Annotated in this window: 110 protein-coding genes, 1 tRNA gene and 1 pseudogene (1 of these 112 running past the window's edge); 52 read left to right on the forward strand and 60 right to left on the reverse strand. The window is 59.7% G+C overall.

Annotation, left to right across the window (positions count from 1 at the left end):
- Together QC815_RS04080 and QC815_RS04085 are read left to right on the forward strand one after the other, a co-directional pair.
- Positions 1-350: pseudogene (locus QC815_RS04080) on the forward strand (hypothetical protein); the annotation flags it as partial.
- 17 nt (positions 351-367) lie between these two features.
- Complete coding sequence (locus QC815_RS04085; protein WP_309767082.1) at positions 368-1,228, forward strand: FRG domain-containing protein; 861 nt, start codon at positions 368-370, stop codon at positions 1,226-1,228.
- Positions 1,229-1,431: 203 nt separating this feature from the next.
- Here QC815_RS04085 and QC815_RS04090 read toward each other — a convergent pair.
- Positions 1,432-1,508, reverse strand: a tRNA-Arg gene (locus tag QC815_RS04090).
- 142 nt (positions 1,509-1,650) lie between these two features.
- Between QC815_RS04090 and QC815_RS04095 the strand changes: the two genes are divergently transcribed.
- Genes QC815_RS04095 through QC815_RS04105 form a run of 3 tightly spaced genes read left to right on the forward strand, consistent with a single transcriptional unit; the run spans position 1,651 to position 4,427 of the window.
- Positions 1,651-2,643: a TRAP transporter substrate-binding protein gene (locus QC815_RS04095; protein ID WP_309767085.1), complete on the forward strand. Its 993-nt coding sequence runs from the start codon at positions 1,651-1,653 to the stop codon at positions 2,641-2,643.
- Positions 2,644-3,168 (forward strand): TRAP transporter small permease, encoded by a 525-nt coding sequence (locus QC815_RS04100; protein WP_230445659.1) that lies wholly within the window; start codon positions 2,644-2,646, stop codon positions 3,166-3,168. It abuts the gene before it with no gap.
- A complete protein-coding gene (locus QC815_RS04105) occupies positions 3,165-4,427 on the forward strand; it encodes a TRAP transporter large permease (protein ID WP_309767087.1) in 1,263 nt (420 codons plus the stop codon). Before QC815_RS04100 ends, QC815_RS04105 begins: the two co-directional genes overlap by 4 nt.
- A 92-nt stretch (positions 4,428-4,519) precedes the next feature.
- Here QC815_RS04105 and QC815_RS04110 read toward each other — a convergent pair whose 3' ends face one another.
- From QC815_RS04110 to QC815_RS04145, 8 genes are all read right to left on the reverse strand, one after another.
- A complete protein-coding gene (locus QC815_RS04110; RefSeq protein ID WP_309767088.1) occupies positions 4,520-6,280 on the reverse strand; it encodes a methyl-accepting chemotaxis protein in 1,761 nt (586 codons plus the stop codon).
- 285 nt (positions 6,281-6,565) lie between these two features.
- Positions 6,566-7,195, reverse strand: a complete 630-nt coding sequence (gene ureG / locus QC815_RS04115) for an urease accessory protein UreG (RefSeq protein WP_066320893.1) — start codon at positions 7,193-7,195, stop codon at positions 6,566-6,568.
- Positions 7,196-7,207: 12 nt separating this feature from the next.
- A complete protein-coding gene (locus QC815_RS04120) occupies positions 7,208-7,912 on the reverse strand; it encodes an urease accessory protein UreF (RefSeq protein WP_230445969.1) in 705 nt (234 codons plus the stop codon).
- Positions 7,902-8,450, reverse strand: coding sequence for an urease accessory protein UreE (gene ureE / locus QC815_RS04125; RefSeq protein ID WP_230445656.1), 549 nt, complete (start codon positions 8,448-8,450; stop codon positions 7,902-7,904). The genes QC815_RS04120 and ureE overlap by 11 nt, the downstream gene beginning before the upstream one ends.
- A gap of 155 nt (positions 8,451-8,605) precedes the next feature.
- On the reverse strand, positions 8,606-10,309 hold the full coding sequence (ureC, locus tag QC815_RS04130) for an urease subunit alpha (protein ID WP_309767094.1): 1,704 nt from the start codon (positions 10,307-10,309) through the stop codon (positions 8,606-8,608).
- Entirely contained in the window at positions 10,306-10,626 is a 321-nt protein-coding gene (locus tag QC815_RS04135; RefSeq protein ID WP_309767420.1) for an urease subunit beta, read from the reverse strand. The genes ureC and QC815_RS04135 overlap by 4 nt, the downstream gene beginning before the upstream one ends.
- A gap of 38 nt (positions 10,627-10,664) precedes the next feature.
- Positions 10,665-10,967: an urease subunit gamma gene (gene ureA / locus QC815_RS04140; RefSeq protein WP_027337131.1), complete on the reverse strand. Its 303-nt coding sequence runs from the start codon at positions 10,965-10,967 to the stop codon at positions 10,665-10,667.
- A 16-nt stretch (positions 10,968-10,983) separates the two neighbouring features.
- Positions 10,984-11,868: an urease accessory protein UreD gene (locus QC815_RS04145; protein WP_309767099.1), complete on the reverse strand. Its 885-nt coding sequence runs from the start codon at positions 11,866-11,868 to the stop codon at positions 10,984-10,986.
- Between the two features lie 533 nt (positions 11,869-12,401).
- On the opposite strand from QC815_RS04145, the gene QC815_RS04150 reads away from it, so the two are divergent.
- The 4 genes from QC815_RS04150 to QC815_RS04165 are packed head-to-tail and all read left to right on the forward strand — an operon-like array spanning position 12,402 to position 16,194.
- A complete protein-coding gene (locus tag QC815_RS04150; RefSeq protein WP_309767101.1) occupies positions 12,402-13,370 on the forward strand; it encodes a metal ABC transporter solute-binding protein, Zn/Mn family in 969 nt (322 codons plus the stop codon).
- Between the two features lie 23 nt (positions 13,371-13,393).
- Positions 13,394-14,176 (forward strand): metal ABC transporter ATP-binding protein, encoded by a 783-nt coding sequence (locus tag QC815_RS04155; RefSeq protein ID WP_230445652.1) that lies wholly within the window; start codon positions 13,394-13,396, stop codon positions 14,174-14,176.
- 3 nt (positions 14,177-14,179) lie between these two features.
- Positions 14,180-15,286 (forward strand): metal ABC transporter permease, encoded by a 1,107-nt coding sequence (locus QC815_RS04160; RefSeq protein WP_309767104.1) that lies wholly within the window; start codon positions 14,180-14,182, stop codon positions 15,284-15,286.
- On the forward strand, positions 15,283-16,194 hold the full coding sequence (locus QC815_RS04165) for a metal ABC transporter permease (protein ID WP_230445650.1): 912 nt from the start codon (positions 15,283-15,285) through the stop codon (positions 16,192-16,194). Before QC815_RS04160 ends, QC815_RS04165 begins: the two co-directional genes overlap by 4 nt.
- A gap of 97 nt (positions 16,195-16,291) precedes the next feature.
- Here QC815_RS04165 and urtE read toward each other — a convergent pair whose 3' ends face one another.
- From urtE to QC815_RS04215, 10 genes are all read right to left on the reverse strand, one after another.
- Positions 16,292-16,999, reverse strand: a complete 708-nt coding sequence (gene urtE / locus QC815_RS04170) for an urea ABC transporter ATP-binding subunit UrtE (RefSeq protein ID WP_309767107.1) — start codon at positions 16,997-16,999, stop codon at positions 16,292-16,294.
- Positions 16,999-17,832, reverse strand: coding sequence for an urea ABC transporter ATP-binding protein UrtD (urtD, locus tag QC815_RS04175; RefSeq protein ID WP_230445648.1), 834 nt, complete (start codon positions 17,830-17,832; stop codon positions 16,999-17,001). Before urtD ends, urtE begins: the two co-directional genes overlap by 1 nt.
- Positions 17,829-18,953, reverse strand: a complete 1,125-nt coding sequence (gene urtC / locus QC815_RS04180; RefSeq protein WP_230445647.1) for an urea ABC transporter permease subunit UrtC — start codon at positions 18,951-18,953, stop codon at positions 17,829-17,831. Before urtC ends, urtD begins: the two co-directional genes overlap by 4 nt.
- Before the next feature lie 6 nt (positions 18,954-18,959).
- Positions 18,960-20,573 (reverse strand): urea ABC transporter permease subunit UrtB, encoded by a 1,614-nt coding sequence (urtB, locus tag QC815_RS04185; protein WP_422828378.1) that lies wholly within the window; start codon positions 20,571-20,573, stop codon positions 18,960-18,962.
- Positions 20,574-20,688: 115 nt separating this feature from the next.
- Entirely contained in the window at positions 20,689-22,032 is a 1,344-nt protein-coding gene (urtA, locus tag QC815_RS04190) for an urea ABC transporter substrate-binding protein (protein ID WP_309767110.1), read from the reverse strand.
- A gap of 350 nt (positions 22,033-22,382) precedes the next feature.
- Positions 22,383-23,909, reverse strand: a complete 1,527-nt coding sequence (locus tag QC815_RS04195) for a tripartite tricarboxylate transporter permease (RefSeq protein ID WP_230445645.1) — start codon at positions 23,907-23,909, stop codon at positions 22,383-22,385.
- On the reverse strand, positions 23,909-24,361 hold the full coding sequence (locus QC815_RS04200; RefSeq protein WP_230445644.1) for a tripartite tricarboxylate transporter TctB family protein: 453 nt from the start codon (positions 24,359-24,361) through the stop codon (positions 23,909-23,911). The genes QC815_RS04195 and QC815_RS04200 overlap by 1 nt, the downstream gene beginning before the upstream one ends.
- Positions 24,358-25,362, reverse strand: coding sequence for a Bug family tripartite tricarboxylate transporter substrate binding protein (locus QC815_RS04205; protein WP_422828381.1), 1,005 nt, complete (start codon positions 25,360-25,362; stop codon positions 24,358-24,360). Before QC815_RS04205 ends, QC815_RS04200 begins: the two co-directional genes overlap by 4 nt.
- Positions 25,363-25,526: 164 nt before the next feature.
- Positions 25,527-26,258, reverse strand: a complete 732-nt coding sequence (locus tag QC815_RS04210) for a response regulator (RefSeq protein ID WP_230445643.1) — start codon at positions 26,256-26,258, stop codon at positions 25,527-25,529.
- A gap of 57 nt (positions 26,259-26,315) precedes the next feature.
- Positions 26,316-28,010, reverse strand: coding sequence for an ATP-binding protein (locus QC815_RS04215; RefSeq protein WP_230445642.1), 1,695 nt, complete (start codon positions 28,008-28,010; stop codon positions 26,316-26,318).
- Positions 28,011-28,128: 118 nt separating this feature from the next.
- Here QC815_RS04215 and QC815_RS04220 point away from each other — a divergent pair, with 118 nt between their 5' ends.
- Together QC815_RS04220 and QC815_RS04225 are read left to right on the forward strand one after the other, a co-directional pair.
- On the forward strand, positions 28,129-28,881 hold the full coding sequence (locus QC815_RS04220; RefSeq protein WP_230445641.1) for a DUF481 domain-containing protein: 753 nt from the start codon (positions 28,129-28,131) through the stop codon (positions 28,879-28,881).
- Between the two features lie 239 nt (positions 28,882-29,120).
- The gene (locus tag QC815_RS04225; RefSeq protein WP_309767120.1) at positions 29,121-30,680 is read left to right on the forward strand and encodes a BCCT family transporter; all 1,560 of its coding nucleotides are present in this window, start codon (positions 29,121-29,123) and stop codon (positions 30,678-30,680) included.
- A 4-nt stretch (positions 30,681-30,684) separates the two neighbouring features.
- Here the strand turns inward: QC815_RS04225 and QC815_RS04230 are convergent, their stop codons facing one another.
- Entirely contained in the window at positions 30,685-31,506 is an 822-nt protein-coding gene (locus QC815_RS04230) for a flagellin N-terminal helical domain-containing protein (RefSeq protein WP_309767122.1), read from the reverse strand.
- 148 nt (positions 31,507-31,654) lie between these two features.
- The gene (gene folK / locus QC815_RS04235) at positions 31,655-32,086 is read right to left on the reverse strand and encodes a 2-amino-4-hydroxy-6-hydroxymethyldihydropteridine diphosphokinase (protein WP_230445638.1); all 432 of its coding nucleotides are present in this window, start codon (positions 32,084-32,086) and stop codon (positions 31,655-31,657) included.
- 159 nt (positions 32,087-32,245) lie between these two features.
- Here folK and QC815_RS04240 point away from each other — a divergent pair, with 159 nt between their 5' ends.
- Entirely contained in the window at positions 32,246-32,992 is a 747-nt protein-coding gene (locus tag QC815_RS04240) for an SDR family oxidoreductase (RefSeq protein WP_230445637.1), read from the forward strand.
- 298 nt (positions 32,993-33,290) lie between these two features.
- Here QC815_RS04240 and QC815_RS04245 read toward each other — a convergent pair whose 3' ends face one another.
- The 6 genes from QC815_RS04245 to trhO form a co-directional block, all read right to left on the reverse strand.
- Positions 33,291-33,611, reverse strand: coding sequence for a hypothetical protein (locus QC815_RS04245; RefSeq protein WP_309767126.1), 321 nt, complete (start codon positions 33,609-33,611; stop codon positions 33,291-33,293).
- Between the two features lie 241 nt (positions 33,612-33,852).
- Entirely contained in the window at positions 33,853-34,278 is a 426-nt protein-coding gene (locus QC815_RS04250; RefSeq protein ID WP_309767127.1) for a hypothetical protein, read from the reverse strand.
- Between the two features lie 87 nt (positions 34,279-34,365).
- Complete coding sequence (gene ybiO, locus QC815_RS04255; protein WP_230445634.1) at positions 34,366-36,744, reverse strand: mechanosensitive channel protein; 2,379 nt, start codon at positions 36,742-36,744, stop codon at positions 34,366-34,368.
- Positions 36,745-36,978: 234 nt separating this feature from the next.
- A complete protein-coding gene (locus QC815_RS04260) occupies positions 36,979-37,407 on the reverse strand; it encodes a YqaA family protein (RefSeq protein WP_230445633.1) in 429 nt (142 codons plus the stop codon).
- Complete coding sequence (locus QC815_RS04265) at positions 37,404-38,231, reverse strand: IclR family transcriptional regulator domain-containing protein (protein ID WP_309767132.1); 828 nt, start codon at positions 38,229-38,231, stop codon at positions 37,404-37,406. The genes QC815_RS04260 and QC815_RS04265 overlap by 4 nt, the downstream gene beginning before the upstream one ends.
- Before the next feature lie 129 nt (positions 38,232-38,360).
- Positions 38,361-39,314, reverse strand: coding sequence for an oxygen-dependent tRNA uridine(34) hydroxylase TrhO (trhO, locus tag QC815_RS04270; protein ID WP_230445631.1), 954 nt, complete (start codon positions 39,312-39,314; stop codon positions 38,361-38,363).
- A 249-nt stretch (positions 39,315-39,563) separates the two neighbouring features.
- Here trhO and QC815_RS04275 point away from each other — a divergent pair, with 249 nt between their 5' ends.
- Positions 39,564-40,253, forward strand: coding sequence for a pirin family protein (locus tag QC815_RS04275; protein WP_230445630.1), 690 nt, complete (start codon positions 39,564-39,566; stop codon positions 40,251-40,253).
- 116 nt (positions 40,254-40,369) lie between these two features.
- Here QC815_RS04275 and serA read toward each other — a convergent pair whose 3' ends face one another.
- On the reverse strand, positions 40,370-41,614 hold the full coding sequence (gene serA / locus QC815_RS04280; RefSeq protein ID WP_230445629.1) for a phosphoglycerate dehydrogenase: 1,245 nt from the start codon (positions 41,612-41,614) through the stop codon (positions 40,370-40,372).
- A 240-nt stretch (positions 41,615-41,854) separates the two neighbouring features.
- Here serA and QC815_RS04285 point away from each other — a divergent pair, with 240 nt between their 5' ends.
- The 5 genes from QC815_RS04285 to QC815_RS04305 are packed head-to-tail and all read left to right on the forward strand — an operon-like array spanning position 41,855 to position 46,244.
- Complete coding sequence (locus QC815_RS04285; protein WP_230445628.1) at positions 41,855-42,157, forward strand: exodeoxyribonuclease VII small subunit; 303 nt, start codon at positions 41,855-41,857, stop codon at positions 42,155-42,157.
- On the forward strand, positions 42,151-43,044 hold the full coding sequence (ispA, locus tag QC815_RS04290) for a (2E,6E)-farnesyl diphosphate synthase (RefSeq protein WP_230445627.1): 894 nt from the start codon (positions 42,151-42,153) through the stop codon (positions 43,042-43,044). The genes QC815_RS04285 and ispA overlap by 7 nt, the downstream gene beginning before the upstream one ends.
- Before the next feature lie 3 nt (positions 43,045-43,047).
- Positions 43,048-44,964: a 1-deoxy-D-xylulose-5-phosphate synthase gene (dxs, locus tag QC815_RS04295; protein WP_230445626.1), complete on the forward strand. Its 1,917-nt coding sequence runs from the start codon at positions 43,048-43,050 to the stop codon at positions 44,962-44,964.
- Positions 44,965-44,994: 30 nt separating this feature from the next.
- Positions 44,995-45,753 carry a co-chaperone DjlA gene (djlA, locus tag QC815_RS04300; RefSeq protein ID WP_230445625.1) on the forward strand — a complete coding sequence of 253 codons (759 nt, stop codon included), beginning with the start codon at positions 44,995-44,997 and terminating at the stop codon, positions 45,751-45,753.
- Positions 45,750-46,244: a metallophosphoesterase family protein gene (locus tag QC815_RS04305; protein WP_230445624.1), complete on the forward strand. Its 495-nt coding sequence runs from the start codon at positions 45,750-45,752 to the stop codon at positions 46,242-46,244. The genes djlA and QC815_RS04305 overlap by 4 nt, the downstream gene beginning before the upstream one ends.
- A gap of 4 nt (positions 46,245-46,248) precedes the next feature.
- On the opposite strand, the gene trhA is transcribed toward QC815_RS04305, so the two are convergent.
- Together trhA and ribA are read right to left on the reverse strand one after the other, a co-directional pair.
- Positions 46,249-46,950, reverse strand: coding sequence for a PAQR family membrane homeostasis protein TrhA (gene trhA / locus QC815_RS04310; protein ID WP_230445623.1), 702 nt, complete (start codon positions 46,948-46,950; stop codon positions 46,249-46,251).
- A 30-nt stretch (positions 46,951-46,980) separates the two neighbouring features.
- Complete coding sequence (gene ribA / locus QC815_RS04315) at positions 46,981-47,616, reverse strand: GTP cyclohydrolase II (RefSeq protein WP_230445622.1); 636 nt, start codon at positions 47,614-47,616, stop codon at positions 46,981-46,983.
- Positions 47,617-47,844: 228 nt separating this feature from the next.
- Here ribA and hemE point away from each other — a divergent pair, with 228 nt between their 5' ends.
- From hemE to QC815_RS04350, 7 genes are all read left to right on the forward strand, one after another.
- Positions 47,845-48,960 carry a uroporphyrinogen decarboxylase gene (gene hemE, locus QC815_RS04320; RefSeq protein ID WP_230445621.1) on the forward strand — a complete coding sequence of 372 codons (1,116 nt, stop codon included), beginning with the start codon at positions 47,845-47,847 and terminating at the stop codon, positions 48,958-48,960.
- On the forward strand, positions 48,957-49,823 hold the full coding sequence (speE, locus tag QC815_RS04325) for a polyamine aminopropyltransferase (protein WP_309767137.1): 867 nt from the start codon (positions 48,957-48,959) through the stop codon (positions 49,821-49,823). The genes hemE and speE overlap by 4 nt, the downstream gene beginning before the upstream one ends.
- A 226-nt stretch (positions 49,824-50,049) precedes the next feature.
- The gene (locus QC815_RS04330; RefSeq protein ID WP_230445619.1) at positions 50,050-51,075 is read left to right on the forward strand and encodes an amino acid ABC transporter substrate-binding protein; all 1,026 of its coding nucleotides are present in this window, start codon (positions 50,050-50,052) and stop codon (positions 51,073-51,075) included.
- 88 nt (positions 51,076-51,163) lie between these two features.
- Complete coding sequence (locus QC815_RS04335; RefSeq protein WP_309767140.1) at positions 51,164-52,354, forward strand: amino acid ABC transporter permease; 1,191 nt, start codon at positions 51,164-51,166, stop codon at positions 52,352-52,354.
- 15 nt (positions 52,355-52,369) lie between these two features.
- Positions 52,370-53,470 (forward strand): amino acid ABC transporter permease, encoded by a 1,101-nt coding sequence (locus QC815_RS04340; protein ID WP_230445617.1) that lies wholly within the window; start codon positions 52,370-52,372, stop codon positions 53,468-53,470.
- Between the two features lie 48 nt (positions 53,471-53,518).
- Complete coding sequence (locus tag QC815_RS04345; RefSeq protein ID WP_309767143.1) at positions 53,519-54,280, forward strand: amino acid ABC transporter ATP-binding protein; 762 nt, start codon at positions 53,519-53,521, stop codon at positions 54,278-54,280.
- A 111-nt stretch (positions 54,281-54,391) separates the two neighbouring features.
- Positions 54,392-54,790, forward strand: a complete 399-nt coding sequence (locus QC815_RS04350) for a RidA family protein (protein ID WP_309767145.1) — start codon at positions 54,392-54,394, stop codon at positions 54,788-54,790.
- Here the strand turns inward: QC815_RS04350 and QC815_RS04355 are convergent.
- Positions 54,787-55,380 carry a histidine phosphatase family protein gene (locus QC815_RS04355; RefSeq protein WP_230445615.1) on the reverse strand — a complete coding sequence of 198 codons (594 nt, stop codon included), beginning with the start codon at positions 55,378-55,380 and terminating at the stop codon, positions 54,787-54,789. The two genes, QC815_RS04350 and QC815_RS04355, sit on opposite strands and share 4 nt — an antisense overlap.
- A gap of 155 nt (positions 55,381-55,535) precedes the next feature.
- Between QC815_RS04355 and phnD the strand changes: the two genes are divergently transcribed.
- The 7 genes from phnD to QC815_RS04390 all read left to right on the forward strand — a co-directional run bounded on the left by phnD (position 55,536) and on the right by QC815_RS04390 (position 63,633).
- A complete protein-coding gene (gene phnD / locus QC815_RS04360; RefSeq protein ID WP_309767147.1) occupies positions 55,536-56,528 on the forward strand; it encodes a phosphate/phosphite/phosphonate ABC transporter substrate-binding protein in 993 nt (330 codons plus the stop codon).
- Between the two features lie 56 nt (positions 56,529-56,584).
- Complete coding sequence (gene phnC, locus QC815_RS04365; RefSeq protein ID WP_085919452.1) at positions 56,585-57,382, forward strand: phosphonate ABC transporter ATP-binding protein; 798 nt, start codon at positions 56,585-56,587, stop codon at positions 57,380-57,382.
- Complete coding sequence (gene phnE, locus QC815_RS04370; RefSeq protein WP_230445614.1) at positions 57,369-58,181, forward strand: phosphonate ABC transporter, permease protein PhnE; 813 nt, start codon at positions 57,369-57,371, stop codon at positions 58,179-58,181. Before phnC ends, phnE (QC815_RS04370) begins: the two co-directional genes overlap by 14 nt.
- Positions 58,175-58,984 carry a phosphonate ABC transporter, permease protein PhnE gene (phnE, locus tag QC815_RS04375; RefSeq protein WP_230445613.1) on the forward strand — a complete coding sequence of 270 codons (810 nt, stop codon included), beginning with the start codon at positions 58,175-58,177 and terminating at the stop codon, positions 58,982-58,984. Before phnE (QC815_RS04370) ends, phnE (QC815_RS04375) begins: the two co-directional genes overlap by 7 nt.
- 92 nt (positions 58,985-59,076) lie before the next feature.
- Positions 59,077-59,508, forward strand: a complete 432-nt coding sequence (locus tag QC815_RS04380; RefSeq protein WP_230445612.1) for a host attachment protein — start codon at positions 59,077-59,079, stop codon at positions 59,506-59,508.
- Positions 59,509-59,629: 121 nt separating this feature from the next.
- Entirely contained in the window at positions 59,630-61,516 is a 1,887-nt protein-coding gene (locus tag QC815_RS04385; RefSeq protein WP_309767152.1) for a methyl-accepting chemotaxis protein, read from the forward strand.
- A 5-nt stretch (positions 61,517-61,521) separates the two neighbouring features.
- Positions 61,522-63,633, forward strand: coding sequence for a methyl-accepting chemotaxis protein (locus QC815_RS04390; RefSeq protein WP_309767154.1), 2,112 nt, complete (start codon positions 61,522-61,524; stop codon positions 63,631-63,633).
- A 9-nt stretch (positions 63,634-63,642) separates the two neighbouring features.
- Here the strand turns inward: QC815_RS04390 and QC815_RS04395 are convergent, their stop codons facing one another.
- Positions 63,643-64,569, reverse strand: a complete 927-nt coding sequence (locus QC815_RS04395; protein ID WP_309767156.1) for a LysR family transcriptional regulator — start codon at positions 64,567-64,569, stop codon at positions 63,643-63,645.
- Positions 64,570-64,729: 160 nt separating this feature from the next.
- Here QC815_RS04395 and QC815_RS04400 point away from each other — a divergent pair, with 160 nt between their 5' ends.
- The gene (locus QC815_RS04400; protein ID WP_027337178.1) at positions 64,730-65,506 is read left to right on the forward strand and encodes a ferredoxin--NADP reductase; all 777 of its coding nucleotides are present in this window, start codon (positions 64,730-64,732) and stop codon (positions 65,504-65,506) included.
- 92 nt (positions 65,507-65,598) lie between these two features.
- On the opposite strand, the gene glnK is transcribed toward QC815_RS04400, so the two are convergent.
- From glnK to QC815_RS04420, 4 genes are all read right to left on the reverse strand, one after another.
- Entirely contained in the window at positions 65,599-65,937 is a 339-nt protein-coding gene (gene glnK / locus QC815_RS04405; protein WP_230445608.1) for a P-II family nitrogen regulator, read from the reverse strand.
- Positions 65,938-66,110: 173 nt separating this feature from the next.
- Complete coding sequence (locus tag QC815_RS04410) at positions 66,111-67,358, reverse strand: ammonium transporter (protein ID WP_230445607.1); 1,248 nt, start codon at positions 67,356-67,358, stop codon at positions 66,111-66,113.
- Between the two features lie 45 nt (positions 67,359-67,403).
- Entirely contained in the window at positions 67,404-67,742 is a 339-nt protein-coding gene (locus QC815_RS04415; RefSeq protein WP_027337181.1) for a P-II family nitrogen regulator, read from the reverse strand.
- Positions 67,743-67,762: 20 nt separating this feature from the next.
- Complete coding sequence (locus QC815_RS04420) at positions 67,763-67,975, reverse strand: hypothetical protein (RefSeq protein ID WP_309767160.1); 213 nt, start codon at positions 67,973-67,975, stop codon at positions 67,763-67,765.
- A gap of 97 nt (positions 67,976-68,072) precedes the next feature.
- On the opposite strand from QC815_RS04420, the gene QC815_RS04425 reads away from it, so the two are divergent.
- The 5 genes from QC815_RS04425 to QC815_RS04445 all read left to right on the forward strand — a co-directional run bounded on the left by QC815_RS04425 (position 68,073) and on the right by QC815_RS04445 (position 74,398).
- Positions 68,073-68,435, forward strand: coding sequence for an accessory factor UbiK family protein (locus QC815_RS04425; protein WP_309767162.1), 363 nt, complete (start codon positions 68,073-68,075; stop codon positions 68,433-68,435).
- A 159-nt stretch (positions 68,436-68,594) separates the two neighbouring features.
- Positions 68,595-69,560, forward strand: a complete 966-nt coding sequence (locus tag QC815_RS04430) for an AraC family transcriptional regulator (protein ID WP_309767164.1) — start codon at positions 68,595-68,597, stop codon at positions 69,558-69,560.
- Positions 69,561-69,663: 103 nt separating this feature from the next.
- The gene (locus QC815_RS04435) at positions 69,664-71,775 is read left to right on the forward strand and encodes a TonB-dependent siderophore receptor (protein WP_309767166.1); all 2,112 of its coding nucleotides are present in this window, start codon (positions 69,664-69,666) and stop codon (positions 71,773-71,775) included.
- A gap of 131 nt (positions 71,776-71,906) precedes the next feature.
- On the forward strand, positions 71,907-72,779 hold the full coding sequence (locus QC815_RS04440; RefSeq protein ID WP_309767168.1) for an ABC transporter substrate-binding protein: 873 nt from the start codon (positions 71,907-71,909) through the stop codon (positions 72,777-72,779).
- 110 nt (positions 72,780-72,889) lie between these two features.
- Positions 72,890-74,398: a YifB family Mg chelatase-like AAA ATPase gene (locus QC815_RS04445; RefSeq protein WP_230445602.1), complete on the forward strand. Its 1,509-nt coding sequence runs from the start codon at positions 72,890-72,892 to the stop codon at positions 74,396-74,398.
- On the opposite strand, the gene QC815_RS04450 is transcribed toward QC815_RS04445, so the two are convergent.
- The gene (locus QC815_RS04450; protein WP_230445601.1) at positions 74,395-74,976 is read right to left on the reverse strand and encodes an NADPH-dependent FMN reductase; all 582 of its coding nucleotides are present in this window, start codon (positions 74,974-74,976) and stop codon (positions 74,395-74,397) included. The genes QC815_RS04445 and QC815_RS04450 overlap by 4 nt on opposite strands.
- Before the next feature lie 124 nt (positions 74,977-75,100).
- Entirely contained in the window at positions 75,101-76,111 is a 1,011-nt protein-coding gene (locus tag QC815_RS04455; protein WP_230445600.1) for an alpha/beta hydrolase, read from the reverse strand.
- A gap of 231 nt (positions 76,112-76,342) precedes the next feature.
- Here QC815_RS04455 and QC815_RS04460 point away from each other — a divergent pair, with 231 nt between their 5' ends.
- A complete protein-coding gene (locus tag QC815_RS04460; RefSeq protein WP_230445599.1) occupies positions 76,343-78,517 on the forward strand; it encodes a malate synthase G in 2,175 nt (724 codons plus the stop codon).
- Between the two features lie 124 nt (positions 78,518-78,641).
- Here QC815_RS04460 and QC815_RS04465 read toward each other — a convergent pair whose 3' ends face one another.
- Genes QC815_RS04465 through QC815_RS04490 form a run of 6 tightly spaced genes read right to left on the reverse strand, consistent with a single transcriptional unit; the run spans position 78,642 to position 83,800 of the window.
- On the reverse strand, positions 78,642-79,391 hold the full coding sequence (locus tag QC815_RS04465; protein ID WP_309767172.1) for an SDR family NAD(P)-dependent oxidoreductase: 750 nt from the start codon (positions 79,389-79,391) through the stop codon (positions 78,642-78,644).
- A gap of 3 nt (positions 79,392-79,394) precedes the next feature.
- Positions 79,395-80,246, reverse strand: coding sequence for a fumarylacetoacetate hydrolase family protein (locus tag QC815_RS04470; RefSeq protein WP_309767174.1), 852 nt, complete (start codon positions 80,244-80,246; stop codon positions 79,395-79,397).
- Entirely contained in the window at positions 80,243-81,241 is a 999-nt protein-coding gene (locus QC815_RS04475; RefSeq protein WP_309767176.1) for an aldo/keto reductase, read from the reverse strand. Before QC815_RS04475 ends, QC815_RS04470 begins: the two co-directional genes overlap by 4 nt.
- On the reverse strand, positions 81,238-82,035 hold the full coding sequence (locus QC815_RS04480) for an amidohydrolase family protein (RefSeq protein ID WP_309767177.1): 798 nt from the start codon (positions 82,033-82,035) through the stop codon (positions 81,238-81,240). Before QC815_RS04480 ends, QC815_RS04475 begins: the two co-directional genes overlap by 4 nt.
- Positions 82,032-82,481: an RbsD/FucU family protein gene (locus QC815_RS04485; protein ID WP_309767179.1), complete on the reverse strand. Its 450-nt coding sequence runs from the start codon at positions 82,479-82,481 to the stop codon at positions 82,032-82,034. The genes QC815_RS04480 and QC815_RS04485 overlap by 4 nt, the downstream gene beginning before the upstream one ends.
- Positions 82,478-83,800, reverse strand: a complete 1,323-nt coding sequence (locus QC815_RS04490) for an L-fuconate dehydratase (RefSeq protein WP_309767181.1) — start codon at positions 83,798-83,800, stop codon at positions 82,478-82,480. Before QC815_RS04490 ends, QC815_RS04485 begins: the two co-directional genes overlap by 4 nt.
- Before the next feature lie 99 nt (positions 83,801-83,899).
- Here QC815_RS04490 and QC815_RS04495 point away from each other — a divergent pair, with 99 nt between their 5' ends.
- Entirely contained in the window at positions 83,900-84,613 is a 714-nt protein-coding gene (locus QC815_RS04495; protein ID WP_309767183.1) for a FadR/GntR family transcriptional regulator, read from the forward strand.
- 29 nt (positions 84,614-84,642) lie between these two features.
- Here QC815_RS04495 and fucP read toward each other — a convergent pair whose 3' ends face one another.
- A complete protein-coding gene (gene fucP, locus QC815_RS04500) occupies positions 84,643-85,992 on the reverse strand; it encodes an L-fucose:H+ symporter permease (RefSeq protein WP_309767185.1) in 1,350 nt (449 codons plus the stop codon).
- 331 nt (positions 85,993-86,323) lie between these two features.
- On the opposite strand from fucP, the gene QC815_RS04505 reads away from it, so the two are divergent.
- A complete protein-coding gene (locus tag QC815_RS04505) occupies positions 86,324-86,740 on the forward strand; it encodes a PaaI family thioesterase (protein WP_309767187.1) in 417 nt (138 codons plus the stop codon).
- A 6-nt stretch (positions 86,741-86,746) separates the two neighbouring features.
- Here QC815_RS04505 and QC815_RS04510 read toward each other — a convergent pair whose 3' ends face one another.
- Entirely contained in the window at positions 86,747-87,193 is a 447-nt protein-coding gene (locus QC815_RS04510; protein WP_309767189.1) for a DUF411 domain-containing protein, read from the reverse strand.
- 28 nt (positions 87,194-87,221) lie between these two features.
- Positions 87,222-87,356, reverse strand: coding sequence for a hypothetical protein (locus tag QC815_RS04515; protein ID WP_268902630.1), 135 nt, complete (start codon positions 87,354-87,356; stop codon positions 87,222-87,224).
- A 204-nt stretch (positions 87,357-87,560) separates the two neighbouring features.
- Between QC815_RS04515 and QC815_RS04520 the strand changes: the two genes are divergently transcribed.
- The 7 genes from QC815_RS04520 to QC815_RS04550 all read left to right on the forward strand — a co-directional run bounded on the left by QC815_RS04520 (position 87,561) and on the right by QC815_RS04550 (position 96,948).
- On the forward strand, positions 87,561-88,067 hold the full coding sequence (locus tag QC815_RS04520) for a cupredoxin domain-containing protein (protein ID WP_309767191.1): 507 nt from the start codon (positions 87,561-87,563) through the stop codon (positions 88,065-88,067).
- A gap of 9 nt (positions 88,068-88,076) precedes the next feature.
- The gene (locus QC815_RS04525) at positions 88,077-88,742 is read left to right on the forward strand and encodes a response regulator transcription factor (RefSeq protein ID WP_309767193.1); all 666 of its coding nucleotides are present in this window, start codon (positions 88,077-88,079) and stop codon (positions 88,740-88,742) included.
- Positions 88,729-90,063, forward strand: coding sequence for an ATP-binding protein (locus tag QC815_RS04530; protein ID WP_309767196.1), 1,335 nt, complete (start codon positions 88,729-88,731; stop codon positions 90,061-90,063). The genes QC815_RS04525 and QC815_RS04530 overlap by 14 nt, the downstream gene beginning before the upstream one ends.
- A 68-nt stretch (positions 90,064-90,131) precedes the next feature.
- A complete protein-coding gene (locus QC815_RS04535) occupies positions 90,132-91,877 on the forward strand; it encodes a copper resistance system multicopper oxidase (RefSeq protein WP_309767198.1) in 1,746 nt (581 codons plus the stop codon).
- Between the two features lie 10 nt (positions 91,878-91,887).
- Positions 91,888-92,658, forward strand: a complete 771-nt coding sequence (locus tag QC815_RS04540) for a copper resistance protein B (RefSeq protein ID WP_309767200.1) — start codon at positions 91,888-91,890, stop codon at positions 92,656-92,658.
- A gap of 171 nt (positions 92,659-92,829) precedes the next feature.
- The gene (locus tag QC815_RS04545) at positions 92,830-95,322 is read left to right on the forward strand and encodes a bifunctional diguanylate cyclase/phosphodiesterase (protein WP_309767202.1); all 2,493 of its coding nucleotides are present in this window, start codon (positions 92,830-92,832) and stop codon (positions 95,320-95,322) included.
- Positions 95,323-95,454: 132 nt separating this feature from the next.
- Positions 95,455-96,948, forward strand: a complete 1,494-nt coding sequence (locus QC815_RS04550) for a methyl-accepting chemotaxis protein (protein WP_230445595.1) — start codon at positions 95,455-95,457, stop codon at positions 96,946-96,948.
- A gap of 80 nt (positions 96,949-97,028) precedes the next feature.
- Here the strand turns inward: QC815_RS04550 and QC815_RS04555 are convergent, their stop codons facing one another.
- A complete protein-coding gene (locus QC815_RS04555) occupies positions 97,029-97,409 on the reverse strand; it encodes a DUF423 domain-containing protein (RefSeq protein WP_230445594.1) in 381 nt (126 codons plus the stop codon).
- A 144-nt stretch (positions 97,410-97,553) separates the two neighbouring features.
- Between QC815_RS04555 and thiS the strand changes: the two genes are divergently transcribed.
- Genes thiS through trmB form a run of 3 tightly spaced genes read left to right on the forward strand, consistent with a single transcriptional unit; the run spans position 97,554 to position 99,348 of the window.
- Positions 97,554-97,775, forward strand: a complete 222-nt coding sequence (gene thiS / locus QC815_RS04560) for a sulfur carrier protein ThiS (RefSeq protein ID WP_230445593.1) — start codon at positions 97,554-97,556, stop codon at positions 97,773-97,775.
- A 37-nt stretch (positions 97,776-97,812) separates the two neighbouring features.
- Positions 97,813-98,607: a thiazole synthase gene (locus QC815_RS04565; RefSeq protein WP_230445592.1), complete on the forward strand. Its 795-nt coding sequence runs from the start codon at positions 97,813-97,815 to the stop codon at positions 98,605-98,607.
- 12 nt (positions 98,608-98,619) lie between these two features.
- On the forward strand, positions 98,620-99,348 hold the full coding sequence (trmB, locus tag QC815_RS04570) for a tRNA (guanosine(46)-N7)-methyltransferase TrmB (protein ID WP_230445591.1): 729 nt from the start codon (positions 98,620-98,622) through the stop codon (positions 99,346-99,348).
- Positions 99,349-99,363: 15 nt separating this feature from the next.
- On the opposite strand, the gene QC815_RS04575 is transcribed toward trmB, so the two are convergent.
- The 11 genes from QC815_RS04575 to QC815_RS04625 form a co-directional block, all read right to left on the reverse strand.
- The gene (locus QC815_RS04575) at positions 99,364-99,966 is read right to left on the reverse strand and encodes a glutathione S-transferase family protein (RefSeq protein WP_309767204.1); all 603 of its coding nucleotides are present in this window, start codon (positions 99,964-99,966) and stop codon (positions 99,364-99,366) included.
- Between the two features lie 147 nt (positions 99,967-100,113).
- Positions 100,114-101,691 carry an aldehyde dehydrogenase (NADP(+)) gene (locus QC815_RS04580; protein ID WP_309767206.1) on the reverse strand — a complete coding sequence of 526 codons (1,578 nt, stop codon included), beginning with the start codon at positions 101,689-101,691 and terminating at the stop codon, positions 100,114-100,116.
- Between the two features lie 49 nt (positions 101,692-101,740).
- Complete coding sequence (locus QC815_RS04585; RefSeq protein WP_309767208.1) at positions 101,741-102,481, reverse strand: FadR/GntR family transcriptional regulator; 741 nt, start codon at positions 102,479-102,481, stop codon at positions 101,741-101,743.
- A gap of 72 nt (positions 102,482-102,553) precedes the next feature.
- Positions 102,554-103,879, reverse strand: a complete 1,326-nt coding sequence (locus QC815_RS04590) for a glucarate dehydratase family protein (protein WP_230445587.1) — start codon at positions 103,877-103,879, stop codon at positions 102,554-102,556.
- Between the two features lie 50 nt (positions 103,880-103,929).
- Complete coding sequence (garD, locus tag QC815_RS04595) at positions 103,930-105,498, reverse strand: galactarate dehydratase (protein WP_309767210.1); 1,569 nt, start codon at positions 105,496-105,498, stop codon at positions 103,930-103,932.
- A 34-nt stretch (positions 105,499-105,532) separates the two neighbouring features.
- Positions 105,533-107,044, reverse strand: a complete 1,512-nt coding sequence (locus QC815_RS04600) for a tripartite tricarboxylate transporter permease (protein ID WP_230445585.1) — start codon at positions 107,042-107,044, stop codon at positions 105,533-105,535.
- Positions 107,045-107,062: 18 nt separating this feature from the next.
- Positions 107,063-107,506 (reverse strand): tripartite tricarboxylate transporter TctB family protein, encoded by a 444-nt coding sequence (locus tag QC815_RS04605; RefSeq protein WP_230445584.1) that lies wholly within the window; start codon positions 107,504-107,506, stop codon positions 107,063-107,065.
- 106 nt (positions 107,507-107,612) lie between these two features.
- Entirely contained in the window at positions 107,613-108,668 is a 1,056-nt protein-coding gene (locus QC815_RS04610; protein ID WP_230445583.1) for a type 2 periplasmic-binding domain-containing protein, read from the reverse strand.
- A gap of 57 nt (positions 108,669-108,725) precedes the next feature.
- Positions 108,726-109,637 (reverse strand): 5-dehydro-4-deoxyglucarate dehydratase, encoded by a 912-nt coding sequence (gene kdgD, locus QC815_RS04615; protein ID WP_230445582.1) that lies wholly within the window; start codon positions 109,635-109,637, stop codon positions 108,726-108,728.
- A gap of 566 nt (positions 109,638-110,203) precedes the next feature.
- The gene (locus tag QC815_RS04620) at positions 110,204-111,190 is read right to left on the reverse strand and encodes a 2-hydroxyacid dehydrogenase (RefSeq protein ID WP_230445581.1); all 987 of its coding nucleotides are present in this window, start codon (positions 111,188-111,190) and stop codon (positions 110,204-110,206) included.
- Positions 111,191-111,494: 304 nt separating this feature from the next.
- Positions 111,495-112,412 carry an AEC family transporter gene (locus tag QC815_RS04625; protein WP_230445580.1) on the reverse strand — a complete coding sequence of 306 codons (918 nt, stop codon included), beginning with the start codon at positions 112,410-112,412 and terminating at the stop codon, positions 111,495-111,497.
- Between the two features lie 122 nt (positions 112,413-112,534).
- Here QC815_RS04625 and QC815_RS04630 point away from each other — a divergent pair, with 122 nt between their 5' ends.
- Positions 112,535-113,128, forward strand: coding sequence for an SCO family protein (locus tag QC815_RS04630; RefSeq protein WP_230445579.1), 594 nt, complete (start codon positions 112,535-112,537; stop codon positions 113,126-113,128).
- On the opposite strand, the gene QC815_RS04635 is transcribed toward QC815_RS04630, so the two are convergent.
- On the reverse strand, positions 113,125-113,618 hold the end of the coding sequence (locus tag QC815_RS04635; protein ID WP_309767214.1) for an alpha/beta fold hydrolase. 556 nt of this gene lie beyond the right edge of the window; the window shows 494 of its 1,050 coding nt (coding positions 557-1,050); its start codon lies beyond the right edge, outside the window — the gene reads right to left on this strand; the stop codon is at positions 113,125-113,127. The genes QC815_RS04630 and QC815_RS04635 overlap by 4 nt on opposite strands.

A 113,618-nucleotide genomic window follows, 5' to 3' on the forward strand; every position in this document is an offset into this window, starting at 1 on the left:
AAAGGAACGTCGTTTTCTGGTCATCAGACACCTCGTTTATGGTGGCGATCTTACCACCTACGTTGGTGTCCGGAATTATTGAACCACTACAACCCTACTGGCAGACAGAAGGATATGGGGTACCCTTTGGCATAGAACAGTACGAGGAAATGGCGTGCATGTTGGCCAAGCTGAAGGGCAAAGCCATCATCAGCCTCAACGACCACCCAGACATCCGCAGGATCTTCGCGGACTACCACATCGAAACCACCGACATACGCTACACCGTCGGCGGCGGCAAAGGCTCAGAAGCCAAAGAGGTACTGATCTTCAGCTGGGATGTGGACGCAGAGCCAGCGGGGTTGTTTTAACCTTGAAAAAGAAAACGATGACCTACGAAGAAAAGAACTTTATATGTGCCCGTAAGCTTATTGAGTATCTCTCGCCTTTAGATACGGGGCTGTGGGCGAAACGAATCTTTCGCGGTCATGGTTGTAGCTCCTTTGGCCTCATCCCAAGCGTTGTTAGATACAGTCCTTGCTTCAATGAATCAACTGACACGCAGTTAGGGGCTTCAATAAACGGGCATGTGCATTTTGAATTATCGTTATTAGACTCATTTCTTGATGGCTGCGATGCTTCAGGAATACAGATCCCTGGTGACAGCCCGCACTTAAGGAACCAGCTCCAAAACTACTTTTTGGATAATTCTCTTTTTGGGGACTTCGCTGACTGGCCTTCAAGCAGCGCCTTCCCAGTGCTCGCTACAGCACAACATCATGGCATCCCTACTTGCCTGCTAGACTGGAGCAAGCGTTCTTATGTGGCTGCCTACTTTGCAGCCTCGCAAGCACTTCGAGAGTCACAATGCCCATCCCCCCAATCAGACACGCTTTGCATCTGGTCATTGAATATTACTAATCATCGTCACTGGTCTCAGGTCAAATACGTCGAAACGCAAGGTTTTGTAAGCATAAATAGAGCATCTCAGGATGGAGTTTTCACTGCCACGGCTTTGGGAGCGCAGTGGGGCAAAGCTTCGGATGCGGCTCTAGAAAATTTTGAAGAACTGTATAGGCCTTCACAAAGCGGGAGGCCAGGGCTGAGCAAATACAGCCTTCCACGATCTGAAGCTAGCCATCTTTTGGAGATTTGCGCAGCTTTTGGAGTTAAAGGATCGACACTGTTTCCTGGCTACGAAGGGGTTGCGAGAGAGGTTGAAGACATGCGGTTAGTCAAATGTTCTTAAATTAGATGAATTAAGGTTGAGAGCAGTGCCAAAGGTACCGCTAAACAAAGCACGCTTCTGGCTATTTCGGTATGCCAAATACTCTGTGAGGGAGTGCCAAATATGCCGCGCGCTTACAGTCGTTTGTGGGTACCAATGTGGGTACAGATGCCAGAACCACAAAAGAAAAGGGCCTACGCATTAACGTAAGCCCTTGATATTCTTGGCGCGCCCGGCAGGATTCGAACCTGCGACCCTCGGCTTCGGAGGCCGATACTCTATCCAACTGAGCTACGGGCGCATTGGTGGCGTATCCTACCGGTGCACGGGCGCTGTGTCCAGCCGTCCAGGGGTTTTACGCCGTGCTCCGATTGACCCTTTTACACGCCTTGATGCATGCTCTGTGGGCACTTTTGCACGACAGACACTGGGAACACAATAAAATGAAAACATTTGTACGTAGCACGCTGGCACTGGGCATCTCACTGGCGCTGGTGGGTGCCGCTAATGCCTCCGTTGACGATATGGATCCCGTTACCCTGCGCTTGGCGCATGTGGTGAACGAGCAGGATGGTTTCCACATCGCCGCCACCAAGTTTGAAGAGCTTGTTGAAGAGCGCACCGACGGCAAGGTGGATATCGAGATCTACCCCAACGCCTCGCTGGGCGATGAGCGTACGCTGCTGGAAGGCATGCAGATCGGTACCGTCGATATGGGCGTGATCACCAACGGGCCGGTGGCCAACTTTGTCGAGGAAATGGCGGTGTTTGAGCTGCCGTTCCTGTTTCCCTCGCCGGAAGCCGCCTACGAAGTGCTCGATGGCCCCATCGGGCAGGAATTGCTGGACAAGCTCTCCGAGGTCAACCTGAAAGGCCTGGCCTACGCCGAGCGTGGTTTCCGCAACCTGACCAACAGCGAACGTGCGGTCAATGCGCCGGAAGATATCGATGGCCTGCGCATTCGCGTGATGGAAAACCCGGTGTACACCGATACCTTCCGTGCCCTGGGGGCCAACGCCATTCCCATGGCCTGGACTGAAGCACTGACGGCCATGCAGCAGGGCACCATCGACGGTCAGGAAAACCCGGTCAACGTGATCCACTCGTTTAACCTGGACGAAACCCAGACCTACATGACGCTCTCGCGCCACACCTACGCGCCGGCGATTTTTGTCATGGGGTCTTCCGTGTGGAACCAGCTCCCCGAAGACGCGCAGGTAATTCTGGAGGAAGCTGCTCAGGAAGCGGCCGAGCATGAACGCCATGTCAACGCCGAGATGGAAGCCGAACAGCTGGCCGAGCTGCGCGAGGCGGGCATGGAAATCAATGATTCGCCGGATATTGAGGCCTTCCAGAACGCCGTGCAGCCGGTTTATGACGAATACGCCGAGCAGTTTGGTGACTATCTACCGCGCATTCGGGAGGCATTGAAATAAGTGACCCAACGCGCCCGCGCGCTGATCGCGGGGCTGCGCCGTGTTGAGCACGGGCTGGATGCTATCATCCAGCCCGTGGTGTTTATGGCCATGGCGGCCCTGATTGGCGTTATCACACTACAAATCATTTCCCGCGTACTGTTCACCGCCGTGGAGTGGACCGAAGAAGTCGCCCGCTTTCTGCTGGTGTGGCTGACGTTTCTTGCTGGCACCCTGGCCTTCCAGCGCGGCCGACATATCGCGGTCACCTTTGCCGTCGATGCCCTGCCCGCTCGGCTGCGGCAGTTGGCGCGGCTGCTGGCCTCATTGGTGGTGGTGGCCTTCTTGATTGCCCTGGCGGTGATTAGCCTGGAATACATGCAGGTACAGAGCTTCCAGAAGTCGGCGGCGCTGCGCGTGTCGATGTCTTATGTCTACGCCGTGGTACCGTTCTGCGCCGCCGTGATGGCCTGGTACGCCCTGGTCGATGCCGTTGAACTGGTCGTCACCGGTGATACCCACGAGCCCCGGGAGACACCGTCATGACGATGCTCCTGTTCGGGCTGTTTTTTGCCTTGATGCTGCTCAACGTGCCCATCGCCTTTGCAATTGGCGCCAGCACGCTGTTTGCGCTTTATCAGGCGGGCGTGCCGCTGATGGTGGTGCCCCAGCAGATGTTCCAGGGCATTAACTCCTTCGCCCTGGTGGCGATCCCGATGTTTATTCTGGCCGGGGATTTAATGGCCCAGGGCAAGGTCAGCGAAAAGCTGGTGAGCTTTGCCGATTCATTGGTGGGCTTCATGCGCGGCGGGCTGTCGCTCGTCTCGATCATGGCGGGGATGTTCTTTGCCGCGATTTCCGGCTCGGGCGCTGCCACCACGGCCGCCGTGGGTTCGAGCCTGGTGCCGGAACTCAAGCGCAAGGGTTACGACCCCGCCTCCGCCGCCAGCTTGATCGCCGCCAGCGGTACCATCGGCGTGGTGATTCCGCCATCGGTGCCGATGATCATCTACGCGGTCATCGCCCAGCAGTCGGTTTCCAAGCTGTTCTTGAACGGCTTTCTGCCGGGCCTGGCGATGGGTCTGGGGTTGATGGCGATTGCCATTACCCAGGCCTACCGGCGGCAGTACCCCAAGGGCACGCCGCTGTCGTGGCCGGTGATTCTGCGCACCTTCAAGGACGCCAGCTGGGGGCTGATGACGCCGGTGATTATCCTTGGCGGCATCTTCTCGGGTATCTTCACGCCGTCTGAAGCGGCGGTGGTGGCGGTCAACTACGCCATTATGGTGTCGTTGTTTGTGTATCGCGATTTGACGATCCGCAATGTGTACCAACTGCTGATTCGCTCGGCGATGACCACCTCGGTGATCATGCTGGTGATTGCCATGTCGGCGGTGCTCAGTTGGACGCTCTCCAGTTGGCAGGTACCTGGGGCTATTGCCCAGTCGGTGCTGTCGCTGTCCACCGACCCTTACGTGATCATGCTACTGATCGTCGCGGTGATTCTGCTCACCGGGGTGTTTATCGAAACCGCCAGCGCGTTGATCATTCTGACCCCGGTGCTGCTGCCGCTCGCGCTGCAGTTGGGCATCGACCCAATCCACTTTGGCCTGATTATCGTAGTGGGGCTGTCCATCGGCATGATCACCCCGCCGGTGGCCATCAACCTCTACGTGGCTTCCTCGGTGACGCAACTGCCGCTGGAGCGCATCACCCAGGCTATCGTGCCCTATTTGCTGGGGTTGATCGGCGTGCTGCTATTGGTCGTTTACGTGCCGATGTGGCTTGGCTGGTCGGGGGGTTAAACACGCGTGAAGCAAAAATAGCAAGGCTGGTAAAAAAGGGGCTTGCCAATTGGCAAGCCCCTTTAATCTACATCAACAGCAGCGACAGATGTTTAGAACTCTTCCCAATCGTCACCGCCTGAGGTGGACGTCGGCTTGGATGAGGGCGCCGGACGTTTCAGTGACGCATTGGCGGGTGCTGACGCTTTGTCAGGCAACGCCTGGTGACGTTGTGCAGGCTCACCACCCTCTCCCAGCACAAAGGAATTGATCAGTTCGCTCAGGTGCTCCGCATGGCGGCGCATATCGGCGGCGGCGGTAGTCGACTCCTGCACCATCGCCGCGTTTTGCTGCGTCATGGTGTCCATCTCGGCCACGGCAGTATTGATCTGGCCAATCCCGCTGCTCTGCTCTTTGGCGCCGGCTGTGATCTCGCCGATCACGTCGGTGACTTTGGCGACGCTTTCGACGATTTCGCGCATGGTGGCACCGGCATCGCGCACCAGTTCCGACCCCGAATGGGTGTGCTGTACCGAAGCGTCGATCAGCGCACGGATCTCCTTGGACGCATCGCTGGAGCGGCTGGCCAGGATACGCACTTCCTGAGCCACCACGGCGAAGCCGCGACCATGTTCGCCCGCGCGGGCCGCCTCAACCGAGGCGTTGAGCGCCAGGATGTTGGTCTGGAAAGCAATGGAATCGATCATGGTGATGATATCGCTGATTCGGCTGGCCGACTCGTTGATATCCTGCATGGTGCGCTCGACCTGCGCCATGGATTCTTCACCCTGGTGGGCGACCTCAGCGGTGGACTGCACCAGCTTGTTGGCCTGCTGGGCGTTATCGGCGCTGTGATTGACCGTTGAGGTGATCTCCTCCATGGAGGCCGAGGTTTCCTGGAGGTTGGCGGCGGCCTGTTCGGTTCGCGTAGACAACTCTTCGCTGCTGCGGGAGATTTCGCCAGCAGAGTCGTAGACGCTGGTGGTACTGTGGCGAACGTCTCTCAGGGTATCCTGCATTCGTTCGACAAAGGCGTTGAACTGCACCGCCAGGTCGCCAATTTCATCGCGGCTTTCCACCGAAAGACGCCGGGTCAAATCACCTCGGCCCTGGGCGATATCGTTCATGGCGGCGGCCGTTCGCTTGATGGGCCCAACGGTACGACGCACGAACACATACGCCACCAGGGCGACCACGCTAAACAACACCAGCCCCAGCAGGGCCGTGAAGATGATGCCTTGGCGCACATCGGCCGCCGTGGTGGCTTCCAGTTCGGCCATGGCCTCGTCAACATCGGTCACGTACACACCCGCACCGATCAACCAGTCCCATTTTTCCAGGCGGTCAACATAAGAGTGCTTGGGTTGAAAGTCGTCGGTACCTGGATATTCCCACACGTAGCTGTAGAACCCACCGCCACTTTTCGCGACATCGATGATCTCGCGAATCAGATAGGTGCCGTCGGGGGTCTGCGCGTCGATCATGTTGGTGCCTTCGCGCTCCGGCGCGGGCGCCGTCACGATATTGTTACCCTCATAGTCGTAGATAAAGATGTAGTTGTTATCTTCAAAGCGCATGGAGCGCACAAGCTCGGCAACCTGCTGCTTGGCCTCTTCGTCGTTGACACCGGCGTCGTCGTAAATCGGCTCGATGGCGGTCTTGGCCATCTGCACAACGTCGCGCACCGCCCGACGGCGCTCTTCGACTAATTGTTCGCGCTGTTCTGCCAGCACGTCTTGAGCGTCCTGGGTTGAGCTGTAGGATTGAAATCCCACCAGCACGACCGTGACCAGTAACAAGGGAATCAGGACGAGCATCAAGATCTTGGTCTGCAAGCTAAAGCCCCCGCGAGCGGGAGAGTCAGTCGTTATCATTGTGAACACATTCCAACGTTTTTGGTAAATTAGGATTAATATTGTCACTCATCTATCGACAAACGTTATTTCAACTTTAATTATTTTAAGGATTTTTTGATTATTCAGAGCGATTTCAGGACGTTCATAACATAAGTTAAGGCGACGAGAGGCTCGTGAGTCCACTGTAGAGACGTGGTGGCCAGGGACGGCCCGTTTTAAGGCTAGACGCCACCCGACTTGTTCAGTCGCCTCGACCCTTCAACCGCCTGGTCGGGGCGACTTTTTTATTATGCCCGCCCCAGGTTAGCCCGCGATGGCCGTGCGCCGCTCATCCAGCATCCCTTTATCGAGAATGAAGCGGATGATTTCTTCGAGCCCAACCCCATCGTACAGATTGGTGAACACAAAGGGCCGCTCGCCGCGCATCTTTTTCGAGTCGCGCTCCATCACCTCCAGCGAGGCATGCACCTGCTCGGCGATGTCGATCTTGTTGATAATCAGCAGGTCGGATTTGGTGATGCCCGGGCCACCTTTACGCGGAATCTTGTCCCCAGCGGACACGTCGATCACGTAGAGCGTGAGATCCGAAAGCTCGGGGCTGAAGGTCGCCGACAGGTTATCGCCGCCGGATTCCACCATCACCAGCTCCAGTTTGGGGTGGCGCTCCTGCAGCTCGTCGATGGCCGCCAGGTTCATCGAGGCATCTTCTCGAATGGCGGTGTGCGGGCAGCCGCCGGTTTCCACACCTAAAATGCGGTCGGCCGGCAGCGCATCATGCTTGAGCAGAAAGTCGGCGTCTTCACGGGTATAGATGTCGTTGGTCACCACGGCGATATCGTAGTGGTCGCGCAGCGCCAGGCAGAGCTGCTTGAGCAGCGCGGTTTTGCCCGAGCCAACCGGGCCACCCACGCCAACGCGTAAACAGTGCGTCATGATGAATATCTCCTAACTTCTAAACAGTCGTGAATATTGGGTTTCATGCAAGGCGCTGGCCAGCGCCAAACCAGGTAGCACGGGGCCGAGCTCTTCGTCATCAAGCGAAAGCGCCTGATCAACGGCACCGACCAGTGCCGGGCGCAACTGCTCAATCACCCGCTGGGCAGCCGTATGCCCCAAGGGCAGGGCTTTGCAGGCAACAGCCAACTGGTTTTCCAGCCACGCCCAGGCAAAGCCGAGCAGCGTTTGTCGAACGGATACGCCACGGGTATAAGCAGTGTACGCAAACAGGGTTACATAACCTGATTGGATCGGTAACAAGGGCGGTAGTGAGCCTTCACTTGGCATCAAGTTCAGGCTACCCAGCAAACGCTTGAGTGAGGCACCCAGACGGCTGTCTTCAGCAGCCAGCTCGGCAGTTTCGCGCGTTGCCGCCAGCCACGTATCCCATTGGGCAATCGTATTGCTATCGCCTTGGCCAATGGCCTGATGCAGCCGCGCCAGCACGGGTAACTCGCAACGGGTTAAGCCGTCTTCCAATACGCCGCTTAGCCACTCGGCCAGGCTTGCTTCGTCACTTACCCAGCCAAGTTCAAAGGCACTTTCCAGGCCTTGCGAGAAGGCAAAGGCGCCGATGGGCAGCGACGGGCTGACCAGCTGCATCAGCCCCAGAAGTGCCAGCTCATCGCTTTGCGGGGTGACATCAGTGGGCATGGTGATGCTCATGGTCGCGCGAATGGTCATGAGGGTGGTCGTGGTCATGAGAATGGCTGTGCCCGTGGGAATGACCATGTGAGTGACCACCGCCGCCAATCTGATTATAAGCGCCCGGCTCAGGGTCGAAGGTGGCGTTGTGGTGCTCTAATTCTGCACCTAACAACGCGGCGAGCTCTTCCAGTACATGATCCGGCGGGAAGCGCACCCAGCCGCCTTTTTCATCTTCTCCCAGCGCCAGCTGTACGTGGCGATTGCCCAGGTGGTAAGCAAGGCGCGCCAGTGGTAAGCCAGCACTTACTCGCGCGGTCACCACCGGTTCTACGGCAGCGCAGACGCGTACGACTTCGCCGCTCTCAGATTTTAAGCCTTCGCCGCTACGCAATACCGGGCCGCGATCTAGAAACAGCCCCAGTTCGCGGCCACTATCGCTTTGGGCTTTCAAGCGCCCACGAATGCGTAGTTCAAAAGGCAGCGTGAGTGTATCACTCGCCGCGCTCTCGTCTATCGGCCCTAAACGTTCTATCAGTTTTAGCATGACTAGCGTCCTTCGCTGTCTATGCAGATGTGCCGGGGGTAGGTCTACGAGAGGGCGCTGTGAATACCTCCCTGTACGCTACTTTTGCCATCCATGGCAAAAGACCCTCTCTACGACCTACCCCCGTCACCTCTACCTAAATGGAATAGCCTCAATCAAAACAAGTGATACCGCTGGGCCAGCGGTAGCTCGGTGGCAGGCTCGCAGGTCAAAATTTCGCCATCGCAGCGCACTTCGTAGGTTTGCGGGTCGACGGTCAGATCCGGGCAGGCATCGTTGAGCTTCATGTCCTGCTTGCGCACCTGGCGTACGTTTTTGCACGCCGCTAGCTCGCTATTCAGCCCCAGCGTCTCTTTAATCCCCGCATCCAATGCTGCCTGGCTGACAAAGCTGAGCCGGGTCTGGCTGGCCGCGCGGCCCAGTGCACCAAACATGTAACGGTAATGCACCGGCTGTGGCGTGGGAATCGACGCATTGGGGTCGCCCATGGGGGCGGCCGCAATCATGCCGCCCTTAATGATCATCGCCGGTTTGGTACCGAAAAACGCCGGTTTCCAAAGCACCAGATCCGCCATTTTTCCGACTTCGATGGAGCCGACTTCGTGGGCGATACCGTGGGTGATCGCCGGGTTAATGGTGTATTTGGCGATATAGCGCTTGGCGCGGAAATTATCGGCGCCCAGGCCCTCGTCTTCCGGCAGCAGGCCGCGCTGCACCTTCATCTTGTGCGCGGTTTGCCAAGTGCGGCAGACCACTTCACCGACCCGCCCCATGGCCTGGGAGTCCGAGGCGATCATCGAGATCACGCCCAGATCGTGGAGGATATCCTCGGCGGCGATGGTTTCACGGCGAATACGCGAGTCGGCGAAGGCCACGTCTTCGGGAATATTGGGGTCCAGATGGTGGCACACCATCAGCATATCGAGGTGTTCGTCGATGGTGTTGACCGTGTAGGGCCGCGTCGGGTTGGTGGAGGACGGCAGCACGTAGGCTTTCGAGCAGGCGGTAAGGATGTCCGGCGCGTGGCCGCCGCCTGCCCCCTCGGTGTGATAGGTGTGAATGCAGCGTTCTTTAAAGGCCCCCAGGGTGTCTTCCACAAAGCCCGACTCGTTCAGGGTATCGGTGTGAATGGCCACCTGAACATCGTAAACATCCGCCACGTTAAGGCAGTTGTTGATCGAGGCGGGTGTCGTGCCCCAGTCCTCGTGCAGTTTGAGGCCCATGGCACCTGCATTCAGCTGGGCTTCCAGCGACTCGGGCAGGCTGGCGTTACCCTTGCCCAGCAAGCCAATGTTCATGGGCATATCGTCCACCGCCTGGAGCATTTTGCCGATATGCCAGGCGCCAGGGGTACAGGTGGTGGCGTTGGTGCCGGTGGCCGGCCCCGTTCCGCCGCCGAGCATGGTGGTAATACCGCTCATCAGCGCTTCTTCCACCAGCTGCGGGCAAATGAAATGAATATGGGCATCCAGCGCCCCAGCGGTCAGAATCTTGCCTTCCCCGGAGATGATTTCGGTGCCGGGGCCAATCACGATCTCGACATCCGGCTGGGTATCCGGGTTACCGGCTTTGCCAATCGCGGCAATGCGGCCGTTTTGAATGCCCACGTCGGCCTTGACGATGCCCCACCAGTCCAAGATCAGCGCATTGGTGATGACCGTATCCATCACGGTGTCGTCGGCGCGCTGGCTTTGGCCCATGCCGTCGCGGATGACCTTGCCGCCGCCAAATTTCACTTCATCACCATAGTGGGTGGCGTCTTTTTCGACTTCGATCCACAGCTCGGTATCGCCCAGGCGCACGCGGTCGCCAACCGTGGGGCCGTACATATCGGCGTAGGCTTGCCGTGAGATTTTCATTTTGCCTCTCCTTCCAGCGCGCCCATGACATCGCCACGGAAACCGTAAATTTCGCGCTTGCCCACAAAGGGAATCAGCGTGACTTCGCGGGTCTGGCCGGGCTCAAAACGAATCGCCGTGCCAGCTGCGACGTCCAGCCGATAGCCCCGCGCCTTGTCACGATCAAACACCAAGGCCGGGTTGGCCTCGGCAAAATGGTAGTGGGAGCCGATCTGAATGGGTCGGTCGCCGGAATTGGCGACGTCGATGCTGATCCGCTCACGCCCCGCGCAAAGCTCGATATCACCTTCTTGTAACTGATACTGTCCTGGAATCATTGGGCCGGGAATCATGGCAGCCTCCTGCGTGCTGATAACTAGTTGATCGGGGTGTGGACGGTCACGAGTTTGGTGCCGTCGGGGAAAGTGGCTTCCACCTGCACCTCGTCGACCATCTCGGCCACCCCCTCCATCACGTCATCGCGGCTGAGAATCTCGCGACCAAAGCTCATCAAATCGGCCACGCTACGGCCATCGCGAGCGCCCTCCATGATCTCGAAGCTGATCAGCGCCACGGCTTCGGGGTAGTTGAGCTTCAGGCCGCGTGCTTTACGCCGCTCGGCCAGCTGCGCCGCAGAAAACAGCAGCAGCTTGTCTTTGTCTCTTGGGGTGAGTTCCATGGTGCCTCCTTGAAAATCAGGTCAGCCAGATTCGCGGTGTGTGGGCCTCGCACCCGATCCAACGGGGGCGCAGTACCTCCCAGGCCTGTTCGCATAGCGCCCAGGCTTCATTGCGGGCGTTGCCCAGGTAGCGCAGCAGCAATACGCCATGGCGAGCGGTGACCGCCCAGCGCGGGTGGTCGGGCAGCGCCTCGCGCAACGCCTCTATCGCCTCGCCGGTATCGGCGAGCCCCACCGCCCACAGCGTCGCCTGAACGGTGGCACCGCCCTGGCCCCACCGCCCGGTAAAACGTGGATGAGCAGGATCGAGCGGCTGACGCTCGAGCCATAACGGCCTGCCGTCCAGCGTCAAACGAAACTGCTGCTCGATGCGCCCGGTAAGATACGGCAGGTCGCTCGCGGGGCGCCCCAGCGCCATGACCTCCCAGCCCAGGCAGCGGGCACTGCCGTGAAGGTCAATCTGGGTATGCTGCTCACCTCTGGAACCATCAAAGGCGATGGTTTCCTGGGGTAGCCACTCAAGGATGGCGCCGTCCTCCACATCGAGTTGCGTGCGCTGGGTCCAGGCGACGCCCTGGCTGTCGGCTTTATACAGCTTGTTGGCCGCGGGCGTGGTGAGCAGCGCGTGGGCACCGCTCTCCACATGGGCGCTGATGACCAGCGCATCGCCGCTAACCAGCCCACCGGGCGGGTGCAACACATACACATGGCATGCCTGACCGCGACCTTCTGGATAGAAAGGCCGCTGCACGCGCAGCGGCCCCTGATGGCGGGCGTGAACCAAGCGCGTTGCGCCGCTGCGTGGCGCAAACCGCAACGCAAGCGACGCCGCCCAGTGGCGGCCCTGATCAAAACGGTGGCCAGAGGCAACCGGGGGGTTGGCGATATCGCATAGAATCATGGGGTGCTATCGCGTCCTTACAGTCAGCCTTTTACTAACCACTGCAATTTATGCGCCAAAATGGTGAAAAGCGGTGGCACCCCGACCTGGCGGAGATCTCAGTGGAAAGCCGAGGTGGTCATCAAAGGTTTATTGCACCAATAAGGAACATCCAAAGCTTTTAAAGCACCACAATGGCACGCCATGCGGATTTCCCTTCTGCCGTGCTGAACCGTCGCAACGACCGAGGCGCCGTCATGCCCGCCCAACTCAAAGCACTGGGCCGGCGAGGATAAATGACATCGCCAGATGCTGCTTGATCAGTGCCTTGGACAGCCCTCGCACCTTGTCAGCTTAGGCGATGTATCGCAGCTCACCACTATTGACGGCCACCTAGACCTCCTCAGTCCCTTTATGCGCCTTTTATCCGCTTGACATTGAGGTCATTGCGACACAGGATTAGCCAAGGCTATACTTGTTTCTTGACTGAAAAACCATCGAAAGATACACGGCTTTATCTACCATCCACCTCATGCCGAGCCTGGAGTCTAGTCATGGTCACAAAACATGCTGTGGTGCTATTGGCAACGCTGCCTTTAAGTTCGTTGGCAACGGCCGATGAAACACCCTTAAACGTGGTGGCAACGATTGGGATGATTGCCGATGTAGCGCAGGAAGTAGGCGGCGAATGCGTTAACGTGGAAGCCATGATGGGCCCCGGCGTAGACCCCCATCTGTATCAGGCAAGCGCTAGCGACGTGGCCTTGCTGCGAGGCGCCGACCACATTCTCTATTCAGGCTACTCATTGGAAGGACAGCTGGGGAGTGTGCTGGAGAATTTCTCGGCACGAACACCTACGCTTGCCGTGGCGCCCGCTTCCATTGATCCGGCGTCGTTGATCACCGCTCAGGATGTCTACGGGGTCGACCCGCACCTGTGGATGGATGTCTCTTTATGGGCCCAGACACTGCCCACCCTGAGCGATGCATTTAGCGAGGCACGCCCTGATTGCGCCACGACGATTGAAACCAATACCGAGCGTTATCAGGCTCAGTTGCTAGCCCTGCATGAGTGGGTTAAAGAGAGCATTGCCCGCATCCCCGAAGCGCAGCGTATTCTTGTCACCGCCCACGACGCGTTCAGCTACTTTGGCCGTGCCTATGACATTGAGGTGGAAGGGATTCAGGGCATCAGTACCGAAACCGAAACCGGGATCGCCGATATTCGTAGCATGGCAGATAGCGTCGTTGCCCATAACGTGCCTGCGGTATTTATCGAAAGCACGATCAACCCGCGCACCATTCAGGCAGTGATCGATGCGGCAAGGCAGCGCGGCCATGATGTGACCATCGGCGGCCAGCTTTACTCCGACGCCATGGGCGATGAAGGCACGGTAGATGGTACCTATATGGGCATGATCTACCGTAACACCCAGCACATTGTCGAGGCGCTAGGCGGTTCCTTGGCCCCGCTGCCAAAGGCACTGAATGACTGGGCCAGCGAGTGGCAACTCGCTCAATAAGCATTCGATAAGGTAGTGCATCCATGGCGACATCCGACCTTACAGACACCGCACTGAGCATTAAAAACCTGACGGTGAGCTACCATAACCAGCCCGTGCTTTGGGATATCGATCTGGATATCCCCGCCGGTGTCATGGCCGGCATTGTCGGCCCTAACGGGGCGGGCAAGAGCACGTTGATCAAAAGCCTGCTTGGGCTGGTGCCGTCGTTGTCAGGCGAGGTGATGGTGCATGGGCGGCCCTACGCCACGCAGCGTAAACGGGTGGGCTACGTGCCACAGCGCTCAAGCGTTGACTGGGATTTTCCCACCACGGCACTGGATGTGGTCACCATGGGGCTTTACGGGCGTCTAGGTTGGCTCAGAAGACCGGGGCGAAAAGAGCGCCACGAGGCGCAGGAAGCACTTGAGATGGTCGGTATGAGCGCAATGGCTGAGCGCCAGATCAGCCAGCTCTCAGGTGGCCAGCAGCAGCGCGTATTTCTGGCCCGTGCGCTGGTGCAGCAGGCCGATGTGTACTTTCTTGATGAACCCATGGCGGGCGTCGATGCCACCACCGAGCGGGCCATTATCGATATCCTGCGCCGCCTGCGCGACGCGGGTAAGACGCTGATCGTGGTACACCACGATCTGCAAACGGTGCGCACCTACTTTGACTGGCTACTGCTACTCAACGTGCGCGTCATCGCCAGCGGCAAGGCCGAGGAGGTGTTCAAGATCGATCACCTGCGCCAGGCTTACGGCGGCCAAATCGCGCTACTTAATGAGAATGAATCATTAATGTTTGCCACTTCAAAGGTGAAGTAACCTATGGTGTGGCTTGAGCTTTTATCTGACTACACCTTTCAGAATGTCGTCATTGGCGCCTCGCTGCTGGGGCTGATCAGCGGTCCGCTGGGCTGTTTTGCGGTGCTGCGTCGCCAAAGCCTGCTGGGAGACGCGATTTCCCACGCCGCCCTTCCCGGCATCTGTTTAAGCTTTATCATCACCGGCAGCCGGGATATTGGCGGGATTATTATGGGTTCACTGATCACCGGCTCCGCCGCCGCGCTGATCATGCTCATGCTGACGCGCTTAAGCCGCCTGAAAACGGACGCAGCCCTGGGCGCCTGCCTGAGTATCTTTTTTGCCATGGGTATCGTTCTGCTCACCTATATCCAGAGCACCAACAACGCCTCCCAGGGCGGTCTTGAGGCCTTTCTTTTCGGCCAGGCCGCCGCGACGCTGCGCTCCGATTTATGGGTGATGGGCAGCATTACGCTGGTCACGCTGCTGTTGCTTGCCGTGTTCTGGAAACAGGCCAAGCTGGTCACCTTTGATGCGGAGTACGCCCGTACGCTCGGCATGCCTATCACCGTGATCGAGGCATCGCTCACCGCTATGGTGGCGCTAGCGGTCGTCGTCGGCCTGCAGATGGTCGGTGTGATTTTGATGGCCGCCATGATCGTGGCACCCGCGGCCGCCGCGCGACAGTGGAGCCGCCACCTGGGCGGCATGCTCACCATCGCCGCAGGCGTCGGCATTGTCAGTGGCGTGTCAGGGGCGACCATCAGCACCCTATCGCGGGGCCTGGCAACCGGCCCGCTGATTGTCCTTACCGCCACCGTCATTGTGCTTATATCGTTGGCATTGGCGCCCGGCCGTGGCCTGCTGTGGGGTGTGATAAAGCACTATCGCCAGAAGTCAGCGCTGCAGAAACAGCAGCTACTGTATGCGCTATATAAACACTCGGCCGATCCCTCATGCGCCCCTTCAACACTCGGTTCACGCAGGATGCTCAACAAGCTTAAACAGCAAGGCTACCTAACCCGCTCTCCGCGCGGTGCCACCCCAGGCGACGGCGGCTGGGGGCTAACGGCACAGGGCCAGGCGGAGGCGAGAAGAGTGGTCGCGGCCTTTGAGGAATTAGCATCATGATAGCCGAGCTACTGACCACCACTGCCCTGCCCATTATGCTTGTGGGCGCGATGGTAGGCATCGCCTCCTCGGCGGTGGGCACCTTTTTAGTGCTGCGCGGCAACAGCATGTTATCCGACGCCATCAGCCATTCGATTGTATTTGGCATCGTCATCGTCTGGCTGCTGACCAAGCAACAGAGCGGGCCGGTACAACTGATCGGGGCCGCCCTCACCGGCCTGTTGACCGTGCTGCTCACCGAAGCCTTGGCGAGCACCAAACGGGTCAAGCAGGATACCGCTATCGGCCTGGTCTTCCCGGCGCTGTTTTCTATCGGCGTGCTGCTGTTGAATATTTATGCCAATGATGTGCATATCGACACGCATACTGTGCTGCTCGGTGAGATCGGTTTTGTCTGGCTGGATACCCTCGACATCTTCGGCCTGCCCATCCCCCAGGCGCTGGTATCGATGAGCGTGATGACGGTGCTCAACTACGCGTTTATCGGGCTCTTTTATAAGGAACTAAAACTGGCCACCTTCGATCCGGCGCTGGCCAAAACGTTTGGTTTTATGCCCTCGATTCTTTTCTATGTGCTGCTGATGCTAACTAGTTCCACTGCCGTGGCGGCCTTTGATGCGGTAGGTGCGGTGCTGTTTATCGCCTTTGCCATTGTGCCCGCCTCCGCCGCCTATTTGCTGACCGACCGGCTGTGGATGATGTTTATCATCGGTGCGCTCATTTCTATCGCCTCGAGTATTTCTGGCTACTACCTCGCCGTGTATCTCAACGTCTCCATTGGCGGCATGATGGCCGTCATGACCGGCGTATTCCTGATGCTTGCCTTTCTGGCCGGGCCACGCTACGGCGTGATTACCCAACGGGTCAAACGCCAACGGGCACGCCAGGCGCCGCCGCCCAGCATTTGAAGCCCAGCTTTTGGAAACACCGCTCATCCGCGCACAAAAAAGCGACCGCCTTTCGACAGCCGCTTGGCCGGGCAGGCGGTAACCGGGTGTGGATAACTTACACCGTCAGATGCTGCTTGATCAGCTCATTGGAGAGCTCGCTGATTTCCCCTTTGGCCACCTGGCGACCGCGATCCATGATCACAAAGCGGTCGGCGTACTTACGGGCAAAGGGCAGCTTCTGCTCCACCAGCAGCACCGTTAGGCCATCCTCGTTGATCAACTGACGGATCACCTGGCCGATTTGAGCGACGATATTGGGCTGAATGCCCTCCCCTGGCTCGTCCAGAATCAGCATTTTGGGCTCAATCACCAATGCACGGCCAATGGCCAGCTGCTGCTGTTGCCCGCCGGAAAGGTCGCCGCCCCGGCGGTGTTTCATCTCCTTGAGCACGGGGAACAGTTCATAGACCCGCTCGGGGATTGTCTTCAGCCCGTCGCTGCGAGCGGCAAGGCCGGTGCGCAGATTCTCCTCCACGGTCAGCAGCGGAAAGATCTGCCGCCCCTGGGGCACGTAGCCAATCCCCAACCGCGAGCGCGCCTCAACGGCTTTTTTAGTCAGCTCAATCACGCCGGTGTCGGCGGTGTAGCGTAGCTCACCACCTTTGACGGCCACTTCGCCCATCACGGCTTTCAGCAGCGTGGTTTTGCCCACGCCGTTGCGACCCATCACGCAGGTGCACTGGCCTGCGGGCACCTCAAGATCGAGATCCCAGAGGGTGTGGCTTTCGCCGTAAAACTGATTGAGCTTCTCGATCGCCAGCATCAGGCGGCCTCCTCGTCTGCGCCCAGGTAAACCTCGACCACGTTGGGATCCATGGACACCTCATCCATGGTGCCTTCCGCCAGCACGCTGCCCTGATGCAGGACAGTCACCTGACGGGCAATCGAGCGCACAAAGCCCATGTCGTGCTCGACCACCACTACCGACTGCTTACCCGCCAGGCCGGTGAGCAACTCGGCGGTGCGTTCCATTTCCTGCTCGGTCATCCCGGCGACGGGCTCGTCTACCAGCAATAAGCGTGGGCGCTGCATCAGCAGCATGCCGATTTCCAGCCACTGCTTCTGGCCATGGGAAAGAATCCCCGCGGGCTGATGACGCAGCGCCGTCAGGCCAATGGTTTCCAGCACTTCGTCAATGCGGTCCTTGATCTCGCCGGTCATGCGCGCGGTCAGCGTGGGCAGAATACGCTTATCCGCCGCCATCGCCAGTTCCAGGTTTTCAAATACCGTCAACGCCTCGAACACCGTGGGCTTCTGGAACTTGCGGCCAATACCCAGGCTGGCAATATCGGGCTCGTTCATGTGTAACAGGTTGTGCCGACTGCCGAACCATACGCTGCCCTGGTTGGGCCGCGTCTTGCCGGTGATGATATCCATCATGGTGGTTTTACCGGCCCCGTTGGGGCCGATAATGCAGCGCAGCTCGCCGTCGTCGATGGTCAGGTTAAGGTTGTTGATGGCCTTGAAGCCATCAAAGCTGACGGTGACATCCTCCATGTAGAGAATCGGCCCGTGACGTACGTCCACCTTCGATAACTGGGGCGTCATGAAGTCGAACACCCGGTCGCGTTCGGTCAGCGATTGGAAAAAACTCATGCCGTGGCCTCCTTTTCGGACATTACGTCAGCATCGTCTCGACGTCGTGCACGACGCTCCAGCAGCCCGGCGACCCCCTTGGGCAGGAACACCGTGACAAATACAAACAGCCCCCCCAGCGCGAACAGCCAGGCATCGGGCATGACGCCGGTGAACACGGTCTTGGCGTAGTTGACCAGCACCGCGCCGATGACCGCGCCATACAGCGAGGCGCGGCCACCCAGCGCCACCCACAGGACCACCTCGATGGAGAAAATCGGGTCGAACTCGCTGGGATTGATAATCCCTACCTGGGGCACGTAGAGCGCCCCGGCGACCCCCGCCAGCATGGCGGAGACAACAAACACGAACAGCTGGAAGCGCTCGACCCGATAGCCAAGAAAGCGCGTGCGCGCCTCGGCGTCGCGGGTGGCAACGCAGACCCGGCCAAGCTTGCTGCCCACGATGGCGCGGCACAGCCAGTAGCCCAACGCCAGGGCCACCGCCGAGGCGATGAACAGCCCTAGCCGGGTGGCCTCGCTGCGCAGGTCGAAGCCCAGCAGCTCGCGGAAATCGGTGAGGCCGTTATTGCCGCCAAAGCCCATCTCGTTGCGGAAGAACGCCAGCATCAGCGCAAAGGTCATGGCCTGGGTAATGATCGACAGATACACCCCGGTGACCCGCGAGCGGAAAGCCAGCCAGCCGAACACCAGCGCCAGCAGCCCCGGTGCTATCAACACCATGGCAAAGGCAAACCAGGCCATATCGAAACCGAGCCAGTACCAGGGCAGACTGTCCCAGTTCAGAAATACCATGAAGTCGGGCAGTATCGGGTCGCCGTAGGTGCCGCGGTCGCCGATCTGGCGCATCAGGTACATGCCCATGGCATAACCGCCGATGGCAAAAAACGCACCGTGCCCAAGGCTCAGAATGCCCAGATAGCCCCACACCAGGTCCACCGCGACGGCCAGCAGCGCATAGGTCAAATACTTGCCCAGCAGCCCCACCGTGTAGCCCGATACGTAAAGCGGATGCCCCTCAGGCACGGCCAGGTGCAGTATCGTCACGGCAGTGACCGCCACAATCAGGATGAGCAGGAAAATCTGCGTCGAGCGTTCGTTGAAGGGTCGTGTCAGCCACATAGTCGATTACCCCTCCGCCGCCCGGCCTTTCTGCGGAAAGAGTCCGCGGGGGCGCTTTTGAATGAACAGAATGATAAATACCAGCACGATGATCTTGGCGAGGACCGCCCCGGCCCAGGGTTCCAGCACCTGGTTGATGATACCCAGCGACATGCCGGCCACCAGCGTGCCCCAGAGATTCCCTACGCCGCCGAACACCACCACCATGAAGGAGTCGATGATGTAGTTCTGGCCGAGGTTGGGGCCAACGTTGGTGAGCTGGGAGAGTGCCACACCGGCAAGCCCGGCCACGCCGGACCCCAGCGCGAAGGTCATGATATCGACCCGCGTCGCGCGAATGCCCATGGAACGCGCCATGGCGCGGTTCTGGGTGACCGCACGGACCTCAAGACCCAGCCGCGTGTGGCGCATGATCAGTATCAGGCCCGCAAACACCACCAGCGCAAAACCCAGCACATACATCCGGTTGAGCGTCAGCGACAGGGCGTCGTTCACCACCAGCGAACCGCTCATCCACTCCGGGGTAATCACCGTGCGGTTTTGCGGCGAGATCACCGTGCGTACCAGCTGCTGGAGAATCAGACTGACCCCGAACGTGGCCAGCAACGTCTCCAGCGGGCGGCCTTTCAGAAACTGAATCACGCCGCGCTCGATCGCCACCCCCGCCAGCGCCGACACCATGAACCCGGCCGGAATCGCCAGTATCAGCGCCAGCCCCGGCTGGCCGGGCAGCAGCTGCTGCATCGCCCAGGTGGTATAGGCCCCCAGCATGATCAGCTCGCCGTGGGCCATGTTGATCACGCCCATCACGCCGAAGGTGATCGCCAGGCCAATGGCCGCCAGTACCAGTACCGAGCCCATCGAGAGGCCAAAGTAGAGCGTCTCGGCGGCGCGGTTGATTTTAAGGTTTTGCTCGATATCGGCCAGGGCGGCGGTGGCAGCGTCGACCACTAGCGGGTCATCCGATTGGGCAGCGCGGCTCAACGCCACCCGAATGTTGCTGTTCAAGCTTCCTGCGAGCACCTCGACGGCGTCCACGTCGCCCTGATTGAGGCGGTAGACCGCCAGCGCCTGGTTCAAACGATTGCGGACGGCCGCCGAAGGCTCTTCGTCGAGTCGGTTGGTCAGCGGCTCGACCTGGGCTTCCTCAACGTCGCCAATCAACCCTTCGGCGGCGTCAAGACGTGCGTCCTCGTCGCCGTTATAAAGCTCGACCAGCGAAATCGCCGAGCGCAACTGGCTGCGAAGTGCGTTATTGATCGTCAGACGATCGAGGTCGCGACGACTCACCTCGCCCATCGCCTCGCCGGTCAGCGCATCTTCAATAGTGACGTCCAGACCCGCCGTTTCCAGCGCGATCACAAAGCGCCCGTCATCCTTCAGCCGCTGCAGGTCACTGTCCAACAACGCCTGCAGCCACACATCTGCGCGCGACTGCTCGCTTTCGATAATGGCGTCGATGGCGGCGGCTTTATCGTCGAACGAGCGCGTATCCAACGCTTCGAGTAACGCCTGGCCGTCCTGTTGCTGGGCCGCCGCCGTCATCGGCAGCCAGCTCAGCAGGCCCATCAGCAGGCAGGTGACGATCCTTGTCGTAACGGCGTAGCAAGGAATCCACATGGGTGAGTCCTTTGAGTGGCGTGCCCTGCACGCTGCCATTCATCGGCCAGCGCACAGGTGAATGAATAAGGTGTTGAGGTGAAACGATGGGGCGGCTTGCGCCGCCCCGGGTCTATCAGTCCTCGGCAAGCGCTTCTTCGGCATCGCTACCCATGCAGCGGTTTTCCGCCACGTTGTAGTTGCCGCATTCCATAGGCTTGCGCCAGTCGCTGATCAAATCACGCGAACCGGGCAGGTAGTCCGACCAGGCATCGCCCGCCACGGTAGATGGCGTTTCCCAAACCACGGCGAACTGGCCGTTGTCCTGAATTTCCCCGATCATCACCGGCTTGGTGATGTGGTGGTTGGGCATCATCGCGGCCGAACCGCCCGACAGGTTGGGCACGGTCACGCCGATGATGGCATCTTTGACCGCGTCCACATCGGTGGTACCGGCTTTCTGAACCGCTTCTACCCACATGTTGAAGCCGATGTAGTGGGCTTCCATCGGGTCGTTGGTCACGGCGTCGTCTTCACCGGTATGCTCAAGCCAGGCGTCGATGAAGTCGTAGTTGGCGTCGGTATCCACGCTCATGAAGTAGTTCCAGGCGGCCAGGTGGCCGACCAGCGGCCCGGTATCGATCCCGGTGAGTTCCTGCTCGCCCACCGAGAAGGCGACGACGGGAATATCGGCCGCATCGATACCCTGGTTCCCCAGCTCGCGGTAGAACGGCACGTTGGCATCGCCGTTAACGGTGGAGACCACCGCGGTTTTCTTGCCTTCGCTGCCGAAACGGCCGATTTCCGAGACGATGTTCTGCCAGTCGGAGTGACCAAAGGGCGTGTAGTTGACCATGATGTCTTCGTCGGCCACGCCAAATTCTTCTTTCAGATAGGCTTCCAGGATGCGGTTAGTGGTGCGCGGATAGACGTAGTCGGTACCCGCCAGCACCCAGCGCTCGACGCCGACCTGGTCATGCAGGTAGTTGACCGCCGGGATCGCCTGCTGGTTGGGGGCGGCGCCGGTGTAGAAGACGTTTTCCGAGGACTCTTCGCCTTCGTACTGCACCGGGTAGAACAACAAACCATTGAGTTCTTCAACCACCGGCAATACCGACTTGCGCGATACCGAGGTCCAGTTGCCGAAGATGACATCGACCTCTTCCTGTTCGAGCAGCTCACGGGCGCGCTCGGCAAACAGCGGCCAGTCGGAGGCAGGGTCGACGACCACCGGCTCGATCTCGCGACCCAGCAGGCCACCGGCTTCGTTCTGCTGCTCGATCAGCATCTCGACGGTGTCCTTGAGCACCGTCTCGCTGATCGCCATGGTGCCGGACAGCGAGTGCAGGATACCGACCTTGATCGGGTCGTCTTCCTGGGCGAAGGTCTGAGCGCTGGCCCCCATCACGGCGGCGCCGAGCAGAGCAGTGGTGAACAGTCGAGAGGTTGTCGGGTGTGTCTTGCGTAGGAAAGTGGTCACTTGCATCTCCTTGCACCCCTTATGCTGGGGGCTTGTTTATTGGCCTCGTGTGCCAACGCCAAGCGCCGGGACACGTCCACTAGCAACAAGTGTTTTGCAAGGGTTGCGCCAAATTGGCACATAAACGGCTTATAAAAGCATAATCAGTTACTTAAGTTGATTCTAAAAAACCTGCGTCGTCCCATACGCACTACCATGACGCACACGACATCGATTCGTGCGCGCTCACAATGCACCCATACCCTTCAGTGCACCACGAGTGCGCAGCATTGTTTTCTGATTCATGACCATAAAAAACGGGGCACCGACTGCCGTCGGCGCCCCGCTTTCAGGCTTGCTTACGGTCGCGATCAATCGCTGCCAGGCGTACCTTCTTCAATGGGGTTCTGCATCCGGCGGCGCAGCAGCGGGCCAATGATATAGGGCAGGATCAGGCCCAGTCCGGCAAAGACCCACAGGCCTATGGCCAGGCCGCTGTCCCACAGAATCATCCAGTCACCGTCGGAGATATCCATGGCATGGCGCAGGTTCTTCTCCATCTCCGGCCCCAGCAGCAGGCCAAGAATGACCGGCACCAGCGGTATCTCCAGCTTGCGCAGGATATAGCCGCCCACCCCGAAGGCCACCATGAAGTACAGATCGAAGGTGGTGTTGCTGATCGAGTAGATACCCACGAAGGCAATCATGGTGACAATCGGCAACAGGTACATCGGGGGCACCGACAGCAGCTTGACGAAGATCCCCACCAGCGGGATGTTGAGCACCAGCAGCAGGAAGTTACCGATCAACAGCGCCGCGATGACGCCCCAGACGATGTCGGCGTTCTGGGTGAACATCAACGGCCCCGGGGTAATGTTGAGCGAGATCAACAGCGCCAGAAGGACCGCCGTGGTACCGCTACCCGGCACGCCCAGGGTCAGCATGGGCACCAAGGCACCGCTGGAGGCACCGTTGTTGCCCGCCTCGGGACCCGCCACGCCGCGCGGGTCACCCTTGCCAAAATAGCCCTTCTTGCCGACGACCTTCTTTTCCAGGGTATAGCCGATAAAGCTACCCAGCGACGCGCCGGCGCCCGGCAGAACACCTGCGATGAAGCCCAGTACGCCGCCCCGCAGACTCGAAGGCAGAATCTCGCGAATTTCCCGCCAGGTGAGGGTGAGCTTGTTGACCTTCATCTTTTCCTTACCCCCCCCGGCGCGGTCTTCGATGAAGAACATCAGCTCGGAAATGGCGAACAGGCCGACGATGGCGATGATGAAGTCCACGCCTTCGTATAGCTCGAGCACGCCGAAGGTGTAGCGCTGCACTCCGGTGTTGTCGATCCCCACGGTGGCGATCATCAGGCCGATACACGCGGCCACCACCGTCTTGATCGGGTTCTTGCCGGTAATGCCGCCCAGGGTGGCAAACGCCAGCAGGAAGAGCGCGAAATATTCCGCCGGGCCAAACGTCAGGGCGAAATTGGCCAGCAGCGGCGCGAGCAGGATCAAACCCACGGTGGCCACCAGGCTACCGATGAAGGACGCAATCGCGGAAATGGCCAGCGCCTCGGCCGCCTTGCCCTTCTGGGCCATGGGATAGCCGTCAAGGCAGGTCATCATGGCCGGCTCATCGCCGGGAATATTGAGCAGAATCGACGAGATACGCCCGCCGTACATGGCACCCGCGTATACTGACGTCAGCATGATCAGGGCGGTTTCGGGGGCGAGCCCCAGGCTGAACGCCAGTGGAATAAGAATGGCCACGCCGTTGGCCGGGCCCAGCCCAGGCAAGGCGCCAATCAAGGTGCCCAGAAACGCCCCCAGGAGCGCGAACATCAGGTTATGGGGCTGAAGCGCCACGCCAAAACCGTCCATCAGAAAACCGAGCGTTTCCATCAGTTCACCTCCAGGAAGGACAGCACGCCCAGCGGCAAGGCGAGATCCAGCGCAAAACTGAATAGAAAGTACACCACCACGCCGGACACGGCGCCGGTGAGGTAAGCGTTGAGGGGTCGCGCGCCCATGCGCCAGCAGAGCGTGCCCACGGCCAGCGTCGTACTGATCACGAAGCCTAACGGCTGCAGCAGCAAAGCATAGAGGATCAACACCACCACGGCGACGATCAGCTCGATACCGGTACGGCTCCAGGGCCACGCGTGGTCAGGGTCCGGACGCACGATCATGTAAAGGCTGGAAAGCACCAGCACCACCGCCAGCAATAGGGGAAACGTATCGGGGCCGACGGACTCGGCCCCACCAAACGGCTCCGGGAACTGAGTCGCGCCCCAGCCGTATGCCACGGCCAGGACGATCATCAGAACCCCAAAGATGCGGTCGTTGAAGGTCATTCCTGAATCAACCCGATGTCTTTGGACAGTTGCTCAATTTCGTCGATTTGATTGAGCACGAAGTCTTCGAACTCACCGGCGGTCATGTGGAATGGCATCAAGCCGTTCTGCGTCATGACGTTTTTCCACTCATCGCTCTCGTAGATGGTGTCCATGGCGTCGGTCCAGTAGGTCTCAGCCTCTTCGGAGATATCCTTCGGCATATAGAAGCCGCGCCAGTTGGGACCCAACGCATCGATGCCCTGCTCACGAGCGGTGGGGATATCAGACAGATCGCCGGGCAGGCGCTCTTCGGAGAGCACCGCGAGGACACGCAGGTCGCCGGACTCCATGAACCCCTGGGCTTCGGTGATATCGCCGGTAAAGGCGTCAACGTGCCCACCGATCACCTGGGTCAAGGCTTCGCCGCCGTTGTTGTACGACAGATAAGGGATGCGCGGCAGTGCTTCGACATCCGCCGCCTGAGCGGCAATCAGCACTTTCAGATGGTCCCAGCCGCCCTTGGCGCTACCGCCGGCGAACTTGACGCTGCGCGGGTCTTCCTTGAGCGAGTCCATCAGGTCGTTGAGGTCGTCGAACTCGGAGTCATCGGCCACGGCGATGATCCCGTAGTCGGCCCCAAGCGCGCCAACCCAGTTGACCTGGTCGGCGTTCAAATCCGGAAACTGCCCTTGGGCCAGACGCGTGGTGGTGGCCGTTGACGCCGCTACCAGCAGATGATCATCGCCGGCGCGCTTGCTGACGGTATGAGCAAAGGCCACACCACCGCCGGCACCCGCCATATTGACGGTCTGCACATTGGCCGGGACGATATCCAGCTCCTGCATCACGTTACCCACGCTACGGCAGGTAAAATCCCAGCCGCCACCAGGGTCGGACGGGGCGATGCACTCGACCTTGCCTTCGGGTTCGAAAGCGCTGGCCGTGCTGGAAAAGGTGCTGATCGCCGCCAAAGGAAGGGCCATCAGAGTGACGTATGTAAGGGAAGTCTTGCGAGTCATAGCGTTCTCCACGTGTCGATCTATTATTGTGGTGATGCGTGGTGCTTCACGCTGCGAACGTTAGAAGAATGCAGCCCCGGGCGACAAGCTTGTGAACATAAAACACAAAAAGCGCATTGTGAGCATTTTGCTCATTGTGTTCACGAACGCTTTACAGCGCCTGTTCACAGGCCTTCCAGCCACCCGTTGGGATCCGTCTGCAAACGGTAACGTCGTTCGGGCCTACCTACATCACCGTAGCCCAATTCCGCGTCGACCACTTGCACCGATACCAGAAATTCCAGATAGCGCCGCGCGGTGGAGCGACTGGCCCCCATGGCATGCGCTACCTGGGTGGCGGCCAGGGGCTGGCGGGCGTCCTTGAGCGCTTCGACCACCGAGCGTAAGGTCAGACGGTCGATGCCTTTAGGCAAGCTTCGCCCGCTGGCCAGGCCCGTGTCCACCGGCTGCGCGCGGGACAGCACCTGATCGAGTTCGGCCTGGCTCATTTCGTTGCGGCAGGCAAGGGCTGCCCGCTCGCGGCGGAAACGCGCCAGCATCTGCTGCATGCGGCTGGCCTCGATGGGTTTGATCAGGTAGTCAAATACCCCGCCACGCAGTGCCTCGCTGATGGTGTCCACTTCACGCGCGGCGGTTACCATGACGATATCCACCTGAACGTAATCGCGACGCAGCGCCCAGAGCAACTCTAGGCCTTCCACGTCGGGCAGATACGCATCCAGCAGCACCAGTTGAATGGCGGCGGCGTGGCGGGCCATTTTCTCACATGCTTCGGCCCCGTTGCGGGCCACGGCGACCACCTCGAACCCTTCGCTCTGCTCGATAAACGCGCGGTGGATATCGGCAATGCGAAAGTCGTCCTCCACCACCAGAATACCGTAGTCGTTTGCCGACATGACGCTCCCTTTTTGCTGCGATAATGTCATTATTACTATTCGTTAATCACAGGCTGCTTAGCTTACCACTGGCGATGGCGGGTCTCCGCGGGCACACAGCGAACGATCCAGTACGGCGATAAAGCAGGCACCGCCCAGCTCGCCGTCTTCCAGCGTAACCGTGCCGCCATGCTGACGACACAGCCGCGCCACCAACGCCAGGCCAATGCCCTGATGCTGGCCTGTCTTGGTCGAGAAGCCTTCGCTGAAAATCGAGTCGACGTTTTCAGGCGGCACGCCGGTGCCGTTGTCTTCGACCTCGATCAACAGCTGCTCACCCAGGTCAGTAAAAAACAGGCGCACGCGGGGCGGGTCATTCAGCCCGTTAAGGGCGGCGTGGCAGGCGTTATCCAGCAGGTTGCCGACCACACTCATCATGACCTCCTGGCCGGTCGGCGTTAACGGGCAGTCAAGCGAGCTTTGCTCGTCGATCTCCAGGGTGACGCCGAGCTCACGGGCGCGGGTCAGCTTGCCCATCAGCGTGCCGCTGAGCACCGTATCGGCCACGCTGCGCATCAAGAAGCTCATCTGCGCCTGAGCCCGCTCGGTTTCCTGATGGATCAGCTTGAGCGCTTCATCGACGCGCTTGAGCTGGAGCAGGCCGGAAATGGTATACAGCTTGTTGGAAAACTCGTGCGCCTGGGCACGCAGCATATCCACATCCCGGCTGGCCTGAGTCAGCGCATGGGAAAGGTCGACAATCTCCCGGCGGCTGCGGAAGGTCGCGACCGCGCCCTCAATGTCGCCTTCGTGCATGATCGGCACCCGGTTGACCACCACCGGGTGGTCGCCCAGCCACATTTGCTCATCGAATTCCTGCTGCCCATTCTTGAGCACTTCCAGCAGCCGCGAGTTGGGCACCACCTCGCGAATCGGCTGACCAAGCAAAATGTGCGCATCGGCCAGGCCAAGAAAGCGCCGCGCCTGCTGGTTGACCAGGGTAATCTGGCCTTCGCGATTGACCGCCAGGATGCCTTCGTGAATCGACTGCAAGATGGCCTCTTTCTCCATTGCCAGGCGGGCAATTTCGTAGGGTTCCAGCCCCAGAATGACGCGCTTGAGATGCTGGGAAAGCCAGTAGGCACCGGCAAATCCCAGTACGATCATCAACGCGACCAGCCCCCAGCCCAGGCTGTTGTAACGCGCGATATCCATTTCCACGCGGTCGAGCATAAAGCCGACCGAGACAATACCGATGATATTGCCCGCCTCGTCGAGCACCGGGGTCTTGCCGCGCATGGCCGTGCCCAGGGTACCGGTCGCCTCGGAGACATACGACTTCCCTTCCTCGAGGGCCCGAGCGTTATCGCCGCCCACCATGGTCAGGCCGATACGCTCGGGCACCGGATGCGAATAGCGCACGCTTTGGTTATTGCCGACCACCACGTACCGCGCGCCGGTTTCACGTCGCACACGCTCGGCAATCGGCTGGATGACACTGGCGGGATTTTCGTCGTCAAAGGCATCGATCAGCTCGGGCATTGACGCGACCGTCTTGGCCACCGCCAGGGCCCGCTCGCCCATTTGCGTACTGATGATCTCGGCCTTGCGGTGATTCAGGTAGGTGCCCTGGGCCAACAGCATACCCGCCAGCAGCAGCCCCACCAGCACCATGACCTGGAGGCGGAAGCTGCGTTTGTACCAGCGGCGGCGTGTACGCAGACGGCGCCAACGCTGAAGCTCGGCGAGGGTCTTGGGACGAGGGGCAGGCATGACGGCACTCACAAGCGGTAACGGCGTCATTATGGCATGCCCGCGCGGAGGGCGTTAAACTTCGCCGCCTGACACCGGGCCATCGGCGAGCCTTGGGCTATTACATCAGGAGAGCGGTATGTTGACCAGCGGCTGGGCAAGAGGGATTGTCATCGTGCTGGGCGGGCTCTGGTGCGCGCCTGGCTTGGCCAGCCCTTTCCTGGCACCTGCGCCCCCGCCCGAAGATGCTCCGGTTTTCAGCGGCGATGCCGAACTGGGCTATAACCAGCTGACCGGCAACACCAACAGCGAAACTCTGATCGGCAAAGCCCGCCTGCAGTGGCTGACCGGCGACTTGACCCACTCGCTGCGCGGCGAGGTTCGTCATGTCAGCAAGGAAGGCGATACCAGCGCCGAGCAGTACGTCGCCGCCGCCCGCGAGCGCTTCGACTTCAACGGCCCCCACTACCTGTTTGGCTTTGCCCGCTGGGAGAAGGACCGTTTTGCCGGTTACGACCAGCAGTTGACGGCCATCGGCGGCTACGGCCGCCAACTATTGGATAACGACAACCACGCGCTGTCCCTGGAAGCCGGGCCGGGTTATCGCCACGACCGACTACGCGAGCATGGCACCCAGCGGCTTGGGGTCGCCTACTCGGCCTTCGATTACCGCTGGTCGTTTGCCGACTACGCCGATATCCGCCAGGAAGCCTCCCTGGAGTATACCCAGCAAAACGTGACCTCACGCTCACTGACGGCGCTGACCGCGCGGCTTAACTCAAAGCTGTCGCTGCGCCTCTCCTACGAGATCAAACACAACTCCGAGCCCCCCGAGGACGCCGAAACACGCAGCGACACCACCACCAGCGCCTCGTTGCTCTACCACTGGTAGCCGGGGCTGGCCACGCTAGGCCAGAACGTCCTGCGTGCTCTAATAGTGAACAGTATCGCTATCACTGCACCAACATGCACCACAGACATTAGACGTTCGTCTATGAAAGCCGTATACTAAGGACAGTTTCCTGTCCTAGCGCCATTCCCTGAATGGCGCTTTTTTTTGCGTTCACTTTATCAACGCGCCAAGCTGCTAGTTTGGCCTCGATACTTTCACAACCCTCAAAACGGATCCTCATGACGTCCTCATCTCAAAACGTGCCATCGCGCCCCGGCGGCCTGCGTGCCCTCGGCGACCCTCTAGTGCTACTGCTCAGCGTCGGCTTTATCGTGGCCTTCATCGGCCTTTCGCTTTACGACGTCGACCTGGTCGCCAGCAGCATCAGCACCGGCTTTGCCTGGACGGCCCGCGTATTTGGCACCTACTTTCAACTGCTGTTGATCGCCACCTTCTTCATTGCCATCGGCCTGGCCTTCACCCCCGCCGCCAATGCCAGGATCGGCAACCTGGAGGCGCCGGAAATGAGCACCTTCAAGTGGCTGTCGATCATTCTGTGCACCCTGCTGGCGGGCGGCGGGGTGTTTTTTGCCGCCGGCGAGCCGGTGTATCACTTTGTGGTCACGCCGCCCGCGTTCGACAGCGAAGCGGGTACCCCGGAGGCCGTCGCCAACGCCTTGGCGCAGTCGTTCAACCACTGGGGCTTTCTGGCCTGGGCGGTATTGGGGTCGCTGTCGGCGATCGTGCTGGCCCACGCGCATTATGTGAAAGGCCAGCCGCTTCAGCCGCGTACGCTGCTCTACCCGGTACTTGGCGAACGCCTGCTGCGTGGGCCGCTCGGCGGCGTGATTGACGCGTGCTGCGTGATTGCCCTGGTGGCCGGCACGGTGGGACCAATCGGCTTTCTCGCCACCCAGGTCAGCTTTGGGTTGCACGAACTGTTCGGCCTGCCGGAGGGCTATACCGGCCAGCTGATCATTCTGGCGGCGCTGGGCGGTCTCTATGTGCTGTCGTCCATGAGCGGCATCCACAAAGGCATTCAGTTGCTCAGCCGATTCAACGTCATGCTCGCCCTGACGATTGGCGCGGTGATCTTTGTATTCGGCCCCACCCTGTTTCTCGCCAACAGCTATATGGCGGGGCTGGGCACCTACATGAGCGAGTTCTTCACCATGGCGACCACCACCGCGGATACCGCCCCGGACTGGTGGATGCAGTGGTGGACGGTGTTCTTCTTTGCCTGGTTCATCGGCTACGCCCCGCTGATGGCGATCTTCGTGGCGCGCATTTCCCGAGGCCGTACCATTCGCCAGATGATTATCGCCGTGGCCGTCATTGCGCCGATCGCCACCTCAGTGTGGTTTACCCTGCTGGGCGGTTCGGGCATTTACTACCAGTTAACCGGCGCCATCGAGCTGACCGAGGCACTGAACAATTTCCAGTTCGATGTGGCAACCTTGACCGTGGCCCAGGCGCTGCCCGGGGGCACCTGGATGGCGCTGGCGATCCTGCTGTTGACCACCATTTTCGTGGCCACTACCGGTGACTCGATGAGCTACGCCATTGCCGTGGTCGGTGCCGGTCACGACGACCCAAGCCCCTATGTGCGCGCTTTCTGGGGCATCGCCATGGCACTGATGGCGGCGGTACTGCTGAACATGGGCGCCGGGCAGATCAGCGCGCTTCAGCAGTTTATCGTGATCACCGCGATCCCGGTGTCGTTGATATTGCTGCCCACGCTGTGGAACGGCCCTCAGGCGGCGTACGCCATGGCCAGGGAGCAGGGCATCATCCAGTAACCGCTTAGCGCCCTTCCAGTAGCCGCAGCACCAGCTGCGGCTGCTGGTTGGCCTGGGCAAGCATACGAATGCCCACCTGCTGCAGCAGCTGCGCGCGCAGCAGATTGGACACTTCTCTTGCATAGTCGGCATCCTGAATGCGCGACTGGGCGGCAGAGGTGTTGATAATGCTGTTATTGAGGCCATCAATGACGCTCTCGAAGCGATTCTGCACGGCGCCTAGGTAGCTACGCTGACGATCAATGCGCTTGATGGCGTCATCCATCGCGGCCAGCGGGCTGTCGGTAGCGCTGGCATCATCGAGCACACTGAAGTTCTCAAGCCCTAGTGCCTGAACGCCCATGCCTTCAAGACGCACCGCAATGCTGTCCCCTGCGTTCGCGCCCACCTGAATATTGAGCGATTTATCGCTGTCGACCAGCCCGATGCCGTTGAAATTGCTTTGCTCGGCCACCCGGTCGATTTCTTCCAAACGCTGATCGATCTCGGTCTGAATGGATTCAAGGTCGCTTGGGGAGTTAGTGCCGTTGGCGGCCTGGACGCTGAGCTCGCGAATGCGCTGCAGGCTGTCATTGATGACATCGAGCGCACCTTCAGCCGTTTGCACCATTGAAATGCCGTCGTTGGTGTTGCGAATCGCCTGATTCATACCGCGCACCTGCGCGTCCATGCGATTGGCAATGGCCTGCCCCGCCGGGTCATCCTTGGCGCTGTTGATGCGCAAGCCGGAGGACAGGCGCTGCATGGCCGTTTGCATCGACTGCTGGCTCGCGCGCAGATTGTTGATTACCAGCAACGACGTCAGGTTGGTCGCAAGACTGATCACGGTGGTTCCTCGTAGAGCTGCCCTTTTGCCGGCGTCGCTGAACGCAGCCCAACAGGCAGTCATATTGTTATCGGCTGAACGCCGAAAACCTCAAGTCTTACGCTGGAAATATATCGTCATCCGGCAAAGCAGCTTCATCAACCGACGCTTAGGCAGAAGCGCGTCCGGTGGCCGCCAGCAGCTCGTCCACCGGCACGCGGACGTAATCCTGATGGAGATAGCCGTCGTCCACCAGCTCGCCGTTCCAGGCCACGATATCAAGGTCCATGGTGCGCGGTCCCGACTTGATCGGCCCACGCACCCGACCCAGCCGGTCTTCGACGTCTTTCAGATAAGCGCGAAAGTCGCTCATCGTCAGACGCGTGCGCACCAAAAGGGCAGCATTGAGAAAGTTGGGCTGCTGCTGATAGCCGACCGGCGTCGTGACGATCTCCCGGGAGCGCCCCACCAGTTCGCACTCGTTGTCCAGTATGTCGAGCGCCTCGGCGGCGTGCCGCTCGGGCTCGATGTTCGAGCCCAGTGAAATCACGCATTCATTGAGCGAGGTGTCGGGCTGGGCGTATAAAGGGTGCAGAGACATGGCGAGCTATCCTTGAGCGGGGCACTGGTGAGACATTAGCCTAACGCCCTGCGCTACTTGTGCAAGTGCTGTACAATTTATTGACAAACGCTGCCCTCACGCAGACAGTCGTTATGATTCCAAACCTTTGACCACCGTATCACGATGAGGATCGTTTCAATGAGTACACCGGCAGCACTGGTCACCGGCGGCGCGACCCGCCTGGGACGCCATTTCGCTGAATCGCTGGCCGCCGCAGGCTACGATATCGCGCTACACGTCAACCGCTCCCGCGAGGAAGCCGAGGTGGTCGCCGAGGGCATTCGCGCTCAGGGTCGAGCATGTGAGCTGTTTGCCTGCGATTTTCTGCAAGACGACGTCGGTCAGCTGATCGAGCAGGTCACCCAGCGCTTCCCGCAGCTGAGCGTGCTGCTCAACAGCGCGTCGGCGTACGCACCCGCGCCGCTCGCCGAGACTGACCTGGCCATGCTGGAAACCCAGTTCAGGGTCAATCTGTTTACGCCACTGCTGTTGACCCGGCATTTCGCCAACGCGGTGGAATCGGGCCAGGTGATCAACATCATCGACAACAAGGTGGCCTATCACCAGTACCCCTACGCGGCCTACCTGCTGTCCAAGAAGAGCCTCGCGGAAATGACGCGCATGGCGGCGCTTGAGTTTGCGCCACGTATCCGCGTGAACGGCATTGCCCCCGGCGTGGTACTGCCCGCCTCTCAGCGCACCAGCGACTATATCGACTGGCGGATCGAGGGCATCCCGGTCGACCATCAGGGCGCACCGGATCACCTGGTGCAGGCACTCCATTACCTGCTCACTAACGACTTTGTGGCCGGACAGATTCTGTACGTCGATGGCGGCGAATCGATCAACCTGGTGGGCCGCCACTCGGAAAACTATCCCGGTTAATACCCTTATCGAGTACCGAGAGCAGTCCCTGGTGATTGAGTCATTTTCTAGGCAGGACTCGGTTCATGTGTGCTGCTCCCGGATGCCCCTGGCAGGCTGCCAGGGGCATCGCCCTTTGCCGCCAGATCAGGCCCCGTAAGCGGCGGTATATTCATTGATACGGCACTTCCCCTGGCCGGACGTGCAGGGGACTTTCACTCCCAGAAACAGCGTCGATCAAGGCGCTACGCGCCATACTTGGCGCACAAAGCAAAAAGCCCCGTCAAAACGGGGCTTTAAAAACGGACAATTTAATTATCTACTCAGCGTCTTGTGACGCATCATCTTCAACGGCTTTTTTGTTACGTCGCCCCTCAAGCACGCGAGGAGCTACAAATAGCGCCACCATGCCAAATAAATCGAGAGTACCAATGATTCCCGCTGCAAAAGCACTGTAGGGAGCGATCAGAACTGCTGCAATCAACCCAACAAGCGCGATGGTGACACCACACAACTGGCCTCGGCGATCCTTTAAAATACTACCGGAAAGGCCAGTTTTATTCATTTCGTGAACGTGTTTCTGATCATCAACTGCCATCTGAACGATGGCTTTGCGGGTTTCTTCATCGAACTGATTCAAGATGTCTGGATGAGGCAACGGGCCACTGAAGCTTGTTTGCCTGACACGTTGATGTAGGTGCTGCTCTCTTGCTGGCTCGATTTGTAGATGTCTAGAGAGCTCCTGCTGTTGCTCTTGAGTCAGGTTGCCTCGTTCAAGTTTAGCAACAAGGCGATCAAGCTCAGAGTCGGATTCAAGCTCCCCATCTGCTAGTTCAACGTGCTTATTAGTGTCGGAATGGCTACCGACTGCTTCGTGTTTATCAGGCTAATCCGGCATGCTGTACACGCTTCTGATAATCGCTTACCGCTTTATACAGATGAGAGCCAGCATTGGCCCAGTGTTGGCCAATACGATCCTGAGCGGTACCTTTCGGCATGTGCTGCGAGTAATCACCTGTTGGCCAGATATCCATGACACTACCAGCCGCAAGCACAGTGCGCGGAATCTTGTAGTGAGATTTCATGGTTTTGCTCCTAATTTCACTAACATACGGAATGTACGAAAGTGCTTCATACATCTCAGTAGCCATTTCCAATTTACTGAAAAAAGATGCTGTGATGTGTGCATTGATAATGTACAGATTAATGGAGCTAAAAAAGTTGCGCAAGTTCAGCGTCATTGCTGCCGTTCGGCTTCCCGTGCGTCGAGCATCTGTTGCTGCCGGGCCGCTTGTTGGCGTCGCCACTCAAGTGCGCTTTCCAACACAGCAACTTCCTGTACAAAGCAAAGGGGCTGCCCGATGGCAGCCCCTTTACGTATTACGATGCAGCGTTTAGCGCCCGTCAGGCGTATCAACGTCGTCGTGGTCGGGCTTGATGTGATCCGAGTCCGACGCTTGCTGCACATCCTGATGAGAGGCTGGCTGCTGTTCCCCAGCGTCCTGCCGCGTTGGCTTGCCGCCTCTTTCCTCGGCGGTGGAGTCGATAACCCGCACGTTGGCCGGCGGCGCCGTGCCGTCCTTGTTTTCGCCGAAGTAGAGCGTGGTATGCGGGAAGGGAATCTCGATACCGGCTTCGTCGAAGCGTAGCTTGACGAGGCGGTTGTACGCCCGCCCGACGGACCACTGATCACCCGGCGTGGTCTTGATCACCACCCGGATATTGACCGAGTTGTCTGCCAGCGCGATGACACCGGCAACGGTCATGTCTTCCAGCAGTTTCTGACCATGCTCTTCGCTGGCTTTGAGGTCTTCAAAGGCCAACTTGAGCTGTTCGATGGCTTCGTCGATGCTCTCACGGTAGGCAATCCCGTATTCGCCCACGTGGTTACCGAACTCGCGCATGTAGTTCGAGACCGTGTCGACGCTCGAGAACGGCACGATATGGAAGGTGCCGCTGAGGTCACGGATACCCACCGAGCGAATGCTGAGCTTTTCCGCTGTGCCGGTAATACCACCCACGGTCACTACATCGCCGGTATTCATGGCGTTTTCTACCTGGATGAAGACGCCGGTGATGACATCCTGCACCAGTTTTTGTGCACCAAAACCAATCGCCAGACCCAGCACACCGGCACCGGCAATCAGCGGGCCGATATTGATGCCGATTTCCGACAGCACGATCATGCCGGTAATCGTCACCATGGCAATCGCCAGCGCATTGCGGAACAGGCTGAGCAACGTTTTTGCCCGCGCGGTGGGTTCGCCCACACCGGTGTCCGGGTTGAGCTTGTGCTCGATCAGGCTGGCCAGCCCCAGCCATGCGCCGATAGCAACGATCAGGATAATGGCAACACTGATCAGCTTGCTGATGAGGCCGGATCCGGCTTCGGAGGCATACCAGGCGGCCAGGTCAAAGGCGCCCCAGGCATCCAGCACCACCATGATCACCGCCACCACGATCACCGTGCGCAGAATACGCAGCGCGTTGGGCACGTAGCGGTTGAGGCGCTTCTCGAGCATGGGCAGCTTGTGGCGCAGATCGGGCGACAGCTGAATGCGACGGCCGATGGTCTGGGTGATGAAGGAGGACACCAGCAGCCCCACCACTACCGCAGCCAGCGTTTCCAGCGTGGCAAACAGCACAAACGGCAGCGCGTCACCGGGGCGCACCAGGGTCAGAACAAACACCATCAGGAAGTAAAACAGCGCGAACAGGTGCCAGGTGCGCGCAAACAGCTGCAGCGATACCCGGCTGGCCGCCAGCGTCGAACGGGCCCCGATCGCGTTCAGATTGTCGCGCAGCCGCACGCGATTTTTCAGCACCACCGCAACGGCGTAGATGAAGGCGAGGAGCATGATCAACAGCCCCAGCACCTGACCCACGGCCGCCGAAACGTAAAAGTTGACCAGCGGCACCACCACCATCAGGCCATAGCCGACCATGCCGATCAGGCGTGCGAGCCAGCGGTTCCAGTACGAGGCCTCCACGGCCGAAATCGGCAGCAGGCGCAGCCCCTCATAGCGCGATGAGAACAGCATCCTGACGGCGGCTTTGAGCAGTTCGATGACCAGGAAGGCGTTGAGGAACAGCGATGCGCGGGTCGACAGATCCCCAGACTCGCCCACCGCGAAGGTAGCGATGAGGTTGCCGCCCACGTAGGCCAGCCCCACCAGCAACACGTCGATCACTGCCGCCAATGCAACGCTCACCACCAGGCGCAGCACCGGGGTCATGCCCGCGCCGTGCTGCGACCAGCCGCTGATCTTGGTAAACAGCGGCTTGGCAACGCGGCGGAACACCATGAACATGGCGAAAGTCGCAGCAATCACGATGCCCAGGTTGATTGCGGCGGTGACGAACGCCGACATGTCGAAGTTGCTTTCGCCTTGCCCGGTGAACAGGTCGCGAACCAGCAGCGCCACCTGTTCGAACTGGCCGCCGACGTCGTCGACCACGCTACTGGTCAGCTCGGCCAGCTGGCGGGGCAGCGAGACGTCCTCAGCCGCCATGTCGCTGCCCTCGGCGCCCCCTGCGGACAGCTCGCCTGGCTCGGATACTGCCGAGGCCTGGCGCCTCAACAGATCGATGAGTTCCTGGCGGGCCTGATCGTCTTCGAGCAGGTTGGCCAGGGATTCGTAGGTCGGCGGCTCAGCCGCCTCGTCCCCGTTGCCGCTATCCGCGCTGCTTTGCGCGAACGCCGGCGCGGCAAATAGCGCAAACAGCGCTATCAGCCAAACACCGAGCCAGGATAGTAAACGTAGTGGCGTCACACCGAAATCTCCCTTTGATGGTGAGTCGTCTGGTCAATCTAACGACTGCACTTATTTATGCACCCGACAATCAACACGCCTGATCATGTAAGCATTGTACAAGGTGTTCAGCCTAACATGATGAGCGGGGAAAAGAGGACAGGGCCGCGTTGTAAACTAACAAGTTTATACAGGCCGTTGCTTAGCACAACGTGATTGGCTTAGCCCACAGGGCACAAGGCTGTACCGAGATGACTAACAATAGGGCCCCAGCCATGACGATGCCAAAACGAGGATCAGCGCGTAGCGCGCGCCTTTGGCAACGACGATCCAGGCCAGCGCACGCCACCAGGCAAGGCGCAGCACGCCGGCCATGACGGTCAGCGGATCACCGATGATCGGCAGCCAGGAAAGCAGCAGACTGGCTTCACCCACGCGTTGGTACCAGCGCTCGGCACGGGCCAGCTGCGCGGCCGAAGCGGGAAACCAGCGACGATCCTGGAAGCGCCGTGCATAGCGGCCCAGCGCCACATTGACCAGACTCCCCAGGGTGTTGCCCGCCGTCGCCACCGCCCATAGCGTCAGGGCCGGCTGATCCAGACACCATTGCCGCGCCAGCCATACTTCCGAACTGCCGGGCAGCAGCGTGGCGCTGAGCAGCGCAACCCAGAAAAGGCTGATCATGCGGGTCCGTTGAGCTGCCCACCCAACTGCAGGGTAATCTCGTCCGCCACCTGGCGGACCAGCGCCCCCAGTTCAAGCAGGCGCGATTCAGGAATCCGCGCCACCGGGCCGGAGACCGAAATGGCGGCCAGCGGCAGACCATGCTCATCGTGGACGCAGGCTGCCACGCAATGCAGACCAATGGCGTGTTCTTCGCGGTCGCAGGCAAACCCCTGGTCGCGAATATGCCGCATCTCGCCAAGCAGGGTATCGGGCTGATAGAGGGTATTGTCGGTCACCCGGGCCAGTTCACCCCGGGCGAGCAGCTGGGCACGATCGTCCTCGGGCATCCAGGCGAGCAGGGCCTTGCCCACGCCCGAGGCGTGCAGCGGCGCCCGCGAGCCCAGTCGGGTGATCATGCGCATCATCTGCGGTGACTCGTGCTGGGCCAGAAATACCGCCGTATCGGCGTCGCGGATACCCAGATTGGCGGTTTCGCCGGTCTCGGCGGTCAGGCGACGCAGGAACGGGCGGCTGGTGGCGACCACATCGCGGGCTTCGAGGAAGCTATTGCCGATGCGGAAGGTCTTGACGTCGATGCGCCACAGCCCCTGCTCGTTTTCCTGGCTGACAAAGCCCTGGCTCTGCAGGGCCTGCAGCAGGCGGTGAGTGGTGGACGGCGCGAGGTCGGCCATCTCCGCCAGCGACGATAGCGCCAGGCCCTCGGGGCTGCTCGCCAGGTATTCCAGCAGGTTCAGTCCCCGCACCAACGACTGGCTGTGTCCGCCGCCCGCTTTCGCGGTGCTGGCCGGGCGACCCACGGTTCTGCGCTTTACGTCACTCACCGCACATTCTCCTTAACACGCTCCCAAAGACGCTTATGAAGGCGCAAAAAACGCAGGATAACGTGCTTGGGCCCCACCTGTCGCGTTTACGGAAACGAATTCCATCACCCAAGAGTTGCCGCCAGGCGCTTAACTCGACGACGCTTTACGCATGTCACGGCCCAGCGGATGGGGCTCGCCGCGGGCCTTGGCCAGGTCGATCTGGCGCTGGCGCTCGCGCGCGGCGGCGCGGGTTTTCTCGGGCAGCGAGTCGATGCAGTGGGGGCAGCTGATACCCGGCTCATAGGCGGCGGACCGCATGTCCTCGGCGGAAATTGGCCGCCGGCAGGCGTGGCACTGCTCGAATTCGCCTTCGCTCAGATCGTGGCGCACCGTGACCCGGTTATCGAACACGAAGCACTCGCCGCGCCACAGCGACTGCTCCTCGGGGACTTTCTCCAGGTAGTTCAGCACGCCGCCCTTGAGGTGATAGACCTCGTCAAAGCCTTCCTTGAGCATGAAGCTGGAGGCTTTTTCACAGCGGATGCCGCCGGTGCAGAACATCGCCACTTTCTTGTGCTTTTGCGGGTCGTAGTGCTCGCGTACGTACTCAGGAAATTCGCGGAAGGTAGTGGTTTTAGGGTCAACCGCGCCTTCGAAACTGCCGATCTCCACTTCGTAGTCGTTGCGCGTATCGATCACCAGCACTTCCGGGTCGGCAATAATGTCGTTCCATTGTTCGGGCTCGACGTAGGTGCCCACGGTGTCGTTGGGGTCGATATCGGGTACGCCCAGAGTAACGATCTCTTTTTTCAGCTTCACCTTGGTGCGGTAAAACGGCGGCTCGTCGCAGAACGATTCTTTATGGTCGATATCGGCGAGGCGGGGGTCGGCGGTCAGCCAGGCGAGCAGGGCATCAATGCCCTCGCGGGTGCCCGCTACCGTGCCGTTGATGCCCTCTTTGGCCAGCAGCAGGGTGCCTTTCACGCCATTATCCAGCATGGTCTGGCGCAGCGGCTCGCGCAGGGCTTCAAAGTCGTTCAGGGTGACAAATTTGTAGAGCGCCGCGACCACAATGCGCGGCGATGAGGTAGGTACTGACATGACAGACTCCAGGTAGTCGCCCCCGTAAAAGGCGGACCAGGTGAATAAGCGGCCATATGATAGCAAAAAGCCGCGCCCAGCGCGCGGCCCGCACGGTGCCGGCTGCTTGACCCAGGTCATGGAATCACGGCGCGGATACGTCGATTTATTCGACGCGATCATTGAGAAACCTTCACCCCACGGGCGACGCAGGCGGCGTATATTGGATGCCATCTTTGACTGACACGCTTAACGCGCAAGGAGCACTCGATGAAACTTCGCCGTGCCAACGAGCGGGGCTACGCCGACCACGGCTGGCTGCGTTCCTACCATACGTTTTCTTTTGCCAACTACATGGATCCCAACCACATGGGGTTTCGCGCGCTGCGCGTGATCAACGAAGACCGCGTCACGGCGGGCCATGGCTTTGGCGCTCACCCCCACCGGGATATGGAGATCATTTCCTACGTGCTGGAAGGCGAAATGGCCCACCAGGACAACATGGGCAACGGTGAGGTCATGCGCCCGGGCGATGTGCAGCGCATGTCGGCGGGCACCGGGGTGCTGCACAGCGAGTTCAACCATTCCAAGGAAAACGGCCTGCACTTCCTTCAGATCTGGATCGAGCCTGCAACGCGCGGTATCGCCCCCGGCTACGAGCAAAAGCATTTTCCACCCGCCGAGCGCCAGGGCCAATGGCGCCTAGTGGCCTCGCAGGACGGCCGGGACGACTCGGTCAGCGTCAATCAGGACGTCAACCTTTACGCGGGACTGTTCGGTCCGGGCGACCACGCCGTCACCCCGCCCACCCGTCATGCCTGGCTGCACGTGGTGAACGGCGAAATGGAGGTTAATGGCGAGACGCTGGGCGCCGGCGATGCGGCGGCGTTCTCACCGGACGAGGCAATCAATCTCACCGGCAAGGCGACGGGGGAAGTACTGCTGTTTGATTTGGCCTGAAGATCAGAACAACCCGTAGCGGGGGTTATTCGCCATGAATGGCGAATGTAGTGCCCATGGATGGGTTCACAGCGCCCCCGCGAAGGGTTGTTCGGATCTTATTTATTACCAGCCGATTAACTATTCTGCGCCGAATACAGCACGCGAATCTTCAGCGTGTGGTCTACCTGCTTCAACGCCTCAAGCGCCTGGGGTCCATAGGCCTTATCCACGTCGATCACCACATAGCCGACTTTATCGTTGGTCTGCAGGTACTGGCCCGAGATGTTGATCTCGTTCTCGGACAGCACGCGGTTGATCTGCGACAGCACGCCGGGCACGTTGTCGTGAATGTGCAGCAAGCGATGCTTGTCCGGGTGCGACGGCAGCGCGACTTCGGGGAAGTTGACCGAGGTCACCGTGGTGCCGTTGTCCGAATAGGTGATCAGCTTTTCGGACACTTCGATGCCGATATTTTCCTGGGCCTCCAGGGTCGACCCCCCGATATGCGGCGTCAGGATGACGTTTTCCAGGCCGCGCAGCGGGCTTTCGAACGTTTCCTCGTTGCCCTTGGGCTCGACGGGGAAGACGTCGATCGCCGCGCCATTGAGCTTGCCCGCCTTGATCGCCTTGGCCAGCGGCTCGATTTCCACCACGCTGCCCCGCGAGGCGTTGATCAAGATCGCCCCCGGCTTCATGGCGGCGATTTCCTTTTCACCGACCATCCAGCGGGTGGACGCCAGGTCGGGGACGTGGAGGCTGACGACGTCAGAGCGACCCAGCAGCTCTTCGAGGCTGGCCACCTGGTTGGCGTTGCCCATGCCCAGCTTGGTGATCACATCGTAGTAAATGACGTTGAAGCCCAGCGACTCGGCGAGTACCGACAGCTGCGCGCCGATGCTGCCGTAACCGACGATCCCCAGGGTCTTGCCCCGTGCCTCGTGGGAATTCTTGGCTGATTTCAGCCAGCCGCCCTGATGGGCGCGGGCATTTTTCTCGGGAATACCGCGCAGCAGCATGATGGCTTCGGCCAGCACCAGCTCCGCCACCGAGCGGGTATTCGAGTAAGGCGCATTGAATACCGCAATGCCGCGCTTGAGGGCCGCATTGAGGTCGACCTGATTAGTGCCGATACAGAAACAGCCAACGCCCACCAGCTTTTCCGCCGCCTCGAACACGCGCTCGGTCAGCTGAGTGCGGGAACGAATGCCGATGAAGTGCGCGTCGCGGATCTTCTCGATCAGCGCTTCTTCCTCGAGCGATGTCGGCAGGTGCTCGATGTTCTCGTACCCTGCGTTCTGAAAATTGTCCACCGCGCTCTGGTGGACGCCCTCGAGTAGCAGGATCTTGATCTTGCTCTTGTCCAGGGACGTTTTGGCCATGGCTGAATCAACCTCTATGGTCGGCGGCTGGCGCCGTGTAACGGTTCAAGAAAGGCCGCTATGGTAGCACATTCGCCCGCGCTATCGCCGCGCCCGCATGATGAAAAGTCTGCGTTGTCAAGATGAACGCGACACAAGTCGGCGGCTTGCCAACGCCAGGAGGGCAGACGCCACCCCCCGCCCTCGGTGTATACTGTGGCCTGCTCCTAGACGACACGCTTTGACGACAGGCATTGCCCAATGAGTGACACCACACCCGCACCCCAAGATTTTGCCGCCACGGTCGAACAGCTCGAAACCATCGTGGAACGCCTTGAGTCCGGCGAACTCTCATTGGAAGATGCGCTGACGGCCTTCGAGCAAGGCGTCCGCCTGACCCGCGACGCCCAGCAGCGCCTGGACAGCGCCGAACTCAAGGTGCGCGCCCTGAGCGAAGATAACGACGGCCGGCTGAACGTTACCCCCTTTGCAGGCCCCGACGCGTCCACGGACGACACCCCCGACGACGCGGATGACAGCAACAAGGAGACGCCGCCATGGTAGCGCCCCCCGCCGCTGGGCTGGCCAGGTTACGTGACACAAGCAATACCCGGGTTGACGCCACCCTGGGCGCGCTCTTCGATGCGCGCCCAGCCACTGAGCCGCGTCTCGAGGCGGCCATGCGCCACGGCCTGCTGGTCGGCGGCAAGCGTCTGCGCCCCTTGCTGGTCTACCTGTCCGGCCGCGCCCTGGGCGCCGGCGACGACGAACTGGACGCCCCCGCCGCCGCCATCGAACTGATTCACGCCTATTCGCTGATTCACGACGATCTGCCCGCCATGGACGATGACGACCTGCGCCGCGGCCAGCCCACCGTCCACAAGGCGTTCGATGAAGCCACCGCGATCCTCGCCGGTGATGCTCTTCAGGCCCTGGCCTTCGAAGTGTTGGCAAGCACCGGGCACCCCCGGCTGGGCGGCCTGGTTACCACCCTGGCCAGTGCCGCCGGCCGCGATGGCATGGTCGCCGGCCAGGCGCTGGATCTGGCGGCCGTGGGCGGCCACCCCAATGTGGAAGCTCTCGCGCACATGCACGCCCACAAGACCGGCGCGCTGATCGTCGCCGCGGTGCGGCTGGGCGGCCTGATCGCCGTTGACGAACACGATCCGCGTTTGCAGGCGCTGATTCGCTACGCGCGCGCCATTGGGCTAGCCTTCCAGATTCACGACGATGTGCTCGACGTGACGGGTGACACCGCCACGCTGGGTAAAACATCCGGCGCCGATGCCGCCCGGGCCAAGCCCACCTACCCCGGTTTACTGGGGCTTGAGGGCGCACAACACAAAGCCCAGACGCTAATTGACGAGGCCATCGCCGCGCTTGCCCCGCTGGGCACGAACGCGCAGCCGTTGGCCGACCTTGCCCACTACATGATCGAGCGCGACTACTAGACAATGCCCATGAAGCTGTTCGACGAGATTCCCCGCGAGCGTCCGGCGACGCCGCTGCTCGACTCCTTTGATCATCCCGCCGCTCTGCGGGCCATGAACGCCAGGCAGTTGGCCCAACTGGCCGATGAACTCCGTGCCTACCTGCTTTACAGCGTCGGGGTCTCCGGCGGTCACTTTGGCGCGGGCCTCGGCGTGGTCGAGCTGAGCGTGGCGCTGCACCATGCGTTCCACACCCCCGACGACCGCCTGGTGTGGGACGTGGGCCATCAAGCCTATCCGCACAAGATCCTGACCGGCCGCCGTGACGCCATGCTGAGCATTCGCCAGCACGGCGGGCTTGCCGCCTTCCCGCGCCGCGCCGAGTCCGGCTACGATACCTTTGGCGTCGGCCATTCCAGCACCTCGATTTCCGCGGCGCTGGGCATGGCGCTTGCCGCGCGCGCCCAGGGCGAAAACCGCCGGGTATGCGCGATCATCGGCGACGGTGCGCTCAGCGCGGGCATGGCCTTTGAAGCCCTTGCCCATGCTGGGCATGTGGACGCCAACATGCTGGTGATCCTCAACGACAACGAAATGTCGATCTCCGAAAACGTCGGCGGCATGGCCACCTACCTGGCTCGGGTACTGTCCAGCAAGCCCTATCTCAAGATGCGCGAAGAGGGCAAGAAGGTGCTGTCCCACCTGCCCGGGGCGCTTGAGCTGGCGCGGCGCACCGAAGAGCACATGAAAGGCATGGTCAGCCCCGCCACGCTGTTTGAAGAGATGGGCTTTCACTACGTCGGCCCCATCGACGGTCACGACCTCGAGACGCTTACCGAAACGCTCGAGAACCTGCGCGACCTGGACGGCCCGCAGTTTCTGCACATCAAGACCGTCAAGGGTAAGGGCTTCCTCCCCGCCGAAGCCGACCAGATCGGCTACCACGCGATTACCAAGCTGGAAAAACCCAGCGCCGGCACCGACGCAGGCAAGAAGCCCATCGTCAAAACCGCGCCGAAGAAAAAGTACTGCAACGTGTTCGGCGATTGGCTGTGCGACATGGCTGCCGCAGATGACCGGCTGATGGGCATTACCCCGGCGATGCGCGAAGGCTCCGACCTGATCCGCTTCTCCAGGGAATACCCCGAGCGCTACTTTGACGTGGCGATTGCCGAGCAGCACGCGGTAACGCTCGCGGCGGGCATGGCATGCGAAAGCATGAAGCCGGTGGTGGCGATTTACTCCACCTTTTTGCAGCGCGGCTACGACCAGCTGATTCATGACGTCGCGGTACAGCACCTCGACGTGACCTTTGCCATCGACCGCGCCGGCCTGGTGGGCGAAGACGGCCCCACCCACCACGGCAGCATGGACCTGTCATTCCTGCGCTGCGTGCCCGGCATGGTGATTCTCGCCCCGGCCGACGAAGCGGAATGCCGGGCCATGCTCAGCGCCGCCTATCACCACCCTGGCCCCGCCGCCGTGCGCTATCCGCGCGGCACCGGGCCTGGCGTGGCGATTCCCGAGCACCTGGACGCGCTACCCATTGGCCAGGCCGAGGTGCGCCGCAAAGCGACCGGCGAAGGTGCCAGCATCGCGCTCCTCGCCTTTGGCAGCGTGAACAGTGCCGCCGCCGAGGTGGCCGACAGGCTCGACGCCACGCACATCAATATGCGCTCCATCAAACCGCTGGACCGTGACGCCATCCTTCACGCCGCCGACGAGCACGAACTGCTGGTCACGCTGGAGGAAAACGTCATCGCCGGCGGGGCGGGCAGCGCCGTCAATGAACTTCTGCACGTCGAAGGCGTCCAGGTCGAAGTGCTCAACCTCGGGCTGCCGGACGCCTTTGTGGAACACGGCACGCCTGCCGAGCTGCTGCATGACTGCGGCCTGGATGCCGACGGCATCGAACGCGCGATTCGTGCCCGGCTGCCGTAATCCTTCTATTTATCAACGTTAGAGACTGCCATGTTATTTCTGATTATTGTATTTGCGCTGATCGGCCTGGCCGTGGGCGGCCCCTTGGGCCTGCTGATAGGCGGCGGCCTGGGCTGGTGGCTGGGACGACGCATCAAGCGGCGTCTGAATGTGGCGCGGATGCGCATCCAGGAAGGCTTTCTGGATTCGATTTTCTCGGTGATGGGCTGCCTGTGCCAGGCCGACGGCCAAGTTACCGACGGCGAACTGGGCGTGGCCGAAAAACTCTTCGACCAGATGCGCCTGCAGGGGGAACAGCGCGCCCGGGCACGGGCCGCGTTTGAACGCGGCCGCGCCGACGACTTTGATCTGGACGCGGAGCTTGCCAGCGTCAACCGCCTGACCCGGCACCAGCCGGTAATGCGCCAGGTGTTTCTCCAGGTGCAGCTGTCGGCGATCGCCGCTGACGGCGTGCTTCACGACGCCGAGCACGCGATGATCCTGCGCGTGGCCCGCGGCGTGGGCTGCAGCGACGCCGAAGTGCAGCAGATCGAAGCCATGCTGCACGGTGCCGCCGCCAACTCCCAGGGCGCCAGCGAAGAAGCCCTGAAAGACGCCTACCGGGTGCTGGGCGTTTCGGAAGACGCCAGCGACGCCGACGTCAAGAAGGCCTATCGCCGCCTGATGAGCCAGAACCATCCGGACAAGCTGGCCGGCAAGGGGCTGCCCGAGAGCATGCGCGAAGTCGCCCAGGCGCGCACCAGCGAGATCAGCAACGCCTACGAGCGTATCCAAAAGTCGCGGGAATGACCCCTTCCACAATGCACTATCGCCTTGCTTCCCCGGTCGGCGTGATTGCCGACACTCACGGGCTGCTGCGCGACGAAGCGCTTGCACTGCTTGAAGACTGCGAACTGATCTTGCACCTGGGCGATGTGGGCAGCAAAGAGGAAGACAGCATCATTCTGGAGCGCCTGGAAACCCTCGCCTCGGTTCACTGCGTGCGCGGCAATATCGACACGGCCGCCTGGGCGTCCCATCTACCGATGCACCAGACTATTCTGGTTAACGACCAGCGCCTGCACCTGGTGCATCGCCTGGAGGATGCTGATCCGGCGACGCCTTGCGATGTGACGCTGCACGGACATTCCCACCAGCCGCGCAACGAGCGTCTGGATGACAGGCTGCTGTTCAACCCCGGTGCCGCCGGCAAGCGGCGTTTCAAGCTGCCGATCACCCTCGGCAAGTTATGGATCGAGCCGGATAGCGTGCGCGGTGCGATTATTCATCTGCCGCTATAAGGCGCTAGGTAGCCGTCGAATGCGGCAGCACGGCCTGGTAGACCGCCGCGTAGTGGCAGGCGCTGCCGCCAATCACGAACAGGTGCCAGATCGCGTGATTGAAGGGAATGGCGCTCACGGCATAGAAAATCACCCCCAGCGTATAGACGACGCCGCCCACAGCCAGCAGCACGATCCCTGTGGTAGAGAGATTGGCCGCCATTTCATCCGAGGCCAGCACGATCATCCAGCCCATCAGCAGGTAGATCACCACGCGCAGCACCGCCAGGCGCTGCGGCCACAGCAGTTTGCAGGCAATGCCGCCCAACGCCAGCGACCACACCACGGCAAACAGTATCCAACCGGTGGCTCCGCGCATATTGACCAGCAGGAAAGGCGTGTAAGTACCGGCAATCAGCAGGTAAATCGCACAGTGGTCGAGCAGCTGAAAGCGCTGCTTCCAGGGATGGTGCGGGACGCTATGATAAAGGGTCGAGGCCGTGTAAAGCAGGACAAGCGTGGTGCCGTAGAGGCTCAGACTGACGATTTTCCAGGGGTCGACGTGAGCGGCCAAGCTCGCCACCACCAGCATGACCACCATACCGACCAGACTGAGTACGGCGCCGACCCCATGGGTAATACTGTGCAGATACTCTTCGACAACGCTGAATTCGCCCGGTGGCTCTGGTCGAGTCGGTTGATGCGGCGCATCACCTAGGGTTTGCATACTGGGCACTCCTGTGTGGCCCGCTTGCCATTACCCCTTGCGCTCAATATCCACGTCGCTGGCCTGGGTAAAGTCGTCCAGGGCCATCATGTGCCCCAGCTTGCCCGCCTTGGTGGAAAGATACTGCTCGTTGTGGGGGTTCAGGCCGGTGGTAATCGATAGGCGCTCAACCACGTTGACGCCGTCGCGGGTCAGGGCATCGACTTTGCGCGGGTTGTTGGTCATCAGCTTGAGCGCGCTGACGCCCAGATGATCGAGCATCGGCACGCATAGGTCATAGCGGCGCATGTCAGCACCAAAACCCAACTGCTCGTTCGCCTCGACCGTATCGGCGCCCTGATCCTGCAGATGGTAGGCACGGATTTTATTCAAAAGACCAATCCCGCGACCTTCCTGCCTTAAGTATAGCAGCACACCGCGGCCTTCTTCAGCGATTCGTTTCAGCGCTTCCTGGAGCTGATAGCCGCAATCGCAGCGCATCGAAAACAGCGAATCGCCCGTCAGGCACTCCGAGTGCACGCGCCCGAGTACCGGTTCATCGCCGGTCACATCGCCCAACGTCAAGGCGATATGATCCTTGCCCGTGGCTTCGTCTTCGAAACCATGCATGGTGAACGTGGCCCAGGGCGTGGGCAGCCGGGAAGCGGCAATGAAGCGTATGGTCACAGGTTACCTCGCTGATTAACCAAACCAGTTAATCACACCAGTGTTGGCAAAGTGGGCAGCTAGTTTAGCAGGAAGCGAAGACCAGCTCACGATTAGGTTAACGGGGAAACGTCGAGAAACTTGTCAGGGTGCGACGATTTTTGCCAACGTTTGCGCCCGCCCGGCGGCCTATCTTCAAGTACAATAGCTCCTCTACAATGCGGGCAAATTTCTCAAGAGCAAGTGTCTATGACTCCCACACCTTTGCAAAACGATCGTTTTCTTCGCGCGCTGGCTCGAAAGCCCGTTGACCGCACTCCGGTGTGGATGATGCGCCAGGCCGGCCGCTACCTGCCGGAATACCGTGCCTGCCGGGCCGACGCCGGCAGTTTCATGGATCTGTGCCGCAACCATGACCTGGCCTGTGAGGTGACGCTTCAGCCGCTTGAGCGCTATCCGCTGGATGCCGCCATTCTGTTTTCGGATATTTTGACCATCCCCGACGCTATGGGGCTGGGGCTTTATTTCGAAACCGGCGAAGGCCCCAAATTCAGAAAGACCGTGCGCACGCCGGAAGAAGTCGCCGCGCTGAGCGTCCCCGACGCCGAGCGCGACCTGGATTACGTGATGCGCGCGGTGTCCACCATTCGGCGCGAGCTGAACGGCCGCATGCCGCTGATCGGCTTCTCGGGGAGCCCCTGGACGCTGGCCACTTACATGGTCGAGGGCAGTTCCAGCAAGGATTTCCGTCACCTGAAGACCATGCTCTACGATACGCCGGACGCCATGCACCAGCTGCTGGACACCCTGGCGCACGCGGTGACCGACTACCTCAACGCGCAGATTCGCGCGGGCGCCCAGGCGGTGCAGATTTTTGATACCTGGGGCGGCGCACTGACCACCCCGGCGTACCTGGAATTCTCGCTGCGCTACATGGAGCAGATTGTTGCCGGGCTGATCCGCGAGCACGACGGGCGCCGCGTGCCGGTCATCCTGTTCACCAAGAACGGCGGCCAGTGGCTCGAACACAGCGCCTGCGCCGGTGCCGATGCCCTGGGGATCGACTGGTCCACCGAGCTTTCCGACGCCCGCGCCCGGGTCGGCCACAAGGTCGCGCTGCAGGGCAACCTGGACCCCAACGTGCTGTTTGCCCGCCCCTCCGCCATTCGCGCCGAAGTGGCCCGCGTGCTGGAAAGCTACGGCCACGGGCCCGGCCACGTGTTTAACCTGGGCCACGGCATCAGCCAGTTTACCGACCCCGATCACGTTACCGCCTTCATGGAGGCGCTGCACGACCTGAGCCCGCAGTATCACCAGGGCATTGCCACTCAATCGAACGCTGCGTGTCCAGGAGCATCGTCATGAGCGAATATCACGCCGACCAGTGGTTTACCGAGGTATTCGACAGCCACGGCAGCGCTTTCGCGCTGAAAGTTTCGGAAAAGCTGCACGATGTGCAAAGCCCTTACCAGCACCTGGAAGTCTACGCCACCGAGACCTACGGCAACCTGATGGTGCTGGACGGCTGCGTGATGCTGACCGACCGGGACAATTTTCTGTATCACGAGATGATTGCCCACCCGGCGCTGTTCACCCATCAGGATCCCAAACGCGTTGTCATTATCGGCGGCGGCGACTGCGGCACCCTCAAGGAAGTGCTGCGCCACCCTGGGGTTGAGCACGTCACCCAGATCGACATCGACGAAGAAGTCACCAAGGCCTCGGAACGCTTTTTCCCGTCGTTAGTCGCCTCGAATGACGACCCGCGCGCCGAGTTGCTGTTCGCCGACGGCGTCAAATGGGTCGACGATGCCGGTGATGAGAGCATCGACGTGCTGATCATCGATTCCACCGACCCGGTGGGCCCCGCCGAAGGGCTGTTCAAGACCGACTTCTTGAAGCGCTGCCACCGCGTCCTGAAACCCGGCGGCGTCATGGTCCAGCAAAGCGAATCACCGCTTTATCACAGCGGCACGATCATTCGCGAGCTACGCCGTGACATGCAGAAAGCGGGCTTTGACAGCGTCGCCACGCTGCCTTTCCCCCAGCCGGTGTATCCGTCTGGCTGGTGGAGCGTCACCCTGGCCGGCAAGGCTACCGATGTTAACGCGTTTCGCGAGCAGGCAGCCGCCAATCACGCCATGCCGCTCGAGTACTACAGCGTTGACGCTCACCGCGGCGCACTAGTGCTTCCCCCTTTCATGCGTAAGGCGTTCGCGGCCGAGTAACCCCGCCAAACGTCCGTTTTAGATGGCCGCCCGCTTTGCCTGCGCCACAACGGTGCAGGCAAAGTCGAGAGCCGTGTTTTTTGCACCTAGACGTTCGTCTCAATGTCGTTGACTAGCGTTGAAAAGCGCTGAATTCCCGCCAGTACCCCTGTTGGCATCTTCCTTGCTAGGTTAGATGGCATGCTTCGGCATGTATAACGATTCCAATTGATTCGAGGGGACATAAATGTTCAATAAAAAACACCTGGCGCTGCTGGCTTCGGCCGGCTCCCTGACGCTTGTAGGCATGTCCACCGCCCAGGCCGATACCCTGGAAGACACCATGGAGCGCGGCGCCGTCCAGTGCGGCGTGAGTGACGGTCTACCGGGCTTCTCCGCGCCGGACGACGATGGCAACTGGCAGGGGATTGACGTTGATGTCTGCCGCGCGGTGGCCGCTGCGGTGCTCGGCGACGCAGACGCCGTTAACTACATCTCACTGAACGCCGTCGAGCGTTTCACGGCGCTTCAGTCAGGCGAAGTCGACGTGCTGTCGCGTAACACCACCTGGACCACCACCCGCGATACCACCCTGGGCCTGAACTTCACCGGCGTGACCTTCTACGACGGCCAGGGCTTCATGGTGTCCCGTGACCTGGGCATTACCGGTGCTGACGAGCTGAACGGTGCCTCTATCTGTATCCAGTCCGGCACCACCACCGAGCTGAACCTGGCCGACTACTTCCGTGCTAACGACATGGAATTCAACCCTATCGTATTTGATACCTCCGAGCAGACCGTGGGTGGCTACCAGGCCGGCCGCTGTGACGTGCTGACGTCTGACACCTCTCAACTGGCCGCCCTGCGCATCCAGTTGGACGATCCTGAGGCGTCGATGATCCTTTCCGACGTTATCTCCAAGGAGCCGCTCGGCCCCGTTGTTCGCCAGGGCGATGACACCTGGTTCAACATCGTGAAGTGGTCGCTGTTCGCGATGATCAACGCGGAAGAATACGGCGTCACCAGTGATAACGTTGACGATATGCTGGCATCCGAAGATCCCAACATCGCACGTTTGCTGGGTGAGGACGGCAACTACGGCGAAGGAATGGGCCTGGAAGCCGACTGGGCTTACAACATCATCAGCCAGGTTGGTAACTACGGCCAAAGCTTTGACCGTAACGTGGGCATGGATTCCCCGCTGGAAATCGAGCGCGGTGTCAACGCCCTGTGGAACGAAGGTGGCTTCCAGTACGCCCCCCCGATTCGCTAAGCGTCTCGCTTGACCCCGGCCCGCCGCCCCTTTTCCTGGGCACCGGCGGGCCACTTGATTGACCTTCCGTACAGCGGAGACGCCACCCATGTCCGTACGCCCCGTCACTCGCCCCGCCGGCCAAAAGCCGCCGTTCTGGCGAGATCGCGCTAAGCGCGCGCTTATTTTCCAGATCATTCTCGTCGCCGTTGTCGCGGCGTTCCTGATCTATATCATCGGCAATACCCAAGCCAACCTGGAGGCTCGTGGTATCACCACTGGCTTTGGCTTTCTGAACAACACAGCCGGCTTCGGTATTGGCCAGACCTTGATCGAGTACTCCTCGCAAAGCACCTACGGCCGCACCTTCGTGATTGGCTTGCTCAACACGCTGTTGGTCGGTGGTTTGGGGGTATTGGCCGCCTCGATTATCGGTTTTATTGTTGGCATCGCGCGGCTATCGCCCAACTGGCTGATTGCCAGGCTAGCCAATGCCTACATCGAAACCTTCCGTAATATTCCGCTGCTGTTGCAGATTTTCTTCTGGTACTTCGCGGTACTGCGGGCACTGCCCAGCGCCCGGGAAAGCATGGCGTTCGGCGAGGCCATCTTTCTCAATGTGCGCGGGCTCTACCTGCCCCAGCCGCTGTTCGAGTCAGGCTTCGGACTGATTCCTGCCACTTTTGTGGTGGCGGTCGTTGCCAGTATCGCGCTGATTGTCTGGAATAAACGTCGCCATGAAGCCACCGGCAAACGCCTGCCGGTTTTCTGGATGTCCCTGGTGATTATTTTGGGTCTTCCACTACTGGTGCTCGTCGTCACGGGTGTACCGGTGACCTGGGAAATGCCGGTACTGCGCGGCTTCAACTTTGGCGGTGGCATCACCATCATCCCCGAGTTTCTAGCCCTGTGGCTGGCGCTGTCCATCTACACCGCGTCGTTCATTGCCGAAATCGTCCGCTCGGGCATTCAGGCCATTCCTCATGGGCAAACGGAAGCCGCCCAGGCGCTGAGCCTGCCGCGCAAGCTGGTGCTGCGTCTGGTCGTGATTCCCCAGGCCATGCGCGTAATCATTCCGCCGCTTACCAGCCAGTATCTCAACCTGATCAAGAACTCTTCCCTGGCCACCGCCATTGGCTACCCCGACCTGGTCTCGGTGTTTGCCGGTACCACGCTCAATCAGACCGGTCAGGCCATCGAGGTGATTGCCATGACCATGGCGGTTTATCTGATCATCAGCTTGCTGGTGTCCATGTTCATGAACTGGTTCAACGCTCGCGTTGCGCTGGTCGAACGCTAGGCCGGAGCCGACCTTATGATTCACAACAAAGACATGATTCCCGAGCAACCGGCGCCTAAAGGCACCATCGGCCCCATCGCCTGGCTACGCGGCAACCTGTTCAACGGCCCGATCAACAGCCTGTTCACGCTACTGGGGCTGTACGTGCTCTATCTGCTCCTGGTGCCGACCATTCAATGGGCCTTCATCAACGCCGACTGGATAGGCAATAGCCGTGAGGACTGCTCTCGGGTGGGCGCTTGCTGGGTATTCGTCAACGCCCGCTTTTCCCAGTTCATTTATGGCCTCTACCCAAGCGAAGAGTATTGGCGGGCCAACATCGTGTTCGCCATGTTCGCCGGCATCATTGCCTGGATGGTAATCCCGCGTCTGCCGTTCAAGCGCTGGATGGCGGTGTTTGCCCTGTTGGCGTTCCCGGTCATCGCCTATGTGCTGTTGCACGGCGGCTACTTCGAGCTGCCGCGCGTACCCACCCACCGCTGGGGTGGCTTGATGCTGACGCTGCTGCTGGCCAGCGTCGGGATGATCGGCGCGCTGCCCATCGGCATCGTCCTGGCGCTTGGGCGACGCTCCACCATGCCCATCGTCAGAACCTTCTGCGTGATTTTCATCGAGTTCTGGCGCGGCGTGCCGCTCATCACCATCCTGTTCATGGCCTCGGTGATGCTGCCGCTGTTTCTACCCTCGGAAATCAGCATTGACCGTCTGATACGCGCCCTGATCGGCCTGACGCTGTTCCAGAGTGCCTACATGGCGGAGGTCATTCGCGGCGGCTTGCAGGCCATCCCCAAAGGCCAGGATGAAGCCGCCGCGGCCCTGGGCATGACGTATTGGAAGCGCATGGGGCTGATCATCATGCCCCAGGCGCTGAAGATGATGATCCCCGGCATCGTCAATACGTTCATTTCCCTGTTCAAGGACACCACCCTGGTGATGATCATCGGGCTGTTTGATCTGTTGGGCATCGTGCAAGCGGCGCTTTCCGACTCGCGTTGGCTGGGTTTCTCGCTAGAAGGCTATGTGTTTGCCGCGTTCGTCTTCTGGATCTTCTGTTTCAGCATGTCGCGCTACAGCCAGTACCTCGAGCGCAAGCTGAACACCGGCCATAAGCAATAACGTCGCTTTTATGCGTTTTAACATCCAGGTTTTGAGTAGGGTTTCAACATGACACAAGCAGCCACCAACGCCTCCGACCTGATGGTCGAGATGCGCAACGTCAACAAATGGTTCGGCGATTTCCACGTACTGCGAGATATCTACCTTGAGGTCAAACGCGGCGAGCGCATTGTGGTGTGCGGGCCCTCCGGTTCGGGCAAGTCGACGCTTATTCGCTGCATCAATCATCTTGAGGCGCATCAGAAAGGGGATATTGTGGTGGGCGGCGTCCCGCTGACCCAGGACGTCAAGCGGATCGAACAGATTCGCCGCAGCGTCGGCATGGTATTTCAGCACTTCAACCTGTTTCCGCACTTGTCGGTGCTGGAAAACTGCTGCATCGCGCCGATGTGGGTGCAGAAAAAGCCGCGCAAAGAAGCGGAAGAACTGGCCATGCAGTATCTGGAGCGGGTGCGCATTGCCGAGCAGGCCACCAAGTACCCCGGACAGCTGTCGGGCGGCCAGCAGCAGCGCGTGGCCATCGCCCGCTCGCTGTGCATGCACCCGGACGTCATGCTGTTTGACGAGCCCACGTCAGCGCTCGACCCCGAGATGATCAAGGAGGTGCTGGACGTCATGGTGGAGCTCGCCGAGGAAGGCATGACCATGATTTGCGTGACCCACGAGATGGGCTTTGCGAAAACCGTCGCTGACCGGGTGATTTTCATGGACCAGGGACAGATCATTGAAGAGAACGCGCCTGAGCCGTTCTTCAATAACCCCCAGTCCGAGCGTACCCAGCTGTTCTTGAGCCAGATTCTCGGCCATTGATCCACAACCCGGCGTCAAGGCCGGCTGTGGACAAGTGAAACCCATGGGCCTCGTTCGAGGCCCATCTTATTTAAAAGCCGCTATGACAAACAATTTAAAAAGGACAACAACATGATCGAAAAGCTGTTTATCGACCGCGCGCCCCAGCCCATCGCGCCATTTTCCCACGCCTGCCGGGTAGGCGACCTGGTGTTTATCACCGGACAGATGCCCACGGTACCGGAAACCAATGAGATGTTGCTGGGTACCTTCACCGAGCAGACCCACCGCGTCATGCAGAACCTGGCGATCGTGCTGGAAGAAGTCGGCAGCAGCTTCGAGCACGTGGTGCAGTCGCGGGTGTTTATTACCAACATGGGCCACTTCGCTGAGGTGAACGAAGTGTATGCCAGCTACTTCCCCCAGCCACTGCCCACTCGTACCTGCATTGGCGTCACGGGCCTGGCCGGTGGTGCCGACGTGGAAGTCGACATGATTGCCTGGATCCCACCGTCTGAAGGCAACCCTTAGGGCCCTATCAACGTAATACTGGCAGGCAATAGCGCTGCCTGTTCACGGTGCTGGCCAAGCGGTTTTCCAGCAAGCGCCGTGAGCAGGATCTGCAGCGGATCGCCATGACTGACCAGAACGATGGTTTCCCCGCTGGCCGTTTGCTCCCAGTCGTCTATCACCGCTCGCATGCGCTTTGCCACCGCGCTCACCGCCTCCACCTGAAGGTGCTGATGCTCGGCGTCCTGGGCATCCAATACCCATATACTGGGATAACGTTCGTCGCTCTGCCCCTCCAACTCGCCAAAATAGCGCTCTCTTAAGCGCGTCTCCACGCTTGGTGTGAGTCCAAACGCGTCAGCAATGTGGGCAGCCGTTTGCGACGTGCGCAAAAAGTCCGAGTGCACCACGCGAGTGGGTATCGGCCACTGCCAGTCAGCCACCCGTTGGGCAAGTTGGTGCTCACCCTGCTCGGAAAGCCCGAAGTTCGTCACACCGTGTTCGGGCGAGCTGACAATCACCCCCTGTTGATTCGCCTGGCTATGGCCGTGGCGTATTAGCAAATAGCGATTGCGCCAATGGTCGTAAGGCGCCTGTAAAGTATTTGACATAAGTTTGTCACAAACCCTAGATTGAAAGTGTCTACTTTCGAAAATAATCATCCTTCGCATCAAATGTCCACTTATGAAACATTTCCCGCTTTCTGAGTAGAAAATCCCAGCGAAGGGAAGCGATAACACAAAAACAACACACAACGAGGCTTATTATGACAACGCCGCTCTTTCGCAAGCGCCCGCTTGCAATGCTCACCGCTGTATCGCTATTGCCGCTCGCACTGCTATCCACCCAAGCCTACGCTGAATGTGAGCGTGGCGACCTGGCGGATATCTACTGTGACGCCGATGGGGATATGGTGGCTGACCGGCCAAGCGATGAATCGGAATGGGCCAACCCCGATACGCTGATCTTCGCCTACACCCCGGTCGAAGATCCGGCCATTTATTCGGATATCTGGCAGCCCTTTATCGACCACCTTGAGGAGGTTACCGAACGCGATGTGCGCTTCTTCGCCGTGCAGTCAAACGCCGCTCAGGTCGAAGCCATGCGCAGCGGACGGCTGCATATTGCCGGTTTCTCCACCGGCCCCACGCCCTTTGCCGTGAATCTCGCCGGTGCAGTACCATTTGCCTTGATGGGCTCCGACGACGGCCGATTCGGCTATACCCTGCAGCTGTTCACCCATGCCGACTCCGATATCCATGAAGTGGAAGACCTCAAGGGCAAGCGCGTCGCCCATACCTCGCCGACCTCCAACTCGGGTAACCAGGCCCCCCGCGCGTTGCTACCCGAATTTGGCATCACCCCTGGTGAAGATTATGAAGTGATCTACTCCGGCAGCCACGACCAGTCCATGCTCGGCGTTGTCGCTCAAGACTATGACGCCGCCCCGGTGGCATCGGAAGTCGTCGAGCGCATGGCCGCACGGGGTCTTTATGATGAAGAAGATGTTCGCCTGATCTACGAGTCCGACAGCTTCCCCACTACCTCGTACAACTACGCGCACAACCTGCACCCGGATCTGGTCGACAAAATCGAGGAGGCCTTCTTCAGTTTTGATTTTGCGGGCACCGAACTAGGCGAAGAGTTTGAAGGCGTCGAGAAATTCATCCCTATCAATTACAAAGATAACTGGCAGGTGATTCGTACCATCCAGTCCGCTAATGGCGTGAGCTATACGCCGGAAAACCTGGAAGAGTAAAACGTTACGCACCGCCATTGGCGGTGCGGTTATTTCTCGACGATGGACGCGAACACATGCTGGAAATTACCAATCTGGTCAAACGTTATGGCCACGACGAAGCCGTGCTGAAAGGGCTTGATCTCAAGGTAGAGGGAAACAGCGTCGTTTCTATCGTAGGCGCTTCGGGGGCGGGTAAAAGCACCATGCTGAGGTGTATCAACCGCCTGGTCGAGCCGACATCCGGCTCCATCAAGCTCAACGGCAACGAGCTTGTGCACCTGAGAGGGGCGGAGCTACGTCGCGCGCGACGCAAGATTGGCATGGTATTTCAGGGTTTTAACCTGCTGGACCGGTTGACCGTGATGGAAAACGTGCTGGCCGGGCGCTTGGGCTATGTGAACCTCTACCAGGCGATTTCACGCCGCTATCCTCAGTCCGATATCGAGCGTGCCTTTGTACTGATGGAGCGCGTGGGCATTGCCCACTATGCCAACAAGCGCGCCGACGAGCTTTCCGGCGGCGAACGCCAGCGGGTCGGCGTCGTTCGCGCCTTGATGCAAGAACCTGACGTGCTGCTCGCCGATGAGCCCACTGCCTCACTCGACCCGCGTACGTCAGAGCAGATCATGGTTCTGCTGCAAAGCCTGGCAAGCGAGCTGTCGTTGCCGGTGCTGATTAATATTCACAACGTCGCCCAGGCAAAGACCTATACCGAGCGCATCGTGGGCTTACGCCACGGCAAGATGATCTTTGATGGCTTGCCTGCGGACTTCAACAAAGACGCTCTGGATGCCATCTACGGCGGCATAGACGCGCCGGACGATGCGATCACCGATACACCCGCGGAGGAACACGCTCATGACTCCGCCTGACGCCCAGGCATCAACGCCACGCACCTGGAAAAAACCACCATTTATTGCCAACCCCTTGCTGCGCTACGGCTTGATCCTCGTCGGCGTCGTCTACTTGGTCTGGGCCTTTGGCTCACTGCCGTTCAACTGGGAGCGGATTGCAGAAGGCCTTCCCCGCGCAGGGCGTATTTTCGGCGGTGGTTTCCCACCCAGTCTTGAGCGCTATGAGTTGCTGATCACAGGCTTCAAGGAAAGCTTTCAAATCGCCATCATGGCGACGCTGCTGGGCGTTTTGCTGTCGATTCCGTTTGCCGTCATGGCCGCGCGCAACATTGCACCGATGCCGATATATATCATTGGCCGGGCGGTGATCATCATCTCGCGCAGCTTCCATCCGGTCATCGTGGCGATTCTATTTGTCGCCGCCGTCGGTTTTGGTCCTCTCGCAGGGATTTTGACGCTTATCCTCTATTCGATCGGTTTTGTGGGCAAGCTCCTCGCCGAAGAGATCGAAGAAATTGACTGGGGCCAGGTCGAAGCCATGAAGGCAGCAGGTGCAGGCTACGGGGCCATTCTGTTCTATGCGGTCTTCCCGCAGATACTGCCGCGCCAGGTGGGGCTTTCCATGTACCAGCTCGACAGCAACCTGCGTGCCTCCGCAGTGGTCGGGATTGTCGGCGCGGGCGGCATTGGCAGCACACTGATGAACGCCTTTGGACGCTACGATTACGATTTCGCGTTTGCGATTCTACTCGTCATCATCGCGGTCATTCTGATCAGTGAAGGCATCAGCGGCTGGGTAAGGAAAAAAATATGGTAGATCACGCTCAACAACTTGCCGACCGCGTCTGGCAGCGTCACAACCCCAGGCAGCGCCTTATCCGTTTCGCCGTGCTCCTCGCGACCGTAATGGTGGTTTTCTGGGCAGTGCGCGATATTGATATCTTCTGGCCCTGGGTGTGGGACGCGCCCAATCAGATATCCGGGCTTGGCGCCCGTATGTGGCCGCCCAGTGGCGAAGGCTTGGACAACATCATTGGCGCCCTGATAGAGACCGTGCATATTGCCACCCTGGCCACTTTCCTGACGATTTTTCTCGCCCTGCCGGTGGCCTATATTGCTGCCCAGAACACGACTCCGAACCGGGCCTGCCTGTGGCTTGGGCGCTTTATTCTGGTCTCCAGCCGCTCGGTGAACACCATTATCTGGGCGCTGCTGTTCGTGGCAATTTTCGGTCCCGGGGTACTCGCCGGCATTCTGGCGATCGTGTTTCGTTCCATCGGCTTTATCGGCAAGCTGATGGGCGAAGCGATCGAGGAAATCGACCGGCGCCCGGTGGAAGCCATGGAAGCCACCGGCGCTTCGAAGGCCAAGGTCATTGCCTACGCGGTCGTGCCCCAGGTCATGCCAGCGTTTTTTGCCATCGTGATCCTGCGCTGGGACATCAATATCCGCGAGTCGACGGTTCTCGGGCTGGTCGGCGCCGGCGGCATCGGGGTCATCCTTCAAGGGGCAATCGACACCTTCGCCTGGCCCACCGTGGCCACTATCCTGATCGCCATTATCGTGCTGGTACTGATCGGCGAGGCAATCACCAGCCTGCTGCGTAGCCGGGTACTGTGACGCGCATGGTGTAAAGCCGGGCAGGCGTTTGACCAACCGCCAAACGCTTGCCATGGTTAAGTGACCACTAACGACAAGGAGGATGCGCCACGATGACCACCTACATTGTTGTCGCCGATGCCGCTCGCGCGCGCATTTTTACCCGCGATGCGCTGACGCTCAGCGAGCATGACAGCTTGATACACGCCGAAGGACGTCTCCACGAGGGTGACCTGGTCACCGACCGTCCTGGGGCCGACGTGCACGAATCCAGCTCGACCAGCGCGCGCAGTTCCGGTGACGAGGAAACCGCCTCGAAGCATGAAAACGAGCTCTTCGCCAAACAGGTGGTTCAGCGGTTATACACCGCCCGGGTGGAACATCTCATGGAAAAGCTGATTCTCGTCGCACCGCCTAAATTTCTTGGCCTGCTGCGCGAAAAGATGGATGCGCCAACCCAGAAGCTGATCATCCATACGCTTGCCAAGGATCACAGTAAAAGCTCCCTGGCTACCATTACCGCCGCAGTGAGCGACCTGCGCTAACCGCCGCGACAATACGTCGCTAACTTACCTAAAGAAACGACTGCTCTCGCCGATAACTTATGCGACCTCATGACAGGGCGTTCCCCGCGCCCTGACACGCATCCAGCCTCGAGAGCAATCCATGTTTTCATCCCTACGCGCCAAATTGTTACTTGCCACGTTAGCGGCCATTATTCTTGCCCTGGTCGCCAATGGCATTGCCAGCTATATCACCGTCAAACACCACAACGCCGAGCAGGTTACCCGCAATCTGAATGCGGTCACCAACGGCAATACCCAGGCCATTAACGAATGGTTCAACGCCCGCTATACCATGCTGGCCAGCATGGAAGACGCAGTTGACAGCGATGCCCCGCTGGCCGCGCTGCGCCAGCTGGAAAACTCCGGCGACTTCATGTCGGCGTACCTGGCCGTTCCGGAGTCATCCAACGCGGTCTTTTCGGATGGCTGGAACCCGCCGAGCGATTACGACCCGCGCCAGCGGCCCTGGTATCAGGACGCGGTTGCGGCTGAAGAAACGATCATCACCGCCCCCTACGTGGACGCGCAAAGCGGCGGCCTGATCGTCACCTTTGCGCGGCCTTACTACCAGAACGGGGAGCTTGCCGCAGTCGTCGGCGCCGATATCGGCATTGACGACGTCATCGAGATCGTCGCCAGCATCGCCCCCACCCCGTCAAGCTTTGCCTTCCTGACCACCGACGACGGCACCCTGGTAGCCCACCCCGATGCCGATCTGACGCTGGAGCCCTCCACCGCGCTCAGCGAACAGCTGGATACCGAGTATCTGCAGCGCATCGCGACCAGTGACCAGCCCTTGGCGCTGGCGCTGAATGGCCGTGACGCGCTTCTTCAGGGCCGTACCATCGCCGGCAACAGCGGCTGGCAGCTCGTCGTGGCGATGGATGAGCGCGAGGCAACGGCGGGGCTGCGCGGGGTCGCCAGTACCTCGCTCATCACGCTGCTGATCGTGGCCGGGATTACCGCCATTGTGCTCAGCCTGCTGCTCAAGTGGCTGCTGCGCCGACTGCTGGTGGCCCGCAACGCCATGAATGACATCGCGTCCGGCGAGGGCGACTTGACCCAGCGCCTCCCAGAAGAAGGCAACGACGAGATCACCCAGATCGCCGCCGCTTTCAACCGCTTCGTCGCCACTATGGACGAGGTACTGCTGGACGTTCGCTCAAGCAGTGAAGCGGTGCATAACGCCGCCACCGAAATTGCCAACGGCGGCCAGGACCTGTCGCGCCGCACCGAGAACACCGCGTCTAGCCTGCAACAGACCTCCGCGTCCATGGAGGAAATCACCAGCACGGTCGAGCACACCTCTTCCTCCGCCCAGGAAGCCAACCAGCTCGCCGTGGCGGCCTCGGACGTCGCCGGCCGCGGGGGCGAGGTCGTGTCCCAGGTCACCACGACCATGGACGACATCGCCGAGTCGTCAGGCAAGATCGGCGAGATCGTCACGCTGATGGACAGCATTGCTTTCCAGACCAATCTGCTGGCGCTCAACGCCTCGGTGGAAGCCGCCCGCGCCGGTGAGCAGGGCCGTGGTTTTGCCGTGGTGGCCGAAGAAGTCCGCAAGCTGGCCCAGCGCAGCACCGACGCGGCCAACGACATCAAGCAGCTGATCGAGGATTCCCAGGGCAAGGTCACCAACGGGACTACGCTGGTGCAAAGCGCCGGCGAAACCATGGATGACATCGTCAAGCACATCACCCGCGTGACCGATGTGCTGGGCGAGATTTCCTCAGCCGCCGGCGAGCAGAGCGACGGTATCGGCCAGGTAAACACTGCGGTGGCCGAGCTGGATCGCATGACCCAGGAAAATGCGGCCATGGTGGAGGAATCCACCACCGCCGCCGAACAACTAAAGGACCAGGCCGACCACCTAACGGGGGCCATTAGCCGCTTCAAGCTATCGAGTGGTGCAGGCACCCAAGATGGCCGCCTCATGGCCTCCAACCAATCGTCGTCGCAGGCGACCCTTGCGCATAGAGAGCATTAACAACAATGACATTTAAATCTGTTCGCACCCTCATCGCCACCCTTGTTGGTGGCTGCATCCTGCTGGTCGTGGCGGCGCTGGTCACCTACTCGGTGATTGCGAACGCCCGCTCCCAGGCACTGGTTGAAAATCAGACGAAGGCGTTGCTCGAACGCAATATCGAGGCACGCCTGTCGGCAACCGCGTCGGCCCAGACCGAAGAAATCAAGGGCGAGCTCGAGCACGCCCTCACGCTTGCCCAAAGCCTGGCCAACACCAATGCCATGCTGGGCCAGGAAGACGACGAGGGGCAGCCGTTGATGACCATGAGCCGTGAAGAGCTTTCGCGGCTTGTGCGTCAGACCGTGGTGGATAATCCTGACCTCCTCGACGCCTTTATCGGCTGGGAGCCCGACGCCTTTGATAGCGATGACCTGTATACCGGCCTCGAGGATCAAGGTTACGGCCCGGACGGTCGCTTCATGCCGTGGTGGTACCGCACCGAAAGCGGCGATATCGAGGTGCTGGCGCTGGGCAGCGACATGGAAAACCAGCAGCGCGATGCCGATGGCATTCGCCGTGGGGAATACTACCTGTGCCCCAAAGAAACGAAGCGTACCTGTGTAGTCGACCCTCACTATTACGACTACAACGGCGAGACGTTGCTGGTTACGTCGTTCAACGCGCCCATTCTGGTCGACGGTGAGTTCCGCGGCAGCGCCGGTGTCGACCTGTCGGTGGAATTCATTCAGAGCTTGCTGGAAGAGGCCAATCAGTCGCTCTACGACGGCGCGGGTGAAATTGCCCTGATCGCCTCGCAGGGGGCATTGGCTGCGCACACCAGCGAGCCTGACCTGCTCGGCAAGCACGCTGATGACGTGCTGGGTGAGTCACTCCAGGCCGGTATCACTCAGGCGCAGCAAGGCGAAAAGGTACGCCGGCTGAGCACGGACCAGGGCATGACCGAGCTTTATTGGCCCTTCCCGATCGATGACAGCGGTAACTACTGGGTGCTGATGCTCCGGCTGCCTGAAAGCGCCGTCCTTGCCGGCCTGAACGATCTGCAGACCCAGCTGGAAGGCCAGCGTGAGGCCTCGACGCTCGGCATGATCGGCATGGGATTGTTCATTGCCTTTCTGGGCCTGGTGGCCAGCTGGCTGCTGGGCAACAGCATCTCGCGGCCGCTGCGCCAGCTGGCCGACCGCATGCGCGATATCGCCTCCGGCGACGGTGACCTGACCCAACGGCTACCGGTGCGCGGCCGCGATGAAGGAGCCGAACTGGCCATTCAGTTCAATGCGTTCGTGGACAAGATCCATGAAGTACTGGTCGATGTGCGCACCAGCAGTGAAGCGGTGCACCATGCGGCCAACGAGATCGCCACGGGCGGCCAGGACCTCTCCCGCCGAACCGACAACGCCGCCGCCAGCCTGCAGCAGACGTCGGCGTCGATTGAGGAAATCACCAGTACGGTTCAGCACACCGCGGCCTCCGCCAAGGAAGCCAACAAGCTGTCTCAAACCGCCTCAGAGGTGGCCAACGAAGGGGGCAAGGTCGTCGCCAATGTGGTGACCACCATGGAAGACATCACCCACGCGTCGGACAAGATCGGCGACATAGTTACCTTGATGAACAGCATCGCGTTCCAGACCAACCTGCTGGCGCTCAACGCCTCGGTGGAAGCAGCCCGGGCGGGTGAGCATGGCCGCGGCTTTGCAGTGGTGGCCGACGAGGTACGCAAGCTGGCGGGACGCAGCAGCGAAGCGGCCAACGATATCCAGAAGCTGATCGAGGACTCACAGAGCAAGGTTAACAACGGCACCGAACTCGTGCGCAATGCAGGTACCACCATGCAGGATATCGTGGCGCACATCACCCGCGTGACCGACGTACTGGAAGAGATCAATGCGGCCACCAGCGAGCAGAGCGATGGCATCAACCAGGTGAATATCGCCGTTGCCGACCTTGACCGCATGACTCAGGAAAATGCCGCCATGGTCGAAGAGTCCACAACGGCGGCGGAGCAGTTAAAAGAGCAGGCCGATCATCTATCGTTCACGATCGGCAGTTTCCAACTGTCCGAACACCCACCAGCGCCCCTGACGTTGACGTCGTCCAAGACCACGTCATCGTTCTGATACGGGACATCAGGGAATCGGTGGAAGGGGGATGTCGTCGCTACGCTTGGCGCCGGCGGTCATCTCCCGACACAGCCGCAGGAACTCGCGCACCCCGGTGGTGAGGTACTTGTGGCGGTGCCAGATAAAGGTGAACTGGCGCTTGAGATCCAGTTCCGGCGTGGGCAGCGGCACCAGGCTGCCCCGCCGGAACGCATCGCGCAGCGCCAGCCGCGAGACACAGCCGATCCCCAACCCCGACTCCACGGCCCGCTTGATGCCTTCGGTATGCTCCAGCTCAAGCAGCGTATTGAACCGGCTGCGGCGGTGACGCGCGGCGTGCTCCAGCGTCATCCGCGTTCCCGATCCTTCCTCGCGCATGATCCAGTCCTCGCGCAGCAGCTGCTCGAGTTCCAGGTGCGCCTTGCCCGCCAGCGGATGGCGCGGTGAGCAGAACACGCACAGCTCATCCTCGACCCAGGGCTGGCTGATCACCATTTCGTCGTCGCACTGGCCCTCGATCAACCCCAGATCCAGCGAATGCTGGCGGACGCCTTCGATGATATGGCGCGTATTGCGTACCGCAAGCCGCACGCGACTCCCGGGATGGCGCTGCATGAAATCGCTGATCAAAAGCGTGGCCAGGTAGTTGCCGATGGTCAGGGTGGCCCCGACGTCCAGCGCGCCCACCCCTTGCTGACCGCGCAGTAGTTCCTCGACTTCCTCGGCGCGGTCAAGCAGTCCAACGGCCTTGGGCAGCAGTTGAAAGCCCAGCGCATTGAGCTTAAGGCGTTTGCCGATGCGGTCGAGCAACTGGCAGTCGAACTGACGCTCGAGCTCCGCGAGGGCGGTGCTGGTCGCCGACTGCGACATGGCCAGCGCGCGCGCAGCATGGGACACGCTTTCGTGTTGCGCGACGGCAACGAAGACTTCCAACTGGCGCAGGGTATAGTGCATGAGGCCCGCCTATATCGATTTTGAAGATAACTGTTATCAATATAATGTACTTAACAGATATACCACCCTTTGCTTAGACTTGCTGGCAACTTGATACATATTTTTTATTCTTTTAAAGCATATTGTGGCGTAGTTGGCGTCACCCGACGGAGGAATTGGCATGAGCAAGTTCGCCCTGGAAGACGTACTCAGCGTTCATCACTGGAACGACACCCTGTTCAGCTTCCGCACCACCCGGGAACGCAGCCTGCGCTTCAAGACGGGCCAGTTCGTCATGATCGGTCTGGAAGTCGACGGCAAACCGCTGATGCGCGCTTATTCTATTGCCAGCCCCAACTACGAGGACCACCTTGAGTTCTTCAGTATCAAGGTTCCCGACGGCCCGCTCACCTCGCGTCTGCAGCACCTGAAGGTCGGCGACCAGATCATGGTCAGCCGCAAGCCGACCGGCACGCTGGTCACCGACGACCTGCTGCCCGGCCGCAACCTGTACATGCTGTCCACCGGTACCGGCCTTGCGCCCTTCCTGAGCCTGATCCAGGATCCGGAAGTCTACGAGCGGTTCGAGAAGGTCGTCCTGGTCCACGGCGTCCGCGAAGTCTCCGAGCTGGCCTACGCCGACTTTATCACCAAGGAGCTGCCGGCCCACGAGTACCTGGGCGAGGAAATCGCGGAGAAACTGGTCTACTACCCGACCGTCACCCGTGAAGAGTTCCACACCATGGGTCGCCTGACCGACCACATCCGCACCGGCAAGCTGTTCGAGGACACCGGCCTGCCGCCCATCGATCCGCGCCAGGATCGGGCGATGATCTGCGGAAGCCCTGCCATGCTCGACGACACCAGTGCATTGCTTGACGAGCTGGGCCTGAATATCTCACCGCGCATGGGCGAGCCGGGTGACTACGTCATCGAGCGCGCCTTCGTCGAAAAGTAACGCACTCCACCCTTAGCCGCTCAGTAAAAACCCCCGCCAGACGGTGCACAGCGGCACCGCTTGGCGGGGGTTTCGTGTTCTGGCGCGGGTCGTTATACCGCGTCTTTACCTGTCTCGCCGGTCCGGATACGCATCACTTGCTCAAGCGGCATGACAAAAATCTTGCCGTCGCCGATCTTGCCGGTATTCGCTACCTGGGTGATGGCGTCGATGACCTGATCGACCATGTCGTCGTCAACGGCGACTTCGAGCTTCACCTTGGGCAGAAAATCGACCACGTACTCGGCCCCCCGATAAAGCTCCGTGTGGCCCTTCTGACGACCAAACCCCTTCACTTCGGTGACGGTAATGCCCTGTACGCCAATGTCGGAGAGCGATTCGCGCACGTCATCAAGCTTGAACGGCTTGATAATGGCAGAGATGAGTTTCATTGCGAGATCCTCTAACTAGGTAGCCTTGGTGATAGAAAAAACGATAACGGGCGCTGGAGTCTCGCTCGCTATCCGTTACCTCTCAGCATACACCGCTACCGGCGGAGAATAAAAAAAGCCTCCCCGTGGGGAGGCCATGGACGAGCACTCGGGCTCATCTGGTCAGCATTTGTTTACTTCTTGATACCAAACTCAGGGTAGGCTTCAAGACCGCATTCGGCGATATCGACGCCTTCGTACTCATCTTCTTCGCTGACCCGAATACCCATGATGGCTTTCAGGATCAGCCACACGATCAGGCTGGCAATGAAGACCCAGGCAAAGATACCCGCGATACCGATAAGCTGCGGGCCGAACGAGGCACCGTCGTTGTTCAACGGCACGGCCAGGACACCCCAAATACCCACGACACCGTGAACGGAGATGGCACCGACCGGATCGTCCAGTTTCAGTTTATCCAGGCTGACGATGGCCGCCACCACGATCAGACCACCAATAGCACCGATAATCGTCGCGCCCAGCGCTGAGGGCGACAACGGGTCAGCAGTAATCGCGACCAGGCCAGCCAGCGCGCCGTTAAGTGCCATGGTGAGATCCGCTTTACGGAACCACAGCTTGGCGAGGATCAGCGCGGCGATGACACCACCTGCGGCCGCAGCGTTGGTATTAACGAACACCTGGGCGACGTTATTGGCCGAACTGATATCAGACATCTTCAGCTCGGAGCCGCCGTTAAAGCCGAACCAGCCCATCCACAGAATGAAGGTACCCAGCGTCGCCAGCGGCATGTTGGCGCCGGGAATCGCATGGATAGAACCATCTTTGCCGTACTTGCCCTTACGCGGACCCAGCACGATAACGCCTGCCAACGCGGCGGCAGCACCGGCAAGGTGCACGATGCCCGAACCGGCATAGTCAGAGTAGCCAACTTCGGCCAACCAGCCGCCACCCCAGGTCCAGTAGCCAGACACCGGATAGATCACAGCGGTCATTACCACGGCGAATGCCAGGAAGGCCCACAGTTTCATGCGCTCGGCGACAGCACCCGAGACGATCGACATCGCGGTTGCGACAAAGACGACCTGGAAGAAGAAGTCGGAACGCATGGAGTAGTATGGGGCATCATCGCCACCGGCGGTGACGGCATCCACGCTGTTCTCAGCGCCGATCAAAAAACCCAGATTGGGCAGGAAGCCACCGGCGTTGCCGGAATACATGATGTAGTAGCCCACCAGCAGATACATGGTGCAGGCAATGGCAAATAGCGCGATGTTCTTGGTGAGAATTTCAGCGGTGTTCTTGGAACGCACCAGGCCCGCTTCCAGCATGGAGAAGCCAGCGGCCATCCACAGGACCAGCACACCGCAGATCAGAAAGTAAAACGTATCGAGCGCGTAGCTCAGATCAGTCAACTCATTCATTGTAAGTTCCCCGTTGAACTAAAGAAATGATCCGCAAAGTCAGGTTTAAACGGCGTCCGCACCGCGTTCACCCGTCCGAATCCGAATAACGTCTTCAAGCGGCGTGACGAACACCTTGCCGTCGCCGATCTTGCCGCTGTTGGCCGCGCTGCAGATCGCATCAAGCACGCTTTCGAGGCGACCGTCGTCAACGGCGACCTCGACCTTGACCTTGGGCAGAAAATCGACCACGTATTCGGCGCCGCGGTATAGCTCGGTATGGCCTTTCTGACGGCCGAACCCTTTGACCTCGGTCACGGTGATGCCCTGAACACCGTTGTCGGCCAGTGCTTCACGCACGTCGTCGAGCTTGAATGGCTTGATGATGGCGGTGATGAGTTTCATCCCGAATCTCCCCTGCTGGATTAAGGAGCGGCGACGCCGCCCGAAAAAGGTGCCTGCTCCACTAATGCGCATACCGTGCCATGTGTTTTTTTTTGCTTATTTTTCATTGCTTTAAATTTAACCAAATACAACATGCAGGGCTTTAACGGCGGCAGCACGCGCCATTGCTTCGGGTATTGCACCAAAATCAACCAAAGACAAAACGCAAGCGCGCCAATTTGGCGCAGAGCCAAGGCGCATGAATTCAGTCAAGAAACATGCGAATCCTGGCTGGGTTGCGTATCCTGAAGGCATCATCCGTATCGCGACACCCACATCTAGGAGAGAGCCATGGCGCCTCAAGACCGCATTAGCCGACTCGCCCAGCAAATTGGCGACCGCCTGCAGAACGCTTCCCAAGCGCCTGAGGATATTCAGAAGGGCGTGCATCAGGTGGTGCGCGGTGCCTTCGACCGCTTGGAGCTGGTATCCCGCGAGGACTTCGATATCCTGATGGACGTTTTACAGCGCACCCGGTCGCGGGTAGAGGCGTTGGAACGCCAGGTCGCCAACCTGGAAGCCGCTGTCGATGCCCAGGCCGCCGATGCGACGACCCCCGTCGAAGCCGAGGCACCGCCGTTGCCGGTGGATCCGCAGCCCGAGCACGACGACAACGCCCAGGACGATGATGGCGCCACCAAGCCGCCAGCTTGAATGCGAATAAATATCATTGACTAGCGAGCCGCGCGTGGTAACGTAATCGGTACTCCATGACGCAGGCGATGCACGGACTCGGCCACGCTACCCGCTGGCCAATGCGCCATTTTGATGCATCGCCGCGTCGCTGCATTTTTACCGCCACCGCGATTCCCGATGACCTCCTTCACTTCCCAGGCCAGCCCGCCGCTTCACGAATTAACTCCGGCGACGCTTGCTCAGTTGGGCGAGCGCTTTGGCATTGACTATCGCGTGCGTAACGCCCCCGCCGAGGCGCGCATCGCCACGGGCAGCGTCCGCGATATCGCGCTGCCCCAGTCGATGCACCTGACGCTTTCCGACCTGCGCGTGAATTGCGCCTACAGCTCCGCGTCCCGCCAGACCGCCCCCTGGTTTATCAGCGTGGTACTCGAAGGTCACATCATCGCCCGCCTGGGCGATCAACGCCTGGACCTCAAGGCCGGCGACGGCATTTGTGCCCATTTCACGCCTCAGCAGCCGCTGACGGTTTATCAACCTGCCCAGGCACGGCTGCATACACTGAATCTCGCGGTACTGGCGACCACGCCGCTGGCGTTGCCGCCACCGCCCGCCACACCGGGGTTGACCCCCTGGCGGTTGCCCGCCACCTTTAGCGAGACACTACGCCAGGCAGCCGTGGACACACTGGCGAACTGGCGTCAGCCGCTGATCTGGCAAGGCCTGGCGCTGCAGCTGCTCGGCGAAGGACTGCCCGACCATGGGCGGCTCACTTCGTCAGACGCCTCCTCCGTGCCCGCTTCGCCAGGTGTTTCACCGCGCGATGAGCAACGCCTGGCCGTGCTTTATCAGCGGTTGGCGGATCACCCCGAACGCGCTTACTGCCTGAGCAACCTTGCCCGGGACGCCGCCATGAGCCCGAGCAGCCTTCGCCAGAAGTTTCGCGCCCGTTATGGCTGCTCCATTTTTGATCACTTGCGGCAACACCGCCTGGCGCAGGCCTACCAGGATCTGCAACGCGGCATGAGCGTGCAGCAAGCCGCGCATCGCTGCGGCTATCGCCACGCCACCAACTTTGCCACCGCGTTTCGGCGCCGCTTCGGCATGGCGCCTCACGATGTCGCCACCCGGCACGCCTTCTGACGAATTCAGCATTGCGCATAGCCAATCTGGCGGCACGCATACCTTTCATCGGCATTTAAAAGTAATAATTCTCATTACTAAAAATTAGTAGGGGATCGTTTCCATGCCTGTCTTACCGCGTCGCTTGTGTCATCCATTGCTGCCCCTGGTGGTGGCCGTTGCCAGCGGGTCTGCTTCGCTGGCGCTCGCCCAGGAAAGCCATCGCGAAAGCCTGGCCACCGTTACCGTGACTGCTCAGCAGGCGGCCACCAAGGTGGAAACGCCGTCGATCGAAACGCCCCAGAGCGTATCGACCATTACCCGCGAGGATATGGACAACCGCGGGGTTAGTACCGTACAGCGGGCCACCGACTACACCCCCGGGGTCTACAGCAATCAGATCGGGGCGTCGAACCGTTTTGACTACCTGGTGCTGCGCGGCTTCTCCGATGGCAGCTTGAGCAACACCTTTCTCGACGGCCTGAAGCTCATCGGCGATACCAACTCGCATAGCTCGCTGCGGGTCGACCCGTGGTTTCTGGACAGTATCGAAGTCGTCAAAGGGCCCGCCTCGGTACTCTACGGCCAGGCCTCGCCCGGCGGTGTGGTGGCGTTGAACAGCAAACGGCCCGCGTTCCAGCCAGGCGGCGAGCTGCGCTTTCGCGTGGGCAATAATAATCAGCGCAGCGCGGCCTTTGATCTTACCGGGCCACTCGGAGAAGAGCAGCGCGTCGCTTACCGCCTGGTAGGCATTGCCAGCGCCGCCGATACCCAGTTTGGCCCGACAGAAGAGGAACGCTACGCCATTGCGCCCTCGCTTACCTGGGATATCAGCGACGCCACCAGCCTGACCATCGACGCCTACCTGCAGGACGAACCCGAGGGAGGTTACCATTCCGGCGTGCCTTACGAAGGCGCCGTCGTTCCGCGCAACGGGCGCAAGATCAGCAATAACTTCTTCGACGGCGAGGAAGACTACGAGGCCTATGAGCGCACCCAGCGCATGGTGGGCTATGCCCTGGAACATCGTTTCAATGACGAATGGACCGCGCGCCAGCAGCTGCGCTACCTCAATTCGGATGTCACCTTGAACCAGGTCTATGGCTTTGGCTGGACGTCACCCACATCCAATGAACTGGCGCGCTACTACGCCGGCAGCGAAGAATCGCTCGACGCCTGGACAGTGGATAACCAGATTGAAGCCAACCTTAACGATGGCTTTATGGATCACACCGTTCTGGTCGGGGTCGACTATCAGCAGCGCGACAACGACGTCAGCTGGCCATCAGGCGCATTTCCCTCGCTGGATGCGTTCAACCCGACGTATGGCGCAGAGCCTACGGCGATGTATGCACCGACCAACGAACGCCACGAACTGGAGCAGACCGGTGTCTACCTGCAAGACCTGATCGCGCTGGATAACTGGCGCTTCACCCTGGGCGGGCGCTACGACTGGGTCGACATCGACAATACCAATCAGGATACCGGCCAATCGAGCACCCTCGACGACACCCAATTCAGCGGCCGGGCCGGGGCCGTCTACCTGTTCGACAACGGCGTTGCCCCCTACCTGAGTTACTCCACGGCCTTCACCCCCACCAGCTTTGTGGATGCCGACGGCGACCTGCTGGCCCCCATGGAAGGCGAGCAGTGGGAAACCGGGGTGAAATATCAGCCCAACGATGGCACCAGCCAGTACAGCGCCGCCGTGTTCCACATCAGCCAGGAAAACGTGGCCACCAAGGAACAGCCCACCGACCCTTACCGCGCAGTGGGTGAAATCGAGTCCCAGGGCATCGAGCTGGAGGCGCGTACCCAACTCACCGATGCGCTTTCGCTGCAGGCCGGGTACAGCTTCACCGACATTACCTACGCCAAGAGCGATGACGGCAACGAGGGTAATGATGCAATTTATTCGCCACGTCATCAGGTTCAGCTCTGGGCGCAGTATGCGTTTAACGACGGCTGGCTGAACGGTGCCGACATTGGCGCAGGCGTACGCCACTACGCCGACATTGCCGCTGACCGCGCCAATACCGAAACCGTGCCCGATTACACCCTTGTCGACGCAACGCTCGGCTACGACCTTGGCGAGGTCGGTATGCCAGGCGTTGAGACCCGCCTCAACGTCAGCAACCTGCTGGATGAGGAGTACGTCGCCTCGTGTAACTCGCTCGAGTACTGCTACTTCGGCGCCGAACGCGGGATCACCGCCAGCGTGCATTATCGTTTCTAGTCCAGGTACCCTTCGATGCCAGACGCCGCCCGGGCCTTCGCGCCCGGGCGCTTTATTCCAGGCGTTCAAGTTTGCAAACAATAAAGATTATCGTTTAAATACAGCTCCTGCTCCCAAGTGATGCCTTTACCATGCGCTGCTCTTTTGTTTCGTGCCTGTTCACCCGCCTCGGCCTGCTGTGCCTGTGCCTGCTTGGCACGACGCCGGCCAAGGCGCAGCTGGCGACGATCGACTGGACGGTGGCTGAAACCTTGATTGCCCTGGACGCCTCCATTGTTGGAGGTGCCCAGAAACAGGCCTACCATGAATGGGTGGGTGAGCCACGACTGCCCGACGAAGCCGCCGATCTGGGCCTGCGCAGCCAGCCCAACATGGAGCTGCTGGCAAAGATGCAACCCGAGCGGATCCTGATATCGCCCATGTTTGCCGGGTTAACGCCGCGTTTGGAGCGCATCGCCCCCGTCACCTCCGTCGAGCTTTACACGCCCGGCAGCGACACCTGGCAAGAAATGCAAAGCATCACCGAGCAGATAGGCGAACTGGCGGACCGCGCACCTCAAGCGGCGCAACTGATCGAGCGGGCGCATGCACTGATGGCCCGGCTGCGTGACGAACGCCCCGACACGGCGCCGCTGTTGATGATCCAGTTTATGGATGCCCGCCACGTGCGCGTGTTTGGCGACAACAGCCTCTACAACGCGGTACTGAAGCAGCTTGAACTGCCCAACGCCTGGGATCAGGCGACCAACGCCTGGGGCTTTTCGCTGGTCGGCGTTGAAGAGCTCGCTCGCTACCCGGACGCCACTCTGGTGATCGTCGACCCGTTGCCCACCGGCGTCGAGGCGCAACTCGCGGAAAGCGGCCTGTGGCAGCAGCTACCCAGCGTCAAGAACGACCGACTTTTACGCCTGCCGCCGGTATGGAGCTTTGGCGCACTGCCCTCGGCGCAGCGCTTCGCCAGAGAACTGGTCGCCGCGCTGGAAGACGCGCCCCAGGAACGCTAAGCCCGGAGTGAGCGCGGGCTGTGCCGCACCGCGCATTTGGCTACTCACCCTCTGATAAATACGGTAGGTTAATAAGCATACGGTAATTAACAACCAGCGAGGGAACGCGCATGACGCTTGCCATTGTGGCGACACGGGCCGGGGTCGGCCTGGACGCACCGGCAGTGCACGTGGAGGTGCACCTGGCCAACGGTTTACCTGGCTTGACGTTAGTCGGCCTGCCGGAAACCGCCGTCAAAGAAAGCCGTGAGCGGGTACGCAGCGCCCTGGTCAACGCCGGTTTCGACTTCCCCAATACCCGGCGCATCACCCTGAACCTGGCTCCGGCCGATCTCCCCAAGGAAGGCGGTCGCTTTGACCTGCCCATTGCCCTGGGCATTCTCGCCGCCTCGGGGCAGATCCCCGTCGAGGCGCTGGAAGGCATGGAGTGTGCGGGCGAACTGGCGCTGGACGGCACGTTACGCGCCGTGCCCGGCATGCTGCCGTTTGCGCTGGCCACGCGGCGGGCCCAAAAAGCGCTGATCGTACCCCGCGACTGCGCCGATGAAGCCGCACTGGCCGGCGACTTACCGGTACTGCCCGCCGACACCCTTTGGCAAGTGGTCGCCCACCTGCTCGGCCAGGAAAAAATTCCGCCGCATCAGCTGCCCGCCTCGGTAAAAACCGCCGAGCCGATGGCCGACCTTGCCGACGTGCGTGGCCAGCAACAGGCCCGCCGTGCGCTGGAAGTCGCCGCAGCCGGCGGCCATAATTTACTTTTCGCGGGGCCGCCAGGCACCGGCAAGACCATGCTCGCCAGCCGCCTGCCCGGTATATTGCCGCCACTCTCGGAAGAAGATGCGCTGGCCGTCGCGGCGGTGCGTTCGGTGTGCGGGCTGCCGCTGGAAGCCGACTGGGGCCAGCGACCCTTCAGGCAACCCCACCACAGTTCCAGCGCCGCGGCACTGGTGGGCGGCGGCTCAAAACCCAAACCCGGCGAAATCTCGCTGGCCCACCATGGCGTGCTGTTCCTGGACGAATTGCCAGAATTTTCCCGCAGCGTGCTGGAAGTCTTGAGACAACCGCTGGAAACCGGCGAAATTCATCTCGCCCGCGCCAGCCACGAGCGCCGTTACCCGGCGCAATTTCAGCTAGTGGCGGCAATGAATCCCTGCCCCTGCGGCCACCTGGGCGATCCACGCAACCGCTGCCAGTGCACCGCCAGCCAAATCCAGCGCTATCAGAACAGACTGTCAGGCCCGTTACTCGACCGCATCGACCTGCAGGTGGAAGTCCCGGCGCTGCCACCCGAGCAGCTCACTGCACAGACACAAGGCGAATCGTCGGAAGCCGTGCGTCGGCGCGTGATGGCCGCCCGTGAACGGCAAATGGCAAGGGGTGCGCTCAACAGCCAGTTAAGCGGCAAAGCCCTGGAAACCGCCTGTGCCCTGGATGACGAGGAACGCGCCTGGCTGGCCGGGGTGCTGGAAAAACTCAAGCTCTCCGCCCGCGCCTACCACCGCGTGCTGCGCGTCGCACTCACCCTCGCCGACCTGCAGGGTGAACCCAAGCCCACCCAACCCCACTTAATCGAAGCCATTGGCTACCGGCAGCTGGATAGGTTGTTGAAAGGCGCTTAGCCGTGGGTCTTGGCCAGCGAATCGACCAGGCGTTGACAGAGGGCATCAAGCTTTTGGCCGGTGGCCTCATCATGTAGCGCGCCACTGTCGTTGAAGGCACTGCCTGCCTGGGGAAGCGATAACGGCTGCGGCAGTACCGTCAGGCTGAGGTTGGCGAGTAGCTGCTGCGCCAGGGGCATGGCGCGAATACCGCCCAACCCACCGGGTGACGCCGCGACCAGCGCCGCCCATTTACCGGCAAACAGTCCGAGTCCGGGGGTATCGCCGTAGGGGCGGGATAGCCAGTCCAGAGTGTTCTTGAGCAGCGGCGTGATGAAACCATTGTATTCGGGCGAGGCGATGAAAACGGCCTGATGCTCAGCAAGCAATGCCCGCAGTTTCTGCACGTTCTCGGGCATGCCCTGCGCTTCGATATCCTCGTCGAACAGCGGGCATGGGTAGTCTTTTAGGTCGATGAAGGTGGCGTGGCCACCCAGCGCCTCGATTCGCTTGGCCGCGAGGTGTGCCAGTTGCTTATTCAGTGAACCTTCACGGGCGCTGCCGGCAAACACCAGCACTTTCGTTGGGGTAGAGGTCATTGCACGCTCCTTATGGACAATAAACGAATGCTAATGCGTGCAACGAGTCTCGCACAGCCGGCATGCGATAGCATTAATCTTGCCCGTGTAAACTCATCGATAGCTACAGATTATCACTCACTGCTTACGATGACGGCAGCTTCTTCGCCGCTGCCGCTGACTTGGCGTGCGCCACACGGTCAACGAACGCATCCAGGGCGTCGAACAAGGCACGCCGAATCGGCTCGGCTTCGTTGACCAGATGGTGGCGAGCCTCCGGATGGCGGTATATCTGCGCGTCGGGAAACTTTTCTTCGAGAATCGCCAGGTTCCACTCCCAGTCCACGGTGACGTCCTGCTCGCCCTGCAAGATGATCACGGGCAAATCCAGCGGATCCCGGGCCAGCAGCCGGGGAATCCAGCGCCGCATGGCGGTAATCCAGGCCACGCTCAGCTGGTTGGGCTGCAGCGGGTCGTGGTCGCGCAAGAAGACGGTGAACTGCTCGTCGGTGGAGTTGGGCCGATACTTGCGTGGCAGTGCCTTGACGAACGGACTGGCAATCAGGTGCAGCCAGCTCGCCTGGCTCCACCCCCAGGGGCGCACCAGCGGCGCCAATAGCACCAATCCATCCCAGCCGGCCGCGTCGCGCCGGTTCAGCGCGTCGGTGGCCAGAATGGCCCCGCCGGTGCTTTGCCCGACGCCAAGCCAAGGGGTGGGCGCCATCGACTGCTGCGAGAGAATGGTTTGCACGTGCGTCAGGCATTGCTGATAGTCGTCAAAGTCGTCAATCGCCGCCCGCGCCCCGCTGGAAAGCCCGTGGCCGGGAAGATCCCACAGCACCACCCGCCAGCCCTTGGCCAGCAAGCGCTCGAGGAGGTGACGATAAAGCCCCAGGTGATCAAAGTAGCCGTGCACCACAAAGGCGGTTCCCCTGGGCGTCGGCGGGCTCCACACCTGGCACCACAGGGCAAAGCGGCCGGTATCGATGAACCCTGCGTACACGTCACGGGTATCGTTACGCAGCGCATCCAGGCCGTAATGCTGAAAATACTCGTTCATCGCCGTGTCGAGAGTGCCGCCCGGCACCAGGCGGGATAGCGATGCCCCGCCGGCGTGGCGGCGAAACAGGGCCTCTAGATGATCGAACTCGCGCATTCGCTGCTCTCCTTAACCGCTCGTAGGCAGGTGGCCAGTCACCGCCCCGTGCCGATCATTCCTTATCATTTGGTCGAGCATTATGGCGCGTTAGGGTCTACGCTGTTTACATGCCCGGCCAGGTGTGGAATTATTTTCCACAAATAGATTTAAAATGTATTTTCATTCTGACTGTGACGGGGTACCTGCCGACTGACTCGGCGTCACAGCCACCTTAACAGGAGAGTCTCCATGAGCGAGCGTATCACGCGTCACCGTTTACAGGTGGCAGCCGACCTAGATCAATTCATCAGCCAGCAGGCCCTGCCCGGCACCGGCGTCGACGAAAGCGCTTTCTGGGCCGGCGTCGATGCCCTATTTCACGATTTAACCCCCAAAAACCGCCAACTGCTAGAAGAACGCGACGTGCTGCAGGAAAAACTCGACGCCTGGCACCGCGAAAACCCCGGCCCGGTGAGTGACATGGCCGGCTATCGGCGCTTCCTGAAAGACGCCGGCTACCTGGTGGACGCCCCCGCCAACGTCAGCGCCACCACGGCCAACGTTGACCGCGAAGTCGCCGTTCAGGCGGGCCCGCAGCTGGTCGTGCCGATGAGCAACGCGCGGTACGCGCTCAACGCCGCCAACGCCCGCTGGGGAAGCCTTTACGACGCGCTATACGGCACCGACGTGATTTCCGAGGAAGACGGCGCGGAAAAAGGCACCAGCTTCAACCCCAAGCGTGGCGAAAAGGTCATTGCCTACGCCCGTGGCGTCCTTGACCGCGCGGCACCGCTGGCCACCGGCTCTCACCGTGATGCCGTCAAATACGCCATCCGTGACGAGCACCTGATCGTGACGCTGGAAGGCGGCCGCGAAACCGGTCTGAAGGATGCCGGCAAGCTGATCGGCTTCAGCGGCGATGCCGCCGCACCGGAGGCCATCCTGCTGGGCAACAACGGCCTGCACCTGGAAATCCAGATCGACGCCAACCACTCGATCGGCAAAACCGACCCGGCGAACGTTAAAGATGTTGTCGTCGAAGCGGCGCTCACCTCCATCATGGACTGCGAAGACTCCGTCGCTGCGGTGGACTCGGAAGACAAGGTCGGTGTGTACAGCAACTGGCTCGGCCTGATGAAGGGCGACCTGGAAGAGAACATCGACAAGGGCGGCAAGACTTTTACCCGCAAGCTCCACGCGGACCGCACCTGGCAAACCACCGACGGCAGCAGCGTGACGCTACCGGGCCGCTCGCTGATGTTCGTGCGTAACGTCGGCCACCTGATGACCACGCCGGCGATTCTCGACGAGAACGGCAACGAACTGCCGGAAGGCATTCTGGACGCCGTGGTGACCTCGCTGCTGGCGCTGCACGACCTCAAGAAAGACGCCGACCAGCCGCGCAACTCGCGTACCGGCTCGGTGTATATCGTCAAGCCGAAGATGCACGGGCCGAAGGAAGTCGCGTTTGCCAACGAGCTGTTTGGCCGCGTCGAAGATATTCTGGGCATGAGCCGTGACACCCTGAAAATGGGCATCATGGACGAAGAACGCCGCACGACCGTCAACCTCAAGGCATGTATCGCCGAGGCTACCTCGCGCGTGGTGTTCATCAACACCGGCTTCCTCGATCGTACCGGCGACGAGATGCACACCGCCATGGAAGCCGGCCCCATGGTGCGCAAGGGTGACATGAAGAGCGCTGCCTGGATTACCGCCTACGAGAAGAACAACGTTCAGGTGGGCCTTGCCTGTGGCCTGCGCGGTCGCGCCCAGATCGGCAAAGGCATGTGGGCAATGCCCGATCTGATGCACAACATGCTCGAGCAGAAGATCGGCCACCCCAAAGCCGGTGCCAACACCGCCTGGGTGCCGTCACCCACCGCGGCGGCGCTGCACGCGCTGCACTACCATCAGGTCAACGTGACCGATGTCCAGCGCGAACTGGAAGCCCAGGGCGAGCCGGACTTCCTGGATGACCTGCTCACCGTGCCGGTGGCCGAAAACGCCAACTGGTCCGATGACGAAATCCAGCAAGAGCTGGACAACAACTGCCAGGGCATTCTGGGTTACGTGGTGCGCTGGGTCGAACACGGCGTCGGCTGCTCGAAGGTGCCGGATATCCATAACGTCGGACTGATGGAAGACCGTGCCACGCTGCGTATTTCCAGCCAGCACATTGCCAACTGGCTGCATCACGGCATTGTCGATGCACCGCGCGTGGAAGAAACGCTCAAACGCATGGCCAAGGTAGTCGACGAGCAGAACGCCGGCGACCCGACCTACACTGCCATGAGCGCCGATTTTGAAGGCTCCACTGCTTTCAAAGCCGCCTCAGACCTGATCTTCAAAGGCCGCGTACAGCCTTCCGGCTACACTGAACCGCTACTCCACGAGTGGCGTCAGGTGCATAAGGCGAAGTAATGTTGGCACGACGCAGAGAGCGCACTAGACCATAGTCGCTAATACCCCCTCAAGGATGCGCTCCTTGAGGGGGTATTGTTGTCTAGGGCATGATTTTAAGGAGATCGTCTAGAACCATCCTCGGCTATTGCTGTGGCCTCAACCTCAACGCCTCCATACCGCCATCGACGGGCAGACATACACCCACCGATGAACGGTTGGCAGGATCGGCAAGATAAGCCACTGCTCGAGCCACTTCTTCCGCACTTACCAGGCGACCATGGGGCTGACGCGCCTCAAGCGCTAAACGCTCAGCGGCGGGATCATCAGCCTGCTGCAACAGTCGACCCACCCATGGCGTATCAGCCGTGCCAGGAGCGACACAGTTTACCCGAATGCCCTCACGCACATGGTCTGCGGCCATAGCCCGAGTCAACGCCAGTACAGCCCCCTTGGTTGCCGAATATAGCGCCCTTTGCTGAAGGCCCGCCGTGGAGGCAATCGACGCCATGTTGGTGATTGAAGCGGCATTGGACTTCTTCAAGTGAGGCAGCGCTGCGCGGGCCACTCGCGCCATGCCAGCAACATTGATTTCCCAGGATCGCGTCCACTCCTCGTCTGAGTTGTCAGCCACATTTCCCTGAGCACCAATGCCCGCGTTGTTCACGACAATATCCAAACGCCCAAATTGATTGACCGTTGACTGAACCGCACTGTTCACCGACGCACTGTCTGCCACGTCGCACTTATGCCAAGAGTGCTGGTTCTTTGGATCGTCAATATCCAGCACGGCAACGCGGGCGCCTTCCTCTGCTAAAAGATCGGCAATCGCGGCACCAATCCCTGAGGCCCCACCCGTCACAACAGCCACCAAACCTTCAAAACGTGCTGACATCGTTTACGCCTCCCATGCGCGATAGGTCTGCCGCTGCCGGCCAAGTCCTTCGATCTCGACTTCGACCACGTCGCCTGACTTCAGGTACGGGAAGCGCCCGGATACCGCCACTCCCTGCGGAGTGCCTGTCGATATCACATCGCCTGGCTCAAGCTGCATATATTGGGAAAGATCCCGCACGATCTCAGCGCAGCTGAAGATCATGTCCGCTGTACGGGAATCCTGCCGAGGCTCTCCATTTACCCATGAGCGCAACCTCGCATCCGCCGGATCGAACTCATCTGCCGTGACGATCCAGGGGCCTAATGGCATATAGCCAGGACTGCATTTCCCCTTACTCCACTGCCCTCCAGAAATCTCTAGCTGGAAAGTACGTTCGGAGAGGTCATTAGCCAGCACATAGCCGCCGATATGCTGCGCCGCTTCTTCCAATGAGTCACAGTAGGAGGCCGTGCTGCCGATGATGATACCTAACTCCACCTCCCAGTCAGTCTTCTGTGAACCACGGGCAATCGTGACGATGTCATTTGGGCCGGCAATGGTGTTCGGTGTCTTAAGGAAGACGATGGGGCTCTGCGGCGGCTCAGCACCGGATTCAGCCGCATGCGCAGCGTAATTCTGGCCGATGCAGATCACTGCTGAGGCGTTAGCCACTGGGGAGCCATAACGAACATTATCGTCAATTTTGACGGGAGTGAGACGACCTTTTTCAGCCAATTTTTTAAGTTGCTGCACCCCACCGGTAGCCCAGAAGCTGGGGGCAAAATCACCTATTGGTGAAGCGTCATAAAGGGTTCCATCGATTTCGACAAGGGGAGTTTCATATCCAGGTTCACCACGGCGTAACAGTTTCATACTTCCTCCTTTAGCAGGCCTTGCGCCCGCAGATCATTCCAGAATGCTTCGGGTATTTCGGATGCAACCAGCGCAAGGTTGTTCTCAACTTGCGCTGCCGACCGCATACCAGCCATCACATTCACGACGGCAGGATGACGCTTGGGAAAGCTCAGCGCGGCCTCAGGAAGAGTCACACCGTGTTCACGCGCCACTGCCGCTATCAAACGAGCCCGCTCCAACGCCCACGCTGGTGCAGGGCCATACTCGTACCACGCATCCGCGGGCGGCTCTTCGCGAGCCATCAGACCGGAGTTGAAAACCCCGACAGCGATGACGCCAATGCCTTTCGCCTGACAGGCTGACATCAGCCCCACTTGCTCCTGTTCGAGCAAGGTATACCTGCCGGCAAGCATGATTAAGTCGGGATCGGAATGATCTACGAAGCGGCGTAACATGGTGGCGTCTTTAGAACCAATGCCCCAGGCTGAAATCACCCCTTCGTCTCTGAGTCGATTCAGCATGGGCACCGCGCCGCTGATCGCTTCATCGAAACGGTCAGTCGGCTCTTCAGGATCATGGATCCAGAGAATGTCGACAGCGTCGAGTTTCAGCCGGCCCAACGACGCTTCAAGGCTGCGTTGTACGCCCTCGGCGGTGTAATCACGAACCCGTGTCAGCTTATCGGGAACCAGAAAACCATTGTCACGATCTGACCCTTGCGGCCTTGGGCTCTCCCGCAGCAGGCGCCCCACCTTGGTGGAGATAACATAATCCTTGCGTGGCCGAACACGCAGCGCTCTACCAAGACGCTCCTCCGAGAGGCCCAAACCATAGTGCGGGGCGGTATCGAAGAATCTTAGCCCGCCGCTCCATGCGGCTTCCACGGCATCAAAGCAGTCCTGTTCTGCTACTTTTTTGCCCATATTTCCAAATTGCGCCGTACCGAACCCCAGGTTGCTAAAAGCATTATGGAGTTTGTCAGGCAGACGAGGAGTGACAGAGGATCCAGTCATTGGCATGGTCTCCTTGAGTAGATACGAAGGGCATTCTCATGGGCGACGGCTGAGCGGTCAGCAGCAGGCAAGAGCTCCAATACGCGTGAGCACCAATCGCTGGGATCCTCACTGACAGGGTGGTCGCTGCCGAGCAGGCAACGCCCTGGGCCGAAAACCTCAACCGCGGCACCCACCACATCAGTCACCACACTTTCCAATTCCTTTGCGTCACGGCACTCCGCCGGTAACCCCGAAAGCTTGCAGTGCACATTGGGTAATTCGGCCAGGCATGCCAGATCCCTGCGCCACTTGTGCATGGCCTGTTCATTGCCAATCTCGGGCTTTCCCATATGATCCAGCACCACCGTCAACTCTGGCACTTGTCCGACCAGTTGGGTAAGAGCCGACAATTCCCCAGCCCGAACGCAGGCATCAAATGGCAAGCCATGGGCGGCGAGTAGCTTCATTCCCTGAACAAGACTGGATGAGCCGAAGAGGTCACGATCCTGGAGAAGCCTGCGTACGCCAACCACCTTGGGCAGGGCGGCGACACTTGCCAGCTTCTCCCCAGCGTCATGCTTCTCCAACGCCACACTGGCCACCACACCGTGAACCTGCGGATCTTTAGCCGCGACAGCGGCGAGCCAATCGGCTTCTTTTTCAGGATCGTCAGCGTCGGCTTCCACGAGAATGTATCGACGGTCTCCAGATACCTTTGGAATGGAAGCTGTTGGCGGCAACCCAGCGCCAGCCAGCCAAGCAATGCTGACTACCGACGTGTCCCATACATGAAGGTGTGCATCGAGGATCATGGGACACCTACCGTCAGTAACAGATTTGTATAGGGGCGTGTTTCGCCGGTAGCGATAAGAAGACATACGTCCGGTTCGCGACAGGCCGTATAGAACTCCATCCGCGCCAAACTCGACCAGGTGATTTTTTCGCCACCACCATGTTCGCCACCCCCATGGACGTGTTGAGCCAACAGCTGCTGGAACTCCTGAACGGCCTCAGAGGCGCCGCCCTCGGCTGTTTGCATGTAAGTGGCGGCCTCTATATGGATCGTCTCGGCGACCGCCTTTAGAACATCAGCAGCAGGAACCATCCCTGCACGGAGGTTTAAGTGCACTCTTGCCGCCGTAGATGAAACACCCGTCGAATGCGGATAGAGTGCATCTGCGATGAGGATTTGCGACCCATGTCCTGCTCCCGCTAGCGCAGAGAGCAGTTCCGGATGCAAAAGATTCCCCTTCATCATGTGTTCGCCCCCTCTCGACGTTTTGCCCACTCGGTACCCTCCGGCCAAGCCCAACGTGTCAGTGACTCTGCTTTAATCTCGGCGGAATACCCCGGTGCTTCAGGCAGCATGTAAGCCCCCTTACTCACAATGCAGGGGTCGACGAAATGTTCGTGAAGATGGTCGACGTACTCGGCAACACGTCCTTCTATCGGGCCTGAAACCGCAACGTAATCGATCATCACGAGATGGCTGACGAGCTCGCAAAGCCCCACGCCTCCGGCGTGAGGGCATACGGGTTTAGCGAACTTCTTAGCCATGAGCAGTACGGGGATGATCTCGTTGATGCTGGCCAATCGACAGGAATCGATTTGAACAAAGTCTACGGCGTCAGCCTGAAGCAACTGTTTGAACAACACACGGTTCATGCCATGTTCGCCGGTCGCTACGCCAATCCCCTCGGGTCGCACACCGTCGGCAATCGAGCGGTGACCTAAAACGTCATCAGGACTCGTGGGCTCTTCGATCCACAGCACGTTGTGATGGGCCAGCGCTTGCACTCTCTCGATGGCTTCTGGAACATCCCAAATCTGGTTGGCATCGATCATCAGCGAAATATCCGGGCCGATCACAGAACGTGCAATGCCGAGCCGACGCTCATCATCTTCAGGATTTCCACCGACCTTAAGTTTGATATGCCGATAGCCCTCCTCAACCGCTTCGCGGCAGAGCCTTTCGAGCTTCTCATCCGAATAACCCAGCCACCCGGCGGATGTCGTATAACACTGAAAACCATTCGCTTGCAGGTTGGAGATCCGCTCCTCGCGATGTTGACGCTGCTCCTCAAGCATGGCGACGGCCTCATCAGCGGTCAGCACATCCGAGAGATAGCTCAAATCCAGGTTAGCGACGAGTGTTACTGGTTCCATATCACAGATGAACTGCCAGAGAGGAAGACCCGCTCTACGCGCCGCCAAGTCCCATACCGCATTCATTACAGCGGCACGAGCCAAGTGGACAACGCCTTTATCCGGGCCGAGCCAGCGAAGTTGAGAATCTGCAGCAAGTTCACGGTAGGCTTCTCCGGGGTTGGCGCACAACTCAGTCACATCGCGGCCAATAAAGCGATTCGCTAACGCATCAATTGCTTGGAGACAGATATCGTTTCCACGACCTATGGTAAAAGTAAACCCGCAACCGTAGAGCGAGTCGTCATCAGTCACCAGTCTCAGATAGGCGGCGGAGTAGTCAGCATCTTTGTTAACGGCATCGGAGCCATCATGACTGTCCGACGTGGGAAAGCGAAGATCGACAAATTCAATCGAAGTGATAATCGTCATCTTAAACCCTCTAATTCATATGATGTATTTAACTCTAGCCTAATATTTACAACCGCTTCAAACTTCCTTAACCAACCACCCACATCGAAGGAAACATGCATGAGCGAAGATAGCCTGGGAGAACAGACCACCCGCCGCCCGTCACAGAACGAAGTGGTCGTCCAGGGCATCCAAGACATGATCTCCTCTGGAGAGATCAAACCCGGCGACAGATTGCCTGTAGAGCCCTTACTAGCTGAGCGTTTCAGCGTTTCTCGAAGCTCCCTTCGGGAGGGTGTACGGGCACTTGTAGCCATGGGCATCCTTGAAACAAGGCAGGGGTCGGGAACCACCGTCACAACGCTTGACCCGCACCTGCTGTTAAAACCCCTGGAATTTTGGGCGAGCATTCAGGGCGAAAAGTCCTCGAATGACCTGCACACCGTGCGCCAAGCGCTAGAGGTCGAATCTGCAGCGACTGCGGCATCGCGAAGAACGCCTGAAGACATAGAGCAACTCAGACGTCTGCTCAAAGCCGCAGAACCCGCCATTCAAGCCAAAGATCACGAAGCCGCGATGGCAGTGGACTTAGAGTTTCACCTCGCGGTGGCAAAAATCTCGCGAAATCCAATCCTTATCGCCCTTCTAGAAGCCCTTTCCCGCCCAACCCTACGCATGAGGATATGGCAGTCGATCTATCACAGCGGCCGCATCGAAACGACCCATCACGAGCACCAAGCGGTAGTGAATGCCATCGCCGCTGGCGACCCTATTTCAGCGCATGCTGCCATGCGTACACACCTGGCGCAGGTTGCCGTTAACCTGGAAGACTGAGGGCGGGAACAGGCCTGCTACCCTCAGCACTAGGCTATATCTTCAGCACTAGTCGACACTGGCGTTGGATTACGCAATACATAGACACCATAACCAACGATCACCAGAAAGCAGCCAGCCACTACCAGATAGCTAACTCGAGCCGAGGTCATGTCGATAACCCACCCTTGCAGTGGCGGAAGAAGCGCTCCACCTACGATCGCCATGACCAGCCCCGCCGCACCATACTTGGTGTCTTGACCGAGCCCCCCAAGCGCGATGCCATAAATGGTGGGAAACAGAAGGGAAATACAGGCACTTAACAGCACGATAGCGACTGCGCCTGCGACACCGCCGCTGATCACGGCAAACACAGACAGCCCTGCGCCAAACACGCACATGAGCGTCATTAGCATACGAGGGTCGAAGCGGCCCATCAGGCCTACCATGATGAAACGGGACAACAGAAAGATCAGCAGCGAAGCCTGGAGCCAGTACCCTGCTATCGTGCTGTTAACCCCAAGATTTTCCGTGATGTAGTGGAGCGTGAAGGTCCACGTGCACGTTTGGGCGGCTACATTGAAGAACTGGGCGATCACACCGAAAGAGTAGCGCCGATTCTTCACCAGTCTATCCAAACGACTACCTGGCAGCTTCACCACTTCCTTCTTCCGATCCGCCATCAACCCCTTATGCTTCGGCACCCGCACCATAGCGATGGCAATCGCGATGACAATATAGAGTAATGCCAGAGTGATATAGGGCCCCATTACCGCCTGCAGCTCCATTGACTGCATACGCTCAAGCTCTTGTTGAGACAGAGCAGCACGATCTACTGCAGTGGCTGGATTGACGTGGGGAAGTATGAAGATAGCGGCCAACAAGACACCCAGGTTAGAACCTATGGGATTGAAAGCCTGGGCAAAATTGAGTCTACGCGTGGCGTTGTGGCGTGGCCCCATAGCCATCACATAGGGGTTTGCCGATGTCTCCAAGATGGAAAGCCCTGCCGCCAGCGTGAATAAAGCAACCAGGAATACGGCGTAGGTCATGACGATCGAGGCGGGATAGAACAAAAAACCGCCCGTGGCGGCTAGCAGAAGCCCAATCAGCACACCCCCTTTGTAACCCAGCTGCGAATTGATCCAGGCTGCCGGGATAGCTAAAGCAAAATACGCTCCGTAGTAAGCAAACTGAACCAACGAAGATTGGAATGCACTCATTGAGAAAACCGAGCCAAACACTGAAACCAGTGGATCCGTTAGGTTTCCAGCCAACCCCCACGCCGCAAAACAGAGGACGATGAGAATGAACGGCAAGCGCATACCTTGGTGAAGAAACGACTCTTTTTCGAGCTCAGATGGGTTCGCAGGCGATGCTGCGGTGAGATGAGATTGCACGAGCGACTCCTTATTGTATTATTTTTACGAGACCAAATTGATCTGATGAATTTTCGATCAAGGTAAAAATAGCTAAGTCCACCGCATATGGCAAGCGTCCATTTTTAAGCTTTTCTGCGAAGTATACTTCTGCCCAGAAAGGCGACGAGGCATTCCAGCGACACCGTTACCAGCAAACCACTGCTACAGGTAAGAGCAGAATGCTATAACGACCAAGGAGAAGGAGAAGGAGAAGGAGAAGGAGAATTGAAACGCTAGATGATGAATGCTGATAACTTGCTGGCTACGGCAAGACCAATGCATTGCCTGACTAACTAACAGGAAAACAACAATGACCGAGATGACCGTCGAACAGATCGAACACTTTCTGGATGAGGTCTTTCCCCAGCGCATGGGCAGGATTGAAAGCGTGGGGGAGATGAGCGCCACCATGCGCCTGACGATTGGCAACGAGCACTTGCGTCCGGGTCCACGCGTTTCCGGCCCCACCATGATGGGCTTTGCCGATGTGGCCATGTACGTCGCCATTCTGGCGCAAATAGGCCCGGAGCCCATGGCCGTGACCAGCGACCTGAACTGCCACTTCCTGCGCGCGGCATCGGGCGACCACGACATCATCGCCCACGCCAAACTGCTCAAGCTCGGCCGCCGCCTGGCCGTCGGCGAAGTGCAGGTGGTCTCCGCCGCCGATGAAACCAAGCCGGTGATCCTCGTCACCGCCAGCTACGTGCTGCCGGTCAAATCCTAGCCTGCCTTACGGCTCCAGCGTCATGAACGGCTCGCCCTGCTGATCGCTGAACGCGTAGACATCGTAGGGTTCTGACTGCGGCCCCGGCATACCCGGCGTGCCAATCGGCATCCCGGCAAGGCCAATACCGTCCACGTCGGGCTGCTGCTCGAACAGCGCCTGCACGGCCGCCATGGGCACGTGGCCTTCGATCCAGTACTCGCCGATCTCGATGGTGTGGCATGAGCCCAGGCCATGCGGAATGCCCGCCTGCTGCTTGATCTCGCCAAGCTCGGCATCGTCCACAATGGTGACATCCACGCCCTGCGCTTCCAGGTGGCGGGCGTAGCCATCGCAACAGCCGCACTGGGGATTCTTGTACAGCGTGGCTTCGTCGGGCATAGCGGCATGCGCCGTGGTGGCGCCCAGCAATAGCGCGCCTGAGACCCATAGCGAGGCAGTTTTTCGATTCATGAGTATTTCCTCAGTGGTAACGACGAGATCAATTAGCTCGGCTGAACAGGTATTTGGCCAGCGAGGCAATACCCAACCCGGCGAGTAGCAATATCGTGAGCGGCATGAGCCAGCCCAACCAGCCCATTGACCCCATCAGCGCGAAACAATCTCCATTCATCATGATAGCCTCCTGACAGTCGCTTGATGAACATGTCCGTTTAAAGCTTACAACCTATGGGTTACCCCACAGTCAAGCAAAGGCAGCGGACGCCGCGCACTGCTTGATGCGGATCAATGTTCCGGCGGGGGTTTCAGGCTCCGTTCAGGTTGGTAGCTTATAAATAAATCGTCAGCTTTTTTAAACTTTTCTTTGTGAGACTCCCCTATGCGCAAATCATCCCTGACGCTCGCCCTTTTCGCCGCGACCTTGAGCGGCGTGGCATCCACCGCCTGGGCCTCAGGCGAGCATAGCGGCGGCCACGCCGACGCCAATGCTGCCGACGTGGAACGCACCATCAGCGTTGAAGCGGGCGACATGTGGTTCGATCCCGAGGAAATGGATATCGCGCCCGGCGAAACCGTCCAGTTCGACATCACCAACACCGGCAATCTTGAACACGAATTCGTGATTGGCGATAAAGCCGCCCAAGAAGCCCACCGGGAAATGATGCAGGACATGGGCGGCAGCCATGGCGAGGGAGGCCACGGTGGCCACGGCGGACATGACATGGCCGAAGGCGCCCATGGCGGCCAGATGCCAGCGGTGACGATCACCGCGGGTGAAACCCAATCGCTGATATGGACAGCGCCTGAAAACGTTGCGAGTCTGGAGTACGCCTGCAACATTCCCGGGCACTACGAATCCGGCATGTACGGCACCCTCAACCTGTGATCCGAGACGATGAAACTGTTGCTGGTCGAAGACGATGACCTGCTGGCCGAAAGCCTGGCGGAGAGTCTGAAAGACAACGGTTACCTGGTCGACGTGGCCGCCTCTGTCCGGGCGGCTACGTCGTTCATGGCCACCGAGGAATACGCCCTGGCGATTCTCGACCTCGGGCTGCCGGATGGCTCGGGGCTCGAGCTGCTCGGCCAGTGGCGCAAGCAGAAACGCGCGATGCCCATGTTGATACTCACCGCGCGCGACACCTGGGAAGACAAGGTGGTCGGCCTGGAAACCGGCGCCGACGACTACCTCACCAAACCCTTCCACGAAGCCGAGCTGATGGCACGCCTGAAGGCCCTGCTGCGTCGCCAGTCCGGCCAGCTCTCCCAGGTCGTGACGCTGAACGGCGTCGCGCTGGATGAAGCCGGTCAGCGCGTTGCCAGCAACGGCGGCGAATGGCGTTCGCTGACCGCCACCGAGTTTCGCCTGCTGCGCTACCTGATGCACCACCCGGATCGCATTCACTCCAAGGAGCGGTTGCTGGAGCAGCTTTACGCCCTTGAGCAGGACGCGGCGGCGCCCAACCTGGTCGAGGTGTACGTGGCCCGACTGCGTCGCTACCTTGGCAAGTCGATCATCCAGACCCGCCGCGGCCAGGGGTATCTCTTTGCTTCACATTGATCAGCGTAGCCTGCGCTTTCGCCTGCTGGCCTGGCTCGGCGGCGTCGCGCTGCTGGTGGTCGCCCTGACATGGCTACTCCACGGGGTGTTTCTGCAGAACCTGGCCAAGGACTTCCTCGGCGAGCGGCTCAAGCGCGAAGCGGACCACGCGGTGGCGCAGCTGGAACAGGACCGTCTGGCGGTTCCCGCGTCGCTTGCCTCGGCCAGCCAACGCTATCAGGTCTTTCACCACCTTTACGTACTGCGCCTGGATGACATCACCAGCGCCTCGGATCCGGCCTGGCAGCGCCAGCTTGCCCCGCTGCTCGATGAGCAGTCTGACGCGCTGATCGAGGTGACAGGCGACGACTACCATCTGCTGGTCTATCGCCGCCACTTCACGTGGCAAGACACCTCTGGCGTACTGCTGATCGGGGAGGATTTTTCCCAGGTCGAAGCGGGCCTGGCCACCCTGCACTGGTGGGTCGGCGGCATTGCAGCGGGTCTGCTCGCGGTGCTGGTCACGCTCAACATGCTGGCGGTCAACCGCGGCTTGCGGCCACTCTGGCAGTTACGCCACCAGCTGGAAGCCCTGCAGGCAGGCGAGCGCCAGCGCCTGTCGCTCACCGCGCCCGCCGAACTTGACGCCCTCGTCGCCCAGCTCAATCGCTTCATGGACGATATCGATCTGCGCCTGCAGCGCTCCCGGGAGTCGGTTGCCAACCTTTCCCATGCCCTCAAGACCCCACTGGCAGCGATCACCCAGGTGCTCAGGGGTGGCCGGGCGATAGACGACGAACGCCGCCGTAAGCTTTTGCTGCGCATCGAGGACATCAACGCCCAGTTGGATGCCGAACTGCGCCGCGCGCGCATTGCCGGCCCCCATACGGGGCACATGACGCACCTGACACGTGACAGTCAGCGGCTGATGGACATGTTTCGCAGCCTCTACCCGCACCCCTCATTCGCCCTGACACAGTCGCTCAACGACCGCGAGCAGGTGCCCATCGACGGTCACGATTACGCCGAGATGCTGGGCATTGTGCTGGATAACGCCGGCAAATGGGCCACCAGCGAGGTGCGTTGTCATGTTCGCGCCACCTCCGAGGCCCTGATCCTGACGATCGACGATGACGGCCCCGGCGTTGCCGACAAGGACATGGCGCGCCTCGGCGAGCGCGGCACGCGGCTGGATGAGCGCCACCCCGGTTACGGCCTGGGACTCGCCATCCTGGCCCAACTGGTGGCGCGTTACGCCGGGCACTGCCGGTTCGAGCGCAGCCCGCTGGGCGGCCTGCGGGTCGTTACCCGCCTGCCGTTGCCGGACGTCAAGTCTCCCTGACGGTTTTTCAGCCTTGATTCAGCTTACTCCCGCATGATGGCGATATTGATCATTGAGGGGAGTTGCACATGTCGCGATCGACCATTATCCGCCACCCGCTTTCACGCCGTCAGGTGCTGAAAGGCAGCGCGGCATTGGGGCTGGGTTCGGCTGCTGCCATGGGGTTGAGCCCCGCCTGGGCCACCCCCTGGGGCCACTCCAGCGTCTATTCCAAAGGCGTTGAAGAAGGCCCTGAGATAGCGCTGGCCATCCGCCGTGAAACCGTCCCGATTGACGGCAAGACGGCTAGCGCCTTCAGCATCAACGGCACCAGCCCCGGGCCGCTACTGCGCCTGAAAGAAGGCCAGGACGCGGTGCTGCGCGTCACCAACCTGCTCGATGAGCCCACCTCGATTCACTGGCATGGCCTGATTTTGCCGCCGGGCATGGACGGGGTGCCGGGGGTCAGCTTTGCCGGCATTGCGCCGGGTGACACCTTTACCTATCGCTTTCCGGTGCAGCAGAACGGCACCTACTGGTACCACAGCCACTCAGGCATGCAGGAGCAGCTGGGGCATGTGGGGCCGCTGATTATCGATGCCGCCGAACGCGAACCCTTCCGCTACGACCGCGAGCACGTGCTGTTGCTGACGGACTGGACCTTTGAAGATCCCATGTCGGTGTTTCGCAACCTCAAAACCATGGAAGGCTATTACAACTTCCAGGAACGCACGATTGCCGATTTCTTCGCCGACGTCCGCCAAAACGGCTTTTCCCAGACCGCCGACATGCGCGGCATATGGGCCAAGATGCGCATGAGCTCCCGGGATATTGCCGACGTTACCGGCAGCACCTATACCTATCTGCTCAACGGCCATTCCCCCGAGGAAAACTGGACCGCGCTGTTCAAGGCCAGTGAGCGCATTCGGCTGCGGGTCATTAATGGCTCGGCCATGTCCTACTTCGACGTGCGTATTCCCGGGCTGAAAATGACCGTGGTGGCCGCCGATGGCCAGCCGGTACAGCCCGTCCCTGTGGATGAGTTTCGTATCGGCGTTGCCGAGACGTACGACGTCCTGGTGTCCCCCGACGACGATCAGGCGTATACGATTTTCGCCGAATCCATGGATCGCAGCGGCTACGCCCGCGCCACCCTGGCCCCTCGCGAAGGCATGCAGGCGGAGATACCTGAGCGCCGTCAGATTGCCGATCGTGGCATGGAGGCGATGAGCGTCCACATGGACGGTATGGATCATTCGAGCATGGAAGGCATGGATCACGCAGGCATGTCTGATAGTGACATGCAGGGCATGGCGAGTGAACGGGCCAAAACCCGCGAAAACGGTATGCTCGCCGCCGGTGAAGCACAGCCTGGCTCCCGCTTTGGCCAGCCGGGCATTGGCATTGATCCCGATGAACGTCGCGTGCTGGTTTACCGCAACCTCAAAGCCTTTACGCCGTGGCCCGACCGCCGCGAGCCCGGCCGCGAGCTGGAGCTGCACCTCACCGGCAACATGGAGCGCTACATGTGGTCGTTCGACGGCCAGAAATTCAGCGAGGTCTCAGGCCCCATCCACTTTGAAAAGGACGAGCGCCTGCGCCTGATCCTGGTCAACGACACCATGATGGAACACCCCATTCACCTGCACGGCATGTGGATGGAGCTGGAAAACGGACAGGGCGAGCTGATTCCGCGCAAGCATACCCTCAACGTCAAGCCCGGCGAGCGCGTCTCGGCGTTGATCACGGCGGACGCCGAAGGCAGCTGGGCCTTCCACTGTCACCTGCTTTATCACATGGATGCCGGCATGTTCCGCGTTGTTCAGGTTTCTTAAGGAGGCATTTATGCAGATCAAGCATTTCCTGACCGCTGCCGGTGCGGTTCTCATGGTGGCCACTACGGCAACGGCCAACGCCGACGACGGCTACGACGCCCCAGACAGCTGGCCCGCGCCCATGCAGGAGCACAACATGGGCATGGGCCTGTTCGACCGCCTTGAGTACAGCGTGCCCGATAACGGGCAGGAGGCCGTGGTCTGGGACTTTCAGGGCTGGTACGGCGGCGACATCAACCGCGTATACCTGAAGTCGGAGGGCGAAAACGTTCAAGGCGACGGCGAAGACGCCGAGTTCGAATCGCTTGAGCTGCTCTACAGCCGCCTGGTCGCCGACTTTTGGGAGCTACAGGGTGGTATAGGCTACCAGGGCGGCATGTTTTCCGATGACCACGCCGAGCGTATTTACGGCGTAGTGGGCCTGCAAGGCGTCATGCCTTACGGCATTGAAACCGACGCTGCCATTCAGGTAAGCGACGAGGGTGACGTAGCGGCCAGTTTCGAGGGCGAATACGACCTGCGCCTGACCCAGCGACTCTATCTGCAACCGCGCACGGAAATCGCCATGGCCGCTAATGAAGTCGAAGAATTTGGTGTGGGTGAAGGACTCAACTCCGTTCGTGTTGGTATGCGGCTGGGCTATGAAGTGACTCGCCGTATAGCGCCCTACGTAGGTGCCTACTGGAAAAAAGAATACGGCGACACCGCCGACCTCTCCCGTGCGAGCGGCGATAGCACCGAAGACACCGGCGTCGTCGCGGGCATCAAGCTGATGTTCTGAACCCGCCGTCAACCCCTGCACTAAACCGCCTTCATTGACGCCCCAACGGTGTAACGACGCCGACGGGGCGTTTTTCGTGTTAATCTCCGATGGATTCTAGCCGTCGCTACGCCAGCACTTTTTGCCAGCACATCCGTTTCTCATCATGAATAATGGGTTAACCGTATTTAGATGCTATTCAATATCTTGCCCGACCCTCAAAGCCTGGGTGCCGTTCAGGGGGAGCACGCCGCCCCGCTGGTGATGCTCTCATGGCTCGTGGCGCTGGCGGCCTCCTATGCGGGACTGGATATCATCAAGCTGGTAAGCAAAGGATCGCACCCGGCGTGGCGCCGTGCATGGCTCTGGTCAGGCGCCAGTGCCATGGGGCTGGGCGTATGGAGCATGCACTTTATCGGCATGCATGCCTACCGGCTGGGTTTTCCGGTCAGCCACGCGCCAGTGCCTACTCTGCTGTCAATCCTTCCCGCCGTTCTGGGCAGTTTCGGCGCCATGCGGGTGCTTTCCCGGGATGCGCCCTCGCATCGCGCCCTGCTTTCGGCCGGGCTAGTTCTCGGGGCGGGTATCGGGGTCATGCACTATAGCGGCATGGCCGCGATGCGGGCGCCTGCCGAGCTGTATCACGCCCTGGATCTTTTCCTGGTGTCGCTGCTGGTGGCGCTTGCCCTGGGCGTATTGAGCGTTTACGCCTACCGGCTTTGTCGGCATGAATGGGGTGTGCAACGCGCCAGAACCTGCGCCTTCATTGCCGCGCTTTGCATGTCCATTGCAGTATGCGGCATGCATTATGTCGCCATGCAGGCCGCCTGGTTTTTACCGCTACCGGGGGCCGCCGCCTCGCACTCGTTATCACCTGTCTCCCACTGGCTCATTTACCTGATCAGCGGCGTCGCGGTACTGACTACCCTGCTTGCCCTGATAGCGACGCGGGTACAGCGGCGCCTCCAGGAAAGCGAGCGCCATGAGCACATGACCCACACCCGCCTGCTGGAAGTCGTCTCCGCACTTCAGGATAGCGTGATCCTGCTCGACGAGCAGGCGCGTATTCGCCTGTGTAACGCGGCGTTTGAGCGCCAGGTAGGGCTGCGCTCGGATCAGTTGATGGGCCTTTCCGTATCCCAGCTTGCCTACGCCGAGGATAGCCATACGCTGAGCCAGCATATCCGCGAGGCATTGGCAGAAAAGGGCCAGTGGGACGGGATGATCACTGCCCTGCGGGCAGACGGCACCGGGTTCCCGGCGTGGCTGAGCGTCAGCAGGGTCACCTATGCAGATAGCGACGACCGCGATTATGTCGCGCTCTTAAGCGACCGCTCAAAAGAGCAGCAAGCCCAGCAGCGCATTGGCTATCTTGCCTACCACGACATGCTCACGGAGCTTCCCAATCGCCGCGCGCTTCAGGAACATCTGGCCGAGTTCGCCCAACGACCCCTGTCGCCAGGCGCACATGCTTTCCTGGCGTTGCTCGATATCGATCGTTTCAAGATGCTCAACGACAGCCTTGGCCAGGACATTGGCGATGAGCTGCTGCGTCAGCTAGGCAGGCGACTGCATCAGTGGTCGGGCGCCGGACTGTACGTGGCACGCCTGGATGGCAACGAATTCGCGCTGGTCGGCGAGCTTGACGCCCGCGATCCCGACGAAGGCAGCGAGCATGCAGCGCAGCAGCACCTCAACGCGATCATCGCCTCCTTGACAGCTGGCTATGAGCTGCAGGGCCACACCTATCCGTGCCAGCTCAACGTGGGCGTGCTCGTTTTTCGCCCCCGGGAAAACGCCCCTGCCGCGCAGCTGTTCAAGCGAGCGAGCCTGGCGCTACTGGAGGCCAAGCGCCAGCGGGACGGGGAACCCCAGTTCTTTCAGCAGGCGCAGGAAGATGAGCTGGAAGAGCGCTTGACCCTTGAGCGCGAGTTGCAATACGCCATTGACAACGATGAGCTGTGCCTGTATCTCCAGCCTCAGGTCGATGCCCATCAGCAGGTGATAGGCGCCGAGGCGCTGGTGCGCTGGCAGCATCCGGAACGCGGCATGATTTCACCCGGCCGCTTTATCCCCGTGGCCGAAGAAACGGGGCTCATTCTGCCGCTGGGGAACTGGGTGTTGAAGGAAGGCTGCCGCCTGCTGGGCGAGTGGCGCCATCAACCCGACGATCACCATTTGAAACTGTCGTTGAACGTCAGCGTTCGCCAGTTTCAGCAGCCCGATTTTGCCGACCAGGTGCTGGCGGCCATCCAGCAGCACGATGCCCCACCCGAGCGGTTGACGCTGGAGCTTACCGAGTCACTGCTGCTGAGCGACCCCGACGGCACCATCGACAAAATGCAGCAGCTACAGCAAAAGGGCGTCAGCTTTGCGCTGGATGATTTCGGCACCGGCTATTCCTCCCTGGCCTATCTCAAGCTGTTGCCGCTGGATACGCTGAAGATCGACATTGCTTTCGTCAGGGACTTGACCCTGGACATGCAAGCCACGCCGATTGCCGCCACCATCGTCGCGCTCGCCGAGAGTCTGGGGCTTGGGGTCATTGCCGAAGGCGTGGAAACCGACGACCAGCGCCAGGTACTCGCCAACCTGGGGTGCCGTCTCTATCAAGGGTTCCTGTTTGGGCGTCCTGTGCCGCCAGAAATCTTTTCAAAAGTTATACACGAAGAACAGCAAAAATAACTAGTGTCGAAATAAAGACGTGCTTACATAACCAAAAGCTATTAGCGGTATTTTTAAAGTTATTTAAGGTCGCGTCGATAATATAACTTCCCCTGCACTGCTCCCCCTGAACAAAGCAAGGACACGATAACAATGTCAGACGCATCCTTTTCTAACCATATTGCACGCACCGACCGGCTCATGTGGCTACCGTTGGGCTTTGTCGCCTTTTTTTGCCTGGTTGTCGGTATCTTCACGCAAACGCTATGGCTGGCGGTGGCCGCAGCGCTGGTAACGCTCCCGCTTACTTACCTCATACAGCACCAATGGCATGGTCATATCATCAACGGCTTCGTCAAAGCTGCGGTCATGATGGTCTGGGCCGCCGTATTGATCGAACAAAGCGGCGGGTTGATCGAGGCCCATTTCAGTATCTTTATCCTGCTCGCCGTACTGATTCTCTACAGCGATTGGCGGGTCATCGCCTGTGGCGGCCTGACGATTGCGCTTCATCACGCATTATTCACCTGGCTCCAATACCAGGGCATTGTCCAGCTCTACACCAGCATGGGCGATATGCACAGCAGCGAGACAAGCCAGGGCGCCGCCGCCTTGGTCTACTGCCTGCTGATGCACGGCGGTGCCGTGGTGGTTCAGGTGATTATTCTCGGCTACCTGGCCAAGGTACTGGAAAGCATGGTCAAAGAAGGCTTGCACGTGACGCGCTTCGCCGTCGCAGCAGGCGGCGGCAATCTCGATGTGGCCTTCAGTGATCAGCAGCAGCAGCTTCCTGCCGTCGCCGCAGTGGTCAACATGCGCGACCAGGTCGCCGAGAGCCTGCGCAAAACACAGACCGCCGCAAGTCACGTCACCGATTACAGCCAGCAGCTGTTCGTTGCCCAGGAGCAACTGCGCACGCAAACGGCGCGCAACAGCAGCCAGACCGAGCGCATCTCCACAAGCACCGCTGAGCTTGCCGCCACGACCCGCGAGACGGCTGAGGAGTCTCAGCACATCCGTCGACTGGCCGGCCATGCCGAAGAGATCGCCCGTCAGAACGGCACCCAGGTCGAAGAAATGCGCGATATGATGCGCTTACTCAATCAGCACGCGGGCAAGATCCAAGACATGCTGGGCGAGATAGATAACATCACCTTCCAGACCAACCTGCTCGCGCTGAATGCCTCGGTGGAGGCCGCACGCGCCGGCGAGCACGGGCGGGGATTTGCGGTCGTGGCGAACGAAGTGCGTACGCTGTCGAAAAACACCCAGCATACCGCGTCGCGGATTCGTCAAACCATCGCGGATACGACCGACCAGGTCTCCCTCGGCGTTAACCAGACGTCCACCCTCGCCGAGACCACCCAGTCGCTGATGCAAAGCTTCGAGCAGGTGGCGCTGCGGCTGACCAATATGGACAACGCCGTTCAGCAGCAGCATCAGGGCGTTGAAGAGCTGGAGCAAAGCGTCAACGAGATCTACAACGCCCTCGAGCTTTCCCGCGATGCGGTGAATAACTCGCACAGCATGGCCGAACAGCTGTCCGAGACCGCCGAAGCCATGATGCAGGCCGTCAGTGGGTTCACCCTGCCGGCGCCCACCTCCTTGCCCAACACCCCGATGCTGGGCGCTCCCACCCGGGCTTAACACGGGGTGCCAGCCAGCGGCTCCCTCACCCGACGGCCAGCAGGTCGCCGGGTGAGGGAAGTTTGTTAACTAAACGCGCTTCAACGACGGTTGAGCAACGCCACCACGCCCAGCGCCAGCCAGCCTGCCATGAGCAGCAGCCCGCCGATGGGCGTCACGATGCCCAGGTTAAGGCCCGCCAGCGCCATCAGGTATAGCGAGCCCGAAAACCCGGCAATGCCCAGCGTCCATAGCGCCAGTACCCAACGCTGGCCGGCCAGTGGGCGGCTGCTGCGCCAGATCAGTACCGCCAGCATGGCCAGGGTGTGCCAGGCCTGATAGCGCACGCCGGTTTCCACTGCGCTGACCAGGTCGGCGCTGGCGCGTGCCTCCAGGCCATGGGCCGCATAGGCGCCGAGCATGACCATCAGCGCCCCTGATAGCGCTACCCAGCACCACCAGGGCGTATCTGTTCGCTGCACATTACTCTCCTTGATGGGTGGTTGACGGGCTTTTAACGTGGTGTTTTAACCTTGCCACATACCTTGTGCGGTGCGAAACCGCTACAATAGGCGCCATTCATCCCTACACATCTTTGTTGCCACACCATGGAACGCGCCTCGTTTATGTCTATCCCTAACGCGTCGATACAGCTTACGCTCAACGGTGACCCGCACTCGCTCGAGGCGGGGGCAACAGCCGCTGACCTCGTGGAACAGCTCGGCCTTGGCGGACGCCGCATCGCCGTGGAAATCAACGAGCAGATCGTGCCCAAGAGCCAGCTTGCCGACACCCCATTGGCCAATGGCGACCAGGTCGAGGTCGTTCACGCCATCGGCGGCGGCTAGGCCCGCCATATCGCTTGTGCTTTATCAAGGAATTGCCATGACACCACTGACCGATACACCCTTTAGCGTTGCCGGACGCGACTTCCGCTCACGCCTGCTGGTCGGCACCGGCAAGTACAAGGACTTCGACGAAACCGGCGCGGCTATTGCCCAAAGCGGCGCTGAAATCGTCACCTTTGCAGTGCGCCGCACCAACCTGGGCCAGGATACCGAGGCCCCCAACCTGCTGGATGTGATTTCGCCCAAGCGTTACACCCTGCTGCCCAACACCGCTGGCTGCTATACCGCCAAAGACGCGGTACGCACCTGCCGGCTGGCCCGCGAACTGCTTGACGGCCATAACCTGGTCAAGCTGGAAGTGCTGGGTGACGAGACCACCCTCTACCCGAATGTGGTCGAAACGCTCAAGGCCGCCGAAACGCTGCTCGCCGACGGTTTCGACGTCATGGTCTACACCAGCGACGACCCCATTGTGGCACGCGAGCTGGAAGCCATGGGCTGCTGCGCCATCATGCCGCTGGGCTCGCTGATTGGCTCTGGCCACGGCATTCAAAATCCGCACAATGTGCGCCTGATCATTGAACAAAGCCAGGTGCCGGTGTTGGTGGATGCAGGCATTGGCACTGCTTCCGATGCCGCCATGGCCATGGAACTGGGCTGCGACGGCGTACTGCTGAACAGCGCGATTGCCCATGCCCGCGACCCGCTGCGCATGGCCAACGCCATGAAGCTTGCCGTGCAGGCAGGACGAGACGCTTTCTTGTCAGGCCGCATGCCACGCCGCCAGACCGCCGACCCCTCTTCGCCTTTTGCTGGCCGGATTAACGGCTGATACAGAGACACCATGACCGATACGAAAGACACCGCCCCCGAAAACGCCGACGCCCCACTGCACCGCCGGGGTATCAAAAGCTATGTGATTCGCGCCGGACGCATGACACCAGCACAAACGCGTGGATTAGAGGACGTTTGGCCACGCCTGGGGCTGACAATCGCCGACGGCCGCCAAGATCTGGACGCCCTCTTTGGCCGCCAGGCGCCTCGCGTCGTCGAGATCGGGTTTGGCATGGGCAACTCGTTGATTGAACAGGCCGAAACCCACCCGGAAACCGACTTTATCGGCATTGAAGTGCACGCCCCCGGCGTGGGCAAACTGCTCGATGAAGCGGATAAACGCGGCCTCACCAACCTGCGCGTTTACCGCGAAGACGCCCTGGCCGTATTGGAACAGTGTCTACCGGAAGGCTCACTGACCACTGTTCAGCTGTTCTTCCCTGACCCTTGGCCAAAAAAGAAGCACCACAAGCGGCGCATTGTTCAGCCTGCGTTTGTTGAGCTGATTCGCACCCGTCTTAAGCCCAGTGGCACCTTTCATCTAGCCACCGACTGGGAAGCCTATGCCGAATGGATGGCAGACGTGATGGAAGACGCCCCCGGCTACGCCAATACGGCTGGCGCTGACACCGCTCCCTACGTGCCCCGCCCCGCCTTCCGCCCACTGACCAAGTTTGAAGCCCGCGGCGAAAAGCTCGGCCATGGGGTGTGGGATTTGATTTACCGGCGAGAAGACTAGGCGCTTGCTGAAAAGCTACTCAAACGCCGTCATCGCAAAGCTTTCGCACTCCACTACCTTGGCATGCCAGGCCTGAAGTGTCGGAAAGCGGTTAGGCCAATCAAAGGCCGGTAAGCGAAAGCTGAGATAGCAAAGCGCCACGGCAACGGTAATCGCTCCCAGCGTGCGTTCCGCATTGCCCGTCAGCACGCTGGGGTGCGCATCAAGCGTTGCCAGCGTGCGCTCGATGGCTTTCAAGCGGCGGCTGCCCAATACCGTTGTATCAACCTCATGGCCATTGTGCTTGCGGCCAATCACCACATTGAACGCCGCATCCGTCAAGCCATGGCCAAGCCCGGCCAGCGCCAGGGTTTCCGCATATGTCTTGTGTGGCAAAAGCGACTCCCCTTCGCCTTGAGCATCCAAGTAGAGCGCTATCAAAAGCGACTCGGTCAGTACATCACCGTCGTCGGTGACCAGCGTCGGAATGCGACTGAGCGGGGTAATCTGTAAAAGTTCGCTATCCGCCGCCCAGGGGTCACACCAACAAAGCTCAGTGCGCTCGATCAACTGCTTTTCATACAGGCAAACCCGCGCCACTCGGGCATAGGGGGAGGTCGCGTTCAGGTAGAGTTGCATGGGAGTCTCCTTGGATGGGCCGTTCACCGCAGCTTGCGTGGCTAATGCGCGCAACGCAATAGGTCGATAGGTCAAAAAAAAGCGGCCCGTAGGCCGCTTAGTTAAGTACTTATATAACCGTTTGTTTACGGTTGACAACCTTCTGACTCAGGCTTCGCGCTTACCATCCACCAAGCGGCTGACACCCTCGGGGTTGGCATCTTGCAGGGCATCCGGAAGCAGCGCTTCCGGCAGTGCCTGGTAGCAAACAGGGCGCAGGAAGCGATGGATCGCCGCGCTGCCCACCGAAGTCGTACGGCTATCCGATGTGGCCGGGTAAGGGCCGCCGTGAACCATGGCGTGGCACACCTCGACACCGGTCGGCCAGCCGTTGGCCAGGATACGGCCCGCTTTGCGCTCCAGGGTCGGCAGCAGCGCTTTGGCCGCGTCCACATCACCATCATCCATTTGCAGGGTGATGGTCAACTGACCCTCAAGTTCGGCAGCCACGCGCATCATTTCAGCCTGATCGGCGCACTCAACAACCAGCGAGCTGGCACCAAATACCTCGGCCTGCAGGGTCTCATCGGTAAGAAAGTCGGCAGCAGAGGCAACGAACAAGCCCGCGCAGCACTGGTTAGCGCCTTCACCGAGTTGACCACGCGCCACTTCGCGTACCTTGGCATGCGAGGAGAGGGCGTTAACACCCTGCTCATAGGCCTGGTGAATCCCCGGGGAGAGCATGGTCTGGCTGATACTGGCTTTAACGCCGTCGCCAGCGGCGTCGATAAAGGCGTCCAGCGCCTTGCCTTTAACGGCAATCACAAGCCCTGGATTGGTACAGAACTGACCGGCCCCCATGTTGAGTGACCCGACAAAGCCTTCGGCGATCTTCTCGCCACGCGCTTCTAGGGCCTCCGGCAGCAGGAACACGGGGTTGATGCTGCTCATCTCGGCGTAGACCGGGATCGGCTGCGGGCGCGCCTGGGCCGTGGCCATCAGCGCCGTGCCGCCACTGCGCGAGCCGGTGAAGCCAACGGCCTGGATGCGCGGGTCATTGACCAGTGCCTGGCCGATCTCTTTACCCGAGCCGAACAGCAGCGAGAAGACACCATCAGGCAGGTTGCACTTGGCTACGGCGCGCTGAACGGCGCGGCCCACCAGTTCGGACGTGCCAGGGTGGGCGGAGTGGCCCTTGACCACGACCGGGCAGCCAGCGGCCAGCGCTGAAGCGGTATCACCACCGGCCACGGAGAACGCCAACGGAAAGTTGGAGGCGCCGAACACGGCGACCGGACCAAGACCGATATGGCGCTGGCGAAGGTCAGTACGCGGCATGGGCGAACGATCCGGCAGTGCCGGGTCAATGCGCACGTCGAGCCACTCACCGGCACGTACCACGGAAGCGAACAAACGCAACTGGCCGCAGGTACGGCCACGCTCGCCTTCTATCCGCGGGCGCGGCAGGCCGGTCTCGGCCATGGCGCGCTCAATGAGCTCATCGCCGATACCCTCAATTTCGGAGGCAATGGTTTCGAGGAAGGTGGCACGTGCTTCAAGGCCGGTCTCGCGGTAGCTGGCGAAGGCGGTTTCGGCGAGCTCGCAGGCACTTTCAACTTCTGCCTTGCTACCTCCCACGTAGGTCGGCTCCATCGTCTCGCCGGTAGTGGGGTTAACCGCATGAATGTCGGCTTGATTGCCGCTAACGGCTTGCTGACCGATCAGCATTTCACCACGGATCGTCATAGATTCCTCCTTAGCTTCGTTTATCGGGCGCTTTGGATGCCCGATGGTGCTACGTTTGGTCCCGATACTGGGCATACATGTTCTTGGCTCGATCAAGATGCTTGAACATCATGTCGCGGGCTTTTTGTGCGTCACGCGACAAAATCGCTTCGATAATCTCGTCATGCTCGGCCTGAACACGCTCCAGGTAACGGTCGGATGATTTAGGGTCGATTTCGATACTGAGCAGCTTGGCTCTGGGAATGACACTCTTGCTCCACTGCTCGTAGAAAGATGCAAAGAAGGGGTTCTTGGTCGCCTTTGCAATCGCAAAGTGAAAAAGGTAATCCTCTTGCCGCGCCAGCCGTTTCTCGGCATGAGCCTTGATGAAGGCGTTATGCTGGGCCCTCAGGAGCTCTCGGTCGGCGTCGTCATGGCGCAGCGCCGCCAGCGCCGCCGCAGCAGGCTCCAGGGTTAACCTCAGTTCGAGCAGGTGCAGAATATCGGCAACGGTCGTGGGGTTGATATGCTGCGCGGGTCTTGGCTCCTCTGCCTTGGCCCGCAGCACTGTGGTGCCCACTCCCCGGCGCGTCTCTACCAGTCCCAGGGACTTCAGGTGGGTAATGGCCTCGCGCACCACAGTGCGGCTGACGCCGAAGGAGTCGCACAAGCTGTTTTCGGTGGGCAACTTATTGCCCACCGCCACCTTGCCCTGCACGATCAAGGCCTCCAATTGTTCGGCGACATATTGGGAGAGGCTACCCTGCTTCGCGACCTTGCTTACGTTAAGGGGAGGTTGAACCGATGTCATTTCGCTTTCCTTGACCATAAACACCTTCGCCTAAAGTATGATGATATACATCATATCAGAGCAGAGTGGCTCTTACCTCACAAGCGCAGGACGCTTGGGGTCAAACTCCCATCCTGGAATCAAGAACTGCATGGCCATGGCGTCATTGCGTTGAGTCACGTCGAGACTCTTGTAGAGCGCATGTGCCTCTTTCAGCTTCTCTTCATCCAGCTCGACGCCGAGGCCTGGGGTTTTAGGCACGGTCAGCTTGCCATCACGGATCTGGAACGGCTCTTTGGTGATGCGTTGGCCGTCCTGCCAGATCCAGTGGGTATCGATGGCGGTGATCTCGCCAGGGCAAGCGGCCGCTACGTGGGTCATCATCGCCAGGGAAATGTCGAAGTGGTTGTTGCTATGCGAGCCCCAGGTCATGCCCCACTCGTTGCACAGCTCGCCGACCATCACAGCGCCCTGCATGGTCCAGAAATGGCAGTCCGCCAGCGGAATATCGACGGAATTAAGCTGCACGGCATACTGCAATTGCTTGAAATCGGTCGCGATCATGTTGGTTGCTGTAGGCAGACCGGTGCGCTTTTTGAACTCGGCCATGGTCTCGCGACCGGAGTAACTCTCTTCCTGACCACAGGGATCTTCAGCATAGCTTAGCAGGTGCTTGATCGGATCAAGCACGCGCACCGCTTCGTCGAGCTTCCAGGCGCCGTTGGGATCGAGGGTCAAACGCGCTTCCGGGAAAGCTTCGTGGAGCGCGCGGATGCAGTCGGCCTCTTCCTCGCCGCGGAGTACGCCGCCCTTGAGCTTGAAGTCCTTGAAGCCGTAGCGATCATAGGCGGCCTTTGCCAGGTTAGCGACGGCGTCTGGCGTGAGCGCCTCTTTGTAGCGCACCTCGTCCCAGGCATCCTTGGGGTTCTCGGCCTTGGGGTACGGCAGGTCCGTCTTTTCAGGGTCCCCCAGCAGAAAAAGATACCCAAGCGCTTCGACTTCATCGCGCTGGCGCCCGTACTGCCCCAGCAAATCTGCCACCGGCATACCCAACGCCTGACCGAACAGGTCGAACAACGCCGATTCAATAGCGGTAATAACGTGAACCGCAACGCGTAGATCGAAGGTCTGACGGCCACGCTCTTCACGTCCATTTTGGGCCAGTATCTGGCGCGCCTGGTTCAGTGTCTGCTTGACGTTGTTGACTTGCGAGCCTTCAACAAGGGAGCGGCACTGCTCCAACCCCTTGATGATACCGTCGCTGGAAGGGATTTCCCCGACCCCTGTATTGCCGGCATCATCTTCTAGAATCAGCACGCAGCGGATGAACCAGGGGGCATGGCCGCCGCTCAGGTTGAGCAGAAAGCCATCGTAGCCAGCCACCGGCACAACACGCATTTTTTTAATCGTCGGGAACATTTACATTTGCCTCTTTATAGTATCGGCTCTGTCGAGATGTGTTTCTGCTGTTAAGTCACTGGTGCGGGATTGAATAGCACCAGGTCGTTGTAAAGGCCGAGCTTATCGGCGGCAACGCGCCGACGGCCGCTGGCCACGTCGAGAATGAGTTGGAAAAGCTCCCAGCCCATTTCCTCGATGGATGCCTCCCCCGTGGCGATGCGTCCGGCATCGAGGTCGATCAGATCATGCCAGCGACGCGCCAGGGTAGAGTTGCTCGAGACCTTGATCACCGGGGTCATCGGCAGGTTGTAGGGTGTCCCGCGTCCGGTGGTAAAGACCTGCAGGTTCATGCCCGCTGCTGCCTGCAAGGTACCGCAGATAAAGTCGCTGGCAGGGGTGGCGGCGAAGGTCAATCCGCGCTTTCGCAGACGCTCTCCAGGCCCAATAACGTCAATGATGGGGGAGTTACCCGACTTGATCACCGACCCCAAGGCTTTTTCAACGATATTGCTCAATCCACCTTTCTTGTTGCCAGGCGACGTATTGGCACTCCGATCGGTTTGACCCTGAGACAGGTAATCGTCATACCAGGCCATTTGATCGACCAGTGCTTTACCGACGGAAGAATCAATCGCGCGGGGCGTCAACAGGTGAATCGCATCGCGCACCTCGGTGACTTCAGAGAACATCACGCTACCACCGGCCCGGACGATCAAGTCGGTTGCAAACCCCACGGCCGGGTTAGCTGTCAGTCCAGAGAAGGCATCACTGCCACCGCATTGCATGCCGACCACAAGCTCGGACACCGGGCAAGTTTCCCGCTGCCGCTTATCGAGATGCTCAAGATGTCGCTCTGCCATGGCCATGATGCCTGCCACCATATCGTCAAAGCCCTCGAACGACTCGTCCTGCAGGCTCAACACATTGGCCTGGGGGTCAGCGGCCTCAGTATTCTCGTAGATCCTCACCGGCTGATCATCAACCAGGGTAGAGGGCTGTAGTTTCTCGCACCCCAGCCCGATGACCATGACTTGGTCACCAAAGTTGGGATTCTGAGCCAGATGCTTGAGCGTGCGAATGGGCACCACGGCGGCCGGGGCGTTGATCGCCACGCCACAGCCATAGCTATGGTTAAGCCCTACCACCGCATCGACATTGGGAAACTTGGGCAACAACTCACGTTTTATGCGCTGCACTACGTGATCCACAATACCGGCCACACACTGCACGCTGGTGGTAATACCGAGAACATTCTGGGTGCCGACGCTACCGTTGGCATTACGGAACCCCTCAAAGGTGTAACCTTCCAATGGCTCCGCTGGTGGCGCCGGACGTGTCGCCAGCGGCAGATCGTCCAACGAAGGTGGCGTAGGCATGAGTAGATTGGTCTCATTGACATGGCCACCACAAGGAATCGCCAGGGCCGCCGTTCCTATCACCTCACCGTAGCGAATCACGGCATCACCCTCGGCCAGGGCCACCAGCGCCACCTTGTGGCCCTGAGGCACATGCGTCTGGAGTTCAATGCCGCCATCGAGACGTTCGCCAGCCGCCAGACCACCCTGTGCGACAGCGACGGCAACATTATCACTGGGATGAATGCGGATCACTCGAGGTGACGGATTGTCCTGCGTCATGGTCGACCCTCCGGGATATGCAGCTGAACAGCTATCACTGGGAAGCCTCCTCGCGGCTGACCTTGCGACGCTTGAGCCCCATTAAGATGGAAAAGACCACCGACGCAATGATCAAGATCCAAAGCACAACGGCGATTGGGCTCTTGGTGAAGAAGATTGAGAAAGTGCCAGCAGACTCAAGGCTCTTGACGAAATAGACTTCCGCCTGGCTGCCTAAGATAAAGCCGATAATCAAAGGCGCGACTTCAAGCCCGACCTTCTGAATGACGTAGCCCAGCACACCGAAGATCAAAAGGGTCCAGACATCGAACATGATGCCGTAATTGATCGCATAGGCACCGACCACGCACATCATCACAATGATCGGGAAGAGCAGGTGCTTGGGTACCATCACCACCTTGGCGATATGCTTGATGGCGTAGAACATCAGGAAGAACATCACGATGTTGGCGAAGATCAGCGCCGTCATCATCACATACCAGGTATCCACGTTCTCCGGGATGAACAGCGGCCCCACCTGGATACCTTGAAGGGTGAAGGCACCAATCAGCACAGCGGTGGTAGAGTCACCGGGGATCCCCAGGGAAAGCAGTGGAATAAGCGCACCGCCGGTCAAGGCATTATTGGCAGACTCCGAGGCAATCAAGCCCTGAGGCGCGCCCTTGCCCATTTCGGAGGAATCCTTCGACAGGTTCTTCTCCTGGGTGTAAGCCAGCACAGACGCCGCACTACCGCCCACCCCCGGCAGCATGCCGACGAAGGTACCTATAAAGGAGGAGCGAACCAGGTTGGTCAAACGACCTTTGAAGATCGACATGGAGAAACCGCTGCCCCCTTTGCCGAGCTTCACGCCTTCACCGGTCAGGTCATTCTTAACGCCTTTTTCGGCCTCGAGCAGAATTGTTGAGATACCGAAGATACCTATCAATACAGGCAGCAAAGAGAAGCCTTCAAACAGGTAAGGCTCCATGAAGTCAAACATCAGCCGTGTCTTGCCGTTGCCACCGTCAGAGGTGCTATAGACGCCGACCAGGCTCAGCCAGATGCCAATCACGCCGCTGAAGATACCCACCAGCATGTTGCTGGAAAGTGAGGCAATCACGCTCAACGCAAGCAGAATGATCAGGAACTTCTCCACATAGGAGAACTTGATCGAGAAATCCGCCAGCATCGGCGCAAAAAAGAACAGCACGGCCGCACTGATCAGACCGCCGACCACTGAGGCGATGACGCTGACCCGTAGGGCCTTCTCGCCCTCACCTTTCTGGGCCATCGGGTAACCATCGAAGGTGGTGGTGATAGACGAGGGTGTGCCGGGAATATTAATCAGAATCGCCGGCACCATACCGCCCGATATTCCCCCTACATACAGGCCAAGCAACAGCGCCAAGCCGTGGTTAAGGCCCAGGGCGTAGGTCAACGGGAGACACACGGCTACCGCCATAGTCGCCGTCATGCCGGGTATTGCGCCAAAGATGATGCCGACCAGGGCGCCCAAGGCAGCAAGAAGGAAAAACGTTAGATCGAGAAGTGACAAAAATTCCATGGGGGGCACTCACTTCGGTCACGGCAGGGTAATTTTGAACAGCTTGGCCAGAATGAACCAAGCCAAGCTGGGCGCTACAATGGCCGTGATCACCGCGGTGGTCATAGCCTTTTTTGTCCACTCATGCATGTACAGCAATGCCATAAGCAAGACGAAAACCATCGAGACGAACAGGAAACCGTAACCCGTGTAGGGAAACATATTGCCCACGTACGCCATCAGATAGAAATACGCCACCATCAAGGCAAGCGTACCGAAGAAGCGGAAGCCATCCATGGACTCACCAATAATCGGCAAGGTCCGCTCGCCACGTTTCACAGCGGCCAGAAAAGGAACTGTCTTGGTCACTAAAACGGCAAGGAACAACAGTGCCAATACCCAATGAATAATCATCGGGAAGAACAGATGAGACGTCTCGAAATCGATCGAGATGCTAAGCAGACTTGACAGACCTGATTCCATAACAGCTCCGATATAGGCAGCAGGCTACCCTGGCCTATCATGGTTCTAGAGTGCTTTATGTCTTATAGCGATGGCACCGACACCCATGTGCCGGTGCCTGAATCGCTTACTTGATGTTTTCGATAATGCCTTCGTAGCGCGTCATCTTGTCTTGCAGGTACTCAGACGCTTCATCAGAAGGCTTGAAGTTAGGAATGAAAAACGCGTTCTTTTGTGTTTCTTGAATTTCGCCTTCCGCGTAGATTTCTGCTAAAGCCTCGTCAATCTGCTCAACGATGGCAGGGTCCATATCCTTGTTGTAAAGGAAGAAGAACTCTTTATCGAAGGTGAAGCTTTCGTCACCCCCCATAGTGACATTGACGTTAGGCTCGACATACTCCAACAACTGCTCACGAGTCGTCTGGCCCAGGCCCTCTTCTGGCGCCTGCTCGATGGTATCTTGCCGCGCCGTCAGCCACACAAATCGCATGGCCTTTTGATCATCTTCAGGCAAGCGCGTGTATTGCTCGTTGGCCTGCACCGTCCCGTTGATCACGTCAGCTTGGTCATCAAAAAGCTGCTGGTTTTTATCCGACTGCGAGCCGGTATTCACCGCTACCAGATTGTCTTCCTGGCCAGGGTGCTCAATCGCAATGGCATTCTTTAATGCACTAAAACCGATTTCCGAGACACCGCCTGGCTGGATTGCGACGCGTACCGTCTCTCCTTCACCCACCGCAGCAATAATGTCATTAAGGGTTTCGTAAGGAGAGTCTTTTGGCACCAAGTAGGCATTGCCTGGGTTAATAGCCACTGTCGGGCCCACGGTATATTTTTCAAAAATATTGTCGTAGCCCTCCACACCATACAAATACCCCAGGTAGGACTGGTCATGGAAAATCATCAGCGTGTTGCCACGGGAATCGCGGTCCAGGGTCCGGAAAGCAGAGTTCGCGCCAACCGCGTCGACCTTCATGTTCAGATCAAGTTTTTCGGATAACGCATCCGCAACAATGCTGGAGTTTTGATAGGTATCACCACCGGTCGACGTAGAGCCGATGACCACCCGTACATTGCCCCGCAAAGGGCCATCCTGAGCAAAGGCGACACCCGAGCCAACGGTCATTGATGCCATCAAGGCGGCCGAACCCAGTCCAGCTAGCGCTTTCTTAGATACCAACATGCTTCACCTCATTCGGTCATTGTAAATTTATTATGGTCTTGCGGTTTGAGAAGGGATTTACTTGGTTTTATCGATTAGTTGCTTAAGTTGCCGACATTCGTCAGCGGTAGGCATCGTTAAAGGCGCGCGCACCTTTCCCGCCGGGCGACCGATAATCTCGGCACCGGCTTTGATCAGGCTCACGGCATACCCGGCTTTTTGATCACGCAAATCGATAAACGGGATAAAAAAGTCCTGGGTAATTTGCTTAACGACACGACTGTCCCCAGCACGGAGAGCTCGATAGAAAGCCACCGCCATATCAGGGACAAAATTGAACACGGCCGAGGAATAGGTATTAACACCGATGGAAAGATACGCTTCGGCGAAAATCTCGGCGGTAGGCACGCCACCGATATAGGTCAGGCGGTCGCCCACGGTCTTGACGATCTTGTTCAGCGCCTGGATATCGCCTTTGCCGTCCTTCAGGCCAATCAAATTCGGGCAGGCATCCGCCAGCGCCTGAACCGACGTCGCATTGAGAATGCCGTTACCGCGGTTGTAGTAGATAACGTTAATTGCCGTAGCGTCACAAATTTGCCGGGCGTAATCGACCAGGCCGTCTTGCGGGCACTCGGTCAGGTAGGGGGGCATCAGCAAAATGCCATCGGCGCCGGCCTCTTCGGCAGCAGCGGCAAAGGCCTTGCCCGTCGCCACGCTTAAGCCCGCACTGGCAATCACGGGGAGCTTGCCGTCAATCACCTCAACCGCCACCTGAACGATACGGCGATACTCTTCCAGCGATAGGTTGAAAAACTCACCGGTGCCGCCCGCCACAAAGACGGCGGAAATATCATGGCTGATAAACCAGGCTAGCCGCTCGCGGTAGCTGGCTTCATCAAACTGGCCGTTGTCATCGAAGTCGGTGATCGGGAACGAGAGCAGGCCATCACCGATCGCTTGTATTACGTCTTGTTTGGAAAACTTCACGCCACCATCCTCATGCTTCCCTCGTTGCAGTGTGCCAACACCCATTAGCGAGGCTCGAAATCGTGACAACCGCTTAGTTGTCATACATCGTACAAATGAGAAGTTAAGCCTAGCTATCCAATCAGGCAAGGCTCAGGACACAAAATACAACCAAAGTTGAAGGCTGATCGCTTACGCTTCGGGAACCCTACTTAAGCCTATCGCACAGATAAACATCTGAATTAATAGTGACTTAGTGAGAAAAGACGAGGTTGTATAGCGGGATAAGAGAACTTGCTCACAACGCCGGGCGCAGGCAGCGGTGTGGGTCAGTTGGGTGACCAAGGCCCAAAAAAGAAAGCCGCTCCAGGGGAGCGGCAAAAGACCGTGACTAGCAATGAGAGGGAGAAACCATGACAGGTAACTGGTCGCGCTGACCTGCGCTGCCGTGGTCTGTGGCGTCTCTCAAACGCCACAACCACAATGTAATAGTTCTCATTTACACCTTCAAGTGAAATGCGAATGCTTTTTATTTAAAATTTCAGAAAACCCTTTATCAATGATTCGGCAGCATAACGTCGGTTCGGTTATACCAGCCGATGCAGTGTGCCATTTCCACTTTCAAAGGCATCAATATTCTCGAGCGTCGTCTCTGCAATATTGGTGAGCGCTTCGTCGGTAAAAAACGCCTGATGACCGGTAATCAGCACGTTATGGAAGGTCGTAAGTCGCATAAACTGATCGTCATCGATCACGCCCTGGGACAAGTCTTCGAAGAACAGCTGCTCTTCTTCTTCGTAGACATCCAACCCCAAGCGGCCAATTTTGCCGCTTTTTAACCCGGCGATCACCGCTTGCGTATCAACCACGCGTCCTCGCCCTGTGTTTATCAGCATAACCCCGGGCTTCATTTGGTCTATCGCTTTTTCATTGATCAGGTGATCAGTGTCAGGCGTCAACGGGCAGTGCAGCGAGATGATATCGGCATCTGCAAAGAGTGTTTCGCGAGGAACATATTCTATAAACGCTTTGGCGTCTGGGTTTGGAAAAGGATCGCTGGCCAGAATACGGCAGCCAAAACCGTGCATGATATCGGCAAAGATCAGCCCGATGTTGCCAGTACCGATCACGCCCACCGTTTTGCCGTGCAGGTCAAACCCCAGCAAGCCGTCCAGGGAAAAGTTACCCTCGCGCACTCGGTTGTAGGCGCGGTAAGTCATTCGATTAAGACTTAGCACCAGGGCTACCGCGTGCTCCGCGACGGCATGGGGTGAATAGGCGGGCACACGTACGACGGTCATGCCCAATTGTTCGGCGGTCGCTAAGTCGACATGATTGAAACCCGCCGAGCGCAACGCCACCAGCCGTGTGCCATTGCCGTGGAGCAGATGCAGAACGGAGGTATCCAGGTGGTCATTCACAAACACACAAACCCCTTCATAACCTCTCGCCAAAAGCGCCGTATCAGCGGTTAACCGCACGTCAAAAAAACTCAGCTCGTGATGCTTGTCCTCATTGGCAAGGGTCAGAAAGGTTTGGTCATAAGGCTTGGCGCTAAACACGGCGATGCGCATGGCGGTTGCTCCTGTCGAGGTTTCAAGGTCAGCATAGGCAAAGCGCCTATTATCTGCCTGAACAGCGCAGGGCGTTGTTGGCGAGGATCAAGAAAGTGGTTATTAGAAAAAAGAAAGCCGCTCCAGAGGAGCGGCAAAAGACCGTGACTAGCAATGAGAGGGAGAAACCATGACAGGAAAGTGGTAATGATTGCCAAATCTGTCGTGGTCTGTGGCGTCTCATCAAACGCCACAATCACAATGTAATAGTTCTCATTTACCTCGTCAACACAAATACGAATATTTTTTATTTACTTTTTTATTTCTAGCCGCCCGCGACTTGCAGCCAGACGGGTAGCGTCAGCATCGCCAGCAGCGTCTGGCCGGTGATAATCGCCGCCATCAATTCAGCATCGCCACCCAGCTGGCGAGCCAGAATATACGCTGACGTCGCCGTGGGCAGTGCGGCAAACAACAGCGCGACGTCGCGACTCACCGTATCCAGGCCAACCAGCCACGCAAGCCCCAGCACTAACGCAGGCATCAGCAACAGCTTGACGCTGTTCGTCGCCAGCACGCCACGATCAACGCGCAGCAGCGCTGCCGGGCGCAATGCCACCCCCACAGCAACCAGCCCAAGCGGCAAGGCAGCACGGCCTAGTAGATCGACGGTATCATGGCTCCAGCCCGGCAGCCCTATGCCGGAAAGGTTCAACACAATACCCAGCAAGCACGCCAGAATCAGGGGGTTCTTGATTAGTGCCATGATGCTTTTGCCAATGCTGGCATTGCCGAGGGTGCCGGCGGCAACAAAGCTGGCCACGCACATGATATTGACCACTGGCACCATCAGCGCCACCGCCACGGCGGCGGTGGTGGCGCCGGCGCTGCCGTGCAGGGCCGCCGCCCCGGCAACGCCCACATAGGTATTGAAACGCACCGCGCCCTGAAACACCGAGGTAAATGCCGCCGGCGTCAGCTTCAATCTTGCGCGCAGCCGCCAGAGCAGCAGCCCAAACGCGGCCATCGCGCCCAGCAGCACCAGCGCCAGGCGGGTCACCGGCACCTGGCTGACATCCGCTGTTGCCAGCGTCGCCACCAGCATGGCCGGGAAAAGCAGAAAATAGATCAGCCGCTCCATGTGTGGCCAGAACGTATCGCTGGGCCAGCGCTTTACGCCCAGCACTGCCCCCAGAAGGATCAACAGGAACAGCGGGCCTAGGGCACCGTTAATGCTTTCCATCGGGCTTCCTTATCCGTCTTGCCGCCCTGCCGTGACACGCGCAGGTTTACTGTTACTATGACATATAAACGCAGTTAAGCCGTCGCCAACGGGCACCGGCTCACCGCCTGCGGGGGATTACCATGACCTATCCAAAACGCTGGCTAGGTGTCGGCCTCATTACCATCCTGATTGTCGGCATTGGCGTCTTGCTCTACGACAGCGTGCTATCGCCGCACAGCGACATGCCCAGCGGCGGCGATATTGAACTGCCGTCCACCCAGGGTGACTTTTCACTTGCCCAGCTTGGCGAGGAGCAGATCGCCCTGGTGTCGTTTGGCTATACGTACTGCCCGGATGTCTGCCCCATGACGCTCTCGGTCACGCGGCAGGCGTTGGCGGGTCTTTCGCCAGCGCAGCGGCAGAAGGTGGTGCCCGTGATGATCACGGTCGATCCGGAACGCGACACGCTGGAACGGCTTGAGCAGTATCTGGCGTTTTTCGATGAGGACTTGATCGGCGCGCGAGGAAGCGACGCCGACCTCAAGGATGTCATGTCCCGTTATGGCGTCATCAGCCGTCGCGTCGAGGCGCCTGACTCCGCTATCGAGTACACCATTGACCACAGTTCGGCGCTCTATCTTGTCGATCGTGACGGCGACATTTTACAGCGGGTGCTGTACTCGCCGACGCCCCAGGCGCTTAGCGCCGCCCTGGTAGAAAAACTGGGGGGTTAATCACTCTCTGGCGCCGACTGCAGGCGCGCCAGCAGCGCCATCAGCGCGGCCACCTGCGCCCCTTCTCGGGTATCGTGCAGCGGGGTCAGCCGGGATGAACGCTCGGCATACCCCCACCAGTCCCAGCAGCCCTGAGGGTTCATCATGCTGCTCTGTACCTGGGGATACACCACGATCTGGCGGTGCGTTGCCGCCCACTCGTTGAGCCCACTGTGACGCACAAACGTATCGTCTATCGCGTCTGCGCTCATCTGGCAGCCATGAAGCGCCAGCGTAACCTCGCAGCCACCCTTTTCGCAGCCTTCGGGTATAAAGACAAAGCCGCTATCCGCCATGCCGTTAACTGCAAAGGCAGACTGGTCAAACGCGCGTAATTGCCCTTGGCCATCGCGCTGTGATTCGCGCTGGGGATACAGAAAGCTCAGCATGTCGCCGGCCACATCGTCATCGCAGGCCAGCAGATAGCTGCCGCCGCCCTGCTGACAGTCGC

The sequence above is a fragment of the Vreelandella gomseomensis genome, assembly GCF_031451645.1.
GTDB classification, from domain to species: domain Bacteria; phylum Pseudomonadota; class Gammaproteobacteria; order Pseudomonadales; family Halomonadaceae; genus Vreelandella; species Vreelandella gomseomensis.

Bases quoted from the DNA above. Each gene is read 5' to 3' on its own strand.
- phnE (WP_230445614.1), top strand. From the start codon at position 57,369: ATGACTCCGCCTGACGCCCAGGCATCAACGCCACGCACCTGGAAAAAA.
- QC815_RS04450 (WP_230445601.1), bottom strand. From the start codon at position 74,976: ATGACCTCTACCCCAACGAAAGTGCTGGTGTTTGCCGGCAGCGCCCGT.
- QC815_RS04590 (WP_230445587.1), bottom strand. From the start codon at position 103,879: ATGTTCCCGACGATTAAAAAAATGCGTGTTGTGCCGGTGGCTGGCTAC.
- QC815_RS04085 (WP_309767082.1), top strand. From the start codon at position 368: ATGACCTACGAAGAAAAGAACTTTATATGTGCCCGTAAGCTTATTGAG.
- ureE (WP_230445656.1), bottom strand. From the start codon at position 8,450: ATGCTAAAACTGATAGAACGTTTAGGGCCGATAGACGAGAGCGCGGCG.
- QC815_RS04305 (WP_230445624.1), top strand. From the start codon at position 45,750: ATGACCCCTTCCACAATGCACTATCGCCTTGCTTCCCCGGTCGGCGTG.
- QC815_RS04110 (WP_309767088.1), bottom strand. From the start codon at position 6,280: ATGATAACGACTGACTCTCCCGCTCGCGGGGGCTTTAGCTTGCAGACC.
- QC815_RS04390 (WP_309767154.1), top strand. From the start codon at position 61,522: ATGACATTTAAATCTGTTCGCACCCTCATCGCCACCCTTGTTGGTGGC.
- QC815_RS04630 (WP_230445579.1), top strand. From the start codon at position 112,535: ATGACCTATCCAAAACGCTGGCTAGGTGTCGGCCTCATTACCATCCTG.
- QC815_RS04600 (WP_230445585.1), bottom strand. From the start codon at position 107,044: ATGGAATTTTTGTCACTTCTCGATCTAACGTTTTTCCTTCTTGCTGCC.
- QC815_RS04195 (WP_230445645.1), bottom strand. From the start codon at position 23,909: ATGGAAACGCTCGGTTTTCTGATGGACGGTTTTGGCGTGGCGCTTCAG.
- QC815_RS04415 (WP_027337181.1), bottom strand. From the start codon at position 67,742: ATGAAACTCATCACCGCCATCATCAAGCCATTCAAGCTCGACGACGTG.
- QC815_RS04610 (WP_230445583.1), bottom strand. From the start codon at position 108,668: ATGTTGGTATCTAAGAAAGCGCTAGCTGGACTGGGTTCGGCCGCCTTG.
- QC815_RS04105 (WP_309767087.1), top strand. From the start codon at position 3,165: ATGACGATGCTCCTGTTCGGGCTGTTTTTTGCCTTGATGCTGCTCAAC.
- QC815_RS04605 (WP_230445584.1), bottom strand. From the start codon at position 107,506: ATGGAATCAGGTCTGTCAAGTCTGCTTAGCATCTCGATCGATTTCGAG.
- QC815_RS04620 (WP_230445581.1), bottom strand. From the start codon at position 111,190: ATGCGCATCGCCGTGTTTAGCGCCAAGCCTTATGACCAAACCTTTCTG.
- serA (WP_230445629.1), bottom strand. From the start codon at position 41,614: ATGGCCAAAACGTCCCTGGACAAGAGCAAGATCAAGATCCTGCTACTC.
- QC815_RS04120 (WP_230445969.1), bottom strand. From the start codon at position 7,912: ATGCCCACTGATGTCACCCCGCAAAGCGATGAGCTGGCACTTCTGGGG.
- QC815_RS04200 (WP_230445644.1), bottom strand. From the start codon at position 24,361: ATGACCTTCAACGACCGCATCTTTGGGGTTCTGATGATCGTCCTGGCC.
- urtB (WP_422828378.1), bottom strand. From the start codon at position 20,573: ATGTGGATTCCTTGCTACGCCGTTACGACAAGGATCGTCACCTGCCTG.
- QC815_RS04330 (WP_230445619.1), top strand. From the start codon at position 50,050: ATGTTCAATAAAAAACACCTGGCGCTGCTGGCTTCGGCCGGCTCCCTG.
- QC815_RS04205 (WP_422828381.1), bottom strand. From the start codon at position 25,362: ATGACTCGCAAGACTTCCCTTACATACGTCACTCTGATGGCCCTTCCT.
- QC815_RS04220 (WP_230445641.1), top strand. From the start codon at position 28,129: ATGTTGACCAGCGGCTGGGCAAGAGGGATTGTCATCGTGCTGGGCGGG.
- urtE (WP_309767107.1), bottom strand. From the start codon at position 16,999: ATGCTGGCGATCGAGAAGCTCAATCAGTTTTACGGCGAAAGCCACACC.
- glnK (WP_230445608.1), bottom strand. From the start codon at position 65,937: ATGAAACTCATCTCTGCCATTATCAAGCCGTTCAAGCTTGATGACGTG.
- QC815_RS04240 (WP_230445637.1), top strand. From the start codon at position 32,246: ATGAGTACACCGGCAGCACTGGTCACCGGCGGCGCGACCCGCCTGGGA.
- QC815_RS04355 (WP_230445615.1), bottom strand. From the start codon at position 55,380: ATGTCAAATACTTTACAGGCGCCTTACGACCATTGGCGCAATCGCTAT.
- QC815_RS04625 (WP_230445580.1), bottom strand. From the start codon at position 112,412: ATGGAAAGCATTAACGGTGCCCTAGGCCCGCTGTTCCTGTTGATCCTT.
- QC815_RS04535 (WP_309767198.1), top strand. From the start codon at position 90,132: ATGTCGCGATCGACCATTATCCGCCACCCGCTTTCACGCCGTCAGGTG.
- QC815_RS04550 (WP_230445595.1), top strand. From the start codon at position 95,455: ATGTCAGACGCATCCTTTTCTAACCATATTGCACGCACCGACCGGCTC.
- QC815_RS04585 (WP_309767208.1), bottom strand. From the start codon at position 102,481: ATGACATCGGTTCAACCTCCCCTTAACGTAAGCAAGGTCGCGAAGCAG.
- QC815_RS04485 (WP_309767179.1), bottom strand. From the start codon at position 82,481: ATGATGAAGGGGAATCTTTTGCATCCGGAACTGCTCTCTGCGCTAGCG.
- QC815_RS04435 (WP_309767166.1), top strand. From the start codon at position 69,664: ATGCCTGTCTTACCGCGTCGCTTGTGTCATCCATTGCTGCCCCTGGTG.
- QC815_RS04540 (WP_309767200.1), top strand. From the start codon at position 91,888: ATGCAGATCAAGCATTTCCTGACCGCTGCCGGTGCGGTTCTCATGGTG.
- phnC (WP_085919452.1), top strand. From the start codon at position 56,585: ATGCTGGAAATTACCAATCTGGTCAAACGTTATGGCCACGACGAAGCC.
- QC815_RS04575 (WP_309767204.1), bottom strand. From the start codon at position 99,966: ATGCAACTCTACCTGAACGCGACCTCCCCCTATGCCCGAGTGGCGCGG.
- QC815_RS04525 (WP_309767193.1), top strand. From the start codon at position 88,077: ATGAAACTGTTGCTGGTCGAAGACGATGACCTGCTGGCCGAAAGCCTG.
- QC815_RS04565 (WP_230445592.1), top strand. From the start codon at position 97,813: ATGACACCACTGACCGATACACCCTTTAGCGTTGCCGGACGCGACTTC.
- QC815_RS04490 (WP_309767181.1), bottom strand. From the start codon at position 83,800: ATGACGATTATCACTTCGATTGAATTTGTCGATCTTCGCTTTCCCACG.
- QC815_RS04445 (WP_230445602.1), top strand. From the start codon at position 72,890: ATGACGCTTGCCATTGTGGCGACACGGGCCGGGGTCGGCCTGGACGCA.
- ureC (WP_309767094.1), bottom strand. From the start codon at position 10,309: ATGAAAATCTCACGGCAAGCCTACGCCGATATGTACGGCCCCACGGTT.
- QC815_RS04400 (WP_027337178.1), top strand. From the start codon at position 64,730: ATGAGCAAGTTCGCCCTGGAAGACGTACTCAGCGTTCATCACTGGAAC.
- QC815_RS04155 (WP_230445652.1), top strand. From the start codon at position 13,394: ATGGCGACATCCGACCTTACAGACACCGCACTGAGCATTAAAAACCTG.
- QC815_RS04145 (WP_309767099.1), bottom strand. From the start codon at position 11,868: ATGATTCTATGCGATATCGCCAACCCCCCGGTTGCCTCTGGCCACCGT.
- QC815_RS04160 (WP_309767104.1), top strand. From the start codon at position 14,180: ATGGTGTGGCTTGAGCTTTTATCTGACTACACCTTTCAGAATGTCGTC.
- djlA (WP_230445625.1), top strand. From the start codon at position 44,995: ATGTTATTTCTGATTATTGTATTTGCGCTGATCGGCCTGGCCGTGGGC.
- phnD (WP_309767147.1), top strand. From the start codon at position 55,536: ATGACAACGCCGCTCTTTCGCAAGCGCCCGCTTGCAATGCTCACCGCT.
- QC815_RS04505 (WP_309767187.1), top strand. From the start codon at position 86,324: ATGACCGAGATGACCGTCGAACAGATCGAACACTTTCTGGATGAGGTC.
- QC815_RS04520 (WP_309767191.1), top strand. From the start codon at position 87,561: ATGCGCAAATCATCCCTGACGCTCGCCCTTTTCGCCGCGACCTTGAGC.
- urtC (WP_230445647.1), bottom strand. From the start codon at position 18,953: ATGTGGCTGACACGACCCTTCAACGAACGCTCGACGCAGATTTTCCTG.
- QC815_RS04350 (WP_309767145.1), top strand. From the start codon at position 54,392: ATGATCGAAAAGCTGTTTATCGACCGCGCGCCCCAGCCCATCGCGCCA.
- QC815_RS04285 (WP_230445628.1), top strand. From the start codon at position 41,855: ATGAGTGACACCACACCCGCACCCCAAGATTTTGCCGCCACGGTCGAA.
- QC815_RS04395 (WP_309767156.1), bottom strand. From the start codon at position 64,569: ATGCACTATACCCTGCGCCAGTTGGAAGTCTTCGTTGCCGTCGCGCAA.
- hemE (WP_230445621.1), top strand. From the start codon at position 47,845: ATGACTCCCACACCTTTGCAAAACGATCGTTTTCTTCGCGCGCTGGCT.
- QC815_RS04430 (WP_309767164.1), top strand. From the start codon at position 68,595: ATGACCTCCTTCACTTCCCAGGCCAGCCCGCCGCTTCACGAATTAACT.
- thiS (WP_230445593.1), top strand. From the start codon at position 97,554: ATGTCTATCCCTAACGCGTCGATACAGCTTACGCTCAACGGTGACCCG.
- QC815_RS04165 (WP_230445650.1), top strand. From the start codon at position 15,283: ATGATAGCCGAGCTACTGACCACCACTGCCCTGCCCATTATGCTTGTG.
- QC815_RS04475 (WP_309767176.1), bottom strand. From the start codon at position 81,241: ATGACTGGATCCTCTGTCACTCCTCGTCTGCCTGACAAACTCCATAAT.
- QC815_RS04480 (WP_309767177.1), bottom strand. From the start codon at position 82,035: ATGATCCTCGATGCACACCTTCATGTATGGGACACGTCGGTAGTCAGC.
- trmB (WP_230445591.1), top strand. From the start codon at position 98,620: ATGACCGATACGAAAGACACCGCCCCCGAAAACGCCGACGCCCCACTG.
- QC815_RS04210 (WP_230445643.1), bottom strand. From the start codon at position 26,258: ATGTCGGCAAACGACTACGGTATTCTGGTGGTGGAGGACGACTTTCGC.
- garD (WP_309767210.1), bottom strand. From the start codon at position 105,498: ATGACGCAGGACAATCCGTCACCTCGAGTGATCCGCATTCATCCCAGT.
- QC815_RS04470 (WP_309767174.1), bottom strand. From the start codon at position 80,246: ATGAAACTGTTACGCCGTGGTGAACCTGGATATGAAACTCCCCTTGTC.
- QC815_RS04340 (WP_230445617.1), top strand. From the start codon at position 52,370: ATGATTCACAACAAAGACATGATTCCCGAGCAACCGGCGCCTAAAGGC.
- phnE (WP_230445613.1), top strand. From the start codon at position 58,175: ATGGTAGATCACGCTCAACAACTTGCCGACCGCGTCTGGCAGCGTCAC.
- QC815_RS04345 (WP_309767143.1), top strand. From the start codon at position 53,519: ATGACACAAGCAGCCACCAACGCCTCCGACCTGATGGTCGAGATGCGC.
- QC815_RS04095 (WP_309767085.1), top strand. From the start codon at position 1,651: ATGAAAACATTTGTACGTAGCACGCTGGCACTGGGCATCTCACTGGCG.
- QC815_RS04135 (WP_309767420.1), bottom strand. From the start codon at position 10,626: ATGATTCCAGGACAGTATCAGTTACAAGAAGGTGATATCGAGCTTTGC.
- QC815_RS04580 (WP_309767206.1), bottom strand. From the start codon at position 101,691: ATGACGATCCGTGGTGAAATGCTGATCGGTCAGCAAGCCGTTAGCGGC.
- ureA (WP_027337131.1), bottom strand. From the start codon at position 10,967: ATGGAACTCACCCCAAGAGACAAAGACAAGCTGCTGCTGTTTTCTGCG.
- QC815_RS04515 (WP_268902630.1), bottom strand. From the start codon at position 87,356: ATGATGAATGGAGATTGTTTCGCGCTGATGGGGTCAATGGGCTGGTTG.
- QC815_RS04460 (WP_230445599.1), top strand. From the start codon at position 76,343: ATGAGCGAGCGTATCACGCGTCACCGTTTACAGGTGGCAGCCGACCTA.
- QC815_RS04440 (WP_309767168.1), top strand. From the start codon at position 71,907: ATGCGCTGCTCTTTTGTTTCGTGCCTGTTCACCCGCCTCGGCCTGCTG.
- QC815_RS04335 (WP_309767140.1), top strand. From the start codon at position 51,164: ATGTCCGTACGCCCCGTCACTCGCCCCGCCGGCCAAAAGCCGCCGTTC.
- trhO (WP_230445631.1), bottom strand. From the start codon at position 39,314: ATGTCAGTACCTACCTCATCGCCGCGCATTGTGGTCGCGGCGCTCTAC.
- ureG (WP_066320893.1), bottom strand. From the start codon at position 7,195: ATGACGCACTGTTTACGCGTTGGCGTGGGTGGCCCGGTTGGCTCGGGC.
- QC815_RS04260 (WP_230445633.1), bottom strand. From the start codon at position 37,407: ATGATCAGCCTTTTCTGGGTTGCGCTGCTCAGCGCCACGCTGCTGCCC.
- folK (WP_230445638.1), bottom strand. From the start codon at position 32,086: ATGTCTCTGCACCCTTTATACGCCCAGCCCGACACCTCGCTCAATGAA.
- QC815_RS04410 (WP_230445607.1), bottom strand. From the start codon at position 67,358: ATGAATGAGTTGACTGATCTGAGCTACGCGCTCGATACGTTTTACTTT.
- speE (WP_309767137.1), top strand. From the start codon at position 48,957: ATGAGCGAATATCACGCCGACCAGTGGTTTACCGAGGTATTCGACAGC.
- QC815_RS04495 (WP_309767183.1), top strand. From the start codon at position 83,900: ATGAGCGAAGATAGCCTGGGAGAACAGACCACCCGCCGCCCGTCACAG.
- QC815_RS04545 (WP_309767202.1), top strand. From the start codon at position 92,830: ATGCTATTCAATATCTTGCCCGACCCTCAAAGCCTGGGTGCCGTTCAG.
- QC815_RS04465 (WP_309767172.1), bottom strand. From the start codon at position 79,391: ATGTCAGCACGTTTTGAAGGTTTGGTGGCTGTTGTGACGGGTGGGGCC.
- QC815_RS04455 (WP_230445600.1), bottom strand. From the start codon at position 76,111: ATGCGCGAGTTCGATCATCTAGAGGCCCTGTTTCGCCGCCACGCCGGC.
- trhA (WP_230445623.1), bottom strand. From the start codon at position 46,950: ATGCAAACCCTAGGTGATGCGCCGCATCAACCGACTCGACCAGAGCCA.
- QC815_RS04150 (WP_309767101.1), top strand. From the start codon at position 12,402: ATGGTCACAAAACATGCTGTGGTGCTATTGGCAACGCTGCCTTTAAGT.
- ispA (WP_230445627.1), top strand. From the start codon at position 42,151: ATGGTAGCGCCCCCCGCCGCTGGGCTGGCCAGGTTACGTGACACAAGC.
- urtD (WP_230445648.1), bottom strand. From the start codon at position 17,832: ATGAGTTTTTTCCAATCGCTGACCGAACGCGACCGGGTGTTCGACTTC.
- QC815_RS04425 (WP_309767162.1), top strand. From the start codon at position 68,073: ATGGCGCCTCAAGACCGCATTAGCCGACTCGCCCAGCAAATTGGCGAC.
- QC815_RS04275 (WP_230445630.1), top strand. From the start codon at position 39,564: ATGAAACTTCGCCGTGCCAACGAGCGGGGCTACGCCGACCACGGCTGG.
- QC815_RS04225 (WP_309767120.1), top strand. From the start codon at position 29,121: ATGACGTCCTCATCTCAAAACGTGCCATCGCGCCCCGGCGGCCTGCGT.
- QC815_RS04215 (WP_230445642.1), bottom strand. From the start codon at position 28,010: ATGCCTGCCCCTCGTCCCAAGACCCTCGCCGAGCTTCAGCGTTGGCGC.
- QC815_RS04380 (WP_230445612.1), top strand. From the start codon at position 59,077: ATGACCACCTACATTGTTGTCGCCGATGCCGCTCGCGCGCGCATTTTT.
- QC815_RS04510 (WP_309767189.1), bottom strand. From the start codon at position 87,193: ATGAATCGAAAAACTGCCTCGCTATGGGTCTCAGGCGCGCTATTGCTG.
- dxs (WP_230445626.1), top strand. From the start codon at position 43,048: ATGCCCATGAAGCTGTTCGACGAGATTCCCCGCGAGCGTCCGGCGACG.
- QC815_RS04385 (WP_309767152.1), top strand. From the start codon at position 59,630: ATGTTTTCATCCCTACGCGCCAAATTGTTACTTGCCACGTTAGCGGCC.